The 115343-nt window shown below is 28.6% G+C and carries 141 protein-coding genes, 3 riboswitches and 1 other annotated feature; of the genes, 123 read left to right on the forward strand and 18 right to left on the reverse strand.

Features of this window, described 5'->3' with window-relative positions:
* Positions 1–163: 163 nt before the first annotated feature.
* The 7 genes from KGF46_RS14050 (at position 164) to clpX (ending at position 8772) form a co-directional block, all read left to right on the forward strand.
* A complete protein-coding gene (locus tag KGF46_RS14050) occupies positions 164–1102 on the forward strand; it encodes a phosphoglycerate dehydrogenase (RefSeq protein WP_227828270.1) in 939 nt (312 codons plus the stop codon).
* 186 nt (positions 1103–1288) lie between these two features.
* Positions 1289–3313 (forward strand): NAD-dependent DNA ligase LigA, encoded by a 2025-nt coding sequence (ligA, locus tag KGF46_RS14055; protein WP_227828271.1) that lies wholly within the window; start codon positions 1289–1291, stop codon positions 3311–3313.
* A gap of 155 nt (positions 3314–3468) precedes the next feature.
* Positions 3469–4818, forward strand: coding sequence for a ribonuclease PH (rph, locus tag KGF46_RS14060; RefSeq protein ID WP_227862092.1), 1350 nt, complete (start codon positions 3469–3471; stop codon positions 4816–4818).
* Positions 4818–5288, forward strand: a complete 471-nt coding sequence (locus KGF46_RS14065) for a metallophosphoesterase (protein WP_227828273.1) — start codon at positions 4818–4820, stop codon at positions 5286–5288. The genes rph and KGF46_RS14065 overlap by 1 nt, the downstream gene beginning before the upstream one ends.
* Before the next feature lie 193 nt (positions 5289–5481).
* Positions 5482–6768 (forward strand): trigger factor, encoded by a 1287-nt coding sequence (gene tig, locus KGF46_RS14070; RefSeq protein ID WP_227828274.1) that lies wholly within the window; start codon positions 5482–5484, stop codon positions 6766–6768.
* Between the two features lie 150 nt (positions 6769–6918).
* The gene (clpP, locus tag KGF46_RS14075; protein ID WP_227435751.1) at positions 6919–7503 is read left to right on the forward strand and encodes an ATP-dependent Clp endopeptidase proteolytic subunit ClpP; all 585 of its coding nucleotides are present in this window, start codon (positions 6919–6921) and stop codon (positions 7501–7503) included.
* Positions 7504–7521: 18 nt separating this feature from the next.
* Positions 7522–8772 carry an ATP-dependent Clp protease ATP-binding subunit ClpX gene (gene clpX / locus KGF46_RS14080; protein ID WP_227842457.1) on the forward strand — a complete coding sequence of 417 codons (1251 nt, stop codon included), beginning with the start codon at positions 7522–7524 and terminating at the stop codon, positions 8770–8772.
* 60 nt (positions 8773–8832) lie between these two features.
* On the opposite strand, the gene KGF46_RS14085 is transcribed toward clpX, so the two are convergent.
* The gene (locus tag KGF46_RS14085; RefSeq protein WP_227842455.1) at positions 8833–9363 is read right to left on the reverse strand and encodes a chromate transporter; all 531 of its coding nucleotides are present in this window, start codon (positions 9361–9363) and stop codon (positions 8833–8835) included.
* A complete protein-coding gene (locus KGF46_RS14090; protein WP_227435756.1) occupies positions 9351–9863 on the reverse strand; it encodes a chromate transporter in 513 nt (170 codons plus the stop codon). The genes KGF46_RS14085 and KGF46_RS14090 overlap by 13 nt, the downstream gene beginning before the upstream one ends.
* Positions 9864–10034: 171 nt before the next feature.
* Here KGF46_RS14090 and lon point away from each other — a divergent pair, with 171 nt between their 5' ends.
* Complete coding sequence (gene lon, locus KGF46_RS14095; protein WP_227828276.1) at positions 10035–12398, forward strand: endopeptidase La; 2364 nt, start codon at positions 10035–10037, stop codon at positions 12396–12398.
* Positions 12388–12999, forward strand: a complete 612-nt coding sequence (yihA, locus tag KGF46_RS14100) for a ribosome biogenesis GTP-binding protein YihA/YsxC (RefSeq protein ID WP_009891775.1) — start codon at positions 12388–12390, stop codon at positions 12997–12999. Before lon ends, yihA begins: the two co-directional genes overlap by 11 nt.
* 184 nt (positions 13000–13183) lie before the next feature.
* Here yihA and KGF46_RS14105 read toward each other — a convergent pair whose 3' ends face one another.
* Positions 13184–14557, reverse strand: coding sequence for an MFS transporter (locus KGF46_RS14105; RefSeq protein WP_227862093.1), 1374 nt, complete (start codon positions 14555–14557; stop codon positions 13184–13186).
* Positions 14558–14743: 186 nt separating this feature from the next.
* Positions 14744–14859: riboswitch (FMN riboswitch) on the reverse strand.
* A 276-nt stretch (positions 14860–15135) separates the two neighbouring features.
* On the opposite strand from KGF46_RS14105, the gene KGF46_RS14110 reads away from it, so the two are divergent.
* From KGF46_RS14110 to KGF46_RS14125, 4 genes are all read left to right on the forward strand, one after another.
* A complete protein-coding gene (locus KGF46_RS14110) occupies positions 15136–16215 on the forward strand; it encodes an ATP-binding protein (protein ID WP_227828278.1) in 1080 nt (359 codons plus the stop codon).
* Positions 16216–16523: 308 nt separating this feature from the next.
* A complete protein-coding gene (locus KGF46_RS14115; RefSeq protein WP_227828396.1) occupies positions 16524–16883 on the forward strand; it encodes an effector binding domain-containing protein in 360 nt (119 codons plus the stop codon).
* A 9-nt stretch (positions 16884–16892) separates the two neighbouring features.
* Entirely contained in the window at positions 16893–17309 is a 417-nt protein-coding gene (locus KGF46_RS14120; RefSeq protein ID WP_227854842.1) for a hypothetical protein, read from the forward strand.
* A gap of 265 nt (positions 17310–17574) precedes the next feature.
* On the forward strand, positions 17575–18942 hold the full coding sequence (locus tag KGF46_RS14125; RefSeq protein ID WP_227828280.1) for a bifunctional metallophosphatase/5'-nucleotidase: 1368 nt from the start codon (positions 17575–17577) through the stop codon (positions 18940–18942).
* A gap of 557 nt (positions 18943–19499) precedes the next feature.
* Here KGF46_RS14125 and KGF46_RS14130 read toward each other — a convergent pair.
* Genes KGF46_RS14130 through KGF46_RS14140 form a run of 3 tightly spaced genes read right to left on the reverse strand, consistent with a single transcriptional unit; the run spans position 19500 to position 21083 of the window.
* Complete coding sequence (locus tag KGF46_RS14130; RefSeq protein WP_227854843.1) at positions 19500–19853, reverse strand: ABC-2 transporter permease; 354 nt, start codon at positions 19851–19853, stop codon at positions 19500–19502.
* Positions 19850–20707: an ABC transporter ATP-binding protein gene (locus KGF46_RS14135; RefSeq protein WP_227828282.1), complete on the reverse strand. Its 858-nt coding sequence runs from the start codon at positions 20705–20707 to the stop codon at positions 19850–19852. The genes KGF46_RS14130 and KGF46_RS14135 overlap by 4 nt, the downstream gene beginning before the upstream one ends.
* Positions 20700–21083 carry a GntR family transcriptional regulator gene (locus KGF46_RS14140; RefSeq protein WP_227850578.1) on the reverse strand — a complete coding sequence of 128 codons (384 nt, stop codon included), beginning with the start codon at positions 21081–21083 and terminating at the stop codon, positions 20700–20702. The genes KGF46_RS14135 and KGF46_RS14140 overlap by 8 nt, the downstream gene beginning before the upstream one ends.
* Positions 21084–21550: 467 nt before the next feature.
* Here KGF46_RS14140 and KGF46_RS14145 point away from each other — a divergent pair, with 467 nt between their 5' ends.
* From KGF46_RS14145 to KGF46_RS14200, 12 genes are all read left to right on the forward strand, one after another.
* A complete protein-coding gene (locus tag KGF46_RS14145) occupies positions 21551–22231 on the forward strand; it encodes a DUF881 domain-containing protein (protein WP_227828284.1) in 681 nt (226 codons plus the stop codon).
* Between the two features lie 28 nt (positions 22232–22259).
* Positions 22260–23603 (forward strand): GspE/PulE family protein, encoded by a 1344-nt coding sequence (locus KGF46_RS14150; protein ID WP_227840318.1) that lies wholly within the window; start codon positions 22260–22262, stop codon positions 23601–23603.
* A gap of 151 nt (positions 23604–23754) precedes the next feature.
* Positions 23755–24840, forward strand: coding sequence for a type II secretion system F family protein (locus KGF46_RS14155; RefSeq protein WP_227828286.1), 1086 nt, complete (start codon positions 23755–23757; stop codon positions 24838–24840).
* 52 nt (positions 24841–24892) lie between these two features.
* Positions 24893–25243, forward strand: coding sequence for a type II secretion system protein (locus tag KGF46_RS14160; protein WP_227828287.1), 351 nt, complete (start codon positions 24893–24895; stop codon positions 25241–25243).
* 119 nt (positions 25244–25362) lie between these two features.
* Positions 25363–26235: a pilus assembly protein PilM gene (locus tag KGF46_RS14165; RefSeq protein ID WP_227862094.1), complete on the forward strand. Its 873-nt coding sequence runs from the start codon at positions 25363–25365 to the stop codon at positions 26233–26235.
* Positions 26236–26679, forward strand: a complete 444-nt coding sequence (locus tag KGF46_RS14170; protein ID WP_227842448.1) for a hypothetical protein — start codon at positions 26236–26238, stop codon at positions 26677–26679.
* 14 nt (positions 26680–26693) lie between these two features.
* Complete coding sequence (locus KGF46_RS14175; protein WP_227842447.1) at positions 26694–27278, forward strand: hypothetical protein; 585 nt, start codon at positions 26694–26696, stop codon at positions 27276–27278.
* Positions 27279–27530: 252 nt separating this feature from the next.
* A complete protein-coding gene (locus KGF46_RS14180) occupies positions 27531–28571 on the forward strand; it encodes an SEC-C domain-containing protein (protein WP_227828291.1) in 1041 nt (346 codons plus the stop codon).
* Positions 28572–28651: 80 nt separating this feature from the next.
* The gene (locus KGF46_RS14185) at positions 28652–29017 is read left to right on the forward strand and encodes a hypothetical protein (RefSeq protein WP_227828292.1); all 366 of its coding nucleotides are present in this window, start codon (positions 28652–28654) and stop codon (positions 29015–29017) included.
* 4 nt (positions 29018–29021) lie between these two features.
* Positions 29022–29339 (forward strand): hypothetical protein, encoded by a 318-nt coding sequence (locus KGF46_RS14190; protein WP_227828293.1) that lies wholly within the window; start codon positions 29022–29024, stop codon positions 29337–29339.
* Positions 29340–29386: 47 nt separating this feature from the next.
* Positions 29387–30991, forward strand: coding sequence for an FAD-dependent protein (locus KGF46_RS14195; protein WP_227857012.1), 1605 nt, complete (start codon positions 29387–29389; stop codon positions 30989–30991).
* A gap of 123 nt (positions 30992–31114) precedes the next feature.
* Positions 31115–32743 carry a Na/Pi cotransporter family protein gene (locus KGF46_RS14200; protein WP_227828295.1) on the forward strand — a complete coding sequence of 543 codons (1629 nt, stop codon included), beginning with the start codon at positions 31115–31117 and terminating at the stop codon, positions 32741–32743.
* 181 nt (positions 32744–32924) lie between these two features.
* On the opposite strand, the gene KGF46_RS14205 is transcribed toward KGF46_RS14200, so the two are convergent.
* Positions 32925–33761 carry an alpha/beta fold hydrolase gene (locus KGF46_RS14205; protein WP_227840312.1) on the reverse strand — a complete coding sequence of 279 codons (837 nt, stop codon included), beginning with the start codon at positions 33759–33761 and terminating at the stop codon, positions 32925–32927.
* Between the two features lie 453 nt (positions 33762–34214).
* On the opposite strand from KGF46_RS14205, the gene KGF46_RS14210 reads away from it, so the two are divergent.
* From KGF46_RS14210 to proC, 5 genes are all read left to right on the forward strand, one after another.
* Positions 34215–35564 carry a glucose-6-phosphate isomerase gene (locus tag KGF46_RS14210; protein WP_227828297.1) on the forward strand — a complete coding sequence of 450 codons (1350 nt, stop codon included), beginning with the start codon at positions 34215–34217 and terminating at the stop codon, positions 35562–35564.
* Between the two features lie 153 nt (positions 35565–35717).
* Positions 35718–36797, forward strand: a complete 1080-nt coding sequence (htrA, locus tag KGF46_RS14215; protein WP_227828298.1) for a serine protease HtrA — start codon at positions 35718–35720, stop codon at positions 36795–36797.
* A gap of 346 nt (positions 36798–37143) precedes the next feature.
* A complete protein-coding gene (locus KGF46_RS14220) occupies positions 37144–38052 on the forward strand; it encodes a trans-4-hydroxy-L-proline dehydratase activase (RefSeq protein WP_227828299.1) in 909 nt (302 codons plus the stop codon).
* Positions 38053–38056: 4 nt separating this feature from the next.
* Positions 38057–40426, forward strand: coding sequence for a trans-4-hydroxy-L-proline dehydratase (gene hypD, locus KGF46_RS14225; protein WP_227857010.1), 2370 nt, complete (start codon positions 38057–38059; stop codon positions 40424–40426).
* A 306-nt stretch (positions 40427–40732) separates the two neighbouring features.
* Positions 40733–41536, forward strand: a complete 804-nt coding sequence (gene proC, locus KGF46_RS14230) for a pyrroline-5-carboxylate reductase (protein ID WP_227828301.1) — start codon at positions 40733–40735, stop codon at positions 41534–41536.
* 252 nt (positions 41537–41788) lie between these two features.
* On the opposite strand, the gene feoB is transcribed toward proC, so the two are convergent.
* Positions 41789–43735, reverse strand: coding sequence for a ferrous iron transport protein B (gene feoB / locus KGF46_RS14235; protein ID WP_227850573.1), 1947 nt, complete (start codon positions 43733–43735; stop codon positions 41789–41791).
* 17 nt (positions 43736–43752) lie between these two features.
* Complete coding sequence (locus tag KGF46_RS14240) at positions 43753–43971, reverse strand: FeoA family protein (RefSeq protein ID WP_227433680.1); 219 nt, start codon at positions 43969–43971, stop codon at positions 43753–43755.
* A 206-nt stretch (positions 43972–44177) separates the two neighbouring features.
* Here KGF46_RS14240 and KGF46_RS14245 point away from each other — a divergent pair, with 206 nt between their 5' ends.
* The 8 genes from KGF46_RS14245 to KGF46_RS14280 all read left to right on the forward strand — a co-directional run bounded on the left by KGF46_RS14245 (position 44178) and on the right by KGF46_RS14280 (position 53128).
* Entirely contained in the window at positions 44178–44687 is a 510-nt protein-coding gene (locus KGF46_RS14245) for a Gx transporter family protein (RefSeq protein WP_227828303.1), read from the forward strand.
* A 77-nt stretch (positions 44688–44764) separates the two neighbouring features.
* A complete protein-coding gene (locus tag KGF46_RS14250) occupies positions 44765–44926 on the forward strand; it encodes an aspartyl-phosphate phosphatase Spo0E family protein (protein ID WP_021386276.1) in 162 nt (53 codons plus the stop codon).
* Positions 44927–45107: 181 nt separating this feature from the next.
* On the forward strand, positions 45108–45773 hold the full coding sequence (locus KGF46_RS14255) for an MgtC/SapB family protein (protein WP_227862095.1): 666 nt from the start codon (positions 45108–45110) through the stop codon (positions 45771–45773).
* 66 nt (positions 45774–45839) lie between these two features.
* Positions 45840–47624 (forward strand): oligoendopeptidase F, encoded by a 1785-nt coding sequence (pepF, locus tag KGF46_RS14260; protein WP_227850572.1) that lies wholly within the window; start codon positions 45840–45842, stop codon positions 47622–47624.
* A gap of 256 nt (positions 47625–47880) precedes the next feature.
* Positions 47881–48714: a phosphate ABC transporter substrate-binding protein gene (locus KGF46_RS14265; RefSeq protein WP_227828306.1), complete on the forward strand. Its 834-nt coding sequence runs from the start codon at positions 47881–47883 to the stop codon at positions 48712–48714.
* Positions 48715–48967: 253 nt separating this feature from the next.
* Positions 48968–49051, forward strand: a riboswitch (cyclic di-GMP riboswitch).
* A 575-nt stretch (positions 49052–49626) separates the two neighbouring features.
* A complete protein-coding gene (locus tag KGF46_RS14270; RefSeq protein WP_227828307.1) occupies positions 49627–50304 on the forward strand; it encodes a response regulator transcription factor in 678 nt (225 codons plus the stop codon).
* A 78-nt stretch (positions 50305–50382) separates the two neighbouring features.
* A complete protein-coding gene (locus KGF46_RS14275; RefSeq protein ID WP_227862096.1) occupies positions 50383–52398 on the forward strand; it encodes a sensor histidine kinase in 2016 nt (671 codons plus the stop codon).
* Between the two features lie 49 nt (positions 52399–52447).
* Positions 52448–53128, forward strand: coding sequence for a response regulator transcription factor (locus KGF46_RS14280; protein ID WP_227433687.1), 681 nt, complete (start codon positions 52448–52450; stop codon positions 53126–53128).
* Positions 53129–53278: 150 nt separating this feature from the next.
* Here KGF46_RS14280 and KGF46_RS14285 read toward each other — a convergent pair whose 3' ends face one another.
* Positions 53279–54397 carry a site-specific integrase gene (locus tag KGF46_RS14285; protein ID WP_227850570.1) on the reverse strand — a complete coding sequence of 373 codons (1119 nt, stop codon included), beginning with the start codon at positions 54395–54397 and terminating at the stop codon, positions 53279–53281.
* Positions 54398–54456: 59 nt separating this feature from the next.
* Positions 54457–54858, reverse strand: a complete 402-nt coding sequence (locus tag KGF46_RS14290) for a type II toxin-antitoxin system HicB family antitoxin (RefSeq protein WP_074179295.1) — start codon at positions 54856–54858, stop codon at positions 54457–54459.
* Positions 54859–55491: 633 nt separating this feature from the next.
* Here KGF46_RS14290 and KGF46_RS14300 point away from each other — a divergent pair.
* Positions 55492–55632 carry a hypothetical protein gene (locus KGF46_RS14300; RefSeq protein ID WP_227838826.1) on the forward strand — a complete coding sequence of 47 codons (141 nt, stop codon included), beginning with the start codon at positions 55492–55494 and terminating at the stop codon, positions 55630–55632.
* A gap of 14 nt (positions 55633–55646) precedes the next feature.
* Here KGF46_RS14300 and KGF46_RS14305 read toward each other — a convergent pair whose 3' ends face one another.
* The gene (locus KGF46_RS14305; protein ID WP_227838825.1) at positions 55647–56012 is read right to left on the reverse strand and encodes a helix-turn-helix domain-containing protein; all 366 of its coding nucleotides are present in this window, start codon (positions 56010–56012) and stop codon (positions 55647–55649) included.
* Positions 56013–56156: 144 nt separating this feature from the next.
* Between KGF46_RS14305 and KGF46_RS14310 the strand changes: the two genes are divergently transcribed.
* The 4 genes from KGF46_RS14310 to KGF46_RS14325 all read left to right on the forward strand — a co-directional run bounded on the left by KGF46_RS14310 (position 56157) and on the right by KGF46_RS14325 (position 57879).
* Positions 56157–56393: a helix-turn-helix transcriptional regulator gene (locus KGF46_RS14310; RefSeq protein WP_054629052.1), complete on the forward strand. Its 237-nt coding sequence runs from the start codon at positions 56157–56159 to the stop codon at positions 56391–56393.
* Positions 56386–57192: an ORF6N domain-containing protein gene (locus tag KGF46_RS14315; RefSeq protein WP_227854849.1), complete on the forward strand. Its 807-nt coding sequence runs from the start codon at positions 56386–56388 to the stop codon at positions 57190–57192. The genes KGF46_RS14310 and KGF46_RS14315 overlap by 8 nt, the downstream gene beginning before the upstream one ends.
* A gap of 67 nt (positions 57193–57259) precedes the next feature.
* Complete coding sequence (locus KGF46_RS14320; RefSeq protein WP_227850568.1) at positions 57260–57589, forward strand: helix-turn-helix domain-containing protein; 330 nt, start codon at positions 57260–57262, stop codon at positions 57587–57589.
* A 101-nt stretch (positions 57590–57690) separates the two neighbouring features.
* The gene (locus KGF46_RS14325; protein WP_227850567.1) at positions 57691–57879 is read left to right on the forward strand and encodes a hypothetical protein; all 189 of its coding nucleotides are present in this window, start codon (positions 57691–57693) and stop codon (positions 57877–57879) included.
* A 140-nt stretch (positions 57880–58019) separates the two neighbouring features.
* Here KGF46_RS14325 and KGF46_RS14330 read toward each other — a convergent pair whose 3' ends face one another.
* Entirely contained in the window at positions 58020–58190 is a 171-nt protein-coding gene (locus KGF46_RS14330) for a hypothetical protein (protein ID WP_021362432.1), read from the reverse strand.
* Positions 58191–58333: 143 nt separating this feature from the next.
* On the opposite strand from KGF46_RS14330, the gene KGF46_RS14335 reads away from it, so the two are divergent.
* The 67 genes from KGF46_RS14335 (at position 58334) to KGF46_RS14650 (ending at position 97546) form a co-directional block, all read left to right on the forward strand.
* Positions 58334–58492, forward strand: coding sequence for an Arc family DNA-binding protein (locus KGF46_RS14335; protein WP_227850566.1), 159 nt, complete (start codon positions 58334–58336; stop codon positions 58490–58492).
* Complete coding sequence (locus KGF46_RS14340; RefSeq protein ID WP_227854850.1) at positions 58492–58719, forward strand: hypothetical protein; 228 nt, start codon at positions 58492–58494, stop codon at positions 58717–58719. The genes KGF46_RS14335 and KGF46_RS14340 overlap by 1 nt, the downstream gene beginning before the upstream one ends.
* Positions 58720–58730: 11 nt before the next feature.
* The gene (locus KGF46_RS14345) at positions 58731–59045 is read left to right on the forward strand and encodes a hypothetical protein (protein WP_227854851.1); all 315 of its coding nucleotides are present in this window, start codon (positions 58731–58733) and stop codon (positions 59043–59045) included.
* Positions 59046–59126: 81 nt separating this feature from the next.
* Complete coding sequence (locus KGF46_RS14350; RefSeq protein ID WP_227862097.1) at positions 59127–59408, forward strand: hypothetical protein; 282 nt, start codon at positions 59127–59129, stop codon at positions 59406–59408.
* Positions 59389–60012 (forward strand): ERF family protein, encoded by a 624-nt coding sequence (locus KGF46_RS14355; protein ID WP_227862142.1) that lies wholly within the window; start codon positions 59389–59391, stop codon positions 60010–60012. Before KGF46_RS14350 ends, KGF46_RS14355 begins: the two co-directional genes overlap by 20 nt.
* 14 nt (positions 60013–60026) lie before the next feature.
* The gene (locus KGF46_RS14360) at positions 60027–60929 is read left to right on the forward strand and encodes a DnaD domain protein (RefSeq protein ID WP_227862098.1); all 903 of its coding nucleotides are present in this window, start codon (positions 60027–60029) and stop codon (positions 60927–60929) included.
* A 59-nt stretch (positions 60930–60988) separates the two neighbouring features.
* Positions 60989–61162 carry a hypothetical protein gene (locus KGF46_RS14365; RefSeq protein ID WP_021369343.1) on the forward strand — a complete coding sequence of 58 codons (174 nt, stop codon included), beginning with the start codon at positions 60989–60991 and terminating at the stop codon, positions 61160–61162.
* Between the two features lie 17 nt (positions 61163–61179).
* Entirely contained in the window at positions 61180–61587 is a 408-nt protein-coding gene (locus tag KGF46_RS14370; protein WP_077745233.1) for a single-stranded DNA-binding protein, read from the forward strand.
* A 73-nt stretch (positions 61588–61660) separates the two neighbouring features.
* A complete protein-coding gene (locus KGF46_RS14375) occupies positions 61661–61918 on the forward strand; it encodes a hypothetical protein (RefSeq protein ID WP_227854855.1) in 258 nt (85 codons plus the stop codon).
* A gap of 14 nt (positions 61919–61932) precedes the next feature.
* Positions 61933–62232, forward strand: coding sequence for an NUMOD1 domain-containing DNA-binding protein (locus tag KGF46_RS14380; protein WP_077745236.1), 300 nt, complete (start codon positions 61933–61935; stop codon positions 62230–62232).
* Position 62233: 1 nt separating this feature from the next.
* Entirely contained in the window at positions 62234–62812 is a 579-nt protein-coding gene (locus tag KGF46_RS14385) for a sigma-70 family RNA polymerase sigma factor (RefSeq protein WP_162274272.1), read from the forward strand.
* A gap of 103 nt (positions 62813–62915) precedes the next feature.
* Positions 62916–63365, forward strand: a complete 450-nt coding sequence (locus KGF46_RS14390; RefSeq protein WP_227838816.1) for a hypothetical protein — start codon at positions 62916–62918, stop codon at positions 63363–63365.
* Positions 63349–63474: a hypothetical protein gene (locus tag KGF46_RS20100; protein WP_255626204.1), complete on the forward strand. Its 126-nt coding sequence runs from the start codon at positions 63349–63351 to the stop codon at positions 63472–63474. Before KGF46_RS14390 ends, KGF46_RS20100 begins: the two co-directional genes overlap by 17 nt.
* The gene (locus tag KGF46_RS14395) at positions 63467–63790 is read left to right on the forward strand and encodes a hypothetical protein (RefSeq protein WP_227841834.1); all 324 of its coding nucleotides are present in this window, start codon (positions 63467–63469) and stop codon (positions 63788–63790) included. Before KGF46_RS20100 ends, KGF46_RS14395 begins: the two co-directional genes overlap by 8 nt.
* Positions 63790–63978 carry a hypothetical protein gene (locus KGF46_RS14400; RefSeq protein WP_227854856.1) on the forward strand — a complete coding sequence of 63 codons (189 nt, stop codon included), beginning with the start codon at positions 63790–63792 and terminating at the stop codon, positions 63976–63978. Before KGF46_RS14395 ends, KGF46_RS14400 begins: the two co-directional genes overlap by 1 nt.
* Positions 63971–64135, forward strand: a complete 165-nt coding sequence (locus tag KGF46_RS14405) for a hypothetical protein (RefSeq protein ID WP_227854857.1) — start codon at positions 63971–63973, stop codon at positions 64133–64135. Before KGF46_RS14400 ends, KGF46_RS14405 begins: the two co-directional genes overlap by 8 nt.
* Positions 64135–64488: a hypothetical protein gene (locus KGF46_RS14410; RefSeq protein WP_227854858.1), complete on the forward strand. Its 354-nt coding sequence runs from the start codon at positions 64135–64137 to the stop codon at positions 64486–64488. The genes KGF46_RS14405 and KGF46_RS14410 overlap by 1 nt, the downstream gene beginning before the upstream one ends.
* 97 nt (positions 64489–64585) lie before the next feature.
* Positions 64586–64825 (forward strand): hypothetical protein, encoded by a 240-nt coding sequence (locus KGF46_RS14415; protein WP_227854859.1) that lies wholly within the window; start codon positions 64586–64588, stop codon positions 64823–64825.
* Positions 64826–64829: 4 nt separating this feature from the next.
* Positions 64830–65420: a phosphoadenosine phosphosulfate reductase family protein gene (locus KGF46_RS14420; protein WP_227862099.1), complete on the forward strand. Its 591-nt coding sequence runs from the start codon at positions 64830–64832 to the stop codon at positions 65418–65420.
* Between the two features lies 1 nt (position 65421).
* Positions 65422–65556 (forward strand): hypothetical protein, encoded by a 135-nt coding sequence (locus KGF46_RS20105; RefSeq protein ID WP_255626205.1) that lies wholly within the window; start codon positions 65422–65424, stop codon positions 65554–65556.
* Complete coding sequence (locus KGF46_RS14425) at positions 65553–65726, forward strand: hypothetical protein (RefSeq protein WP_227862100.1); 174 nt, start codon at positions 65553–65555, stop codon at positions 65724–65726. The genes KGF46_RS20105 and KGF46_RS14425 overlap by 4 nt, the downstream gene beginning before the upstream one ends.
* A 17-nt stretch (positions 65727–65743) precedes the next feature.
* The gene (locus KGF46_RS14430) at positions 65744–66067 is read left to right on the forward strand and encodes a DUF1827 family protein (RefSeq protein ID WP_021370629.1); all 324 of its coding nucleotides are present in this window, start codon (positions 65744–65746) and stop codon (positions 66065–66067) included.
* Between the two features lie 76 nt (positions 66068–66143).
* Positions 66144–66338 carry a hypothetical protein gene (locus KGF46_RS14435; RefSeq protein ID WP_227862101.1) on the forward strand — a complete coding sequence of 65 codons (195 nt, stop codon included), beginning with the start codon at positions 66144–66146 and terminating at the stop codon, positions 66336–66338.
* Between the two features lie 21 nt (positions 66339–66359).
* A complete protein-coding gene (locus KGF46_RS14440) occupies positions 66360–66575 on the forward strand; it encodes a DUF3850 domain-containing protein (RefSeq protein WP_227862102.1) in 216 nt (71 codons plus the stop codon).
* 27 nt (positions 66576–66602) lie between these two features.
* Positions 66603–67010, forward strand: coding sequence for a RusA family crossover junction endodeoxyribonuclease (locus tag KGF46_RS14445; protein WP_227862103.1), 408 nt, complete (start codon positions 66603–66605; stop codon positions 67008–67010).
* Positions 67011–67323: 313 nt separating this feature from the next.
* Complete coding sequence (locus KGF46_RS14450) at positions 67324–68121, forward strand: ORF6C domain-containing protein (RefSeq protein ID WP_227862104.1); 798 nt, start codon at positions 67324–67326, stop codon at positions 68119–68121.
* Positions 68122–68320: 199 nt separating this feature from the next.
* Positions 68321–68827: a hypothetical protein gene (locus KGF46_RS14455; protein ID WP_077745249.1), complete on the forward strand. Its 507-nt coding sequence runs from the start codon at positions 68321–68323 to the stop codon at positions 68825–68827.
* Positions 68828–68992: 165 nt separating this feature from the next.
* Complete coding sequence (locus KGF46_RS14460) at positions 68993–70138, forward strand: XRE family transcriptional regulator (RefSeq protein WP_227862105.1); 1146 nt, start codon at positions 68993–68995, stop codon at positions 70136–70138.
* Positions 70139–70206: 68 nt separating this feature from the next.
* Positions 70207–70338, forward strand: coding sequence for a hypothetical protein (locus KGF46_RS20110; RefSeq protein WP_074134543.1), 132 nt, complete (start codon positions 70207–70209; stop codon positions 70336–70338).
* Between the two features lie 304 nt (positions 70339–70642).
* Positions 70643–70840 carry a hypothetical protein gene (locus tag KGF46_RS14465; protein WP_227862106.1) on the forward strand — a complete coding sequence of 66 codons (198 nt, stop codon included), beginning with the start codon at positions 70643–70645 and terminating at the stop codon, positions 70838–70840.
* A gap of 109 nt (positions 70841–70949) precedes the next feature.
* Positions 70950–71627, forward strand: coding sequence for a Bro-N domain-containing protein (locus KGF46_RS14470; RefSeq protein WP_227862107.1), 678 nt, complete (start codon positions 70950–70952; stop codon positions 71625–71627).
* A gap of 62 nt (positions 71628–71689) precedes the next feature.
* Positions 71690–72415: a phage terminase small subunit gene (gene terS / locus KGF46_RS14475; protein WP_227862108.1), complete on the forward strand. Its 726-nt coding sequence runs from the start codon at positions 71690–71692 to the stop codon at positions 72413–72415.
* The gene (locus tag KGF46_RS14480) at positions 72408–73637 is read left to right on the forward strand and encodes a PBSX family phage terminase large subunit (RefSeq protein ID WP_227862109.1); all 1230 of its coding nucleotides are present in this window, start codon (positions 72408–72410) and stop codon (positions 73635–73637) included. Before terS ends, KGF46_RS14480 begins: the two co-directional genes overlap by 8 nt.
* Before the next feature lie 4 nt (positions 73638–73641).
* On the forward strand, positions 73642–75039 hold the full coding sequence (locus KGF46_RS14485; protein ID WP_227862110.1) for a phage portal protein: 1398 nt from the start codon (positions 73642–73644) through the stop codon (positions 75037–75039).
* Positions 75029–76516 carry a minor capsid protein gene (locus KGF46_RS14490; RefSeq protein WP_227862111.1) on the forward strand — a complete coding sequence of 496 codons (1488 nt, stop codon included), beginning with the start codon at positions 75029–75031 and terminating at the stop codon, positions 76514–76516. The genes KGF46_RS14485 and KGF46_RS14490 overlap by 11 nt, the downstream gene beginning before the upstream one ends.
* Before the next feature lies 1 nt (position 76517).
* Positions 76518–76676, forward strand: coding sequence for a hypothetical protein (locus KGF46_RS14495; protein WP_227862112.1), 159 nt, complete (start codon positions 76518–76520; stop codon positions 76674–76676).
* Positions 76677–76747: 71 nt separating this feature from the next.
* Entirely contained in the window at positions 76748–76999 is a 252-nt protein-coding gene (locus KGF46_RS14500; RefSeq protein ID WP_227862113.1) for a hypothetical protein, read from the forward strand.
* Between the two features lies 1 nt (position 77000).
* Positions 77001–77489 (forward strand): hypothetical protein, encoded by a 489-nt coding sequence (locus tag KGF46_RS14505; protein WP_227862114.1) that lies wholly within the window; start codon positions 77001–77003, stop codon positions 77487–77489.
* Between the two features lie 18 nt (positions 77490–77507).
* Positions 77508–77780: a hypothetical protein gene (locus tag KGF46_RS14510; protein ID WP_227862115.1), complete on the forward strand. Its 273-nt coding sequence runs from the start codon at positions 77508–77510 to the stop codon at positions 77778–77780.
* A gap of 50 nt (positions 77781–77830) precedes the next feature.
* Positions 77831–78061, forward strand: coding sequence for a hypothetical protein (locus KGF46_RS14515; RefSeq protein WP_227862116.1), 231 nt, complete (start codon positions 77831–77833; stop codon positions 78059–78061).
* A 45-nt stretch (positions 78062–78106) separates the two neighbouring features.
* Entirely contained in the window at positions 78107–78679 is a 573-nt protein-coding gene (locus KGF46_RS14520) for a phage scaffolding protein (protein ID WP_227862117.1), read from the forward strand.
* Positions 78680–78694: 15 nt separating this feature from the next.
* Positions 78695–79075 carry a hypothetical protein gene (locus tag KGF46_RS14525; protein WP_227862118.1) on the forward strand — a complete coding sequence of 127 codons (381 nt, stop codon included), beginning with the start codon at positions 78695–78697 and terminating at the stop codon, positions 79073–79075.
* 11 nt (positions 79076–79086) lie between these two features.
* On the forward strand, positions 79087–80106 hold the full coding sequence (locus KGF46_RS14530; protein ID WP_227862119.1) for a major capsid protein: 1020 nt from the start codon (positions 79087–79089) through the stop codon (positions 80104–80106).
* Positions 80107–80116: 10 nt separating this feature from the next.
* On the forward strand, positions 80117–80461 hold the full coding sequence (locus KGF46_RS14535; RefSeq protein WP_227862120.1) for a phage head-tail connector protein: 345 nt from the start codon (positions 80117–80119) through the stop codon (positions 80459–80461).
* Positions 80462–80463: 2 nt separating this feature from the next.
* On the forward strand, positions 80464–80808 hold the full coding sequence (locus KGF46_RS14540; RefSeq protein WP_227862121.1) for a hypothetical protein: 345 nt from the start codon (positions 80464–80466) through the stop codon (positions 80806–80808).
* Positions 80808–81233: an HK97 gp10 family phage protein gene (locus KGF46_RS14545; protein ID WP_021373986.1), complete on the forward strand. Its 426-nt coding sequence runs from the start codon at positions 80808–80810 to the stop codon at positions 81231–81233. Before KGF46_RS14540 ends, KGF46_RS14545 begins: the two co-directional genes overlap by 1 nt.
* Positions 81226–81663 (forward strand): DUF6838 family protein, encoded by a 438-nt coding sequence (locus KGF46_RS14550; RefSeq protein ID WP_227862122.1) that lies wholly within the window; start codon positions 81226–81228, stop codon positions 81661–81663. Before KGF46_RS14545 ends, KGF46_RS14550 begins: the two co-directional genes overlap by 8 nt.
* Entirely contained in the window at positions 81647–81832 is a 186-nt protein-coding gene (locus KGF46_RS14555; protein ID WP_227862123.1) for a hypothetical protein, read from the forward strand. Before KGF46_RS14550 ends, KGF46_RS14555 begins: the two co-directional genes overlap by 17 nt.
* A gap of 1 nt (position 81833) precedes the next feature.
* Positions 81834–83144, forward strand: coding sequence for a phage tail sheath family protein (locus KGF46_RS14560; protein WP_227862124.1), 1311 nt, complete (start codon positions 81834–81836; stop codon positions 83142–83144).
* Positions 83145–83165: 21 nt separating this feature from the next.
* Positions 83166–83642 (forward strand): phage tail tube protein, encoded by a 477-nt coding sequence (locus tag KGF46_RS14565; protein WP_050574410.1) that lies wholly within the window; start codon positions 83166–83168, stop codon positions 83640–83642.
* Positions 83643–83722: 80 nt separating this feature from the next.
* Positions 83723–83953, forward strand: coding sequence for a hypothetical protein (locus KGF46_RS14570; protein ID WP_227862125.1), 231 nt, complete (start codon positions 83723–83725; stop codon positions 83951–83953).
* A 4-nt stretch (positions 83954–83957) separates the two neighbouring features.
* A complete protein-coding gene (locus KGF46_RS14575) occupies positions 83958–84398 on the forward strand; it encodes a phage tail assembly chaperone (protein WP_227862126.1) in 441 nt (146 codons plus the stop codon).
* A gap of 265 nt (positions 84399–84663) precedes the next feature.
* Complete coding sequence (locus KGF46_RS14580) at positions 84664–85545, forward strand: hypothetical protein (protein ID WP_227862127.1); 882 nt, start codon at positions 84664–84666, stop codon at positions 85543–85545.
* A gap of 70 nt (positions 85546–85615) precedes the next feature.
* Positions 85616–87904: a tape measure protein gene (locus KGF46_RS14585; RefSeq protein ID WP_227862128.1), complete on the forward strand. Its 2289-nt coding sequence runs from the start codon at positions 85616–85618 to the stop codon at positions 87902–87904.
* 15 nt (positions 87905–87919) lie between these two features.
* Positions 87920–88615: a LysM peptidoglycan-binding domain-containing protein gene (locus tag KGF46_RS14590; protein WP_227862129.1), complete on the forward strand. Its 696-nt coding sequence runs from the start codon at positions 87920–87922 to the stop codon at positions 88613–88615.
* Positions 88608–90569, forward strand: a complete 1962-nt coding sequence (locus KGF46_RS14595; RefSeq protein ID WP_227862130.1) for an NlpC/P60 family protein — start codon at positions 88608–88610, stop codon at positions 90567–90569. Before KGF46_RS14590 ends, KGF46_RS14595 begins: the two co-directional genes overlap by 8 nt.
* 12 nt (positions 90570–90581) lie before the next feature.
* On the forward strand, positions 90582–90842 hold the full coding sequence (locus KGF46_RS14600; RefSeq protein ID WP_077745261.1) for a DUF2577 domain-containing protein: 261 nt from the start codon (positions 90582–90584) through the stop codon (positions 90840–90842).
* 4 nt (positions 90843–90846) lie between these two features.
* The gene (locus tag KGF46_RS14605; protein ID WP_077745262.1) at positions 90847–91266 is read left to right on the forward strand and encodes a DUF2634 domain-containing protein; all 420 of its coding nucleotides are present in this window, start codon (positions 90847–90849) and stop codon (positions 91264–91266) included.
* Positions 91267–92316: a baseplate J/gp47 family protein gene (locus tag KGF46_RS14610; protein WP_227862131.1), complete on the forward strand. Its 1050-nt coding sequence runs from the start codon at positions 91267–91269 to the stop codon at positions 92314–92316.
* Complete coding sequence (locus tag KGF46_RS14615) at positions 92309–92926, forward strand: YmfQ family protein (protein ID WP_227862132.1); 618 nt, start codon at positions 92309–92311, stop codon at positions 92924–92926. Before KGF46_RS14610 ends, KGF46_RS14615 begins: the two co-directional genes overlap by 8 nt.
* A gap of 11 nt (positions 92927–92937) precedes the next feature.
* The gene (locus KGF46_RS14620) at positions 92938–93942 is read left to right on the forward strand and encodes a phage tail protein (RefSeq protein ID WP_227862133.1); all 1005 of its coding nucleotides are present in this window, start codon (positions 92938–92940) and stop codon (positions 93940–93942) included.
* A 16-nt stretch (positions 93943–93958) separates the two neighbouring features.
* Positions 93959–95293, forward strand: a complete 1335-nt coding sequence (locus KGF46_RS14625; protein WP_227862134.1) for a hypothetical protein — start codon at positions 93959–93961, stop codon at positions 95291–95293.
* On the forward strand, positions 95290–95472 hold the full coding sequence (locus KGF46_RS14630) for a hypothetical protein (protein WP_227862143.1): 183 nt from the start codon (positions 95290–95292) through the stop codon (positions 95470–95472). The genes KGF46_RS14625 and KGF46_RS14630 overlap by 4 nt, the downstream gene beginning before the upstream one ends.
* 32 nt (positions 95473–95504) lie before the next feature.
* Positions 95505–96161, forward strand: coding sequence for a hypothetical protein (locus KGF46_RS14635; protein ID WP_227862135.1), 657 nt, complete (start codon positions 95505–95507; stop codon positions 96159–96161).
* Between the two features lie 69 nt (positions 96162–96230).
* Positions 96231–96461, forward strand: a complete 231-nt coding sequence (locus KGF46_RS14640; protein ID WP_227862136.1) for a hemolysin XhlA family protein — start codon at positions 96231–96233, stop codon at positions 96459–96461.
* 15 nt (positions 96462–96476) lie between these two features.
* Positions 96477–96734 (forward strand): phage holin family protein, encoded by a 258-nt coding sequence (locus KGF46_RS14645; RefSeq protein ID WP_227862137.1) that lies wholly within the window; start codon positions 96477–96479, stop codon positions 96732–96734.
* Positions 96734–97546, forward strand: coding sequence for an N-acetylmuramoyl-L-alanine amidase (locus KGF46_RS14650; RefSeq protein WP_227862138.1), 813 nt, complete (start codon positions 96734–96736; stop codon positions 97544–97546). The genes KGF46_RS14645 and KGF46_RS14650 overlap by 1 nt, the downstream gene beginning before the upstream one ends.
* A gap of 47 nt (positions 97547–97593) precedes the next feature.
* On the opposite strand, the gene KGF46_RS14655 is transcribed toward KGF46_RS14650, so the two are convergent.
* Complete coding sequence (locus tag KGF46_RS14655; protein WP_227850523.1) at positions 97594–97812, reverse strand: hypothetical protein; 219 nt, start codon at positions 97810–97812, stop codon at positions 97594–97596.
* Between the two features lie 193 nt (positions 97813–98005).
* Here KGF46_RS14655 and KGF46_RS14660 point away from each other — a divergent pair, with 193 nt between their 5' ends.
* Both KGF46_RS14660 and KGF46_RS14665 read left to right on the forward strand, forming a co-directional pair.
* Positions 98006–98947: a hypothetical protein gene (locus KGF46_RS14660; RefSeq protein ID WP_227850522.1), complete on the forward strand. Its 942-nt coding sequence runs from the start codon at positions 98006–98008 to the stop codon at positions 98945–98947.
* A 211-nt stretch (positions 98948–99158) separates the two neighbouring features.
* Positions 99159–99830, forward strand: a complete 672-nt coding sequence (locus KGF46_RS14665; protein WP_227850521.1) for an AP2 domain-containing protein — start codon at positions 99159–99161, stop codon at positions 99828–99830.
* Positions 99831–100102: 272 nt separating this feature from the next.
* Here the strand turns inward: KGF46_RS14665 and KGF46_RS14670 are convergent, their stop codons facing one another.
* Both KGF46_RS14670 and KGF46_RS14675 read right to left on the reverse strand, forming a co-directional pair.
* A complete protein-coding gene (locus KGF46_RS14670) occupies positions 100103–100600 on the reverse strand; it encodes a prepilin-type N-terminal cleavage/methylation domain-containing protein (protein ID WP_227862139.1) in 498 nt (165 codons plus the stop codon).
* Between the two features lie 278 nt (positions 100601–100878).
* Positions 100879–101055 (reverse strand): hypothetical protein, encoded by a 177-nt coding sequence (locus KGF46_RS14675; protein ID WP_227435413.1) that lies wholly within the window; start codon positions 101053–101055, stop codon positions 100879–100881.
* 54 nt (positions 101056–101109) lie between these two features.
* A riboswitch (cyclic di-GMP riboswitch) is annotated at positions 101110–101206 on the reverse strand.
* Positions 101207–101416: 210 nt separating this feature from the next.
* On the opposite strand from KGF46_RS14675, the gene KGF46_RS14680 reads away from it, so the two are divergent.
* From KGF46_RS14680 to rgaR, 11 genes are all read left to right on the forward strand, one after another.
* Complete coding sequence (locus tag KGF46_RS14680; RefSeq protein ID WP_227850516.1) at positions 101417–101794, forward strand: BlaI/MecI/CopY family transcriptional regulator; 378 nt, start codon at positions 101417–101419, stop codon at positions 101792–101794.
* Positions 101795–101834: 40 nt separating this feature from the next.
* Positions 101835–102221, forward strand: a complete 387-nt coding sequence (locus tag KGF46_RS14685; RefSeq protein ID WP_227850515.1) for a BlaI/MecI/CopY family transcriptional regulator — start codon at positions 101835–101837, stop codon at positions 102219–102221.
* 555 nt (positions 102222–102776) lie between these two features.
* Entirely contained in the window at positions 102777–103694 is a 918-nt protein-coding gene (pstC, locus tag KGF46_RS14690) for a phosphate ABC transporter permease subunit PstC (protein ID WP_227433688.1), read from the forward strand.
* A gap of 1 nt (position 103695) precedes the next feature.
* Positions 103696–104520, forward strand: coding sequence for a phosphate ABC transporter permease PstA (gene pstA, locus KGF46_RS14695; RefSeq protein ID WP_227828309.1), 825 nt, complete (start codon positions 103696–103698; stop codon positions 104518–104520).
* Positions 104521–104538: 18 nt separating this feature from the next.
* Entirely contained in the window at positions 104539–105303 is a 765-nt protein-coding gene (gene pstB, locus KGF46_RS14700) for a phosphate ABC transporter ATP-binding protein PstB (RefSeq protein ID WP_227828310.1), read from the forward strand.
* 27 nt (positions 105304–105330) lie between these two features.
* Complete coding sequence (gene phoU / locus KGF46_RS14705) at positions 105331–105984, forward strand: phosphate signaling complex protein PhoU (protein WP_227828311.1); 654 nt, start codon at positions 105331–105333, stop codon at positions 105982–105984.
* Between the two features lie 159 nt (positions 105985–106143).
* Positions 106144–107016, forward strand: coding sequence for an FUSC family protein (locus KGF46_RS14710; protein ID WP_227433692.1), 873 nt, complete (start codon positions 106144–106146; stop codon positions 107014–107016).
* 83 nt (positions 107017–107099) lie between these two features.
* Positions 107100–108536: a [Fe-Fe] hydrogenase large subunit C-terminal domain-containing protein gene (locus tag KGF46_RS14715; protein WP_227862140.1), complete on the forward strand. Its 1437-nt coding sequence runs from the start codon at positions 107100–107102 to the stop codon at positions 108534–108536.
* Between the two features lie 48 nt (positions 108537–108584).
* Entirely contained in the window at positions 108585–109412 is an 828-nt protein-coding gene (locus KGF46_RS14720; RefSeq protein WP_227828313.1) for a polysaccharide deacetylase family protein, read from the forward strand.
* Between the two features lie 326 nt (positions 109413–109738).
* Positions 109739–110003: a binding site (T-box leader), on the forward strand.
* Between the two features lie 76 nt (positions 110004–110079).
* Positions 110080–112746 (forward strand): valine--tRNA ligase, encoded by a 2667-nt coding sequence (locus tag KGF46_RS14725; RefSeq protein WP_227861603.1) that lies wholly within the window; start codon positions 110080–110082, stop codon positions 112744–112746.
* A gap of 420 nt (positions 112747–113166) precedes the next feature.
* Positions 113167–113877, forward strand: a complete 711-nt coding sequence (gene rgaR, locus KGF46_RS14730) for a two-component system response regulator RgaR (RefSeq protein ID WP_227828315.1) — start codon at positions 113167–113169, stop codon at positions 113875–113877.
* A 256-nt stretch (positions 113878–114133) separates the two neighbouring features.
* On the opposite strand, the gene KGF46_RS14735 is transcribed toward rgaR, so the two are convergent.
* Together KGF46_RS14735 and KGF46_RS14740 are read right to left on the reverse strand one after the other, a co-directional pair.
* Positions 114134–114457, reverse strand: a complete 324-nt coding sequence (locus KGF46_RS14735; RefSeq protein ID WP_227433697.1) for an AzlD domain-containing protein — start codon at positions 114455–114457, stop codon at positions 114134–114136.
* On the reverse strand, positions 114450–115163 hold the full coding sequence (locus tag KGF46_RS14740; RefSeq protein WP_227828316.1) for an AzlC family ABC transporter permease: 714 nt from the start codon (positions 115161–115163) through the stop codon (positions 114450–114452). Before KGF46_RS14740 ends, KGF46_RS14735 begins: the two co-directional genes overlap by 8 nt.
* Positions 115164–115343: the final 180 nt, after the last annotated feature.

The raw sequence follows: 115343 nt of genomic DNA on the forward strand, positions 1-115343 counted from the left end.
AGCTTGGAGATACTGATAACAATAGTTATCTTGACCAAGAAGCCACCACTTCAAACATTACCGTAGGTAGTTAAGTGTATGGTAGTTCACCTAATATGTGTTAAGTATCATATTATACTGTAAGATATAAAAATCTTAATACAAGTGGATGGAGGAAAGTAAAATGAAAGTATTATTTACAATAAATTATGGAGAAGAAAAATTTAAAAAAATAAATGAATTAGGATATGATGTTATACATTATTCCGAAGATAGTATAGAAAATAATGAAGATGTAAACACTGCAGATGTGCTAGTTACATATAATCCTTTTGACAGATTAGATATTTCTAAAATGGAAAATTTAAAATATATACAAACAACAAGTGTAGGTATAGACCAAATCCCAAAAGAAGATGTGTTAAAAAGAGATATCAAGGTAGCTAATAATAGGGGAGGGTATAGTATACCTATTGGTGAAAGCATCGTTATGTATATTTTAGAAATTTATAAAAATAGTGCAAAATTTTTTAAACAACAGCAAAATAAAGAATGGAAAATGGATTTTTCTGTATCAGAATTATATGGTCAAAGGGTTGGATTTCTTGGAACAGGAACTATATCATCAGAAGCAGCTAAAAGGTTAAAGGCCTTTGGTGTAGAAATATGGGGAGTCAATACTGATGGAAGCAACAAAAAATACTTTGACAAGTGTTTTTCTACTGAAGATATGGATGTTGTATTTAAGGAATGTGATATATTAGTTGTAGCAATGCCTTCTACAAAGAGTACAGATGGAATAGTAAATAAAGATATGTTTAACCTTATGAAAGAAGGTTCTGTATTTATTAATGTAGGTAGAGGAAACACAGTTAATCAGAAAGATTTAGAAGATTGTGTAGAGAAGTTTAGAGGTGTAGCATTAGATGTATTTGAAAGTGAGCCTTTAAGTAAAGATAATAAACTATGGGAAAGTGAAAATGTTATAGTAACTCCTCATAACTCTTGGGTGTCTGATAAAAATAAAGAGAGAACATTTAATATGGTCTATAATAATTTAAAACATTATATAATAGAAAATAAACCTGTAGATAATGTTGTTGATATATCAAAAGGCTATTAAATATGTAAAAATTCTAATGAAAATAAAAAACTCTTATTAGTGTTATTAGAGATACTATAAGAGTTTTTTTTGTAATAAATTTAAAGTCAAAAAAGTGATATACTAAAAAATATATAAATAGGAAATAATTAATTATAGGGAAATTTTAAAATGATTCAATTTAAAAAATATGAAGAGGTGCTAAGAGTGAGCGTTAAAAATGAAATTAATAAACTTATAGAACAAATAAACTATCATAATGAAAGGTATTATAACCAAGATAGCCCAGAGATATCTGACTATGAATATGACAAGCTAATGAAAGAACTAATATCTTTGGAAGAACAAAATCCAGAACTAAAGAGAATTGATTCTCCAACAAATAGAGTAGGAGGTAAGCCATTAGATAAATTTAATCAAATTGTACATAAAACTCCTATGCTGAGTTTATCAAATGCTTTTTCAGAGCAAGATTTGAGAGATTTTGATAAGAGAGTTCAGGAATATGTGGGAGACAGTGTTGAATATGTTGTTGAATTTAAGATAGATGGGCTTTCAGTAGGTCTTACCTATAATAATGGAGCATTTGAAAAAGGAGCAACTAGAGGTGATGGAGTTGTAGGAGAAGACATTTCTCAAAATTTAATGACTGTCAAAAGTATACCTCTTAAAATAGATGAAAAAAAAGAGTTAATAGTTAGAGGAGAAGTATATATATCAAAAGATAATTTTAGAAAAGTGAATGAACAACAAGAAGAACAGGAACAACCACTATTTGCTAACCCAAGAAATCTTGCAGCAGGTTCATTAAGACAACTAGACTCGAAATTAACTGCAAAGAGACCATTAGATATATTTGTATTTAATATGGAAAATATAGAAGATTATACTTTAGAGAGTCATAGTGAATCCTTAGAATATTTAGAAAAACTAGGTTTTTCAGTAAGTCAAAGTTATAAAGTTTGTAAAAATATAGATGAAGTTATTGAACATATTGAACATTGGACAGAAAATAGAGGTAATTTAGAATACGAGATAGATGGAATGGTAATAAAAGTAAATAATATAAAACAAAGGGAAGAGATGGGATATACTGCAAAGAGTCCAAGATGGGCAATTGCATATAAATTTCCAGCAGAAAAGAAAAAAACTAAAATAGTAGATATAATAGTAGAAGTTGGAAGAACTGGTACAATAACACCATCAGCAGTACTTGAACCAGTTAGACTTGCTGGGACTACCGTAAGTAGAGCAACACTTCATAATGAAGACTATATAAAAGAGAAAGACATAAAAATAAATGATACAGTATTGGTTCAAAAAGCAGGAGATATAATACCTCAAGTTTTAGAAGTTATAAAAGAAGCTCGTACTGGAGAAGAAGTAGATTTTAAAATGCCAGAAAAATGTCCTGTTTGTTCAGAACCAACAGTAAGATTAGAAGGAGAAGCTGCTGTAAAGTGTATAAATATGTCTTGTCCTGCTCAAATAAGAAGAGGGATTATACATTTTGTATCAAGAGATGCAATGAATATAGATGGTTTAGGAGAATCTATAATTACATTGTTGCTAAATGAAAAAATAATTCAAGATGTGTCTGATTTATATTATATAAAAAAGGAAGATGTAGTTGATTTAGAAAGAATGGGTGAAAAATCTGCTGATAATTTAATAAATTCAATAGAAAAGTCAAAAGAAAATGATTTATGGAGACTTATAAATGGTTTGGGAATTAAATTTATAGGTGTTAAGGCAGCTAAGATACTTGCCTCAAAATTTAAAGATTTAGATGATGTGATTTCTGCAACAAGTGAGCAATTAGAAGATTTAGAAGAATTTGGGGGTATAATGGCAAATAGTGTTGTTGAGTTTTTTAAGGAAGATAAAAATATAAATGTCATAGAAAAACTAAAAAGTGTAGGAGTAAATACAAAATCATTAGAGAATACAGGTGAAACAGTAGAAAGAATATTTGAAGGAATGAAAATAGTATTGACTGGTACACTTCCTACATTAAAAAGAAATGATGCAAAAGATATGATAGAAAAAAGAGGTGGCAAAGCTACATCTAGTGTAAGTAAATCGACAACTTTTGTTTTAGCTGGCGAAGAAGCTGGCTCTAAACTTACAAAAGCAAATGATTTAGGAATTAAAGTTATAGATGAAGAGAGATTTTTAGAATTATTAACTTTATCATCGAAAGATGAAGTAAAAGCTGTATTAGAGGGCTAAAAAGTCATTTAATTTAGTAGAAAACTACTATAATTAATGATAGAATAGTTCAGTAAGCTATCAGATTATGAAAAATGACATTATAGAAGATTAATAAACTTAAAACTTATAAAAATAAATTTATAAAATATAAAGAATTAAGAAAGGATATAAAAATGATCAGAAGTTATGATAGAACTAATGAACAGATAAGACCTGTAAATATTACTAGAAATTATACAAAGTATGCAGAAGGTTCTGTTCTTATAGAAATGGGAGAGACAAAGGTTATATGTACTGCATCAGTGGAAGAAAAAGTACCTCCTTTTTTGAGAAATAGTGGTACTGGATGGATAAATGCTGAATATTCAATGTTACCAAGGGCAACTCAACAGAGAAAAATAAGGGACGCATCTAGAGGAAAAATCGACGGAAGAACTCAAGAAATACAGAGGTTAATAGGAAGGGCAATAAGGTCTGTTATAGACTTAAATAAACTAGGAGAAAGAACTATTTGGGTAGATTGTGATGTGATTCAAGCTGATGGTGGAACTAGAACTGCATCTATAACGGGGGCGTTTGTAGCAGTTGCTGAAGCAATCTATAAATTATATAAAGCAAAAACATTAAAAGAAATACCAATAACAAATTTTGTATCTGCAATTAGTGTTGGAATAGTAAATGAAACCCATATGCTAGATTTATGTTACGAAGAAGATTCTAAAGCACAAGTAGATATGAATATAATAATGACTGACAAGTGTGAGTTTGTAGAAGTACAGGGTACTGGTGAAGAGAAACCTTTTTCAAGAAAAGATTTAAATTTATTGTTAGAGTTAGGAGAAAAAGGGAATAAAGAACTAATAAGACTTCAAAGAGAAGTTTTAGGTGAAATAGCAGATGAGATATTAGGAATGGATTATGGTAATGAAGTAGTGATTGCTACTAATAATGCTCATAAGCTAGAAGAAATAGGTGAAATCTTAAAGGATTTTGAATATGAGGTGTATTCTCTAAAAGATGTTGATTTAGCAGGTATAGAAATAGTAGAGGATGGAAAAACATTTGAGCATAATGCATTAATAAAGGCTAGAACAATAGCTAGAAAAACTAAACTTATAGCTATAGCTGATGATTCTGGCTTAGAGGTAGATGCTTTGGGAAAAAAACCAGGTGTTTATTCAGCTAGATATGCAGGAGAGCATGCTACAGATGAAGAAAATAGAGAAAAGCTATTAAAAGCCATGCAAAATGTGCCAATGAGTAAAAGAAATGCAAGATTTGTCTCTGCAATAGCAGTAGTTTTTCCAGATGGAAAAGAATTTGTAGTGAGAGGAATTTGTGAAGGAATGATAGGCTTTGAAGAAAAGGGCAAAAATGGCTTTGGATATGATAGCTTATTTATAGTAAAAGGATATAATAAAACCTTTGGTGAAATACCTAATGTTATAAAAAATTCAATCAGCCACAGAGCAAATGCACTAAAAATTATGAAACAAGAGTTTATGAAAAGGGTAGTGAAGTAATGAAAATAGGCATAATAAGTGATACACATATGATGATTAAAAATATGGAAAAGACAATACCATATTTAGAAGAATGTGACTTAATAATTCATGCAGGAGACAACTTTACAGACTCAAGATATCTTCATAATATGACTAAGGTTGGAATTATTGCAGTTAAAGGAAATTGTGATTTTGATGCTATAGAAGAAGAAATTGTCTTTGAAGTAGCAAATAAAACTATATTTTTATGCCACGGAGATAAGTATGGTGTAAAATATGGCACACAAATGTTAGAAAATAAGGCTGCTGAGGTTAATGCTGACATAGTTATATTTGGTCATACTCATACTCCATTTAGAGAAATTAAAAATGGTGTGCTTTACATAAATCCTGGAAGTACTTCACTTCCAAGAGGAGTATCGTATAAGAGTTTTGTAATTATGGAGATAGAAGAAGAGGACATAAATATAGAGGAAATACGCATATAAAGGTGTATTTATCCAAAAAAATGGCAAAAAACACTCAAAAAATTAAATTTTATCAAATAAGTACAACGATATTAATGGAACACTTGTAAATAAAAAAACTTATGTGATATAATTAAGTGGTTGAATTATAAATAGAATGAATTATGATACCATTATCGGGTATTACATAAATATCACTAGGAGGATTAGAAGGATGAAAGCAGAACTAATTAAAAAAGAGGGTAATAAAGTTACTTTAAAAATAACAGTAGATAACAATAAATTTGAAGCAGCAGTAAATAAGGCTTATAATAAAAGCAAAGGCAAATATAATATACCTGGATTCAGAAAAGGTAAAGCTCCAAGAATTGTTATAGAAACTCAATATGGAAAAGGTATCTTCTATAATGATGCTATAGAAGTGTTATTCCCAGAAGTTTATCCAGAAGCTATCAAGGAATTAGATATAGATCCAATAGACAATCCAGATTTAGATATAGAAGAAATAAGCAAAGACAATGGATTAGTTATGGTTCTTAATGTTGAAGTTAAACCAGAGTTTGAATTAGGAAACTATAAGGGTATAGAAGTAGCTAAGGTTGAGAATACTGTAAGTGATGAAAATGTTGAAGCTAAATTACAAGAAATGGTTGAAAAAAATGCTAGATTAGTAAGTGTTGAAGACAAAGCTTTAGAAGATGGCGATACAGCTATAATAGACTTTGAAGGTTTTGACAATGGTGTAGCTTTTGATGGTGGTAAAGGTGAAAATTATAACTTAGTTATAGGTTCAAACACATTTATACCAGGATTTGAAGAGCAATTAGTAGGTAAAAAAGCTGGAGAAGAAGTTGAAGTTAATGTTACTTTCCCAGAAGAATACCACTCAGAAGATTTAGCTGGAAAGCCAGTTGTATTTAATGTAAAAGTAAATGATGTAAAAGTAAAAGAATTATCTGCATTAGATGATGAATTTGCTAAAGATACTAGTGAATTTGATACTTTAGATGAATTAAAAGCAGATGTAAGAGCTAAATTAGAAGAAGAAGCAAAAAATAAAGCAGATGCAGAAATTAGAAATTCAGTAGTAGAAAAAGTTGCTGAAAATACAGAAATAGAAATACCAGAAGTTATGGTAGAGCATCAAATAGATAATATGTTAAACGAACTTAACTACCAATTACAATATCAAGGATTTGGATTACAACAATTACTAGAGATGACTGGTAGAACTATGGAAGAATTAAGAGAAGAAAGAAAAGAAGATGCTAAAAAATTAGTTAAATCTTCACTAGTATTGGAAGCAATAACTAAAGCTGAAGGAATTGAAGCAACAGAAGAAGAATTTAAAGCTGAATTAGAAAAAATGGCTTCTGCTTACAATATGGAAGTAGAAAAAATAGAAACTACTTTAAGAGATGCTGATAAGGAAGATATAAAAGGACAAATAAAAATAAGAAAGACAATAGACTTATTAGTTGAAAGTGCAACAATAGCTTAATAAAATAACCGCTATAACTAATATGGTTGACGTTATAGAATGTTTAGTATATAATGTTGTGCAAATATAATTTAGTTAAATGCGTAAAATAATTTACAGTAGCTTAAAAAAGCTACTGTAAATTATATAGAATAAAGGGGGTATGAAACCATGGCATTAGTACCTGTAGTTGTTGAACAAACAGGAAGAGGAGAAAGATCTTATGATATCTTCTCTAGACTATTAAAGGACAGAATAATCTTCTTAGGAGATCAAGTTAATGATGCCACAGCAGGGCTTATAGTAGCACAGCTATTATTCTTAGAAGCTGAAGACCCAGACAAAGATATACATTTATATATAAATTCTCCAGGAGGAAGTATAACTTCTGGAATGGCTATATATGATACTATGCAATACATCAAACCAGATGTAAGTACTATATGTATAGGTATGGCTGCTTCTATGGGAGCATTCTTGTTGGCAGCAGGAGCAAAAGGAAAAAGACTAGCACTACCAAATAGTGAGATAATGATACATCAACCATTAGGTGGAGCTCAAGGTCAAGCAACAGATATAGAAATTCACGCAAAGAGAATTTTAAAAATAAAAGAAACTTTAAATGAAATATTATCTGAAAGAACTGGTCAGCCATTAGAGAAAATAAAAATGGATACTGAACGTGATAACTTCATGAGTGCATCAGAAGCCAAGGAATATGGCTTAATAGATGAAGTATTTACAAAGAGACCGTAGATAGAGAGAGGTGTTAATATGTCTAAATACGAAGAGAAACGACAATTAAAGTGTTCATTCTGCGGTAAAAATCAAGATCAAGTAAGAAGATTAATTGCAGGTCCAAATGTATACATTTGTGATGAGTGTGTTGAACTTTGTGACGAAATTATTCAAGAAGAAATAGAAGATACTATAGATGAAGATACTACATCTTTACCAAAACCAAAAGAAATGATGAATATCTTAAATGATTATGTAATAGGTCAAGAAAAAGCTAAAAAAGCTTTATCAGTTGCGGTTTACAATCATTACAAGAGAATATATAGTAAAAAGTCTAGTAGCAAGGATATAGAAATCCAAAAGAGTAATATACTTTTATTAGGACCTACAGGTTCTGGTAAGACGTTATTAGCACAGACTTTAGCTAGAACTTTAAATGTACCTTTTGCAATGGCAGATGCTACATCACTAACAGAGGCTGGATATGTTGGAGAAGATGTTGAAAATATACTTTTAAAACTTATTCAAGCTGCTGATTTTGATATAGAAAAAGCTGAAAGAGGTATAATATATATAGATGAGATAGATAAGATTGCAAGAAAATCTGAAAATCCATCTATAACTAGAGATGTTAGTGGAGAGGGTGTTCAACAAGCTCTTTTAAAAATATTAGAAGGCACTGTTGCAAATGTCCCACCACAAGGAGGAAGAAAACATCCTCATCAAGAATTTTTAAAGATAGATACTACTAATGTATTATTTATATTAGGTGGAGCTTTTGATGGGCTAGAAAGAATAATCCAAAAACGTGGTGGAGATAAGACACTAGGGTTTGGAGCTAAGATAGAAAGTAAAAAAGAATTAGATTTAGGGAAGTTATATGAAAAAGTACTTCCAGAGGATTTATTAAAGTATGGTATAATACCTGAATTTATAGGAAGAATACCAGTTTTAGCTACTTTAGAATTACTGGATGAAGATGCATTAATGCAAATACTACAACAACCTAAAAATGCTCTAGTAAAGCAATATAAGAAATTATTAGAGTTAGATGATGTTGAGCTAGAATTTGAAGACGATGCTCTTCGTGCAATAGCTAAAAAGGCTATAGAAAGAAATACAGGAGCTAGAGGACTTAGAAGTATAGTTGAAAGTGTAATGATGGAAACTATGTTTGAAGTACCATCTAGAGATAATATAAAGAAGGTTATAGTAACAGAGAAATCTGTGAACGAAGACTCAGTAAATCCTATCATAGTACTTAAGGATCAAGAGGAAAGTGCATAAGATGATGAAAAGGAGCTTTAAAAGGCTCCTTTTTTTATGCTAATATGAAATTAGGTATTATTATGATAAAAATGTGAGTAGAATACCTATAATACCAAAGACGAATACAATTGCAATAGAGCCAATTTTCCCTTTATATAGAAGGTAGAATGATACTGCAAATGCGATTATTCCATATAAGTCCCAACTAACTTCTTTTGCAGATGAAAAAGCGGCTGACAGTATAAAACCTAAAGTAATTGGTCTAAGTACCATTAATAAATTTTCTACTTTTTTATTATTTTTGAACTTAGCAAATAACTTTGATATAATGGTTAAGCCTACTAATGCAAATATTGTAACACCGATAGTTGCAGATAGAGAACCAAAAAAACCAGCAGTTTTAAATCCTACAAATGTAGCACTATTTATTGCTACAGGACCTGGTGTAGATTGCGATATAGCAAGTAAATCTAAGAATTCTTGATTAGTTATAAGGTGGTATTTAGATATAAATTCTTGTTGAATAAATGGTAGCATAGCATACCCACCACCAAAACTAAATGCTCCTATTTTAAGGAATATTAAGAAGAGTAGTGTTATTTCTGACATAGACTATATACACCTCCTCCAATTATTAAATAAATAGGACTTATATTGAATACACCAACAGATAAAACTGCTATAATTAATAGTAGTATGTTAGTTTTAGACTTTGGCAGTTTCTTAAACATGCTCGTAAAAGAATACAATATAAGAGCTATTACTACAGGCGCAACTCCTTTAAAAAATCCATCTAAAATTTTAGATGAGGAATTTTTAAAATATAAATATGACAACACTAAGACTATACAAAATGACGGTAGAGCAGAGCCTAGGGTACATATAAGAACTCCTGGTATACCATAAAGCTTATATCCTAATAATACAGAGATATTAATTGCTAGTACTCCAGGATAACTTTGAGCTATGGATAGATAATCGATAAATTCTTCCTGCTCTAAAAGTTTTTGTTTGTTTACAAGTTCATCTTGTATAAGAGGAACCATAGCGTATCCACCACCAAATGTAAACGCACCAATTTTTAAAAAGGTTAAAAACAATTTCAACATAATAGAAACCTCCAAAAGATAAATAACATCTAAGTATACTAACACTAATATTATATCATAATAAAATAATAATATAATATGCTAAGAAGTTATCATTAATGTTGAAAATTAACATGTGCAAATATATAATATAAAATGCAAAATAATTAGACTAGAAAAGGAGTAATGTTGATGGAACAAAATTATACTAAAATAGATCATGAATTACCATTAATCCCTTTGAGGGGATTAGCAATATTTCCATATATGATATTAAATTTTGATATAGGAAGAGAAATATCTCTTAAAGCTTTAGACCAAGCTATGATGGATGAAGAGCTTATATTTTTAACATCTCAAAAAGAAGCAGATGTTGATGAACCAGGTGAAGAGGATTTTTATCATGTAGGAACAATTTGTAAAGTTAAACAAATGATAAAATTACCAGGAGATACAGTTCGTGTCTTGGTTGAGGGTGTATCAAGAGGTAGAGTAAAAAAAATAGAGCAAGAAGAAGGATACTTTAGAGCAGTAATAGAAGAAATTGTTTTTGATAGTGATAATTTAGATAGTGAAACAGAAGTTGAAATTGAAGCATTTGTAAGAAATGTATTTGATGCTTTTGAAGAGTATATAAACATTGGAAATAGAGTATCACCAGAAATATTAATATCTTTAGCTGATATAGAGGATGTAGATAGATTTATAGATACAATAGCTGCAAATATTTATCTAAAATCAAGTCAGAAGCAGGAAATATTAGAAGAATTTGATATTAAGAAAAGACTTGAACTTATATATTCTATATTACTAGAAGAGATAGATATATTAAAAATAGAAAAAAAGATAACTTTAAGAGTTAAAAAACAAATGAATAAAGTTCAAAAAGAATACTATCTTAGAGAGCAATTAAAAGCTATACAAAAGGAATTAGGTGAGGAAGAAGACATAAATTCTGAAGCAGATGAGTATAGAGAAAAGCTTAAAAAAATAAAAGCACCTAAAACTACTAAAGAGAAAATAGAAAAAGAAATTGATAAATTTTCAAAGATATCTTCAATGTCTCCAGATGTATCTGTAAGTAGAAATTATTTGGATACTATATTCTCATTACCATGGAATAAAGAAACAAAGGATAAACTAGATATAATTAAAGCACAAGCTATATTAGATGAAGACCATTATGGGTTGGAGAAGGTTAAAGAAAGAATATTAGAGTATTTAGCCATAAGAACTCTTGCTAAATCACTTAAAGGTCCTATAATATGTCTAGTTGGACCTCCAGGTACAGGGAAAACATCTATAGTAAAATCAATAGCTAGAGCATTAAATAGAAAATTTGTAAGAATATCTTTAGGTGGAGTTAGAGATGAAGCCGAAATAAGAGGACACAGAAGGACTTATGTAGGTTCTATTCCAGGAAGAATAATTAATGGAGTCAAAGAAGCTCAGACTAAAAATCCTGTGTTTTTATTTGATGAGATAGATAAAATGGCAGCAGATTATAAAGGTGACCCAGCTTCAGCTATGCTAGAAGTATTGGACCCAGAGCAAAATAAGGATTTTGTGGACCACTATTTAGAAATACCTTTTGATTTATCAAAGATACTATTTGTTACAACAGCAAATAGTTTAAGCAATATTCCAAGACCACTATTAGATAGAATGGAAGTAATAGAGGTATCTGGATATATAGAAGAAGAAAAATTAAATATAGCAAAACAATACTTACTTCCAAAACAAATTAAAGAGCATGCTTTAAAAGAGAATTTTATAAAAATGGACGATGAAACTTTAAGAAGTATAATAAATCATTATACAAGAGAAGCTGGAGTAAGAACATTAGAAAGAACTATTGGTAAAGTTTGTAGAAAAATTGCCAAAAAATATGTTGAGGACCCAACACTTGAAGAAGTTGTTGTAAATAAGTCTGACTTAGAAAAATATCTTGGAAAAGATATGTTTAAATACCAACTTGCAGAGATTAATCCTCAAATAGGGCTTGTAAATGGACTTGCATGGACAGCAGTTGGTGGAGTTACCCTTGAAGTAGAGGTAAATGTGCTTAAAGGAAAGGGTGAAATTGTATTAACTGGAAAACTAGGAGATGTTATGAAAGAATCTGCTAAGACAGGTATTTCTTATATAAGATCAATAGTGGACAGGTTTGATATAGACCCTGATTTTTATAAAACTAATGATATTCATATACACATTCCAGAAGGTGCTGTTCCAAAAGATGGGCCATCAGCTGGTATAACTATGGCACTTGCAGTAATTTCAGCACTTACTAAAAGACCTGTGCCAGGTAATATAGCTATGACAGGAGAAATAACTTTAAGAGGTAGAGTGTTAGCTGTAGGAGGAGTTAAGGAAAAACTATTAGCAGCTCATAGAGCTGGTATAACAAAAGTATTAATTCCTAAAGAGTGTGAAGCTGATTTAGATGATATACCAGAAAATGTAAAAGAGAAGATGGAGTTTGTACTTGTAGAGCATATGGATGAAGTATTAGAACAAGCTTTATTAAAGAGTGGTGAAAAAAATGAAAATTAGAAGTTCAGAGATAACTATGAGTGCTGTGAATAAATCACAGTATCCAGCAGAAGGCATACCAGAGATAGCACTAGCTGGTAGGTCAAATGTTGGAAAATCATCAATAATAAATACATTACTTAACAGAAGAAACTTTGCTAGAACTAGTCAAACACCAGGAAAAACTAGAACTATAAATTTCTATCTTATAAATAACGAATTTTATTTTGTAGACCTTCCAGGATATGGGTATGCTAAAATAGCCAAATCTGAAAAAGAAAAATGGGGAGGTATAATGGAACGATATCTAGAAAGTAGACAAGAACTATGCTCTATATTCCTACTTGTAGATATTAGACATGAACCTACAGCAGATGATAAACTTATGTACGAATGGATAAAACATTTTGGATATAACTGTGTAGTTATTGCAACTAAGGCAGACAAAATATCTAGAGGACAATATCAAAAGCATATAAGTATTATAAGAAAGAAATTGCAAATGGAGAGTAGTGAAAAAGTAATCCCTGTTTCTTCATTAAAAAAGACTGGTGTTGAAGAACTTTGGGAAGAAATTGTAAATCAATACAATCAACATGGATATGAAATAACAGTAGATTAATTTTAAGTGTTTATATATATTAAAATCAAATAAAGGATGCCTCAAAATGTTTTTAATGGAGATTTTGTGGCATCCTTGTTGTTTATAAACAATAAATATAAGTAATTATTGTTAGAAACTAATAAAATTAGTGTAAATTAGTTTGTTTAAAGATTTAGTGATTTATATAATTAGCAATAAATCTTTACTGAGAAGTAGTTTTTTCTGTCTTTTTCATAAAGAAAATTGTAAGTATAAGTCCTATAAAGCATACTGCTGCTGCAATCCAGTAAGATTGATTACTAGCTGCGACATAAGCCAGTGTATGACTTGTAGACTTTTGATGATATATAAGTCTTTGTGCAAAGAAACTACTGAAAAATGCTGTCCCAAGGGCAAATGACAAATTACGAACAGTTGCTAGAAAACTTCCTCCATATCCTTGCTTTTGAGGTGGAACATCTGCCAAGATACTACTATTGTTTGGTGAGCTAAAAGAGCCTAATCCAAAGCCAAAAATAATTAAGCATAGAATCAAAAGATATAATGGAGAATCAGCTTTTAAAAGTGCCATTCCAACCAGAGCAATAGTCATAAATGAAAAAGATACAGTCAGAATATTTTTTGCACCATGTTTGTCAGAAAGAGAACCTGCAATAGGAGCTATAAGTACCATAATAAGTGGATGAACAGTCATGACAGAGCCAGCCATCATAGGAGATAAATTTTTTAGTTGTTCTAGATAAAAAGGAAGTAGGAAAGATACTGCCATTTGAGGAAAATAACAAGCTATTCCAATAATATTGCCTACAGTGAAATTTCTATTTTTAAACAAAGGTAAATCAATAAAACTTTGTTCAAATTTTACTTCTCTCAATACCAACAATAAAAATGCTATAATTGCCACTATTCCTAGATACCATTTTGTATTTCCTTCTTCATTCATTGCAAGCAATATAAGTGTGGTACAAGATGCAAATAATAGAAGACCTGGAATATCGAAACTTTTGTTTTGTTCATCTAAAATAGGTTTTGGTAGAAATTTTATCCCAAGAAAGACTGCTATAATACCAATAGGTATATTGATGATGAAAATAGAAGGCCATCCAAAGTGTTCTAAAAGTATTCCACCAATTACAGGACCACTCATATTTCCTATACCAACTACTGCTCCAGTAATTCCTATAGCCTTTCCCTTTTCATTTGCTGGAAATGCATTAGAAACTATACCAAGTCCAGTTGCCATTAAAATACTTGCTCCAATTGCTTGAAATATTCTTGATAAAATCAATGTTACTAGGTTATTAGATATACTACATAGAAAGGAACCTATTGTAAATATAAAAAATCCTAACGTATATAGATAATTTGAACCTACCTTATCACCTAGCTTTCCAAAAAACAACATAGTAGCTGTTACAACCAACATATAAGCTGTAACTACCCATTGGATTTGCGACATGTTAATTTTAAAGTCGGCAGCAATTGTAGGATTTGCGATATTTAGTATACTTCCATCAAGAGTAGACATAAATATACCAATACAGATGATAATTAATACTATCCATTTTTGTTTCACTGATAACACTCCAATCTTTTACATAGTAGATTTTGTTTTATAAGTACAGTATAGTTACAAAATAAACAACAAAAAAGCACCTATTTCTTAGGTACCTTAGAATATGTTTATTTTCATGAATAAATGCGGTAGTTGAAGGATTTGTATAGATTACTCATGTAAAATTACATAAAGGTACTCATATACTATTTTCTTCTACCATCCAGATTTTACTGTCGGCTTTGGAATTTGACCAAATTCTGCCATAAGGCTCGCGGGCTTTTACCGCCGATAGGGAATTTCACCCATTTCTGAAGAAAAACAGATGTATTTTTTAATTTTATTTTAACATAAAATAACAGTCGAGACAATTAGATTTAAGCAATACAGACAACTACACCACAGTATAGACAGTTTTATTATACTTTTGGACAAAACCTAAATTAGAGTATAGTAATAGATTGAAATTAAGTAAAACAAGTTATTGCCATTGCTGAATGATAAGTTTTATATTTAGCAAAAGCATAAAGCTGTAACAAAACTCGTATAATATTAATATCTTAATTAAGAGGTATGGTAAATTATGAGGAGGCGCTAATATGGAAGGAAAGATAAAAAAGGCATTTCCAGGTGGAAACACATCACAAGGGTCATATTCTTTTTTTGACTATATAATTCCTGAAAATGTAAAAAGAGTTTTTTGTTTAAAGGGTGGACCTGGAGTAGGAAAATCCTCACTAATGAAAAAAATTTATAAAGAGTTTTTGCATAAAGGATATGATATTGAATTATATCATTGCCCTTCTGACCCAAGTTCGTTGGATGGTGTAGTTATAAAGAAACTAGGCGTGGTACTTATGGATGCAACTGCTCCACATACTGTAGACCCTAAACTCCCAGGTGCTTTGGACGAGATAATTAACTTAGGCGATTACTGGAATACAGAGGAGTTAGAAAAAAATAGACAAGAAATTTCAAGCTATGATAAAGATATTAGTAATGCTTTTAAAAGAGCATTCAAATTTTTAAAATCAGCAGAACCAATTTTTAGAGATATCGAGGAAAAATATTCCGACTGTATGGATTATGGAAAAGTAAATTTAGTTACAGAAGAATTCATAAAAAGATTATTTGATGGAGTAGATAGTACAGGAAAGTTAAAGAAAGAAAAGCATTTATTTGGATCAGGTATAACTCCTGTAGGATGCTTAGATTATACAGAACATATTTTAAAGGATGTAGGTAAGGTTTATTATTTATCAGGAGAAATAGGCGCTGGGAAAACTACACTTTTGAGTAAAGTGTACAAAAAAGCCATTGAGAAAGGCTTGAATGTAGAAGTTTATCACTATCCACTTATTCCTGAAAAAATTGAAACCATATTATTAACTGATTTAGATATAGGAATAACTATAAGTAGTACTTTTAAAGATGAAGATACAATTGATTTGAATCAATTTTTAAATAGAGAAAAATTACTTAAGTATGAAGAAGACATTAAATTTGATGAAAAAGTTTTAGATGACTTAATTTGTTGGTCAGTTTTAAATCTTAAGAGAGCTAAATCAAAACATGATATTATAGAAAGTTACTATAGTCCTAACATGAGATTTGATGAAGTAGGAAAATTGAGAGATGAACTAGTTAAGAGAATTTCAAAGTATGAGGAAAATATATAAAATATGTCTGTTTAAAATTAATATTAACTAGTATATATAATCAACAGCAAACTGCTATAGCTTTGAAGCTATGGTAGTTTGCTGTTTTTTGCTATAATTTAAACAGATAAATCTTTGCACAAAAAGACAAGAAAATTTAGAGAATTTATTATAAAATATGGGGGTACATATGAAATGCAGTGGTTAGAGGGATTACAACAATCTATTGATTATATTGAAGACAATATTTTAGAAAAGTTAGATTATGAATATTTAGCAAGATAACATTAAAAATATCTTTAGATGGAGGAAATACTTTAGATTACAAAATTGTCGATAAGAGAGAATTTTCAGTAATTGCTTTAAAGAAACAATTTTCTAAAGATGAAGATGTATTTAGAAAACAAATACCAAGGTTTTGGCAAGACTTGTTTAATAGTAGTTTGTATAGAGAGCTAATTTCTTATGTGAAAGAAAACACTGTTACAAAAGGTGGTATTTTGGGAATAGATGAAATGGCAGTTTCACAAAACAAACAATTATTTAATTATTATGCAGCTGTTGAGACAGATGAAAAACCTAAAAATGATAAATTTACCTTATTTACAATACCTTCTCATAAATGGGCTATTTTCAAGTGTACAGGTGCCATGCCAAATTCTATTCAAAATCTATGGGTAAAAAAATAGGAGGAGTTTATGAAAAAATGTAGAGTATCTGAGATAACAGCTTATTTTAATACAGACGTGGAAACAGTTTGGAATATAGTTACAGACAATCGTGATTATAAATGGAGAAGTGATATAAGTAAAATTGAAATATTAGATGACGGAAGTACTTTTATTGAGTACAATAAGGATGGAAACAGCACAAAATTTACTGTTACAGAAAAAACTAAAAATAAGTTTTATAAATTTGATATGGAAAATAAATTTTTCTATGGTAATTGGCAAGGCGAATTTTTTGAAGAGAATGGAAAAACTAAAATAGTGTTTATAGAAAATATATATGTTAAAAATCTTATTATAAAAGTTTTATCTTATTTCTTTATGAACTTAAAAAAAATACAAATACAATATGTTGAAGACTTAAAAAGAAAATTAAATGAGATGTAAAATATTTTATTGTGAAAGTTGCAATAATTATATAATTGACCTTGATGATAATATCTAAAGTTGCATTTAAAAAAGTTACTATTATGAGTGACTTTTTTTATGTAAACAAGAGTATATTCTAGTATATAACTAAGTTTTTATGGAATATATAGATGACTTTTGTATATTAATGTATTATTATTGATGTTAGATTTGTATTATAAATTAAATATAATAAAGAATGAAATTAAGATTTATACTCAGAAAAAATAAAATTGGAGGATTTATGAAAAATAAAATAATTATAGGTATTACTTTTTTGTCTGTATTACTAATGTCTGGATGTGCCTCAAAACAAACAACAGAAATAAATGTATTAGCAACTACCGATTTACATGGAAACCTACCTTATGAGTTAACTTCTTATATAAAAGAAGAACGAGAAAAAGATAAAAATATAACTCTAGTAGATGCGGGAGATTTCTTTGATAGTGGGCCAATAGGTTCACCTATGGAAAAATATTTTGATGATAGACGAACAGATATTGATAATAAAACCGAGAAGTATATAGAAACTCCTATTGCAAAAGAAATGAAAGAATTGGGATATGATTCTGTAGTTCTTGGAAATCACGAATTTGTATCTAACTCTAAATTTTATTTAGACAATATGATATCTGATTTTAATAAACAAGGTATTGATGTATTATCAGCTAATACTTATAAAAAAGATGGGAGTAGTTACACAAAGCCATATATAATAAAAAATATTAATACCCCTAAAGGTAATGTTAAATTAGGTATTTTAGGTCTTACAATAAAAGAAGTTGGAGAGAGTGTGGATTCTAAATCTTTGGAGTTAAAAGACCAAGGAGGTTATAATGGTGAGCTATATATGAATGATTTAGTAGATGATGCAAATAAATGGGTCGATGTAATGAAAAAAGATAAAGCAGATGTTATAGTTGCTGTAGTACATTCAGGTGAGAAACCTAAAAAACCTAAAAATCCAGGAAATAGAATACAAGAATTGGCTCGAAATGTTGATGGTATTGATGCAATAGTAGCTGGACATACACATGTTCAAATTAAACAACATGACTATAAAAATAATTTAGGAGAAAAAGTTATAGTTACACAACCAGGAAAACATGGAGAATGTGTTTCTAAAATTAACTTTAAACTAGAAAAAAATAATGATAAATGGAATGTTGTTGATAAATCTAGTGAGTTATCCACGTTTGAAAAAAATCAAGAAATGGATAGAGTTAGTGAATTTTTTGGAAGTATTTTCAGTCTAGATAGCAAAACTAAAGAAATTAGCTTAGGGAAATTGCTTCCTTTTAAATGGGATAAACTATATATATTTGAACCATATACACCTGTTGAAACAATATATAAAACTGTAGGATATAAATGGAGAAATATCATACCAGCAGATAGTGAGGATATAGTACAAATGGTATTTATGAGTAATAAAAAACCTATTTGTTATATATATGGTGACTCTAATAAGACAGGATTAAGTTTAAAGGTTGATAAGTCTGAATATAAAGATAGTATTATAACAGTTTTACCTAATGATAATTTTAAAGTTCAAAAAGATGAAAAAACTTTTAAAGTGAATCTTGAACATATCAAAACGGATATATAAATAACTCATAGAAATTCTATGTTTACATAAAATATTTAATCTTCTCTTACTACTTTTTGTAAGGATTCAATTAGAAATTTTATTATGATTGAATTTTTACAATGTACAGAAGATTTATTTTTAAATATATGTACATAAATGTTTGAAATTTTTATATAATTATATTGGAGAAATATTTTAATTTATAAATAAAAGGAAATGAATTAGTAAAAATTCATTTCCTTTTTCTATTTTAGATTTTAACTTTTGATAAATTTATATTTACACTATCGTCTACTTTCGTATAGTAAGAAAGATATTTTATAAGAAACTACTAAAATAATAAAACTAGCAATAAGCCCAAGAATAGAAAATATACCTTGGTTGTATATTATAAAATCTATTACAAATGATATTTTATCAATCAATGAGGTCATTAAAACTAATGTCAATACAATAATATATGGAATTAATGACCAAAATCTTGCTTTTAGGTATCCCATCTTAAAAAAGATAGGTATTTGAACTCCTATTATAGCAGAAAAAACTAAAAAAGAGGTACTTATTCCTAGTATAATTTATTGAATATCAATAGATTTACTTTTAAAAAATAATACGACTATTGAAAGTATAGTAATTATAAATACTGTTAATACAAAGTTAATTAAAATGAAAATATAGCGACCTAAAACTATATCTCTTAATTTAATTGAAAGAGTACCATATAGGCGACTTAAGTTGTTTTTTTCTTCTATGGCAAAAACGTTAGAAATCATAAGGGCAACAAACCAAGAACAAGTAATATAAAGTGTTAATGTTGATGAGCCCATATATGAAAAAAGCATTATAACAGGTAACAAAACTAAATTCATATTAAAATAAGATTTCATTGTAAAAATATCTAGTTTAGTAAATTTAATTGAATCGGTCATCTTACTACACCTCTCTTGCTAACTTTTATAACTATATCATCAATAGTAGCAGTATCTATGATACAGTTATTATATTTAATAGTATCATTTGTATGAATTAATCCATCAAATCCAATATCTGTTTCACGTAGGCCAATAATATCTTTTTTAAGTGTTTCTGTTAAATCTTTTGGTCTTCCTTTAATTAATCTAAATTTTTCTAATAAATCTTGCAAACTTCCAGTATAAAATAATTCTCCATTATTTATAAAAGTAATATAATCAGCAACTTTTTCCAAATCAGTAGTAATATGTGTAGAAAATAACACACTTCTATCTCCATCTTTTATGTAGTCCTGTAGAATTTCCAAAAGTTCATCACGAGTTACTGCATCAAGTCCACTTGTTGGTTCATCAAGTATAAGCAACTTAGCATTATGAGAAAATGCACATGATAACATAAGTTTCATTTGCATACCTCTAGATAATTCACTTATTTTTTTATTTAGAGGTAAATTAAATCTGGTTATCATACTTTTAAAAATATCGTGATTCCAGTCTTTATAAAAGATAGATATAGCTTTTTCAGTATCTCTTATTGTCCAATTATCTGCATAAAATATATTATCAAATACAACACCAATATTCTGTTTAATAAGATTTTCATTTTTAACATTGTCCATATCAAAAACTAAAATCTCTCCTTCATCTTTTTCTAACATATTTAGAATTAATTGTATAGTTGTTGTTTTACCTGCACCATTTGGGCCAATTAATCCCATTATATATCCCATTGGTAAGGTAAAATTTATATTTTTTAGATTAAAATCATTAAAGTTTTTACTAACACCATTTAGTTCCAAATAATTATTCACCTTTTTCCACCTCCAATAATAATCTCAAAAGACTTATAATTTCTTTATCTGTCATAGACGCTCTTTGTGCTGCTTGTATTGCATTATTAAGATTTGATTCTACTTCTTGTATTAACTGTTCACGAATAAGTTCAGAACTACTTGACATAACAAAAAATCCCTTGCCTTGACGGCTCATAATAAAACCTTCTTGCTCAAGTTCATTATATGCTCTAGTAGTAGTCAAAACGCTAATCTTTAAATCTCTTGCTAGTTGTCTAAGTGAAGGTAGAATTTCATTTTCTTTTAATTCTCCTGAAAGAATTTGTTTTTTTATCTGTTCTTTAATTTGTTCATAAATGGGTAAGTTAGAACCATTTGAAATAATTATATTCAAAAAAACACCTCTTTAACTGTATATTTTCATACAAGTACAGTATAAACAGTTGGATGTTTTTTGTCAATATAAAAAATTACAATACACATTTACAATAATAATCTATATGTATGTACTTATTTTGAAAAGTTTTTAAATTAAAGTGTGTAAGCTGAAAATAAAGTATGTAAGCAAAAATATTATCAATATACATTTTAAGCTTAGTTTATATTTATTTAGCTAGACATTATACTTTAACAGATATTAAAAGTATAAGTTATCTAATTAAATTATATACTTTTTACTGTTTATAACAGAATCCTTTATATTCAATGCTAGTAGGGTGGGGACATAAGTATAATGTATGATATTATATACTAAAGATGAATTTTAACATATAACTTTGATATAATAAGCATATGTAAATGTTTAATATTTAATTAAAGAAAATTATCATATAAAAATAAATTTGTAAGGAGTAATACAGTATGAAAAAACAATATGTGTTTATAATACTAGCAAGTACTATTTTAGGTATGCTTGTTGGAACCATATTTAGAGATTATAGCAATGAAGAAACAGTTTATACAAGTAAGGATAAGTCAATAAGAAAAGAAATAAGAATAACAAGAAAATCTATAAAAGAACTGGCAAAAGAGAAAGATAAATTAGATAAAGAAATTAATTCGATGAAGAAAAATCAAAAGAATTCTAATGAAATCTCTAAAATAGAAAGTCTTAGGGAGAGTCTTTCATATTCAGATGTAAACGGTAGCGGAATAGTATTAAGTATAGATGCCATAGATGAAAAAACAGGAAACATTGCCAATAGCATAGACTACAATAAAATCTTAGTAAAAGTCATAAATGAATTAAAAGCAAATGGAGGAAAATACATAGAAATAAATGGTCAAAGAATTAATCAGTACTCAGAAGTTGTACTTGCAGGTAGCCATATAAATATAAATGGAGTTCCAGTAGCACAACCCTATGAAATAAAATGTATTGGTGATAAAGATAAACTATCTAGTTACATAGACAAAGGTAGTAAATATTTAGATAGTGTACAAAGTACTTATCCAATGAAAGTTAGTATAAAAGCTGAAGAAAATATCTCTATGAAAAAACTGAAAATACCTAATAAATTAAAGTATATAAAGGGTGATTAAGATTATATTAGAGGAAAGCAGTTTACCAATGTTAATACCAGAAAAACTTGCAAAAAAGTATAATGTATTTCCAGTAGAATTTCAAGATGACAATCTAGTAGTAGAAATAGAAGATGAAGATATATATGCACTGCAAGACTTGAGATTAGCAACGGGGAAAGAAATTATATTAAAAAAAGAAAGAAGAGAACTTATAAGTGAGAAGATAGAAAAATATTACAATAACTTTGAACTTGATGAAAATTATGCAAAAAGATTATTTGAAAATCTTCTAGAAAAAGCTATAAAAGAGAACGCAAGTGATATACATATAGAACCATTTAAAGAACATTTGATAGTTAGAATGAGAGTTGATGGAGAGTTAAAAGAAATATCAAAGTTTTTAATAGATGTTTATCCAGCATTAGCTACAGTTGTTAAATTAAAGGCTTCAATGGACATAACAGAAAAAAGGCTTCCTCAAGATGGAAGAGTAGACATAAAGCTAGATGATAGCTTAATTGACATTAGGGTTTCATCAATCCCAACTGTATATGGTGAAAAAATTGTTTTGAGAATACTTAATAGAGATACTTTTTTAAAAGATAAATCAGAACTTGGATTTTCAGAAGAAGCGATAAACTCTATAAATCGTATAATAAGTAAAAGAGCTGGAATATTATTAGTGACAGGACCTACAGGGAGCGGAAAGACTACTACAGTATATTCCTTACTAAATGATTTAAAGGGTATAAATAAAAATATAATGACTATAGAAAATCCAGTAGAATACAAGATGGATGGAATAAGTCAGATACAAGTAAATTCAAAAGTAGGGTTGAGTTTTGATGTAGGTCTTAGAGCTATATTAAGACAAGACCCAGATATAATAATGGTTGGAGAAATAAGAGATGCAGAAACAGCTAAGATAGCAGTAAGAGCCGCTATAACAGGACATTTAGTTATAAGCACTTTGCATACTAATGATGCAGTATCTGCTATAGCTAGACTATTGGAAATGCAAATTCCACCATACCTTTTAAATGCATCTCTTATAGGTGTGATATCTCAAAAGTTGGTTAGAAAAGTTTGTAATCATTGTAGCCATGAGATTATGATAAAAGATGATTTTAGTGGAGATGTAAATACTAAAGTAGCTGTAGGATGTGAGAGATGTAATGATAAAGGTTATTTTGGGAGAACAGCAATTTATGAAATTCTAGAAATTAATGATGATATAAAAACATGTATAAGGGATATGAAGGATTCTAGTATTGTTAAAGAAGTAGCACGAAAAAATGGAATGATAACATTTGAAGATAGCTGTAAAAGGCTAATAAATGAAAAAATAACAACATTAGAAGAATGTTTAGTGGTAAATGAAATAATTTAGTTAAACAGTGTAACCAAATTTCATACAATCGATTTTAATTAAAAGTCTCGATTGTAAATTGTATCTAGATAAAATAAAATTAACATATTAAATTAGAAAATATCGAGCCTATTTAATTATAATTAATATAATTTGGAAGGAATTATAATACATGAAAGTATCTAAAAGTATATTTTATAATTTAGACAAGATTCATTTAGTATTAAACAAGATTAGTAATAAAGAGCTTAGAGTAATTTGCAAAGAGATAGGTATTTTACTAGAATCTGGATGTGAAATTACAAATATATTTCAAATTATTGAAGGACAATCTAGCAAAAAAGTAAAAAGTTTGTTTAATACAGTATCAAATCATATTCAAAATGGAAATTCTATAGCAGAATCATTTCACATCACAGGAACATTTTCTAAATTTTTTATAAGCATGATAAAAGCAGGGGAAACTAGTGGAAACTTAGATGTAATAATGAGCGATTTATCTAATTATTATGATAAAGAATATAAATTAAAAACAAAAATAATAACTATTTTAATCTATCCAATGATACTTATCATATTATCAATAATATCAATAATATTTATCTTTATATTTGTGATACCAAATTTTCAGGTGGTTTTTGCCAGTAATGGGATTGAACCACCTTTCATAACTAAGATTTTAATAGGAATTTCTATGATAGTTACAAATTATCTAGGTTATTTAATACTTAGTTTTATATTGATTTTAATAGGAACTATTTATTTTTTTATAATGAATAATAATCTAAAAAAATTAATTAATTCATTTAAATTCAAAATACCTTTTTTAAAAGGCATTAATCAATTAGTAGCTACAACCAGATTTTCAAGAGCGTTGTCTATTTTACTTAGTAGTGGCATACAAATAGTGGATGCAATAGACATGTCAGCAAGTGTCATAGATAATGAATTCATTTATGAGAGACTAGAGATTTCTAATAATTATATAAAAAAAGGAAATAGTATAGGTAAGTCTTTGAATCTAGCAAATATTTTTCCTAAGTTATTTGTTTCAATGGCAAATACAGGTGAAGAAAGTGGAAAGCTAGATAAGAGTCTAGATGTAATAAACAGATTTTATGAAAATGAATTAAATAATAAAATAGAGCAAATAATGAAATTTGTAGAGCCTGTAATAATTGTATTTATGGGATTGATTGTTGGAGTTTTTATTTTATCAATGGTTATTCCTATGTTTGATGCAATTACTAGTTTCTAATATAAAAATAAATTTTACTAAATAAAACTTTTAAAAAGGAGAGAAAATTTAATTGATAAATAAAAAACGAAAAGGGTTTACACTTGTTGAAATGATTGTAGTAGTAACAATTTTAGGGGTTATATCTAGTATAGCATTAGTTAAATATGGTAAAGTTCAAGAAAGTGCCAAGATGAATGCAGACTATACAAATGCAGCTAATATAGTAACTGCAGCTAGTATGGCTATTAATGATGATGAAAATATAGCAGAATCTCTAAGCGTAGAATCACTTAAAGAAAAAGGTTATTTAAATACTGTTCCAGTTCCTCAAAGTACATCAGGTAAGTTTGAACTTGTTATAAGTGATAATGGTACAGATATAAGTGTAAATGTAAATTCAAAACAATTTTATCCAAGATAATATTTGTTTTTATACGTTTTTAGTATCAAATTATAAAGATATTTTTAGTATTCAATTGTAAATGTAAATATATTAAGTTTAATTAAAAAATATACAAGTTATTATTACTTAAGAAGGAGATGGTTATAATTAAAAAATTTTTGACTTTAGAAATAAATGATGATTATATAAGGGCTGTATTTTTAAGAAAAAACTATAAAAAAATCTTTATCGATAAATCTAGTATAAAAGAAATTGGTTTTAATATTAAAAATGACAGTGATGAGATTGAAAAAACTAGTTATGTAGAAAACGTAGTTAAATTAGTAAAAGATGATATAAATAACCTAAAAAAATCATACAAAAATTTGCACTTTAATATTCAGACTCAAGATATAGTTATTAGAAATATTGAGATATTGAATACTAAGAAAAAAAGAGATATATTAAACATGATAGAATTTGAGATAACCCAATATATTCCAATAAATATAAATAACTATTCAATAAAATATAAAATTATAAACTCTAGTAATGATAAGTTAAATATACAAGTAATTCTTTTTCCTAAAAATATTATACAAGTAATTAAAAGCATTTCAGAAAATCTAAATATGAACCCAAAAGCTATAAACATAAATTTTGATATACTACAAAAACTTATAAGTTTAAATCTAATAGATAACTTTATAGAAGACGGAGTATTTATAGAATGTAAAAGGAATCAATTTATTATAAACATAACAAAAAACAAAAAAATAGAAGAAACATATCTATTATCAAAAGAAATAAAATCATATGACTCAGTAAAAAAATTAATAAGTAGATTTAAATATATTTACTATTATGGCATAGAAAATTGTTTTATAGATGAGTATCTTAAAGACACAGAAAAAATTGCTGAAGTAAATCCATTGAAATTAAAAAATAAAGTAAGGGTGGAAAATAATTTTGATAAGAATTTAAGAGATACTAGTATAACTTATATAAGTAGTATAGGGATGATTATTTAAATGAAAGCTTATAAGACAATAAATTTTTTAAATGGATTTAAAGAAACTAAGCAATATAATAAAATCTATAAAATAACGATAATCTTAATTTTAACATGTGTTTCATTAAAAATGTTTATGTATATGAAATCTATAAATGAATTAGAAAATTATATAAGTCACAATAAACCCATAAATGAATCAAAATATACTGTACCAAAGCTGGAAAAAACAAAAGAAAAGTTTTCTAGAATAAAGCTTGATGAAATTAAAAAAATATATGAAATAGTTGGAACAGATAACATTACTAAAATATCTATAGATAAAAACAAAATGGAGATGGAAGGTGTGTGTGATAATCTAGATATTTTAGATGGTTTAAGAAAAATAAATTACATAAAATATTACTATATAGACAGCATTATAAGAGATGGAGAATGTTATAAATTTAGAATAAAAAGTTAGACAGGTGATTAATTTTGAAATTAAATAAGAGAGAAAAAAATCTGATGAAAATATTGCTAATATTAATTATTGTATTAGTAGTTAATGTAATGTCCAGACCTCTAGAAGATAACCTAACTAATTTGAAGAAAGAAAAACAAAATATAGTGAATGAAATAAAACGACAAGATAATTATAAAATGAAGGATAAAAAGCATAAAGATAATAGATATGTAAAAAATGTTGAATTAGATAGCAATACAGAATTAAAAAATAATTTTAATAATTCATTTTTAGATAAAAAAACAAATAAAGATATAGTATTATTAGTAGAAAATGAATTGAGAGATATTGTAAGTGTGGAATATATCAATCAAGAAAGTAGCTTAGACAACTACAATAAAAAACAAACTAATTTAGAAGTAAAAGTTAATGGGGAACTTGAAAATGTGTTGAAACTTGAAGGTGTAATGAAGAACTTAAAGTTACATAATAAAATTGAAAAAATAGAAATTAATAAATTAAAAACAAGTAATCTTGAGGTCAAAAATCTCTCAAACGAATATAAACAAGAAAAAAGCAATCTTGTAGAATGTAAAATGACAATTAGAGTCACATAACAAAAAAGAATAGATAAAGTAAAAAACTATTATCAATTCATAAAACTTTATAGAAGAATTAGTTTTACGATAATCCATTTCTGTAAGAGGGATTGTTAGTGATTTTATCGAAATCCTAATTAAAGTGAATATATTGTACCAAAATATAAGTAAATTTGAGATAATATTTGCTTATACTATAGATTGATTGATAAAAAAATGGTATAATAACAAATTGTACTTTAATTTAATAATAAGGGAGTGGAAGTCATATTGTTAGGGAGAAATGAGCTATGCCCTTGTGGAAGTGGCAAAAAATACAAGAAATGTTGTTTAAATAAAGATATTGTTTCAGAAAGAGCAAGCAGAAAAACTGAACTTTCACAAAAGCAATATACAGATTTATATTCAAAATTATATGATTATTCAAGACATGATAGATTCAAAGATGAATGTGAAAAAGCTAAAGAAATGTTTTATATAATGCAAAATGATAATGTAAATGAAAAGTTTGAAAGATTTTTTAATACGTATTTAATACAAGACCACATAATGGAAAATAAAAAGGTCATGACGGTTGGATTTCTTGAAGAGAATGGTGCAAGCCTAAGTCAATCAGAAATCGCAATATTAAAAAGTTTATTTGAATCCTATGTAAGCATTTACGAAGTAAAAGAAATTTCTACAGGAAAAATAGTTTTAAGAGATTGTTTAAGTGGGAAAGAACTTTACACAGAAGATGTAAAACTTCTAAGAAGCTTTAAAATCGGAAGCTGTATGATAGCTAGAATAATTGATGTTGAAGGAACTAATATATTAATAGATGTAACTATAAGTATATCAAATGAAGTTAAAGATATAATTTTAAATGATGTTATGAATTTATTCAATCAATATGAAGACTTATATAAAGATATGAAGACGTTCTTAATTTATCATACACATGTATTATATAAATATATACAACAGCTTTTAGACCCAAGTATAGCTGAATATTTAAAAAGAGAAAGAGATATGAATAATAATAAAAAAGTTAATTCAGAAGGTGAATTAGCTGAAGTAGAATGTAAGGTTTTAGATACTCTTAAAGAAAATGTGGAAAAAGAAAATATAGATGCATGTATAGAGTTCTGGAATGAATATAAGAAAAGTCATGAAAATATAAAAGGAGCTGAAAGTGGTTGGGCAGCTGCGGTCGAATACTATGTTAAGAAAGAAGCAGGACAAGCTATAACTCAAGTACAAATATCAAAAAAATATGATATAAGCTCTAGTACATTAGGAAAAAGATACAAAGATTTAAAAATATCTTAATTAATTATAAAAAGCTTTAAGTCATAGATAAAGAATCTATAGTATAATATATGTATAATGTGTAGAAAGAGGTATTAATAATGAGTCTTAGTTTAGGAAATGCAATTGCTGTATCAACAAACTTTATAAAATCTAACCCAGCAGTACCTGTATACGACGGAGAAGAAATATATGCAGTTATTTATCATATAGAAATAGGATATAATAATGGTGTATCACCTGATACTAAACAATATATAATAATAGACTATAAAGAGTTCGATTTACCTATGGATAGAAAAAATGAACTAATAGAAGTTGCTAAAGAGTACTGCAAATCTAAAGATATTGTAGAAAATGAAAATCTTGAAATAAATCTTTTGGATAATGAAGAAGCAGAAAACTTCTTAGAAAAAGTATTTAATAACATGAAAGTTATAAGAGGTCTTATAACTAAAAGAGGATAAGTTAATGGAGTTTATTGGGATAGAAAATATAACGCCATATGAAAACATATATGAATTTAGTATATATAAATACGATGATGAAATCACTTTAGGTAGTGAAGAGTTATATATATGTGAATTAAGGGTTATATTAATTAAAGTGAATTCTTTATACGTTGAAAGATTGAATAAATCGGTTGAAGCGATGGTTTTAGTGAAAAATCTAAAAAAGGATTTGGATAAAGAACTTATTGTAGACAAAATAAAGAAATTTGTGCTAGACGAGATTTGGGTAGAAAATCTAGTAAAAGAGAATATAGAAGTTATATTTGTAGAAAGCTAGGAGTAACCCTAGCTTTTTTATATTACAATCTAAGAGAGGAAAACAATATGTTAAGGGTATCTAATATAAAACTTGAAATCGATAAAGATATATCTTTATTAAAAGATATTGTACTTAAGAAGTTAAGAATAAAAGAAAAAAATTTAATAAAATACAGTATATATAAAGAATCTATAGACGCTAGAAAAAAAGGAAAGATGGAATTTGTTTATTCTGTAGATGTAGAAGTTAGAGATGAAAGTAAAATACTAAGCTCAAAAATAAAAGATGTAACAAAGATAAAAGATGTAAAATATGTAAATGTAGCTATGGGTAATAAAAAATTAAATAATAGACCTTTAGTAATTGGAAGTGGACCAGCTGGCTTATTTGCAGGGCTTATTTTGGCTCAAATGGGTTATGAACCAATTCTACTTGAAAGAGGTCTTGATGTTGATAGTAGAACTAAGGATATAAGTGATTTTTGGACAACTAGAAAGTTTAAAAATAATTCAAATGTTCAATTTGGAGAAGGTGGAGCAGGAACTTTTTCAGATGGGAAACTCACAACTAGAATAAAAGATATACGATGTAGAAAAGTGCTAGAAGAATTAGTTCAGTTTGGAGCACCAGATGAAATATTATATTCACATAAGCCACATGTTGGTACAGATATATTAAAAAGTGTAGTTAAAAATATAAGAAATGAAATAATAAATCTAGGTGGACAAGTTAAATTTGATTCAAAAGTGACAGATATAGTTGTATTAAATAATTCTATACAATCTGTAATTGTAAATGATAGCGAAAAAATAGATACAGATGCAGTTATATTAGCTGTTGGGCATAGTGCAAGAGATACTTATGAGATGTTGCATTCAAGAGGTGTAAAAATAATTCAGAAACCATTTGCAATAGGAGCTAGAATTGAACATCCTCAAGACCTGATAAATAAAGCACAGTATAAGGAATTTTATAATCATCCTCGATTAGGAGCTGCTGATTATAGACTTATAGAGCATGTCTCAAATGGAAGAACAGCATATACTTTTTGTATGTGCCCAGGAGGCAGTGTCATAGCATCTGCATCAAATGATTTTGAAATAGTTACAAATGGAATGAGTGAACATGCAAGAGATAAAATAAACGCTAATAGCGCATTTCTAGTAAATGTACTTCCTGAAGATTTTGATAGTGATAATCCACTAGCAGGGGTTCATTTTCAGCAAAAATATGAGAAATTAGCTTTTGAATTAGGTGGTAAAAATTACAATGCTCCAGTTCAACTTGTTGGAGATTTTATTAATAATAAGACTTCTGAAAATTTAGGAAGTGTTGAACCATCATATAAACCTGGATATAAGCTTACAAATTTGAATGAATGTTTGCCTAGTTTTGTGATAGAAACTATGAGAGAAGCATTTATCTCTCTTGATAAAAAATTAAATGGATTTGCAATGCATGATGCAGTTTTAACTGGTGTAGAAACTAGGTCATCATCACCAATAAGAATAGTAAGAGATGAAAACAGTTTGGAATCAATAAGTGTTAAAAATTTATATCCTTGTGGTGAAGGTGCTGGATATGCAGGTGGAATAGTCACAGCGGCAGTCGATGGTATAAAATGTTCAGAAAAAATAATACAAAAATATGCTAATAGCACAAAAATTTAACATAAATTTAATGATTTTTTAATATTTAACATGAATTTAACATTACTACTCCTATAATTTGATAAAATACAATAGGTTATAAAATTTTTAAATATAGTAATCTCTTTACAAGGAGGAAATAATTTGAACATTATAATAAGTCTAATGGGTGGATTAGGGCTGTTCTTATATGGTATGAACCTTATGGGAGAAGGTCTACAAAAATCTGCTGGGACAAAATTAAAAAAGATAATAAAATTACTTACTAGTAATCTATTTATGGGAGTTTTAGTAGGTACAGGAGTTACAGCAGTAATACAAAGTTCAAGTGCTACTACTGTAATGGTTGTTGGTTTTGTAAATGCAGGAATAATGACTTTAAAACAAGCAATAGGGGTTATAATGGGTGCTAATATAGGTACTACTGTTACAGCCCAATTAGTATCTTTTGATTTAACTGGAATGGCTCCAGTAGCATTAGGTATAGGTATTATACTTTATTTATTTGGAAATAAACCTAGAATAAAAAATATAGCTGAAATACTTATAGGTTTTGGGATATTATTTACAGGTATGGATTTTATGAAAATGGCAGTTGAGCCATTAAAAGACTATCAAGGATTCACTGATTTACTTGTTACATTTGGTAATTATCCACTACTTGGACTATTATTAGGGTTTGGTATTACAGCAATAATACAGAGTTCAAGTGCATCTATGGGTATGTTGGTTGCATTAGCAGCAGAAGGTTTAATCCCATTGGCAGCAGCATTACCAATTCTTTATGGTCAAAATATTGGTACATGTGTAACTTCATTGTTATCAAGTATTGGTGCTAATAAAAATGCACGAAGAGCAGCTATGATGCATTTAATCTTCAATGTTTTGGGAACAGTAATATTCTTAGTGTTGTTGAATAAACCAATTGTAAATTTAGTTACAAGTTGGGACCCAAGTAATGTTGCAAGACAAATAGCTAATACACACACATTGTTTAATATTATATCTGTCTTAATACTTCTACCATTTACAAAGATTATCATAAAACTAGCAATTAAGCTTGTTCCTGATAAAGCTGGTGACGCAGATGAAGATGAAGCTAAGACTATTAAATATATAGATGATAGAATGATAGAAACTCCTTCTATAGCTCTTGCTAATACGATAAAAGAAGCACTTCGTATGGGAGAAAAAGCTAAGGAAAGTTTAAATGCATCTATGGAAGCGTTAGTAGAACATTCAACTGAAAAAATAGATAAAACATACAGACGTGAAAAGTTAATAAATGATTTACAAAAAGCTATTTTAAATTACTTGCTTAAACTTTCAAAAGCACCTTTAGATGATCATTCCAGAGAAGTTGTGGATACCTTATTTAATACAGTTAATGATATAGAAAGAATTGGTGACCATGCTAAAAATATAGCTGAATTATCTCAAGTTGCAATAGATTCAAATATTTCTTTCTCTAAAGAAGGACAATCTGAACTTGATATTATGTACAATAAAGTCGTTTCATCATATACTTATGCCTTAGAATCAATGAGAACTGATAATGTAGACTTGGCTTATAAAGTTATAAAAATTGAAGAGCAAGTTGATATAATGGAGAAATCTTGTAGAGCTAATCATATGTATAGATTGAATAATAACTTATGTAGTATAGAGAATGGTGTTATCTATTTAGATGTAATAAGTAATCTAGAGAGAATTTCTGACCATGCTGTCAACATAGCACAACAAGTTATAGCTAAAAGGTTAGGAAAGGATTAAAAATAATATCTTAAAATGATGTAAGAATTAAAATAAAGAATAAACAAAAAATAAACTCTAGATGATAGTTTAGAGTTTATTTTTTTATTGATTAATTACTGAAAATCCAATCATCTTTATTGTATAACTGTTTATTGTTTACCATATTTTAATCAACCTAAGTAAATAGGATTCTAGTTTTCTAAACTAAATACTTTGAAAGAAATTTCTCTGATATTTCAGCAATTTCTTTATATACAAATTTATATAGATTATGTGGATAATCAAATAATTCATATTGAGCAATTTTAATATTATTTAAATATTGTAAAGGATGGTTTATCCAACTCTGTTTTTCTATCCCAGTTCCTTCTCCATTTGATATAAAGAAAAGCATTGGAATCTGTAAATATGGATTGTCCCTTTCTATTAGAGCAATCGTATTTCTTAAATTTTTGGCTTCACTAATCCAATTTTGATTGGCAAGATTATGATATAACACGTTTTCAAGCTCTTTCTTTTCTATTAATGGAATACAATGTTCTTCTACTAATTGCTCTATTAAAGCGTTGGTTGTTACTTTTCTGAGGTGTTCATCATTTGATAGCTCTATTAGTTTATTTGTAGCATCATCTATGTTAAAGTCTCTATTATAGCATTCTGGTGTTGCGGGATCAATACCAATAATACCAGCAATTTCAGAAGGATTTTGCTGTCCCCAACGGAGAGCCTCTAAAAATCCCACACTATGTGCTACTAGTACAATAGGTGTTTTTATTCCTAACTCTTGTAGTATGCATCTGTACTCATGAACAACAACATTTATATTTCGGTTATTCTCAGATAAATCACTATGTCCATAGCCCAGTTTTTCGATTCCAATCACTCGATAGGTTTTTGCTAACGTTTTTGCTAAAGACATATATTCAAAATTTGGGAAAGGTATGCCTGAACCTGATAAAAGCACTAAAGTAATGGAACCTTGACCATATGAATATATAAAATTCTTCTTACCATTTATTTCAATAAATTTTTTCATGAGAACTGTACCTCCAACTTAAGTTTATTTACATTTACCTATTGAGTATGTATAAAGCATATTTCAATCAGTTTAAACAAAACATTATTTTTTGTCAATCCTTACTGTAGTGTATTTTAATTCTTTATGAAATCCAGATAGGTATTTGAAGATATAACATCTAAAAATCATTTAAAGAATATGTTGTAATAGATGACAAATACCTTATCCATCCAGTATTTGGGAGTCATGTGCATCTAAAAGGAAGTTTGAAAGTGAGATAAAACCTATATTTGGTATAATTTTATTTAATTAAAATTTTATAATTGGCAAATAGTTGTAATATTTAGAAGAATCGATTTCCTAATAATGCTTGAGGATATATGTATTATTTTGTGGCAAACTTTTTAAAAAAACACCTAGATTTTGTGTTATAATCTCTGTAAAACGCATATGCTGAAAAGAGGGATTTAAATGGGAAAAATAAATTTTGATTATAGTAAAGCTACGGAATTTTTTTGCCAAAAAGAAATAGATGTCATGCAGCCGTATGTAGATGTGGCACATGATATGTTACATAATAAAACTGGTTTAGGAAATACTTTTTTAGGATGGATAGACCTTCCTAAAAATTATGATAAGGAAGAGTTTGCTAGAATAAAAAAATCTGCTGAAAAGATAAAGTCTGACTCAGAGGTTCTTTTAGTAATCGGTATAGGAGGCTCTTATTTGGGTTCAAGAGCTGCTATAGACATGGTAAGTCATTCTTTTAGAAATGGGCTTAAAAAAGAGCAAAGAAATGCTCCTGAAGTATATTTTGTAGGTCATAATATAAGTTCAACATATATTATGGATTTACTAGATGTAATTGAAGGTAAAGATGTTTCTGTAAATGTAATATCTAAATCAGGTACTACTACAGAGCCAGCTCTTGCTTTTAGAATATTTAAAAATTATCTAGAAAAAAAATATGGAAAAGAAGAAGCTAGAAAGAGAATATATGCAACAACAGATTCAAGTAAAGGTGCACTTAGACAATTAGCTACAGAAGAAGGGTATGAGACTTTTGTAATACCAGATGATGTAGGTGGTCGTTTTTCTGTATTGACAGCTGTTGGATTACTTCCTATTGCAGCTGCAGGACTTGATATTGATGCCATGATGAATGGTGCAAATGATGCTCGTGAAGCATTTCAAAATTCTGACTTAAAAAATAATGACAGTTATAAATATGCTGTAGCTAGAACAATTTTACATAGAAAAGGAAAAGATGTAGAGTTATTGGTTAACTATGAACCTCAACTACATTATGTGAGTGAGTGGTGGAAACAACTTTATGGAGAAAGTGAAGGAAAAGAAAATAAAGGCTTATTCCCTGCTTCTGTAGATTTTTCAACAGATTTACATTCTATGGGACAATATATTCAAGATGGAAAAAGACTTTTATTTGAAACAGTACTTAATGTTGAAAGTTCTAAGAGAAATATAACTATAAATTCAGAAGAAGTAGATTTAGATGGTTTAAATTATTTAGCAGGCAAAACTGTAGATTTTGTAAATCATAAAGCTTTTGAAGGGACTTTATTAGCACATACTGATGGAAAAGTGCCTAACTTAGTAATAAATATACCTCAATTAGATGAGTATAATTTTGGATACTTAGTGTATTTCTTTGAAAAAGCTTGTGGAATAAGTGGATATTTACTAGGAGTTAATCCATTTGACCAACCAGGAGTAGAAGCATACAAGAAAAATATGTTTGCTTTGCTAGGAAAACCAGGTTATGAAAAGGAAAAAGAAGAATTAGAAAAAAGACTTAAATAATTTTAGATAGTTAAGGTTTAATTAAGATTAGAATAATATAATGAAATCATCGAAAGAGAGTTTACTCAAAATAGATGATTTCATTTTTTTATGGAAAATTGGGAAAAATATATTTTGATAATTTATATTATATTAGATAGGGAGTGGTGTGAGATGTCAAGAAGAAAGAAAGGTATAAGTTTAGTAATATTAGTCGCTATAATAAGTTCAATACTTAGTAGTTTACTAACAATAATTTTAGTTAAAGATAATTTAGGAAGTAAATCTACAGGAAGTTCTACACCTATAGTTGTAAATGATGATGGAAAGAGCCAAAATATTTATCAAGCAGTTGCAGAAAAGGCAACACCATCTGTTGTAGGTATTACGACAACTAGTGTCGATACTAGTAATATGTTTGCAATACCAACTGAAACACAAGGAGTAGGAACTGGGATTATAGTAGATTCAAATGGATATATACTTACTAATTCTCATGTTATATCAGATGGTCAAGCAACTAGTGTTAATGTTTTATTTAATGATGGTTCAACAACATCAGGTAAAGTGGTATGGTTTGACCAACAACTTGATTTGGCTATAGTTAAAGTTGATAAAACTGGATTAACACCAGCTGAATTTGCAGATAGTGATAAAGTAAAAGTTGGAGATATATCAATAGCAATAGGTAACCCACTTGGACTAGACTTCCAAAAGACAGTTACTCAAGGGATAATAAGTGGATTAGATAGAACTATACAAACAGAAAAAACTAATATGACAGGATTATTACAAACTGATGCAAGTATAAATGCAGGAAATAGTGGAGGGCCGTTGTTAAATCAAAAGGGTCAAGTAATTGGTATAAATACAGCAAAAGCTTCTCAAGCAGAAGGGTTAGGATTTGCGATACCAATCAATACAGCTAAAAGCATAGTTGAAGAAGTAATAAAAACTGGAAAATATGAAAAAGTAACTTTAGGTATAAAAGGAACAGATGTATCAAATTATGAAGCAGCTACAGGTACAAAATTAAGTACTGACAAAGGAGTATATGTTGCAGAAGTGATATCTGGTTCATCAGCAGAAAAAGCAGGAGTAAAAGTAGGGGATATTATAACTAAAGTAGGAGATGCAGATATAACTGGTATGAATGACCTTAATAAAAAGTTATATACTTTCTCAAAAGGTGCTAGCACAAAACTTACATTAAATAGAGGCGGAAAAGCAGTAACAATAAATGTAAAATTCTAAATGTGACTAGAGAAACAGAGACTACATGGTAAAGTGTAGTCTCTATTTTTATTTAATTTTTATAGTATATATATCTAAATTAATTAAAATAACATATTGTTTATAGAGATTATCTATATTTACTTATAAAAATAAAATTAATAAATATTTAAATTTAATTTATAAAATCAATATAAATATCATAATAAAATAAAAATTTTTAATATTACTAAAAAAATATAGACAAAATAATAACAAATATAGTATTATGTAATTGTAGAAATGCTTTTCATAGAAATGACCTATGAAGATGAATTACATAAAGATGAAAAAAATGAAATGGATATTCTTTAGGGGTGAAAAAATTATGAATCCATTAGTTATAAATTTACAAAAATGTAGTATACATGATGGTCCAGGGATAAGAAGTACAGTTTTTTTTAAAGGATGCCCACTTGAATGTGTTTGGTGTCATAATCCAGAAAGTCAAACATATACAAAACAAGTTTTGTATAATGAAGAGAGATGTTCAAGATGTGAAGCATGTGTAAATATATGTCCTCACAAAGCAATTTACAAAGGTGAAACGAAAATATGTCTAGACCAAGATAAATGTGAGTTTTGTGAAACTTGTTTAGATTATTGTATAAACAATGCTAGAGAAATAGTTGGTCAAGAGTATTCTGTTAAAGAACTGGTTAAAGAGATAGAAAAAGATAGAATTTTCTATGAAGAATCAGGTGGAGGAGTAACTTTATCAGGTGGAGAAGTAATGGCTCAAGACATGGATTTTATTTGTGGAGTAATAAACATGTGTAAATCAAAGGGAATTCATGTAGCAATTGATACTTGTGGATATGCAAAGTCAGAAAATTATGAAAGAGTTGCTAAATATGCAGATTTGTTCTTATACGATATTAAACTTATTGATGAGGAAAAACATATAAAATTTACAGGAAAATCAAATGATTTAATACTTAAAAATGTTAAACTTTTGAGTGAATCAGGTGCTAATATAAATATAAGAATACCATTAATTGTAGGAGTAAATGTAGATGATGAAAATTTAGAGGTTAAAAAAATGATAGAATTTTTAAAGCCTTTGAATATAAAAGATGTAAGTCTTCTTCCATATCATAATATTGGTAAACATAAGTATGATAAAATTTATAAAAAATATGAAGGAGAAGAGTTACAAAGACCTACTGAAGAAAAATTAGAAGAAATAAAAAGGCTGTTTGAAGCAAGTAATTTCAATACTAAGATTGGGGGGTAATAAAATGTCAAGAGGAACTTTTGAAAGAACTAAAAAATTAAGAGAAGAAAGTGTTAATGCAGAACCACACATATCTATTGAAAGAGCAGTACTTATGACAGAAGCTTATAAAAAATATGAAGGAAGTGTAGAAATTCCTGTACTTCGTGCTTTATCATTTAAACATTACATTGAAAATAGAACTCTTAGTATAAATGATGGAGAATTAATAGTAGGCGAAAAAGGAGATTCACCTAATGGAGCACCAACATATCCAGAAATTTGTTGTCATACAATGGAAGATTTAGAAGTAATGCATAATAGAGACATAATAAATTTTAGTGTGTCTGAAGAATCTAGAAAAATACATCAAGAGGAAATAATACCTTTCTGGAAAAAGAGACAAACAAGAGATAAGATAATAAATGCTATGACACCTGAATGGTTAGCAGCATATGAAGCAGGTATGTTTACAGAGTTTATGGAACAAAGAGCTCCAGGACACACAGTTTGTGGAGATACAATATATAAAAAAGGATTTTTAGATTTAAAGAAAGATATAGAAGTAAGACTAAAAGAATTAGATTTCCTTAATGACTTAGATGCATACAACAAAAAAGCTGATTTAGAAGCTATGGCAATCGCTTGTGATGCAATGGTTATATTAGGAAAGAGATATGCTGAAAAGGCAAGAAAAATGGCAGAAGAAGAAACTGATGAAGCTAAGAAAAAAGACCTATTGTTAATTGCTGAAACTTGTGATGTTGTACCAGCTCATAAGCCAGAAACTTATCATCAAGCTATACAAATGTACTGGTTTGTTCATATAGGGGTTACTACTGAGCTTAATATATGGGATGCATTTACTCCAGGAAGACTAGACCAACATTTAAATCCTTTCTATGAAAGAGATGTAGAAAATGGAATATTAGATAGAGAAAAAGCACAAGAATTACTTGAATGTTTATGGGTTAAATTTAACAATCAACCAGCACCACCAAAAGTTGGTATAACATTAAAAGAGAGTAGCACATATACAGACTTTGCAAACATAAATACTGGTGGAATAAATCCAGATGGTCAAGATGGTGTTAATGAAGTTAGTTATATAATACTTGATGTTATGGATGAAATGAAATTAATACAACCTAGTTCAAATGTTCAAATAAGTAAAAAGACTCCTCAAAAATTCTTAAAGAGAGCGTGTGAAATATCAAGAAAAGGATGGGGTCAACCAGCATTTTATAATACTGAAGCAATAGTTCAAGAGCTTATGGAAGCTGGTAAAACTATAGAAGATGCAAGACTTGGAGGAACTAGTGGTTGTGTTGAAACTGGATGTTTTGGTAAGGAAGCATATGTTTTAACTGGATATATGAACATTCCAAAAATACTTGAATTAACATTAAATAACGGTTATGACCCAATTGCTAAAAAGCAAATAGGTATTAAAACTGGAGACCCTAGAGATTTTAAATCTTATGAAGAATTATTTGATGCATTTAAAAAGCAGTTACATTATATGATTGATATAAAAATACAAGGAAATGCTGTAATAGAAAATATATGCGCAAAACATATGCCTTGTCCACTTATGTCTACAATAGTTGATGATTGTATAGCAAAAGGAAAAGACTATCAAAGAGGTGGAGCAAGATATAATACTAGATATATACAAGGTGTTGGTATAGGAACTATAACAGATAGTTTAACAGCAATAAAATATAATGTATTTGACAAGAAAAAATTTGATATGGATACATTACTTAAGGCACTTGATTCTAACTTTGAAGGATATGAAGCTATACTTAACATAGTTTCAAATAAAACTCCTAAGTATGGAAATGATGATGATTATGCTGATGGAATAATGGAAGAAATATTTAATGCATATTACAATGAAGTAACTGGTAGACCAACTGTTTGTGGTGGAGAATATAGAGTAGATATGTTGCCAACTACTTGCCATGTATACTTTGGAGAAATTATGGGAGCAAGTGCAAATGGTAGACTTTGTGCAAAACCAGTTTCAGAAGGAATCTCTCCAGAAAAAGGTGGAGATACTAATGGACCTACAGCAGTTATAAAATCTTGTGCTAAGATGGACCACATAAAAACTGGTGGAACATTGTTAAATCAAAGATTTGCGCCATCAGTAGTGCAAGGTGAAAAAGGATTAGACAATATGGCTAATCTGGTAAGAGCATACTTTAATATGGATGGACATCATATACAATTCAATGTATTTGATAAAAATGTATTACTGGAGGCTCAAAAGAATCCTCAAGATTACAAAGACTTAATAGTTAGAGTTGCAGGATATAGTGACCATTTCAATAATTTAAGTAGAACATTACAAGATGAGATAATAGGTAGAACTGAGCAAACATTCTAGGATTGTTTGTAAATGAAACTTCTTACTATATAAAAATGTAACTGGTATAATAGTATATATATTACTAGATAACATTTTAAAAAATTTTAGATTAATTCTGAGCTAACTTTCTGGATGGGAAGTTAGCTCGTTGAGTTTAATGAAAAAATCGTTAAATTTATATTTAATAAACTATATTAAATAAGTAATTTATAATAATCATAATAAAATTATATTTTATAATAACTAAGATAATTTTAAGCAGTTAAAATATTGTAAATTTAGCTACTTTAAAATAAAAACTAATAGAAAAAGAGGAGATTTGATATGAAAACTTTAGGATTTATTGGTTCAGGAAATATGGGAAGTGCAATGATAGGTGGTATAGTAAAATCAGGATTAGTAAAAGCAGAAGATATAACTGTATCAGACTTAAGTCAAGTTGCTTTAGATAAAGTAAAAGAACAATTTGGAATAAATACTACAACTGATTCAAAGGTAGCTGTTGCAAATTCAGATGTAGTGATAGTAGCACTTAAGCCTAATATATGTGAAAAAGCTTTAGCTCCACTTAAAGAATTAATAGATGCAAGTAAAATAATAGTATCAATAGCAGCAGGAAAAACTATAGAAACTCTTGAAAGCATTATAGGTTCAGATAAAAAGATAGTAAGAGTAATGCCAAATACTCCAGCACTTGTTGGAGAAGGTATGTCAGCTCTTTGTAAAAATGCAAATGTAACTGATGAAGAATTGAATATGATTAAAGCTCTATTTGAATCATTTGGAGAAGCAGAAATAGTAGCAGAATATTTAATGGATACGGTTACAGGTATTAGCGGTTCTTCTCCTGCATATGTATTTATGTTTATAGAAGCTATTGCAGACGCAGCAGTACTAGCTGGTATGCCAAGACAGCAAGCTTATAAATTTGCATCTCAAGCCGTTATGGGCTCTGCTAAGATGGTTCTTGAAACTGGAAAACATCCAGGTGAATTAAAAGATATGGTTTGTTCTCCAGCAGGAACTACTATAGAAGCAGTTAGAGTGTTAGAAGAAGAAGGATTTAGATCAGCAGTTATAAAATCTATTGTTGCTTGTGTAGATAAATCTAAAGATATGAGCAAATAATTGATTTTAGATATATACGTTTTTTCGCATTAGCTTGAAGCAATAGAAATTTGCCTAGACGAAAATGAAAATGTTAGTCTAAATTAGTTAGAAGAATACAGCTTTTTTATAAATTTTATAACTTTAAAATAAAAACGGTATAGCACTTAATTATGCTATACCGTTAATTATTCCAAAAAATTTTCTTATGAATCTATCCTTTAGAAGATAATACCATAATTTATTTACTTTTAAATATAAGATATCTATATATTAATGTATACTACTTTTTTTGTTATCATCTTCATCTATTGAGCAAGAATTAGAACCTGGACATCCAGAGCAACCAGAACATCCACTACAGCTACTTCCATTTTTTGTAGATTTAAATTTATTAAACAAAATTAAAAATGCAAGAACTATGATTATTCCACCAACTAAAGCTTCCATTATTGAATTTCCCATAAATAGTACTCCACCAATGCTTTTAACTATAAAAGCCATTATCCATGCTAATATAAATTGATATGCAAATGATGCAAACATCATCTTATTGCCATATTCTTTTTTCATAGTTGCAAGAGCAGCTATACATGGAGTATATAGAGCTGTAAATATTAAGAATGTATATGCAGTAACGCCATTAAATATTGTTGGCAATACAACAGTCAAATTACCATATAGTATATTCAAAGAGTTTACCACGATTTCTTTTGCTCCAAGACCACTTAAGATAGCAACTGAAGTTCTCCAGTCATCAAAACCAAGAGGTTTAAATATAGGAGATATAATATGCCCTATAGTAGCTAAAAAGCTTACATTTATATCTTCTGTAAATCCAAATACATTAAATGAAGAAAGTCCCCAAATAACAACTGACATTGCAAACATTACAGTAACAACTCTTATTAAAAATCCTTTTGATTTATTCCAAGTATTTTTAATAAGTGCATCTATAGTAGGTATTCTATATTCTGGTAACTCTAATATAAATGGTTCAGCTTCTGTCTTAAAAGCTGTTTTATTTAAAAATAGTGCAACCACAATTGCCATAACTATACCAACTAAGTATAATGATGTAGTTACTAAAGCAGCATTGTGTGGGAAAAATATAGCTACAAATAATGCATATATAGGTAGCTTTGCTCCACAAGTCATAAGTGGTGCAATAAGAGCTGTAACTCTTCTGTCTTTTTCACTTTCTAGTGTTCTAGTTGCCATTATAGCAGGAGAAGAACATCCCATACCCATAACTATAGGTATAAAAGCTTTACCAGATAGACCAACCTTTCTCATAACCTTATCCATCAAAAATGCTGTTCTTGACATATATCCACTATCTTCAAATAGAGATATACCAAAGAATAATGTAAATATTAAAGGGAAGAATGGTAAAGTACCACCAACACCTCCAATTATACCATCAACAATAAGTGATTTAAACCATGGACTAGAGTTAGCTAACATATCACTAACAGGTGTAGAGATATAAGCCTCTATAAGGCCTGCAAAGCCTTCTTGAAGTGGACCTCCAACCCAATCAAAGGTGAACTTAAATAAAAGAAACAATACACCAATAAATATAGGATAGGCTAATATAGGATTTAAAACTATATTGTCTATTTTATCACTGATAGATTTTTTGTGTGTATATGTAGTCTTTGTACATCTTGATAAGATAGATTCCAACTTCTTATATGTTTCTGTTTCACTTCCAAAGTCTGTTCGATATTTAAATGATTTTTTAGTAGCATCTTTAATTTCTGCTTCTATTTTTTCTACGCCATCTTTCTTTTTTGCGATGATTGGAACAACGATTACTCCAAGTTCTTCACTTAATTTTTTATCGTCTATATTAACACCTTTAGATTCTGCAATATCTAACATGTTAAGCAGTATAACTATAGGTTTATTAAATTGCATAAGTTGAGTTGTTAAGTAGAGATTTCTAGATAAGTTAGAAGCATCTACTACATTTACTATTACATCAACATCTTCATTTTCTAAATATGACTTAGAAACCTTTTCTTCATTTGAGAAAGTATCCATTGCATATATACCAGGTAAATCTACAACCTTTATTTCTTTCCCAATAAATCCTTCTTTTTTTTCAATAGTAACACCAGGCCAGTTACCAACATACTGATTTGATCCTGTAAGCAGGTTAAAAACAGTAGTCTTACCAACATTCGGGTTTCCTAATAATGCTACATTAATCACGGGTAGCTCCTCCTCTATTATTGTAAAGAAATATTTTTAGCATCAGATTTTCTAATAGCTAGGTCAAATCCTCTAAATCTAATTATAATTGGGTCTCCAAATGGGGCAACCTTTTTAACTTCTATTTCAGTACTATTTATACATCCAAGTGCAAGTAATCTTTTAGATAATTTAATATCTCCATCTATATTATTAATAAGTCCTTTTTCTCCTATTTTCAAATCGTAAACAGTCATTATTAACACCTCCTAATGAAATTCATTATCATTAAAATTGTAACAAGTATGATACAAAAAGTCAAGGATTATAGGGGGAATTACAAGTTCAAATTACTGATATTTATTTTAAATATATTATAGAATATTTTAGTCTAAATTAGGTGTTTTTATATATTTTGTATTATAATGTAATATGATATATAAAATTTGGAGGAGTTAACTTAATGAAAACTAGAAAAATGACATTTTTAGGTCTTATGATAGGATACAGTCTAGCCTTATATGTGTTAGAGACATATATACCAAATCCTCTTATAGTTATATTTCCAGGAGCAAAATTGGGTTTGAGTAATATTATAACTTTAATTTCATTAATGTTGTTAGGTGTCAGAGATACTGTTATAATTGTTACTATCAGGGTAATTTTGTCATCAATATTTGCAGGTCCTCTATCTTATCTTTTATTTAGCATAGGAGGAGCTTATTTGAGCCTTTTATTTATGTATTTAGCAAGTAAAATAAAGGGATTATCAATGATAGGAATAAGTATTTTAGGGGCAATAGGGCATAATATAGGTCAATTAATAGTTGCAAGTTTAATAATAGAAAATATACTTGCTATAGGATACTTGCCATTTATGTTAATGGCATCATTAGTAACGGGTATGTTTGTAGGATTAGTATCTAGGTATACAGTACCCAAATTAAAGCATTTTTATAGTAAGTTTTATTGACATAATATTGACAAAATATAATATTGTTTGATAAAATGTATATAAAAATATACAAATTTGTAATAGTGGTGATTATTATGGCGAACAATGAATTAGAAACGTTAAAAAATGAAATTGAAGCAGTTAGGGAAGAGATAAATACATACATAGAATATCCAGAAATATTTCAAGAAGAGCTCGTAGAATCAAGTAAGAAAATAGATATATTAATAAATAAATACATGTACTTAAGCAAATAGCCCACGGTTGTGGGTTTTTTTGTATTAAAAATTAACAGATATTACTATTTCTCATATCTTAATAATAATATTAAGATATAAGATATTATCTCTGATATAGAAATTATCTGTATGATATGATGTGTGATGTGGAAGTTATTTATATGATATAAATTATAATTGGGTCGGGAGGTTTTATATTATGGGCGATATAGGAACTAAGGAGATAGCAATAAGATTATTATTAGCATTAGTTATAGGAGGCATAATAGGGCTAGAGAGAGAAAAGATAAGGCAGTTTGCAGGATTTAGAACACATATATTAATAGCAATAGGTTCTTGTATTACTTCAATAACTTCAATCCAGTTATTGTCTGACTATAGTTTATATACAAATGCTGACCCAGCAAGAATGCCTGCTCAAGTACTGTCAGGAATTGGTTTTTTAGGTGCAGGAGCAATTCTAAAGAACAAAGGTGGAGTGAAGGGGCTTACTACAGCCGCAGGTATGTGGGCAACTGCATGTATTGGTATAGCAGTTGGTTATGGTTATTATGAGCTAGCAATTTTGGGATGGTTGTTTGTAATGATAGCATTATTTGTGCTTAGGATACTAAATACGTTTCTATTTAGCCAAGAAAAAAATGTATTGATATTAAGAATAAATAATTTAGATTCAATACCTTTTTTATATGATAAATTTGAAAAAAATCAACTTATTGTAAGGAATATGGAAATAGAATGTCGTAGCGAAGAATATTGGAAAGTTAACTTTTTTATATCTTATGATAAGAGAATACACTTACATGATGTTATGAAAGAAATAAATATGATAGAAGGAGTAATAAATGTAGATTATTTGGACTAAAATATATACAATATATTTTGTAAAGCAAATAAAATATAAAAATGAATTAAAATAGAGGTGTATAATATGGGAACTGATAGAAGTACAATAGAAGAAAAATACAAATGGAAAATAGATAAGATGTACTCTACTAAAGAAGACATTGAAAAAGACATAAGTAAAGTAAAAAATCTTATTCAAGAAGTAAAAGAATACAAAGGTAAACTTTCTGAGAGTAAAGAAAATTTATACAAAGTATTAAGTATCTCTGAAAATGCATCTAGAATCATCCAAAATCTATATGTATATACTCACATGAAACAACATGAAGATACTAGAATCAATGATAATCAAGGAAGAGCCACTAAGACAGAAATGCTATCAACTGATTTAGGAGTGGCTACTTCTTATATAGTTCCAGAAATACTGTCTATAGAAGAAGACAGATTAAATGAATATTTAAAGGATGAGAAGTTATCATTTTATACCAAATATATAAAAGATATATTGAGAGATAAACCTCATACTTTGAGTGAAAGAGAAGAGGAAATACTTGCAGCTACATCTGAATTATCAACAGTTCCAGAAAGTGTATATGATATGTTAGCATATGCAGATATGGAATTTCCTGAGATAGAAGATGAAAAAGGTAATAAGGTTAAACTTTCTCATTCAAACTATTCTTTATTTATAAAAAGTAAAAATGGAAGAGTTAGGAAAGAAGCCTTTGAAGGAGAATTTTCTACTTATGGAAAATATAAAAATACATTTGCTTCAACACTTTATGGTGGAATAAAGTCAGAGATATTTTATGCAAAAACTAGAAAATATAATTCAGCAATAGAAGCATCTCTATTTTCAGATGATGTAAGCTTAGATGTTTATAATAACCTTATATCAGCAATAGATGAAAGTCTTCCTATTTTGAATAAGTATGTTGAACTTAAAAAGAAGTTCTTAGGATTAAATGAAATACACATGTATGACTTATATGTTCCTCTAACTGATAAATTTGATATGGATATACCTTATGAGAAAGCGCAGAGTATTATATTAGAAGCACTTAATCCTCTAGGCGAAGAATACTTAAAAGTTATAAAAAATGCATTTGAAGAAGGTTGGATTGATGTATATGATAATGAAGGTAAAAAAGGAGGAGCTTACTCTTGGGGAAGCTATGATTCGCATCCTTATATACTAATGAGTTATAAAAATGACCTTAATTCTCTATTTACATTAATTCATGAATTAGGTCACTCTGTTCATAGCCATTATTCGAGAACAAGTCAGCCATTTTTATATTCAGATTATAAAATATTTGTTGCAGAAGTTGCATCTACATTAAATGAATTACTTCTTATAAATTATTTATTAGAAAATTCCAAGTCTAAAGATGAAACTATATATCTATTAAATTATTATTTAGAGCAATTTAGGACTACAGTTCATAGACAAACTATGTTTGCTGAATTTGAAAAAATTGTACATGAAAGAGTAGAAAGTGGAGAGCCTCTTACTGCTGATGAATTTACTGATATATACTATAAATTAAATGAGAAGTATTATGGAAAATCTGCAATAGTAGATGAGCAAATAGGGATAGAGTGGGCAAGAATTCCACATTTTTATTCAAATTTCTATGTGTATAAGTATGCTACAGGATTTTCTGCTGCAAGTGCGTTAAGTCAACAGATACTTTCGGAAGATAGTACTGCTGTAGATAGATATATAAACTTCTTAAAAAGTGGAGGGTCAGAGTATCCTTTAGAACAATTGAAATCTGCTGGTGTAGACATGACGAAAAAACAATCTATAGAAGAAGCTTTAAATGTGTTTGCCAGTTTAGTTAATAAACTAGAAAAAGAATTATAAAATATGATAAATTAATAGATTAGATAAAAAAATATGAGAATATTATACGATGTATTATACTAGTATTGATTGAAGATTACTTAAAAAAATTAATCTAATTTTAAATATACTATATAAAATTAAATCTTTACATGCATTTAACAATATTTACATTTACTTAACCTCGCTCTAATATTCACTTAACAAAAAATATGTATTATTAAAATATAGCAAATATGAAAACAAAAAAATTAAAATATAAGCGGGGGTAAGTAAAATGTTCAAAAAGAAAATAGGAGTTCTTTTAGCTAGTACAATATTGGTTGGAGTCTTAGCAGTGGGATGTGGTTCTGACTCTGGAGGTTCAGGAGACTCAAGTAAAGTTTCTGTTTCAGGTTCAACTTCAATAGGTCCTCTTATGGAAACTATCGGAGAGAAGTTTCAGGAAAAAAATCAAGGTGTTAGTGTAGAAGTACAACAAATTGGTTCTTCTGGAGGTATAAAAAATGCAATAGAAGGAACATCTGAAATAGGTATGAGTTCAAGAGATTTAAAGGATGAAGAAAAAAGTGCTGGATTAAAGGAAACTAAGATAGCAATAGATGGGATAGCATTAATAACTAATAAGGACAACCCAGTAAAAAATCTTACAATGGACCAAATAAAAGGTATATACACAGGAAAGATAACTAACTGGAAAGAAGTTAACGGAAATGATGCACCAATAGTAATAGTATCAAGAGAAGAAGGTTCAGGAACTAGAGATGGATTCCAAGAAATTGTAGGATTCAAGTCAGAAGAATTAACTAAAGATGCACAAATAAGTGATGGTTCAGGAAATATAAAAACTACAGTTGAAGGAAATAAAAATGCTATAGGATATATATCATTTGGATATGTTGATGAGAAAGTAAATAGTTTAAAAGTAAATGATGTTGATGCAACTGATGCTAATGTAATAGCTAATAAATATCCAATATCAAGACCATTTATATTAGTTAATAAAGAAGATAACTTATCAGAAAAAGGTAAAGCTTTGATAGATTATATATTGAGTGATGAAGGACAAGCACTTGTCTCAGAAAAAGGATTCATTAAAGTTAATCAATAAGATAAAGTTAATCATTAAGATAAAAATTTAACATAAAAAATATATGATACCCTGCAAAGTGAGCTTATAAAAATGCTACTATAACTTGCAGGGTATTGTCTATTATTGATGATAGAAATATAAACATTTTTAAGTAAAAAATATATACAGTTAGTACATTATATTTAAAAAATATGTAAATATTGACAAGATAATATTACAATGTTAGAATAGAAAGGAAATTTATCAGGACAATTTAAACACGTTTAATGAAAATATTTTAGAAACTGAGAAGTATACCTTATTATTGGGCATCTAGAGGTATATGGAGTTAGTGGTGCAACCGGCTATGAATATAATTTTATATTGCATAGCTTTTTTTGTTTTAAATTTAACATAATTGATATAAAATTTGAAAATGATAAGTATTAATAACTTTACTTATATGTATAAATGGCTATATTTAGCCAAAGTAGCCCTTTGTTGGAAAAGGGATATTTTTAAAAAAATATAATGCAATTATAATGAAATGATAAAAACTTTATAATTAATTAAAATACATAATATAATTTTTTTATAACAATATATTTACTAAAATAATACAATTTATTTTATATTATAACCATATAAACCGTATAAATCAATACTCAAGCTGGCTAATGGACAAGTTTCTATAAATATCTTATCTTGATGATATATAATGACTTTAAGTTCCATTTTCCAACAATCGGAGACTTTGATTAGTATTTAATAATGAATGCTTAATATTTAAGACAATGTTCAAGAATTATTCAAAAATACTTAAGTTTTATAGTCTAGTTTGTAAAGATATTATAAAATAATAATATTAGTTAGATAAAAGGTAAAACATTATAATTTGTAATACTTATAACTTTAGATTATGATTAAAATATTTTTGAATGGAGTGGTGTAATGTATAACTTATTGGTTGTAGATGATGATATTGATATTTTAAACATAAATCAAATTTACTTTTCTAACATAGGTTTTAATGTATACACAGCAGAGACTGCCAAAAGTGCAATGAAGATAGTAGACAATATAGTTTTAGACTGTATAATACTAGATATTGCATTACCAGATTTAGATGGATATAAAATATGTAATGCTATAAAAGAAAAGGTTAACATACCTATAATATTTTTATCTAATTATGAACATGAAGAGGAAAGAGTTCAAGGTTTTTTATCTGGAGGAGACGATTACATAACAAAACCGTATAGCTTAAAAGAACTTGAACTTAGAATCTATGCTCGAATGAGGCAATATAAAAACATTACATCAGTTCCTAATGTATTAAAGTTTTCATCTTTAGTAATAAATGTAAATTCAAGAAAAGTAACATTTGATGAAAAGAGTATTGACTTAACCACCATGGAGTTTGAAATACTATTATTTTTAGCTGAAAATAAAGAACAAGTATTTTCAAAAATAGAGATATATAATCAAGTTTGGAAAATGCCTGATGTTGGAGACCAACATACTGTACAAGTTCATATTGCACAGATGAGGAAAAAAATTAATTCTTTAAGCAGAGAGCATCAATATATTCAAACCGTATGGGGAAAAGGATATAAGTTTGTACCATAAGCAAGATAATGTAAGCAATAAATAATTCTTGTTTTATCATTTAATATTACTACAAAAGAAAGAGATGTGGTTAATGCAATGAAAAAGTCTAATGTATTAAAAGGAACTCTCATTGTATTGATAGTCTCTCTGTTGGCAATAACAGGATTAAATTTTCTGTATAAATATGATAATAAATATACATATAAGTCTATTAGAGCGAGTGATGGAATTTTAACTATAGATGAGGATACCTTTTCTAAAAATAAACTTGTTTTTTTAATAGATGATTGGGAATTTTACAACCATAAGATATTTAAGCCAAAAGATTTTATAGAGAAACACATAAAACCAGAATACATTTTTATAGGACAATATCCAGATTTTTCTATGAGAAAAGAAAAACAGTCGCCATATGGAAATGCAACTTATCGCATGAGGATAAAAAATGAAGGTAAAGACAAAGTACTAAGCCTAGAACTTCCAGAAATTTTTTGTTCAAGTGAAGTTTGGATAAATGGTGAGATGGTCTCTAAATTGGGAGATATAGGTACAGAAAGATATAGACCTAAAATTAAAAATACAGTAGTAAGTTTTGTTGCAAAGAAAGATACAGAAATTATAATCAATGTGTCCAATTTCTCACATTATTATAGCGGTTTGTATTATCCATCTGCATTAGGAAAAACAAAAGATGTAAGTAATATGATATTTTATAGATTACTTTTTTATAGTATCATTTGTTTTACAACTATTGCAATAGCTATATTTTCTCTAGCTGTTTGGGCACTTTCAAAACAAAGCAAGCTATATTTATACTTTGGATGTATGTGTATTTTTTTTGCTATACATGTGTCATACCCTTTTATACATTTAATGGGGTTTCCTTTAGTGAATTTTACATATGCAGTTGAAGATTCATCATATTTTATAGCAGTTTTATGTATTATTTGTATAAATGGAAACATATCCAAAATTGAGAGAAATAAAGTATATAGATTTTTAATTTTACCATTAGGAATTACTATGTGTATCATATCCATTGTGATACCAGTTATTCTTCTTCCATATGATATATACTTTGTTAATATCTATGGAAAATTAATAGACATATATAAATACGTTGTATTTATTTATATATTGATGTCTTCAATAGTTTCAATTTATAAAAAAACATACTCTGAGCAATTAAGCTCCTATATTTTAGTTTCAGCAGACATAGTGTTTGGTGTCAGTATATTATTTGATGTAGTGACTAGTAATAGGTTTGAACCTATATTTACAGGATGGCAAACAGAATACTGTGGGTTTTTAATAGTTATTTTATTTTCTATTATGATGATAAATAGAAATAGAATAATAATAAAAGAAAATGAAAAACTCACACAAAATCTTGAGCATGAAGTTGAAGTAAGAACTAATGAACTTACAACACTATTAAATGAACGTAAAAAATTCTTGGCAGACGTAGCACATGATTTAAAGGCACCTGTTTCAGCTATACAGGCATTTATAGATTTAATAAAGGTTGGGAATATTCATGTAGATGAAGAGACAAAAACCTATCTTTATGCCATAAACCAAAAATCAAATGAAGTGCAAAATAGAGTACGTAGTTTACAAGAATTTACATCACAAGACAAAAAAATTGGCCTTAGTGAAAAAATATGCCTAAATGACTTTATTAAGGAGGTATATGAAAATAATTTACCAGATACACAAGCATGTGGTGTAAATTTTGAAGTTTATATATTAGATAAAAAAATATATGCAAAAGTAAATAAAGAAAGATTGGCTAGAGCATTTGAAAATTTAATTTACAATGCTTTAAGCTTTACTCCATTTGATGGGAAAATAATCTTGTCAGTGAATAAAGAAGATGGATTTGCAATTATTAAAATTTCTGATAATGGCAAAGGGATACCAGCAGAAAATATACCAAAGATATTTGACCGATTCTTTACAGAAAGGGACAATAGTACTTCAAAAGGCCAAGGTTTAGGATTATATATTGTTAAATCCATTATAAGAGAACATGATGGAGAGATTTTTGTAGATTCAGAGTTGGGAAAAGGAACTGTTTTTACAATAAAATTAAGTTTATGTTTTTTATAATAAATGGTTATTTAATATAAAAGAATAATGATATTTAGGAGTGATTATAATGCAAACTAAGATATTAATAATAGATGGAGACAAGAATAATTGCCAGGAATTAAAAAATTTCTTGGAGCAAAAAGGAATAAATGTAGATTTGGCGTATAACTGTGAAGAAGCTATTGGAAAAATATTTAGCAATAAATACGATTTGATATTTTTAGAAATAATCTTAACTGATGGTGATGGATGGACTTTATGCAAAAAGATTAGAAATGTAACTACGTGCCCGATTGTTTATATGACTTATATAAATGAAGACCAAAGTATTTTAAATGCTTTAAATTCTGGTGGTGATGATTATTTAATTAAACCTTTAAATTTAGAAATACTATATGCAAAGGTAAAAGCAATTTTAAGAAGAGTAAATTCATACATAAATAACAATGAAAGTAATACAAGATTAGAAGAATACAATAGAACAAGTGGAGTAATAAAATTAGAAGATAAAATAATAAAATTAACTCCAACAGAAAATAAGTTGTTGAACTATTTTATAGAGAATCCGGAAAAGACCTTAACTACTAAAGAGATATATGAACATGTATGGTTAAATGATTATCTAGAGGATAATTATAGTGTAGTAGTTGCAGTAAATGGACTGAGAAAGAAAATAGAGAAAGATTACAAAAATCCTCAAAAAATCATAACAATAAGAGGAGCAGGATATTACTTTAATAAGGAATAATAAATACGTATAAACAAACATAAATAAGTGTTAAAACGTGCAGTTTTAGCGATATTTAAAATAAGTTATTATAAAATAACTGACTGACATTTAACTGACAAAACCTATTTTTTTAGGTTTAACTGACATTTAACTGACAGTCAGTTTTCATTATTTAAATAGAAGTTTACTTAGATTATCAGAAGCTTCTTTGTCCATTTCCTCTAAAACATGAGAATATCTATTCATAGTTATTTTTATATCTGTATGACCTAATCTTTCAGAAACCACTTTCATGTTAGTACCCCCCAACAAAAGCAAACTTGCATTTGTATGTCTCAAATCATGTACTCTAATATTTCTTAAATTATTTCTTTTAATAAAGTTATGAAAAGTTTTACTTAATGTTGCTGGTATCCATGGATTTAAATTTGTATTTAAACACACTAAATTATTTTCATTTTCAAGTGTGCCTTGCAATTTCATTTTGTTCTGTTTTAATTTTTCTATTTTTAATTTTTCAATTAATTCCTTTGGAGCTGATAAAGTTCTTTTTGATTTTGCAGTTTTTGGTTCTTTAAAAGTTATTTTACTATTTGCATATATGAGAATTTGATTAATATTTATTATACTATTATCTAAATCAACATCAGACCATCTAAGACCAGCTACCTCTCCGATTCTTAAACCTAACAGCAACATTAAGAGAATGGGTATCTCTATCAAACTATCTTTCAACTTCTCTATTAACAACAGTGTTTCTTCTCTATTATATATTTCAATTTCAGATGTAACGTTTTGAGCTGGTAATTTTACAAAATCGCAAGGATTTTCAGATATTTCTTTTAGTCTATAAGACTCTTTTAAAACAGAAGATAGAAAATTATATCTAACTTTTGCGGTTGTTGAGGCAGAACCGTCAAAATTTTTATTTATAAAGATTTGAAGAAGGCTAGGGTTTACATCTATCAAGATTGTATCTTTAAAAAAAGGCTCTATATAATTTTTAACCCACGATTTTCTATTTACAGTTGTATAAGGAGACCATTTTTTTTCATTTGACATTATGTATTTATAACACCTCTCTACAAGAGTTGTCTTGCTTGGAGCAATAAACTTATTATTGTTTATAGTTGACTTTATTTCAATTAAATGTTTTTCAGCATCCTTTTTCTTTTCATAGCTTCCATAACTTTTTTGTTTTATCTTACCAGTTGTTTCTTCTATGTACTCCACATATACATAGAATTTCCCCCCTCTTTTTCTTATAAAAGCTGATTTGATGTTCATATGTACACTCCCTTTATAAGTTTTTATATAAAAGAGCAGTTATACTGCTCTAATTATATCTAATGAATATTAAGATGTTTTTTCAAAGCTTCTTGAAGTATTTGAGAAAAATTAACCTTATGTTTCTCAGCTTCTCTGTTAAGCCATTGCGGAATAGTAAGAGTCTTTTTAACAGAGTAATTTTCTATAGCTTTTCTGTGAATCGGCATATATATTTCTATCAAAGTAGGTATTTGATTTTTCTCTAAGTTTAATTTATCTATAGTTGTTGCACTTGGTATTGTATCGTTATCTTCTTCCATACCATACAGATGTAGTCCTAGAGCTTCTTTAGCCATTTTTAAGGCTTCTTCTGTTGTATCTCCACATGTAAAACAACCTGGTAAATCGGGAAATTCTACAGAAATACCATCTTCATCATAGCTAAATATAGCTGGATATACATATATATCTTTTTTCATTTTATCAACTCCTTAAAGTTTTTGTAAGGAGAGAGGGATTAACTAATATTAATCCCTGCTTGTTTAAATTGTGTTGGTGACCACCAACACAATTTACTTCATACCATCCATCTGCATTGAGTATTTTTAAAATTTCTCTTGAAGAATAAGATTTCATACTCCCTCCTTACAATCATATTATAACACGTATTTAGATACGTGTAAATAGAGGAAGGTAAATTAAAATATAAATTTAAACATGAAATTAATAAAAAACAATACTATAGAATAATATTTTAAATCGACATATACTTTTAATAAAAAATATAAAATAATAATACATTATAAAAAAAATTATATAAATAAGGAAATATAAAAAAATATAATAAAAAACACGATTATTAATACATACAAAATGGAAAAAACTTCCAAGTCTCTACAAAATTCGATTTTTTTATTACAATTACGGTTTTTTTATTGCATTAACAAATCAAAAGTATTATTATGTAAGTAAGATAATTATCAAAGACAATTCTGAATAGTCTAAAAACATTTCTAGAAATGAAAATACATAATCATATGATTTTATTAAAATTTGTTGGGAAATTTTAACTAAAAATAAGAACGTAAGTTCTTGCGATAGGGGGAAAGTATGTGGAAAAATCAAAAAGAATACTAATCGATACAGGGGATGCATTAAACGAAATAAAAACAATTAGTGATGAGAAATTTGAAAAATACATAGAGTTGCTAAAAGAATATTGTAAACAAGAAAATAAAAAAGAAAGGGAGTGATTTTCTCCTCTTTCTTATTTTTTCTCATTAATTTCTTCTTCAAGGAAAACTTTTGCTATTTTGAACATTTTTTCTTGTGATGCAGGACTTAGCTCACTAATCATTTTTAAAGCTTCTTTTATGTCACCAGAAAAATTTAGATTTTCAATTAGTTCCAATTCACTAAGATTGTCTACATTTTTTACATTGACCTTTCCAAGTAAGTAATCTGTAGATACATCAAAAAAATCTGATAGTTTTAAAATTATATCATGAGGAGGAAATCTTTCTTCTTTCTCGTAAAAAGAAATCATCTTAGGTGTAAGCCCTAAAAAAGTTGCAAGTTCTTTTTGAGTAATATCTTTTTCTTTTCTTAATTCTTTTATTCTATATCCAATCATGTTATTTAGCCACCTTTTATATTTATATTGAACTATTAGTTCTTAATTAACAATTATAGCTCATTTTTTTTAAAAAAGCTATTGACAATGTACTAATAGTACTGTACTATTAGTACATAAGAAAAAATAAAAGAAGGTGAAAAAATGAATAAACTAAAAGATTTTAGAATACAAAAAGGATTAAGCAGGAATCAATTGGGAGCTGAATTAGGACTTACAAGTAGGTATATAGCTTTCTTAGAGAATGGCGAAAGAGTACCGTCTCTAAATACAGCTGTAAAAATAGCAGCTTATTTCAATACTTCAATAGAATATATTTTTTTGAAAAGTAACTGTACTAAAAGTACATTAAGAGAAAAAGGAGTTGAAAAATATGAATAACTTACAAGTAATAGAAAGAAATAACGAAAGAGTTTTAACTACACAGCAATTAGCAGATGTTTATGAAACCGATGTAAACAATATACAAACTAACTTCAATAGAAACAAAGAGAGATTCAAAGAGAATGTACACTATTTTTTATTACAAGGCGATTATTTGAAAGAATTTAAGAACCAACCTACTAATAGTCAGTTGGTTTCAAAACATTCTAGTCAATTATACCTTTGGACTGAAAGAGGAGCAAACAGACACTGCAAAATATTGGATACTGACAAAGCTTGGGAGCAGTTTGATAACTTAGAAGAGTCTTACTTTAACAAAAAGAAAGATACCTTAATTACAAATCAATTAAGTCCGGAATTACAAATGTTTAAACAAATATTTGATACTGTAGCAAAACAAGAAATAGAGCAAAAGCAAATAAAACAAGAGATAACAGAAACTAAACAAGAAATACAAAGTATAAAAGATGTAGTTTCATTAGACTCAACTAGTTGGAGAACAGATACACATCAACTAATCGCAAGAATAGCAAAAAAACAAGGTGGTTTTGAACATATAAATATGCTTAGAACAGAAAGTTATGAATTATTAAATAAGAGATTTGGAGTTGATTTGCATAGAAGATTAATCAATAAAAGAAGAAAGATGGCAGAAGAAGGGGTATCTGAATCTAAAAGAGAGAAAGTGAATAATTTAGATGTAATACAAGATGATAAAAAACTCATAGAGGGTTACGTATCTATTATAAAAGATATGGCTCTAAAATATGGAATATCAGATTTAAGCAAGAATTAGGTTAAATCATGACAGCACCTTGAAAACTAAATACAGAATATTCAAATTATATAAAGGAGGCTTGAAAATGAATGTAGCATTACAATTCATAGATACAAAAGACTTAGTGCAAGAGCTAATGCGAAGAGATGATACAACAGACATCATCAAGATGTTTTTAGATAGAGAAGGAATTAAAAGAATGGAGTTAATGACTATAGAAGAATTTTGTGATTACTTAAAAGTATCTGATGTAACAGCTAGAAATATGGCAAGAGAAACTATGAAAACAAAGGATTTTATTGTTTTTAAAATGGGAAGAAAATACATGATTGATAGAATATCATTCGAAGAATTTATTATGAAAAATGCAATGAAAGATAAAGATGTATTAAAAAAGAGAAAGGGGGTGATTTAGTTGAGTGTAAAGGTGCTAATAGCTTATGTACAGTTCTGTAAGCAATATAATAAGAAAGCAAGTTTTGACGGTCTTAGAAAATACAACGAGGGGATAACATCATGAAAATAATCTATAAAAACAAAGTTTATAAGGTAGAGAAAAACAAAGAGTTGTATAAGATTACATACTATGATGAGCAGAAAAGTAACAAGAAGTTTAATAGAGATAAGAAAGTTAAAAGAAGTGCATTAACAAGAGATATAGATTTAGTTAACTTGTATTTACCAGCATATTTAAAAATAAAATGAGTTTAATCTATAAGTAATTAAAGAGAAAGGTGATTAGATGCAAATAGAACAAACAACAATACGCCTGCCTAGAGAACTTAAAGACAAGCTTCTAAAACAGGCAAAAGTTAAAGGATATACATTAAAAGATATGATAGTTTTTATTCTAAAGGATTATCTTCAAAATATTTCTCAAGAATAAATTCAATTTCTCTACCTATAGAACGTTTATCTTTTTGTGCAAGTTGTTCAATTTTCTCAAAAAGAAGTTTATTAATCCTTAGTGTAAATCTCTTATCTTCTTCACGAGTATAAATATCTTTATTAGACATATTTTATCATTCCTTACATTAAATTTGACGTCTTTATGACACTTTAATAATAAAATAATATAAAAGAAAAGTCAACAAAAATGTTTGACGTCAAATATATGACGTGGTATTATTAAAACAAGAAGGGAGTTGACGTCAAATATATGACAAATGAAAGAGTTAGATTTACATTTAGATTACCAGCACCATTGCTTGAAAAAATGAAAGATAGAGCATCAATAGAAGGTAGTTCCATGAATTCGCTTATATTACACATACTTTGGGATTACATAAAAGAAATAGAAAATAAGGAGGTTGAATAATGGTTGGATTAGCAAAAAAATTTGATTTACAAACAATTAAAGTAGGGAATGCAGTAAAAGTAAATTGTAAAAGATTTAAGTTTGAAATTAACTGCATTGTAGTAGTAGCAACAGAAAATGAGTTAAATTTAGCATACTATGACAAAGAAAGAGGTTGCATGGAGTATCAAGCATTAACAACAGAAGATATTAAAGATAATGATTATGAAGTTGAAAATTTAAACTAGGAGGCTTTGTTATGGAAAGTTTAAAAAAAGTAAAAAAAATGGTGCAAAACCAATTAGATTTAGCTGAATTAGAGATAAGCAAAAATAATGAGCTTTATGAGGAACTTAGAAATAAGGATAGAGATTTAATAGATGATATGCACATGAGAGATTATCTAAGAGAAATAGTTGCATGGCAAAGAGTAAAGTATGCTGTTGAAAATATTCTAGGCGGTATAAATACAGAGATTGAAACAAAAGAACATAAGGAAAGCGAGGATTACAAGAGATTTGAATTGTTTTTAGAAGAGATTGAAAGAGATAGACCTATAGATGTTCAGATATAAGAAAAGAGCCTAGGTTGAGGCTCTAATCAAAAAACAAAAAATAAATTTAATAATTATATATTATAGCATAAGGGGGAAGAAATGAAAACAAGAAATGAGATAATTAAAGATTTAGAAGATAGATTATTTTTATTAAAGTTTACTAGATTTGAAGGAATTGAAGCAGAGCAAGCTTTAGGAAGTATTGCAGGATTAGAATATTGTATAAAAAGGCATAAAGAAAATTGGACAATAGAGCAGTTTAAAAAAGATTTAGAAGAACAAAAATCAGATGGATTATATGGAGATTATATAGATGGATGGGAAGGAGTTTTAAAAAGAAACATAAGAGACATGGAGCGTGATGGAATTGGAAGTAAATAATATCTATATTAAGTTAATGGATGTAAGAGTCAAATTCAGCAAGTTAAATCTAAAGAAAAGTGGAGAGAATAAGTTCGCTAACTTCAAGTATTTTGAATTAGCAGACTTCTTACCACAAGCAACAGACTTATTAGAAAAAGCTCAATTATGCCCTATAGTGACCTTTACAAATGACTACGCAACACTAACATTAATAAATGGAGAAAACCCCACAGAACAGATTGTATTCACTTCTCCAATGAGGGACTTGCAACTTAAAGGTTCTAATGAATTACAAGCACTAGGAGGGATAGAAACCTATCAGACTAGATATTTATACATTCAGTTACTTAACATAACTGAGAATGATAGTTTTGACGCAGTAAGTGGAAAAGAAACAGCTAAGAATAATTATAATAAGAATGCTCAAGAAAATAAAAGTACTAATAATAAAACTTTGACAGATAAACAATTAAGCAGAGTATATGCAATAGCTAATAGCGCAGGTGTTGGCAAAGATGAGTTAAAGGATAAAGTATTTAAACGATACGGAAAGGAAATAAGGGATTTAACTAAAGAAGAATATGACTCAATATGCAATGCTTATGAAAATAAGAAGCAATAAAGGTAGGTGATATTGTGGGAATTATAAGAGTGAGTAAGGATAAAGATAATCCATACGTAATACTTAATAAAACTTGTTTGGAAGATGAAAAGTTAAGTTGGCAAGCAAAAGGATTGCACACATACTTAATAAGTAAGCCTGACGATTGGAAGATTTATATAGCTGATTTAAAAAACAGGAGTAAAAATGGGAGAGATTCAACAGCTAACATTCTAAGAGAACTTATAAAGGCTGGATATATTACAAGAACAGCTTGTAGAAATAATGAAACTAATGAAATGCTAGGTGGGCATGATTATGAAGTTTATGAAATACCACTTGAGCACCCACAAGAATTAAAATCTCGAAAAACTGATTCTCCGGAAACCGGAAAACCCGATATACGGGAAATCCGATATACGGAAAACCCGTCACTACTAAATAATGAACTTAAACTAAGTAATGAATTTAAACTAAGTAATATTACTACTACTATTGATAAGCTTCCTAACTCACAACAGGATACTTACATAAAGATAAAAAAATACTATGAAACTTATATAGGTTTAATTACACCTAATAATTTCATAGAACTAACAAGTTATTTAGATGACGGAATGGAAGCTGAGGTTATCATAAGAGCTGTTGATGAAGCTGTAGGCAGTGGAGTTAAGAATTATAAGTATATCAAAACAATATTAAATAACTGGATAGAAGCAGGTGTAAAAACTAGTTTAGAACTTACAGAGTATCAAAATGAATTTGAGAGGAAGAAAAAGAGTAAACAGGAAAAGAAACAGTCTAGTAATAAGGTTGTTAATGCTCCTAGTAAAATTAAAAAAACTAACTTTCATAATTTTGATGAAACATTTACTAAGTATACAAGTGATGAGCTAGACGACATTATTAAGAAAAGTCAGAAGGAAAAATTTAAATAAAATTAAACTTCTAGGAAGTAAATACTATATTATCACTTCCTAGAAAGGGGAGGTATAAAATGGCAAGAATATATGCACAGAAATGTGGGAGTTTAGATATTCAAGATAGATTAGAATTATTGAAATTACTTGGTAAGGCTGGATATACAGTAAGAATAGGTAAGGAGAAACAAAATAGTAAGACAACTTATACTTATTTTGTTGAGTATACAGAAGAGCAGGAAGAAAAATAAAAAGGGGGGCTATTAAAATGAATACAATAACTTTAGTTGGGAGATTGGCTGCAGATGCTGAGCTGAAATATCTTCCAAACTCGGGTACACCTAAAATTTTATTTAGGGTAGCGGTAGATAGAAAATACAAAGATAGAGAAGGAAAAAAGAAAGTTGATTTTATACCTTGTGAACAGTTAGGAAAACATGTGGAAAATCTTGTACAGTATCTTACAAAAGGTAAACAGATATACGCTTTTGGAGAATTAAATATAGATAATTACAAAGATGAAAATGGTTGCTGGAAATCTATTACTAAGGTTAATGTAAATGCTTTAGAACTACTTTCTAGTAAAAATGATAATAATGCTAAACAAGAATATGTACCACCAGGATTAGACCCTCAAGGTTTTCAAGCAATAGATGATGACGATATACCTTTTTAATTAAGTTAAATAGTCTAGGGAGTAATTATACAATATTACTTCCTAGAGGTTAAAAAATATTGGAGGTCTAAAAGTGAAATATGAATGCGAGAAAGCTTTCTTGGAATGCGATAAGGGAAGTTTTGAGATAAATGATACAAGAACTGAAGAAGTAACGTTCGAGAGTGCAGAAATAGACAATCCGTTTGAGCGAGTAAAATATGAAGGGACTTTTGAAATAGTATCTGGATGGGAGTATCTACAAAGAGAAATGTTGTGGCTTAAGATATTGCATTTATCAGCAGGTGTAGCAAAATCAATGAGATATAAAATTTTAGGTATTTTAAAATAAGGGAGAGATTTAACATGGCTAAAGTTTGGATGGATGCAGGAGAAAACTTGAATAAAATATATGATTTAGAGGATATGTTTATAGATAATTTAGCTCAAAACATGCAAATTAGAATAGATGAAGTTGAAAATAAGTCAAAACGTAAAGGCATAAAACTTAAAAACATGAAAACTGGAGAAGTAAAAACATTTAAGAGTAGAAAAGAAGCTTCTGTGTATTTAAATACAGCTCAAAGTTATATAACTCTTTTGTTAAAAAATAATAAAATTTATAAAAAAATATGGAAGCTAGAGGATGTTAAGGGGGTAAATTAATTTGAATAGTAAAGAAGAAATAAATAGATTAGTTGAAGAAAATATAAATCTTGTACATTATTATATAAATAGAAATTTTAAAAGATTCTTATTGAAATATCCATATTTGAGAGAAGATTTATTTCAAGAAGGATGTATTGGGATTTTTGAAGCAGCTAAAGTTTATGATTCAGAAAAAGGGAAATTTACAACAATAGCATGTAAATGTATACATAATAGTTTGTATAAGTTTGCAAGTAGATATGCCAGAAAGCATTATAAAGAAAACATTGTTAGCTTAGAACAAACTATATATGAGAGCAGTGATAATAATGACATAACATTAAAAGATAACATTGCAATAAAAGACAAAAACATAGGATTTGATTTAAATTACTATTTAAAAAAAGCTGAAACATCTAATATTAAAGATTTAAAATTTATAATCAGTATGTATATAGCAGGATATTCACAATTGGAATTAGGAAGTATACTTGGTATTTCCCAAGTTCAAGTGAGTAGAAGAATACAACAATATAGAAATATTCTTACTAAAGAAGGGGTCGTAAATGGTATTAGCAAATGTGGAGCAAGTAATTAAATTAGCTGAAAAGATATTAAATAAGAAAAAAGTGTTCTGTAAATAAAGCTATTGATATAGCTATAAAAATATTGAGTAGGTATGAATATGAGGGGATGATTAAATGAGTCTAATTAAATACAGAGGTTATGATTTTGAAAATGAGAAATGGATTTATTCAAATACTATAAAGTGGAGTGATGCAGTAGATTGTTTATTTATGCTAAAAGAGAATTGTGAATGGCAAAGAGTATCTAATGTTGGGGTATGCTCTGGAGAATGGGCTAGAAACAATCAAGAAATTTGTGAAGGGGATATATTGAAAGGATATGATAATTTCCATGACACAAGCCAATATGGAGTTGTAAAAAGGGATGTTGACAGTATTAAAATATACTTGGAATGGCATTATTTAAAGAAGTTTGAAGGAGAATGGATAGAGATTATAGATAAAACAGAAATATATCATAGTAGAGATTACAAAGTAGTTGGTAATGAATATGAGAATTTAGAGGAAATTAGAAAAGAGTTCTTAGAACGTAAGGAGAGTCTTGAGAATGAATGTCTTAGCTAGTGCGATATTAGTAATAGGAAGTTTTATAGCTGGTAGAGTTTATGAGTATAGATTGAACCTAAAAGAGTGTGAAAATTGCGATAATATGGGGGGATTTAAAAATGAGTAAAGTTATACAATGTGATTTTTGTAAGCAAATATTTGAAAAATATAATGGAGAATGTATTGAGCTATATAAAAAGGATTGTAGCAAAGGAGTACTTGGGATGGATAAACACATATGCCCAACTTGTTATGAAAAATTCATTAAAGGGAAAATAGAGAAAGTAGAAAATGCTAAAAGATTTAAGGATAAATTAATAGACTTTTTGTTTGAACATGAGATTTGTGACTGTTGTGCTTGTGATTGTATGTTTGTTTCTGATGACGAAAAAAAATGCAGGGCAGGAATTAGAGAATGGGTTGAAAATGAGGTGGAAGAGTAATGAACGAACTCATACAGTGCGATTTTTGTAAGAAGACAATTAATGTTGAGAAACAAAAATATTTTATTAATAAAGAGCAGGGTAATACAAGCTTACTTAGATATATAGACATACGCGTTTGTGAGGATTGTTGGAATCTTGGAATAAAAAACTATTGTAAAAATAAAGAAGGTGCTAAGAATGACTAATTTTGAAATGATAAAAAGTTTGGATGAGGACGGAATGGCTGATTTTCTTGGAAGTACTGATTGTATTTGCGAGTATTGTGTTTATGAAATTGAACATTGTGGCTATAAATGTTTTGATGGATGCAAAAAGTGGCTTGATATGGAGGTTGAAGAATAATGTGTGAAGAAGAATATGAACAATTAAAGTGCGAAAGAGAGGATATAATAAAAAAACTTGAGGAGTATAAACAATTAAAGCGTACAGAAGAAAATATAACGAAAAAAATTGAGAAATATGAAGAATTGAAACATAAAAAAGAGCATGCATTTAAGCAAAGTCAATTTCTTTATGCAGGAACACATGGAGATGGAGTAATAAAAATAGTTTTTTCTAATTTTACAGAAGGATATACAAATTTTAGCATACATGAAGAAGCGACAGAAGAAGAGTTCGAATTAGCAAGAAGAGCATTGCATGAAGTTCTTTGCAAACTTACAAGTAAATACATGAAAGATATGCAAAATATCTAATTAAAACAGTTTAGAGAGTTGCAAAATGTCTTTTAGTATGAATTATTGTTGAAGTGTTTTGTGACTCTTGAAAATGAAAATAAGGGGTGGAATTAAATTGCAGAAATATAAAATTAAATTTGAAGAAAAAGTAATTTTAGAACATGAAGTTATAGTTGAAATTCCAAACGAAATAAATATAAAAGATATTTGCTATTGTATAGAACATAAATGCCAAAGAATATATGATATAGCAGATTATATAAGAGAATTTAATGGGAGACAAATAGATTTTACAGAAGATACTTGTGGAGAGACTGAAATGGTGGTTGAATCATTTAGAAAATGCAAGGAGTGATTTTATGAAGCATATTGCAAGTTTTAGTGGAGGAAAAGATTCTGCTGCAATGCTCCTTCTAATATTAGAAAAAAAGCTTCCATTAGATGAGATTGTTTTTATAGACACAGGGTTAGAATTTAAAGAAATTTATGACATAATAGATGATTTTGAGAAAAGAATAAACTTTAAAATAACAAGAATTAAAGCAGAAAAAACCTTTGAAGAATACTTTTATACAGTAAATGAAAAAGGCAAGCGTAAGGGGCAGATATGGGGTTTTCCATACACTCTAGGGGCATGGTGTAATAGTAGATTAAAGATTGCTCCTGCTAATAAATATTTTAATAAATTAGGAGAGCATAAGAGGTACATTGGGATTGCTTATGATGAACCTAATAGATATAAAAGACTAGAAAAAAACTTTATAGCACCACTTTACAATGAGAAAATGACTGAAAAAGATTGCTTAAAGTATTTAGAAGAAAAAGGTTTTTACTATGAGATTCATCATAGATTTAAGCGAACTGGTTGCTACTTATGTCCTAAACAAAACTTACAAAGCCTTAGAACGCTAAGAAGATATTATCCAGATTTGTGGGGGGGGGATGCTTAAATTGGATAAGGATAGTCCAGTACCTTTTAAAGCTGATGGAACTACAGTACATGACTTAGAAAAGCGATTTAGAAATGAAGATATAGAAAATGAAAGACAGATAAGTTTCTTTCAAACAGAGAAGGTGAGCATATGACTAATAAAGATATGTGCAAGTCAAAGAATCTTGATGAAAGAGAAGTGTATAAGGAATTTGGGAAAGAGATTTGTGCTAGTTGTATAAATGATAAAGGAGATTGTGAAAGTAAAGATTGTGATACAGCACATAAAATATGGTTGAAGAAGGAAGCAGAAAATTATTTATAAAATTTGGAGGGAATAAAATGTTATTAGTTGAGAATAAAAATGATAGGTCTATTCTTGCAAAAGAATCACTTGAAAAATTAGGGGCTAAAAATGTAAAAATATACAACATGGATACTGGGAGTAATGTTATATATTCAGTAGAAAATGGCAAAGAACATTTAACTATATCAAATGAAAAAAGATTTCCTAATTGGAATGAAATTAAGTATGTTAGATACAAACTCATGAAACCAAATAAGACCATAGTACAAATACTACCACCAAAAGAAGAATATATAAATTTGCATGAAAATTGCTTTCATCTTTGGGAGATAGAAGATAATGCAGTTCCGACTAAGTAATTTATAAAAATAAAGTCAAAGTAAGTTTATGAATGAAACTAGAATGTTATAGACTTACTTTGACTTATAAAAAGGAGTGGTCAATATAGTTATTACAGAATTTAAAGTGACTTGGCAGACAACAAGAGCGTGGGAAAAAGGGAACGTATACAGCTCTATATTTACTGATTTAGAAGAAGCAAGAGCTTTTAAAAAAGATGAGGAAAATATAAAAGAAAATTATAATGTGAAGCTTTTAAGTAGAGCTATAGTCGAAATCGAAATAGATTAACTTTTAAAAGGGTGTGAGCTTATGATACATGAATTGCAAATATCTTCTAATACTTTTAAGGATGTAATTAAGAATAAAAAACAAATTGAAGTAGAGCATACATCAGATTTCAAAGCAGGAGATACAGTTATATTTCAAGCTTTTAGGGATGGAAAATTTACAGGAATTGAGGTAAATAAGGAAATTGAGTATTTTATTAAATTGGGAAATGGTTATGTGCAATTAGGAATAAAATAAAAAATAAATAAAAAATAAGGAGAAATAATGAAAGTTTTTCTTGTAATAGATGGAGAACCGGTTGGTAAAGAAAGACCTAGAATGAACTCTATAACTAAAAGGACCTATACACCTAATAAGACTAGAGATTATGAGGAGTTAATAAAATGGCTATATCAATCAAAAGTTAAACATTACTTTGAAGGTTATATAAAAATGACTTTAAGATGTTACTATTCTATAGCTAAAAGTAACAGTAAAAAGGTTAAGGAGCAGAAAAGAAATAATGTGTTAAGACCTAGCAAGAAACCCGATATTGATAATGTAGTCAAGGTTATAGCTGACTCACTCAATGAGATAGCTTATAAGGATGATACACAGATTGTTGAGGTTGTAGCTAGTAAATATTATAGTGATAAGCCAAGGGTTGAGGTTATATTAGAGGATATTATATAAAAAGAATCTAAATAAAAGTCACAAGAAAATTATTAATATATTCTATAAAAAATGATATTAAGATAATTAAACAGACCCATATAAATATATGTTTTTTGAGTGGATATGTCTTATTGAGTTTTTGGGCAGCAAATGCCAGTAAAAAATAAATACAAAGCTTTATTAAGAAAACTATTAAATTCCCCATAAATTCCTCCTAAGGTTAGATGATATAAGGTTAGGATACTATGAGATATTAATAATAACAATAGATTTTTCAGAACTGTAAATAAATTGAAATGAATTATTCAAAAAAGAAAAGGAGAGATAGATTATGAATGAAAATATAAATAAAGAAATAACAGTACTTGGAACTTTAGAAGTTGAGGGAATGAAGTTTCATGATATAGAGGGTGGATTTGGAGAACATAAGAAAGCAATGCTAGTAAAGGATATAGCTGAGATACATAAAAGAGAATTATTCAAAATTAATGAGCTGATTAACAATAATATAAAGAGATTTAAAACAAATATAGACATTATAGATTTAAAGGCTAATCCTTCAAAAGGATTAGGTTATGAAGATGTTGGATATAGTAAACAATCTTTTAATCAGTCAAGAAATATTTACTTGTTATCTGAAAGAGGTTATTCAAAACTACTTAAAATATTGGAGGATGATATAGCTTGGGAACAATACGAAAAAATAGTTGATGGATATTTCTCTATGAGAAAGGAATTAAATAATCCTCTTTTAAGTGCATCAAAAGAGTTACAAGCTATATTTATGCTAGATAAGAAACAAGAAGTCTTAGAAACTAAAATAGAGAGTGTTAATGAGAAATTAGAGAATTTTATGGATGATGCACCACTATTTAATATTGAGTGTGAGAGTATTGTAAAAGAAGTTAAGAGAGTTGCAACAAAATCGCTAGGAGGTCATGGAAGTAAGGCTTATAAAAATAAATCTTTAAGAGGTAAAGTATACAGTGATATATACCATCAGATTAAGCGAGAATTTGGAGTGGAAAGTTATAAGGCTATAAAGCGTTGTCAATTAGATAAAGTATTAGAGATTGTAAACAATTATAAGTTACCTATAGTGTTTGAGGATGAAATAAGTAGTGTTTGAGGATGAAATAAGACTTTTAAATAGTCAATTATCAATAGTGAGTTAAGACAGGAATAGACTTTTCCATTTTAAAGGGGAAAACCTTCAATAGGTAAATTGAAAGAAAAAAGGAGTGCTTTCACACTCCACTTGTCAAAAATATAAAGCTTTTATATACAAATATTATTATAACATAAATAATTGATAGGAGTGTGTGAGTATGTCTAAAACTAAAAAAGAGTTTTTTAATGCAACTAAGAAACAACTTTCTAATTATAAACAATTAAGTGCAAATATAATAAAATTGAAAAATGAAATACAAATGTTGAAAAATAATTCAGTTGGAGATTTAATGAAAGGGATAAGTTATGATAGTGTCAAAACAGGTAAAACAAACAAAACTAGCAATATGATTGAAGATGCTATTGTTAATGTATCAGACTTAATAACAGAAAAAGAAATAGAGTTATATGAAGCGGAAATAATTAAATCTACAATAGATTTAGCTATAAGGAATTTAAAACCTATACACAAGCAAATTATAACTTATAAATATATTGAGGGCTTAGAATGGAGTTTAATAGTTGATAAGGTGTATTTAGAAGAAAGACAGCTAAGAGAGAGAGCTAATCAAGCTATAAATTCAATATCAATAGCATTGTTTGGGAAGAAAGCGTTAATAGAACAAGAACCTCTTTTTGAATTGTTAGATTACAAACTAAGTTAAGTTATTGATTCTAATTGCCGAAAATGTGCCGTTTTTTTAATTTTAGACATGAGATAATAGTATTGTGGAAATGAAAAATTTCCCTCTCAAAATTAAATAGTTGGCTAGGGCTGGGATTATCTTTACTCTAGCCAACATATAAAAGTTTTGAATGGAGTATTAAATATGAATAATTTTAATGGTGAACGTTTAAAGAAAGCTCGTATATATAGAGGAATGACAGTAGCTGAATTAGCTGAGAGAATTGACTGTCAAAGACAGACTGTTTCGATGTATGAGAATAATAAATCGAAACCAAATGATAATAATGTAGTGAAACGAATAGCAAAAGAGTTATATTTTCCAGTTAAATTTTTTTTAGAAAAAGAAAATGATATTATAAAAGGTTCGTCTTACTTTAGAGCATTATTAACTACAAATAAAAAATATAGAAAAAAGCAAATTCAGAGAATGGAATTTCTAGCTCAAATATATTTTTTCTTGCAGGATTATATTGAATTTCCAACATTGAATTTACCAGATTGTTCTGGAAAAACACCCGAAGAAGCTGCTTTACTTTTAAGAGAAGCTTGGGGATTAGGGTTAAAGCCTATTGATAATATCATTTATGAAGTAGAACAGCATGGAATAATTGTGACAGGATTTCCTACATCAATAGATTATATAGATACATTTAGTCAGATGATAGATATTGAAGGAAAAACTATGTATTTGATTGGGTACTCCAACAATAACACTTCTACTTCTAGACTACATTTTGATATAGCTCATGAATTAGGTCATATATGCCTGCATGAGTGGAGTGAGGATATAGAAGCTTTAGAAAACCAAGAGTTTAAAGATAGAGAATCAGAAGCTAATAGATTTGCATCTACATTCTTATTACCAGAAGAGACTTTTAAAATTGATGCTAAGAGAACTCCTTTACGTATTCCAAATTATACAGAATTGAAACGTAAATGGAAAGTTTCTATACAAGCAATGATTCGTCGTTCATATTCTTTAGGAATTATCAGTATGGATGAATATCAGTCTATGATTCGTACTTTACAACGTAGGGGACTAAGAAAATCAGAACCATTAGATGATGAGTTATTAACTTCTCTACCAGCATTGTTAAAAACAGCAGTTTTGATGTTATTAAATGAGAAAGTATTTACTCCAAAAGAGTTTATGGATGAACTTTCATTTTCATATAATTTTAGTCTAGAGCCAGAAGAAGTAGAATATTTATTAAATTTACCTAAAAATACTCTAACTTCTGCTAAAGTTATACCATTTCCTGATTTACAACTTAAAAAAGGCATTTAACTTATATTTTAAATAGAGCGAGGACTTATGACCTCGCTTAAATTATATAGAATAGGGGGAAATATGAAATGGGAATATTAGAAGGTGCAACTAAAATAAGAGAGATAGCCAAAAGGATTGCTATAGAAAAAGGAATAACAGAGCAAGAGGCATGGAATGATGCTATTAAAGAGTACAAGGAAAAATATGAATTTAATTAAGACCAATGTATGGTCTTTTTTTTATTACTATGAACAGACTAGGCAGGGCGTGAGGACGCTGTTAGTTCAATTCTAACTATGTTCAAAAGGTATTAATACACTATATGTAGATATGCTGGATTAAAACGGAATTTAATTCAAATGTCTAAAAGGGTGGGGCTTGGTAACCTCACTCACCATGCAAGTAGTGGTTTAACTAGGTTCGATTCCTAGAACTTGCGACATAATATATGTACCTCCCTATTATAAAAGACTAAGCAAGGGCAAGCTTAGTCTTTTATTTTTAAAAAAGGAGAATAAAAATATGGATGATTTAAGAGAAAAGATAATAAAAGAACTAAATGAATTTAATATAGATGCAGATAATGAATTTTTAAGTTATGGAGTTGAATATGTTGAGAGTTTTATAGGGAAAAGTGCTATTAGTGAAGAGTTATTGATAAGAGGAGTAGTGCTTGCAGCAAATTATATAGCAAATATGGAAAGTAAAGGCTTAGATTAATTTCTATGTCTTTTTTTATACACTTTTTAATCCCTCATATTGAGGGGTCGAAAATAAGAATATTCAAACTGAATATTCTCTATTAATAACTAATTTAGGAGGTAGTAGTATGTTGAAAGTTTTGCAAGAGAAAAATATAAGGATGATATGGTCAAAGGATGGTAGTGAGGTTTGGTTTAATGCAAATGATGTAGGAGAAGAATTAGGCATAGTAAATATTCGTGATACGTTAAGAAATATAGATAGAGAATATAAAAAGAAATTTAATGAGTCTACTGTCGGAGATTCCGACACTAGAAATTTTAAAAGTAAATTGCCAAACTTTGGTACTATATTCATTACAGAAGAAGCAGTATATAATATGTCATTTAGAAGTAATAAACCAGAGGCAAAACTATTTACAAAGTGGGTTTCTAAAGTACTTAAACAAATTAGAATACATGGTTATTACATTGCTACAGAAAAGGATCAAGAATGGATAAGCATAAGAACAGAAGGTAAAAAAGTAAGAAAAGATTTTACAGATGAAATACAAGAGTTTGTTTATTATGCTACTAGTCAAGGAAGTAATAAACCTCAGATGTATTATAAACATTTTACTGAACTTGTAAGAAAAAAATTAGGTATACCAAAAGGTGTGAAAAGAGATGAGTTAAATCAAAGTGAACTGTTTGACATACAAGCACTTGAAAGAATTATATCTATGAAGTTACCTAAGCTAATAGATAAAGATATGAATTATAAAGAGGTATATAAAAAGATTAAGGAATTAATAGAAATGATTTAAGGGACTGTCTTGATGGAGGGTCTTTTTTTACTCCCAAAACAAACAAATAAAGAGGTGGTGATGTGCAAGATGTCAAAGAAAAGGTAAAAAAGGATTACCTAAAAGGTATGAAACAAAAGGAAATATCATCAAAGTATGACATTAGCTTAAACACTTTAAAGTCATGGATAAAAAGATACAACTGGTCAAAGGAAAAGAAAAAGGGTGCACCCATAAATAAAAGAGGTGCACCCTTTTCTAATAAAAATTCAGTTGGTCATGGTGCTCCAAAAGAGAATAAGAACGCTGAAAAGTTTGGTTTCTTCTCAAAATACCTACCCGAAGAAACTCAAGAGTTAATACAAGAAATATCCATAAAAGATAAATTTGATATTCTTTGGGAACAGATAACAATCCAATATGCAGCAATAATAAGAGCACAAAAGATAATGTATGTTAAAGATAAGGAAGAAATGATTAAGGAAGTTAAAAAGTCTAAGGTTAAAACTAGTGATAGAAAAACAGAAAAGACATCTACTAATTCACAGGAACAAGAGTATGAATGGGAATTTCAATTTGCATGGGATAGGCAAGCATCTTTTCTTAATGCACAGAGTAGGGCTATGAGTGAGTTAAGGAGTTTGATTAAGCAGTATGATGAAATGATTCATAAGGATTGGAATTTGGCTACAGAAGAACAAAGAGCAAGAGTAGAAGTATTAAAATCAAAGATAAATAATCAAGAAAGTAAAGAAGATAAACTTGATAGATATTTTGATAAACTCGAAAGTGTGATAAAAAATGATTGATGAATTATATCATAGTAAACAACTTGAAGTTCTTAACTTTGCTTTGAATAATGACTACTTCATGCTAATTAATTATGGTGCTAAAAGGACTGGCAAAACAATAATTGACAATGATTTATTCTTACTTGAACTTAGAAGGGTTAGAAAGATAGCTAATGAGCTAGATATTAAGCTTCCTCAATATATCTTGGCAGGTGCAGATTTAGGAGCATTACAAAGAAATGTACTAAATGAGCTTACAAATAAGTATGATATTGAATTTAAGTTTGATAAACATAATAGATTTATATTATTTGGAGTTCAAGTATGTTGTTTTGGACACTCAAAAACAAATGATTTAGGCAGAATAAGAGGTATGACTTCGTTTGGAGCATACATAAATGAAGGTACAGTTGCAAATGAAGAAGTATTTAATGAAATAAAATCAAGATGTAGTGGAGAAGGTGCTAGAATACTTGTAGATACTAACCCAGACCAACCAGAGCATTGGTTAAAAACTAACTTTGTAGATAAAACAGATGGTAAAGTTATTCAATCTTTTCATTATAAACTAGATGATAATATATTTCTAAGTGAAAGATACAGAGAAAATATTAAGAAGTCTACTCCAAGTGGCGTTTTTTATGACAGAGATATAAATGGATTATGGGTGTCAGCAGATGGATTAGTTTATCAAGATTTTAATAAGGATATTCATTATATTTCTAAGGATAAATTAAATGATATTAACTTTGTAAGATATTTTGCAGGCGTTGACTGGGGTTATGAACACTTTGGAGCTATTGTTGTAATTGGTGAGGATGATAGAGGTAATTTATATCTATTAGAAGAACATTCAGCTCAACACAAAGAAATTGATTACTGGATAAATAAAGCTAATAGTATAAAAAAGAAATATGGAAATATAAAGTTTTATTGTGATAGTGCTAGACCCGAACATTTGGCAGCATTTAAAAGAAATAGTATAAAAGCTTTTAATGCTGATAAAGCTGTATTATCTGGCGTTGAAGCTGTAGCTAAAAGAATTAAAACTAATACTTTATTTGTAGTTTATGACAATGTTAATTTATTTAGAAAAGAAATTTTTATGTACGCTTGGAATAAAAACACAGGAGAACCCATTAAAAAGTGGGATGATGTATTAGATGCACTTAGATATGCTATCTATACAGATTCTTTAGGTACAGGAATTAAAGTACTTACACCAAAAGGGAGAAGGTGATAAATTGGAATTAGATGTAATAAAAAAGTTAATTGAACAAACTAATAGTAAACATAATAACTTTGTTAAAAAGGCTGATGAAGCTGAAAAATACTATAAAAATCAAAATGACATTATAAGGGATAGAAGCCCTAACAATATTGGGAAAGTAAATACAGCCGATAATCCATTACGAAATGCAGATAATAGAATACCGTTTAATTGGTTTGGTTTTTTAGTTAATCAAAAAATATCATATCTATTTACTTATCCTCCTACATTTGATGTTGGAGATGATGGTATAAATTCAAAGATAACTGATATTTTAGGTGATAGATACCCAAAAGAAGCTAAAACGCTGGGGAAAAATGCTAGTATATGCTCTAAAGCATGGCTACATGTTTGGGAGGATGATAACAATGACTTCCAATATGCTAATATAGACCCTCGCCAAATAAGAGCAGTATATTCATCAGATTTAAACAGAAAGCTTCTCGCAGTACTTAGAGAGTATGAAAAGATTAATGATGAAGGAAAAGAATATGTAATTTATGAGTATTGGACAGATGAATGTTGTTATACTTATCAAAATAAAGATGGAAATAGTAATATCAATGGATTGGAGATACTTAATAAATTTATAGAGAAAAATTTAGATAATAAACTTGAAACTCAAACTAATATATATAAACACAATTTTGGGGAAGTTCCATTTATCGAATTTCTAAACAATGATTTAGAGGTAAGAGATTTAGATAATGTTAAACACCTCATTGATGTATACGACAAGGTTTATAGCGGTTTTGTGAATGATATTGAAGATATACAAGAAGTTATTTTTGTTCTTACAAACTATGGAGGTGCAGACTTAACAGAGTTCTTAAAAGGACTTAAAGAATATAAAACTATTGATTTACAAAGTAGTGGTGCAGATGATAAGAGTGGGTTAAGTACAATTACAATAAATATTCCAATAGAAGCCAGAGATTCGCTTCTTAAAACAACTGAAAAGCAAATCTATGTCCAAGGTCAAGGCGTTGACCCTAAACCCGAAAATTTTGCTAATACAAGTGGTGTAGCACTCAAATTTTTATACACTTTATTAGAATTAAAAGCAGGTTTAATGGAAACTGAGTTTAGATTAGGGTTCGCTAAACTAGTAAGAATGATATGTAGACATCTAGGATATTCGCCTAAAAGAGTTTTACAAACTTGGACTAGGAATATGATTCAAAATGATTTAGAACTGGCTGAGATATGCTCTAAGAGTGTTGGGATAGTATCAGAAAAGACTAACTTAAAAAATCATCCACTTGTAGATAATGCAGAGGAAGAAGAAAAACAAATTAAAAAAGAGAAAGAAGATGTACAAAAGGAATATGAGTATTTAATGCCTAGTGATGGTGTTTTAGATGAAACATAAAGACTATTGGAAAAAGAGAGCTGAGCAATTAGAAAAAGCACAAAATAACAAGAGTATAAAATATTATCTTGAATTAGAAAATCAATACAAATTAGCTATGAATAGTATAGAAAAAGACATACTTGTATGGTATAACAGATTTGCTAAAAACGAGGGAATATCTTTGTTAGAAGCTAAGAAATTATTAAACACAAGAGAGCTAGAAGAGTTTAAGTGGAGTGTTGAGGAATATATCAGATATGGTAAAGAAAATGCTATTAATCAAAAGTGGATGAAACAACTAGAAAATGCTAGTGCTAGAGTTCATATTACTAGGCTTGAAGCTTTAAAACTGCAAATACAGCAACAAGTAGAAGTTCTCTATGGAAATGAATTAGATAGTGTTGATAAGCTAATGAGGGATATTTATACAAGTGGATATAATTATACAGCTTTTAATATTCAACAAGGTATTGGTGTTGGCTGGAGCTTAATGGCTTTAGATGCGAATAGAGTAAATAAGATTATCTCAAAACCTTGGACGACAGATGGGTTAAATTTTAGCGAAAGAATTTGGGGTAAACATAGACCTGCTTTAGTAAGCGAACTACATGCTAAGTTGACTCAAAGTTTTATTAAAGGTGAAAACCCAAAAGTTTTAGTAAATGAATTTGCGAAGAGGTTTAATGTATCTAAATCACAAGCTAAGAATCTAATAATGACTGAATCAGCTTTCTTTGCGTCAGCTTCAAGAAAAGATTGTTTTAATAATTTACTTGTAGAGAAATACGAGATTATTGCTACATTAGATTTAAGAACATCAAATGTATGTAGAGAGATGGATGGAAAAGTGTTTGAGATGAAAGGTTATGAGATAGGAGTCACAGCTCCACCATTTCATCCTAGATGTCGTACAACAACAGCTCCTTGGTTTGAAGATGAAGAAGGTTACAGAGCAGCAAAAGGAGAAGATGGAAAAACATATTATGTACCATCTAGTATGAAGTATAAAGAATGGTATGAGAAATACATTAATAAAAGCATTAAGTTATCAGATAATGAACAACTTGCAATTAATAAATATATAAGTAGTGATTCTTATAAAATTAATGAAAAGCTTAGAAGAGGGTTACCATTAACAAGTGAAGATAAAAATTTTATAAGTGACTTAGATAGTGCATTAGATAAGATGCCTAATTATAAAGGAAATGTGAATAGGTCCTTATATTTCTTTAATGAAAAAGAAAAAATAGACTTTTTAAATAAACATCAAATAGGTAAGGAAATAGTATATAATGAATATATATCTACATCCAGTAAAGGGGAATACAATCCAAGCGGTCAAGTTGAATTAAATATTATAAGCACAAATGGCAAGGATATAAGAAAATATAATCCTCAAGAAGCAGAGATTTTATTTAAAAGAAATAGTAAATTTATAACTACTGATAATTTTGAATATGATGGCAAACATTATATAACAATGAAAGAGGTATAATATGAAAAAGGATAAAGAAAAAATATTTTCATCACCAAGATGGACAGAAATACCACAAGCTAAAGTGGTAGGGGAAAGAACATTGACAGAAGAAGAAGTGAAAGAAGCACAAGAAATTAGAAGAAAAATAATTGAAAGAAAGATTAATAATAAAGAATAAAAGCACTTGCTAAATGATAAATTAGTAGGTGCTTTTATTATGTAAAAATTTTACTGAGAGGGTGATTTGAAATGCTTAAATTATATATTTTATCAATAATTGTGTTTTGTACAGGGTTTTACTTATTAAAAATGATGGTTGATGGTAACAAGGAATTAATTGAATTATTTAAAAGTATGAATGTTAGAAAAAGAAAAAAATATAATTTTATTTTTCTAGCTTTATTCCCACTACTCAATTTTATTTTAGGCGTGATACTCATACCATATTCTTTGCTTGTTAGTAATGAAGATATGGTTAAAGCTTTAAGGAGGAATAAGTAATATGGCTAAATTTAAAAAGAAAGCAGTTGAAGTAGAAGCTTTTAAACTAGGTTATGATGTAGAACCAAAATGGTTTATTGAGAATGATAGAGTTTGTAATTTTATACAAGAAAGACGTATTAATGGTAATATAAGTTGTGATTTAAAGACATTAGAAGGTACTATGAGAGCTAATAAAGGTGATTACATTATACAAGGTGTAAAAGGAGAAATATATCCATGTAAAGCAGATATATTTGAAATGAATTATGAGAAAGTAGAATATAGAGGAAAAAATAAATTATCAACAGAGATGACTTTAGATTCAACAAACTTTCAAGAAAATATTAAAAATGCCACAAAGGAATTAGAGTTTTTTATAGAAACTTTAGAAAAAGCAGATGATAAAATTAATAAACTAGCAGAAAAAATGAATAAATGTGATTGTAAAGTTGATATAGATAAGATTGTAAAACAGTTAGTGGAACACCTAAGAGAAGGTATTGAATAAGTTTTGGGGTATGGAAATATGTTTAAAAAGAAATATATTAAAAAGCCAAGCAAAATAAGTGTTAGAAATATTATAGCATTTATTATTACAGTTATTGGTATAGCTTTAGGTGTTTTTATAGGTATCAACATAATTATGGCTCATGTTTTAGGTATAGCTAACATGGTAGATAATAATACTTTTACCTGTGTTAGATTAGTTTATGGCTTAATAGGAGTTATAAGTGGGTATTTGATAGGAAAAGCAATATACCTTATAGCTTCACTAATAAGCTATATTATTTATGAATAATTTCCTTAAAGATTTTTTATTTTGTAAGAAATGAAAGGAGGGTTGTATTATTGAAAGAGTATGTAATTTGGTTTAAGAGTGGAAATTGTGTATCTGGAATAACAGACGAATATGTTGCTGATAAGTTAATGCAAGATTTTATTGAAGTTGACTCAGATTGTAGGTATTTGAAAGGGTATTTAGATGAAGATGGAACAACCGTAATAGATTTATCACAAATAGAAGCTATATCAATAAATAATTGCAATGAGAATAATAATATTGGTTTTAGTAAGTCCTAGATAGGGCTTTTTTATTTTGTAAAAATGAAAGGAGAATTAAATAAAATGAAAAAAAGTGAATTAATTGCATTAGGACTTAGTGAAGAAGATGCAAAGAAAGTAGAAGCTGAATCATTAAAAGAATTAGAAAATTATATTAATAAAATTGAGTATGAAAAGATAAAAGAAGAATTAAAAACATCCAAAGAAGCAATTGAAGGTTTTAAGGATGGAATGACAAAAGAGCAGATTGAAGAACTTAAAAAAGGCTATGAAACTAAATTAACTGCAAAAGATGAAGAATATCAAAATAAATTAAAGGAAAAAGAACAAAAAGAGTTTGATATGGCGTTAGAAAATGAACTTATTAAACTTAATGTTCATAGCACTAAAGCAGCAAAAGCAGAACTTGATTTAGAAAAAATAAAATATGAAAATGGTACTTTTACAGGACTAAAGGAACAGACTGATAATTGGGCAACTCAGAAGTCTTTCTTAATAAAAACAGGAGGTACTAAGACAAATTACATTCCCGACAATGGCAATAAAAATACATTAAGTAGAGCTGAAAATATTGCTAAAGAAAAAAATGAGGAAGGTTCTAAAAATCCATATGCTGACGCATGGAGTATTAAATAAAAAGGAGGATAAAGTATGTATTTTAAAGAGGCAAATTTTGATAACACACCCGAGTTTTTAGCTTCTCAACACTATATTAACTTTTCAAAAACAGCATTAGATACAGATGTAGTGGCTGATGAAAATGGAAAGAAATATGTGTTAGCAGGAAGCTTATTAGGTGAAAGTGGCAAAGTGGTAAAGATAACTAGAGGAGGTTCTTCGGGGAGTTATACATACACATTATCAGAAGACCCTGTAGGAATAGTTTTTTCAACTGTAGATGTTACCTATGGACCACAGGCAGTTGCTTCAATGGCAGAAGGTTATGTAATAACTGAAAGATTGCAAGGTGAGTATGTAAAAGAAGCTATAGAAACTATAAAAACAAAATTACCAAATATTAAATTTATGTAGGAGGATGAAATATGGCAAGAGTAGAAGAATTATTATCAGTTCAAGAGCTGATAAACTATACAAAGACTAGAAAATTAAAAGAAACAATGGGAGATTTATTATTTCCAACTCAAAAGATAGAAGGACTTGAAATAAAGATGATAAAAGGTGCATCCAATCTTCCAGTATCAGCAAGTGTTCATGCTTTTGATACAGAAGCAGAGATTGCATCAAGAGAAGGTGCTAATTTAAGCATGGCTGAACTTGCACTTGTAAAAAGAAAAATAAAATTAGACGAAAAAGATATAATTGTACTTGAAGAGCCAAGAAACTCACAAGAAGAAACTCAAATGATAAATCAAATATTTAATGATGTTGATAATCTTGTTGCGAGTGTAAACACTAGAGTAGAAGCAATGAGAATGGAAGTGTTATCGACTGGAGAACTGAATATAAATGAAAATGGTGTTAAAGCTTCTTTAAAATATGGAACTCCAACAAATCATAAAGAAACAAAAACTTGGTCTAGTGGAACACCAGATATATTAGGGGATATTTATAATATGACTGATAAAATAGTTGTTGATACTGGATTTACTCCAACAAGGTCATTAACTTCTAAAACTATTTTAAATATGATATTAAGAGATGAAAAACTAAGAAAAGCTATATTTGGCGTGAATAGTGATAAATTGCTTACTTTAAATGAATTAAATACATTTTTAGTTTCTCAATCTCTTCCACCTATTTTTACTTATGATGAAAGATACAGAGTACAAGGCAAGGATGGAAAATACACAACAAAAAGATTCTTAGATGAAAATAAGTTTATACTTATGCCTGATGGTAAAATGGGAGATACTTTCTTTGGATTGACAGCAGAAGAATTAGAGTTAAGAAAAAATCCATCAATAGATATTAGTACAGTTGGAAATATAATTGTAGAACAATACTCTACTGCTGACCCAGTTGCCAAGTGGATAAAAGCAGTTGCAACAGCCTTACCTAGTTTTCCTTACGCTGACCAAGTATTCATGGGTACAATAAATTAGAGGTGTTAATATGGAAGTTGAAAGACTAAAAAAGCTTTTAGGGTTTAGTAGGGAAGATGATTCAAAAGATACTATATTAGAGTTTATATTAGAAGATGTAGAAGAAATAGTCAAAAACTATTGTAATATATCTGTTATTCCTAAGGAGTTAAATAGTACTATTTTAAGAATGGCTGTAGATATGTATAAAAATGAGAGTCTAGGAAGCGAAGATATCGCTCTAGGCTCTATTTCTTCTATATCAGAAGGTGATACATCAGTTTCCTACAGAAGTTCAGCTAGTGAATTTAAGGAATCTTTACTTAAAGATTACAAGTCACAATTAAATAGATGCAGAAAAATTAGGTGGAAATAATGATGGATAAGACTAGAAAAGCAATAGAAATGCTATATAGAGATAAATGTACTATAGTTGAGTATCAGCCAGTTAAAGACCCTGTAACAAAACGAACTAACAATAAAGAAGTGATTGTATTAGAAAATCAACTTTGTAAGTTATCATATAAAAATATTACATCAGCTACAGATGGAAAAGTAGCTAAACTAGAGCAAACTATTAAACTCTTTATATCTCCAGATACAGAAATTAAAGCAGGTTCAAAACTTATTATAAATGATAAAGAATATGTAAGAAGTGGAGAATCAGCTATATATCCAAACCATCAAGAAGTTGTCTTAGAATTACTAGAGGATAAAGCTTAATGGCTAGATGGGGTAGTGTTGATTTTAGAGAGTTTAAAAGAGCTTGTAGAAGAATGGAGAAATTTACAAAGATTGATTTAGATAAGTTTTGCAAAGATGCAGCAAGAGAATTAGCAGCAAGACTGCTTGGTAAAGTAATTAGAAGAACACCAGTTGATACAGGATTTCTAAGAGAAGGTTGGAGTGGAATAGCTTATGCTAGGTCACTTCCAGTGTATAAAAGTGGTAATAATTACATCATAGAGGTTATCAATCCAACAGAATACGCTTCATATGTTGAGTTTGGGCATAGGACTAAGAATGGTAAGGGATGGGTTAAAGGACAACATTTTTTAACTATTTCAGAAATGGAGTTACAAGGTCAGATTGATAAGATTATAGAGAAAAAACTATTAATTTTGTTGAAAGGAGTGTTTGATGCTTAATAATATTATAGATGGAATATCTATTAAATTAGATAAATCATTTGGAAATGAATATACAATTTATAGTGAAGATGTAGAGCAAGGTATAAATGAACCTTGTTTTTTTATTGTTCCTTTAAATCCAAGCAAAGTATCATATCCAAGTGGCAGGACATTAAAAAAGAACTCTTTTGATGTACATTATTTTCCCAAAAGTAATGATAAATCATTTGAAATAAATGAGGTAGCTGAGATGCTACTGGAGGAATTAGAGTATATAGAAATTGATGGAGATTTAGTCAGAGGTACTAATATGAACTTTGAAATTATAGATAATGTTCTTCATTTCTTCGTTGATTATAACTACTTCACTATAAAGAGTAATAATGCAGATAAAATGGATACAGTAGAGTTATTTGGTGGGCTAAAGAGAGGTGATAAACTTGAGTAAAACATTAAGTAAAGAAGAAAATTATAAGTTTACTAAAGAGCAGATAGTTAATTCTAAAAGGTATGTAAATAGAAAAGATTTGTTGAATGCAATTTTAAAAGATGATGAATTGTATTCCTTCTCACAGGTAGAGGATAGAATAAATAAATTTATGAAAGGAGTGAGTTAATTTGGCTCTAGGTGGAGGAACATTTGTAACACAGAATAAAATACTTCCAGGTGCTTATATAAACTTTATCTCAGCTAAGAGGGCAACCAGTTCTCTTAGTGATAGAGGTATTGTTGCAATGCCTTTAGAACTCGATTGGGGTATTGATGAAGAAGTATTTCAAGTAACAAGTGATGATTTTGAGAAGTATTCAACTAAGTATTTTGGATATGATTATACACATGAGAAGTTAAAAGGTCTTAGAGATTTATTTAAAAATATAAGATTAGCTTACTTTTATAAACTAAACAAAGGTGTTAAAGCTAGTTGTACTATTGCTACTGCTAAATATAGTGGAATAAGAGGTAATGATTTGAAGATAGTAGTTGCAACAAACATTGATGATAACACTAAGTTTGATGTTGTAACACTTTTGGATAATAAGAAGGTAGATACTCAAATAGCAAAAGTTATTACAGATTTAGAAGATAATGATTATGTCATTTGGAAAAAGGATGCAACATTAGAAGCAAGTGCAGGACTTGTATTTACTGGTGGAACTAATGGAGAATCAGTTACAGGAGCAGAGTATCAAGCTTTCTTGGATAAAATAGAAAGTTACTCATTTAATGCTTTAGGATGTTTGGGTACAACAGCAGAGATTAAAAGTTTGTTTGTAGAATTTACAAAGAGAATGAGAGATAAGGTAGGAGCAAAGTTTCAAACTGTATTATATAAGAAAAGTGATGCAGATTATGAGGGTGTAGTATCTATTGAGAATAAGATTAAAGATATTGGATTATTAGAATCTAGTTTAGTTTATTGGTCGACTGGAGCTATAGCAGGATGCAACATAAACAAATCTAATACAAATAAAAAGTATGATGGTGAGTTTGATGTTGATGTTAACTATACTCAAATACAACTTGAAGAAGCTTTAAAAACAGGTAAATTTATATTCCATAAAGTTGGAGATGAAGTTCATGTATTAGAGGATATAAACACTTTTGTATCATTTACAGATGAAAAGAATGACGATTTTTCATCTAATCAATCTATTAGAGTATTAGACCAAATCGCTAATGATATTGCAATATTATTCAATACAAAGTATTTAGGAAAAGTACCAAATGACAAGGCAGGAAGAATAAGTTTTTGGAATGATGTAGTAAAACACCATAAAGAATTAGAAAACATTAGAGCAATAGAGGATTTCAAAACTGATGATGTTTTGGTGGAACTTGGAAACGATAAGAAAACTGTTATAGTGAGTGATGCGGTTAAGGTTATTAATGCAATGAGTAAACTTTATATGACTGTTTCAGTTAGTTAAAGAAAGGAGTGTGATAAATAGATGCCTAAAAACGCACCTATGAACGTTAAAGATACAATAAGTGCATCTTTAGCAGAATGTTTTGTAACAATAGAGGGTAAAAGATACAATTTTATGCAAGCTATTAATTTAGAAGCTAAGATGGAAAAAACAAAAAGTGAAGTACCAATTCTAGGAAAAACTACAAAGGGTAATAAAACAACAGGTAGTAAAATTACAGGTAGTGCAACATTTCATTTCAATACTTCTATATTTAGAGAGCTTCTCTATAGGTACAAAGAAACTGGAGAAGACATTTACTTTGATATACAAGTTACTAATGAAGACCCAACAAGTTCAGTAGGGAGACAGACAGTAATTTTAAAAGACTGTAATATGGATTCAGGCATAATTACTAAGTTTGATGCTGATGGAGAATATTTAGAAGAAGATATGGATTTTACATGCGAGGATTGGGAATTGGTTGAGAAGTTTAAAACATTAATAGGGATGGAATAAAATACACATTTATAAATTATAGATGTGTATTTTATATTTATATAAATAAGGAGATGGTTAAAATTAAAGATAAATACAAAATGAAAGACTCAGTTTCATTTGACTATAGTAATAAAAGAACTATAGAAGAGCGTGTCAGCGAGATGTACAAAAAAGCAGGGAAATATCTTATAGACATATCGGATAAATTAGCAACAGACACAATTGATGGTTCGTCATTAAAGCCAATAATAATAAAATTTGAAATAAATGAAGCTGGTGTTGCAACAATAGAAAAACAAACAAAATATTTAATAATGGAGGTAGAATAAGAATATGGGAGATTTAAACGCTTTTTTAAGTCAAAATGCAATAAAAGTAGAGAATAGAAAGTATGTAGCAAGTAATAGATTTATAGATGAAGAAGGAAAAGCAATAGAATGGGAAATAAGAGCATTATCTTCAGAAGAAGATGCTGCAATAAGAAAAAATTGTCCAAAGAGAGAGCCGATTTTAAATAAAAAAGGAAAACACACAGGACAATACAACACTGTAACTGACTACAATAAATATTATGAAGAATTAAGTATAGTTTGCACAGTTTTCCCTGATTTGAATGACTCAATGTTGCAAGATAGCTATAGAGTTATGGGAGCTAACCAATTACTTAAGGCCATGCTTACACCAGGTGAATACACAGAATATGTGCAAGAGGTGCTAGATATAAATGGATTCGATAATTCATTTGAGGATAAGGTCGAAGAAGCAAAAAACTAATTTATGAAGGCGATTTTGATGCTAATATAGCTCATTATTGCCTTCACAAATTTAAATGGAAGCCTAGCAAATATATGGATTTGCCAGTCGATGAAAAAGCATTTGTTGCAGCTTCTATAGATATTAAAGTAGAAGAAGAAAAGGAAGAAGCTAAAAAAGCTGATAAAGATGCAAAGAGAGGAAGAAGAAGATAATCTCTAATGTAAAAATTTTACTGATATAGTATAATATTGTTAAAGAATATAATTTAGGGGGATATTATATTATGTGGAATAAGTTTAAAACTTTGAGCAAAGGCAAGAAAATATTCTTTGGAGTACTGGCTTTTATTTTATTTCCGATTACAATAGCCGCTTTTTTAGGAGAGGCAAGTATAAACTTATTAATAGAAGGATTTAAAAATAAGAAGATACTAAAGATTGCAGGAGGGTTATTTGCAATATATTTTTTTATGGTTGTTATAATAGCAGATATAAAGATATATAGTAGTTTATTTAAAGGGGAACTTCAAAATACTGAACCAGTAGCTAATGAAAATAATGAAGAACATATTAAAAAAGCAAAAACAGAGAAAATTGATGTTATTAAAATGTCTAAAGATGAACAAAAAATTTCTGAGGTTATGAACACAGAACCAGAGAAAATTAAAAATATAGCTAATATACTGAAAGAATGTGGAATAGAAGATTTTGAGAGTATAAAGCATGATAATGGATTGGATAATGCACATTTTAATGGAGAAAAAGGATATAGAATAGAATTTGGTGGTTCTAAAAATATAATATTGTATTTGAATAAAGATAATTCAGTTTACAATATTAGATGGGCTGATAATGACTTTTATAAAGATAGTAAAATAGTATCAAAAGTGAGTGATTACACTCTTACAATTGATGAAAAAACAGAATTACAATTACAATGTCAAAATGGTGTTAGTGCAATTCTAAAGTCACCAAGTACAGCTAAATTTCCAAATATAACAGAATGGGCATTTTCTAAAGATAAAGAAAAAATAGTAGTTCAGTCTTATGTAGACTCTCAAAATTCACTGGGAGCAATACTTAGAAGTGATTTTCAAATAACTTTTACAAGTGATGGCAAAGATGTAAAGTCTTTTATATTTGATGGAGAAGAAATGATAAAATAGTTGATTTAAGGAGTAATCGAGTTGATTACTCTTTTCTTGTGTCTAAAATAATAAGGAAGGAGGTTAAAATATGGCTACAATACAAACATCAATCCGTATATTTGATGGAATGACACCTGCATTTCGGCATATGACAACTGCTATGAATATAGTATTAAGTTCTTTTGAGCAATTACAAAGAACTTCTAGTAATGCAGTAGATGCTAATAGCATAATAAGAGCTAGAGAAGAACTGGCAAGGGCAGAAGCTGGATTTGATAGATTAGAACGACAGATAAGAGAATCAGATAATCAACAGCGAAAACTTAATGAGGATATAAATAAAGGTACAAGTTCTACAGATAGACTAGTTGGAAGTGCGAAAAAACTTGTTGGAGTGTATATGAGTTTAAGAACTTTAGGGAATCTTGTTAACCTATCTGACCAGATGACCAGCACAAACGCAAGACTTGGTATGGTAAATGATGGACAACAATCAGATAGCGGATTAAATAAGATGATATTTCAATCTGCTGAGAGGTCAAGAGCATCTTATATGGATACTGCAAAGATAGTTTCACGTGTGGGTATGAATGCAGAGAAGGCGTTTAGTAGTACAAAAGAAATAGTAGGTTTTGCAGAGCAACTCAACAAAAAATTTGTAATAGCGGGTGCTACAACAGAAGAAATGAATTCGGCTCTTTTACAGCTAACACAAGGACTAGGGAGTGGTGTCCTTAGAGGAGAAGAGTTAAACGCTGTGTTTGAGTCAGCACCTAATATTATCCAATCTATCGCTGATTATTTGGACGTCGACATAGGAAAAATTAGAAGCATGGCTAGTGAAGGTATGTTGACAGCGGATATTGTAAAAAACTCATTACTTACAGCAGCAGAGCAGACTAATGCAGAGTTCGAGAAGATGCCTTACACATTTAACCAAATTTGGACATCTATCAAAAATAATACAATAATGATATTTGGTGTTATACAGAAAAAGATAGAACAATCCATGTCTAGCCAAGGCTTCCGAACCTTTATAGATAATTTTATAAATGGATTATATATTTTAGGCAATGTATTTTTTAATATTTTTAATGGGATTGTAAATATATTAGGAAGTCCATTTTTTCAAGCTTTCACAAACGCTATTATTGTAGGTGTTAGCTTGATAGCACAAGCACTAGGTTGGATAATAACGGAAGCATTAAATGTTGTTAATGTTTTTGCACAAAATTGGAGTATTATTGCACCTATAATTTATGGAGTTGTTGCAGCTATTGCAATTTATTCTTTAGCTTTGGCAGGAATGTGGTTGTGGGAAAAATTAGTTGCAGCTTCTAAATTTGTTGTAATGTTTGCTCAGATGCTTTTAAATACTCAAACATTAGCAGGGTATAAATCTTTAGTATTATATGCACTTGGGCAATGGGGTGTAAATGAAGCTATGTTAGCATGTCCAATTTTTTGGGTAGTTGCAGGGATAATAGCTTTAGTAGTAGCTTTATTTGTTGGGGTTGCAGTTTTTAACCATTTTGCTGGAACTAGTATAAGTGCAATTGGTGCAGTAGCAGGAGCAATATCAGTTGCGGCAAGTTTCATAGGTAATATATTTATTGCAGTAGGTAATATGCTTATAGATATAGTTGCTTTGATTTGGAACACATTTGCTACTTTTGCAGAATTTTTAGCAAATGTGTTTAATGACCCATTAGGTTCTGTGATAAGGCTATTTTCAGGGATGGCAGATACTGTTTTAGGTATTTTACAAAGTATAGCTTCTGCAATAGACACTATATTTGGTTCAAACCTAGCAAATGCAGTAAGTGGATGGTCAGATAAGTTACAAGGTTGGACAGATGAAGTGGCAGGAGAAGCTAAGATAAAAGTAGAAAGAATTGACCCATCTTCTTTACATTATGATAGGTTTAATTATAGTAAAGCGTGGGATGGAGGATACAAATTTGGTGAGAAATTAGAAAACAACATAAAAGATAAATTTGATATTAGTAAAATAGCAGAAGATGCAAAGAAAAAATTAGGTCTAGACGACCTTTGGGACAAAAAATATGGATTAGGAGATGGATTTGGCTCAGCGGGACTAAACTCTCCGCTTAACGATGCAGCAAAAGGAGCAAAAGACACAGCAGGAAATACAGCTAAAATGGCTAAAACAATGGATAAAAGTCAAGAAGATTTAAAATATCTTAGAGACATTGCAGAGCAAGAAGTAATCAATAAATTTACAGGAGTAAACATAAAAATTGATATGAACAACACTAATAATATAAGCAAAGATGCAGATGTGGATGGTATAGTCAATGTCTTAACAGAAAAATTAAATGATGCTATGGTTGTCTCAGCTGAGGGAATAGTTTAGAGAGGAGGGATATAGATGGCTTATGATTTTTACCTAGATGGAGTACAGTTACCAATCGCACCTGGTAAGCTTGAAGTCAAAGTGACAAATAAAAATAAGACAATTGATTTAATAAATGTTGGAGAAGTAAATATATTAAAAAAGGAAGGATTATCTGAACTAAGTTTTGAAGCAGAGTTTACACATAATAAATTACCATTTTATCGAGGGCAATTTAAGGATGTCCAATTCTTTTTAAGTAAACTAGAATTACTAAAGACAGATTGTAAGCCATTCCAATTCATTGTGTCTCGTGAGTTAGGTAACAAAGTATTATTTAATACAAATATAAAAGTATCTTTAGAGGAATATAACATAGTAGAAGATGCAGACAATGGTTCAGATATTAAGGTTGCAATAAAATTAAAACAATATAGAGATTATTCAACTAAAAAATTAGTTCCTGCGACACCTAAAACTACTAATGATACTGGGAGACCAAACGTAAAGATAGAACCTAAGAGGGTCGATTCTGTTAATGCCCCAAGTGGTAAGACTTATACAGTCAAAGCAGGTGATTCTCTTTGGTCAATCTGTCAAAAACAACTTGGAAATGGTTCGTTATATAAGAAAGTATATGAACTAAATAAAACAATGATGGATAAAGCAAATAAGGGTAAAAGAGTACCTAAATACACCATCTATAAAGGGCAGGTGTTGAGGCTTGGCTGATGAATTAGTTTTGGCAAATGATAGAGATGTAAGATTAGTCATAGCACATTGGGAAGATTTCTATGAGCCTGTAGTTTTGGATGGAATTACATGGGAGATAGAAAGACGAGGAGCGCCAAGTAAATTAGAATTTACAATAGTCATGGATGATATATTAGAGTTTTGTGAAGGTAACTCTGTAAGGCTGTATTATAAAGGTGTAGGTATATTCTATGGATATATATTTCAGAAGAAAAGAGATAAAGAAAATCACATTAAAATTGTTGCTTACGACCAGTTGAGATATTTTAAGAATAAAGATACTTATGTTTTTAAAAATTATACAGCAAGTGAAATAATAAAAATGTTAGCTGACGATTTTAAACTAAAGTGTAAATCTATAGAAGATACTAAGTATAAAATATCTAGGATAGAAGAAAATAAAACACTTTTTGACATGGTGCTAACAGCTTTAGATGATACTTTAAGAGAGAAAAAGGAAATGTATGTACTCTATGATGATTTTGGTCGGCTAGTATTAAAGAATGTAGCTTCTATGAAATTAGATGTAGTTATGAATAATGATGTGATTGAGGATTTTGACTATAATTCTTCGATTGATAGTGATACTTATACTCAAGTAAAATTATTAAAAGAGGATGAAAACACAGGTCAAAGGATTTCTACTACAGTAAAAGATTCAGTTCATATAAGAAGTTGGGGAGTTCTACAACTATTTGATACAGTAGATAGTAACGTGACAAAAGCAGAAATGGACAAAAAAGCAGAAATGCTCTTAAAATTATATAATAAGAAAACTAAGTCATTAAGTTTAAAAAATGTGATTGGTGACATTAGAGTTAGAGCAGGTTGTTTAATACCTGTTTTTTTAGATTTAGGAGATATTGAGTTACAAAATTATATGTTAGTTGAGAAAGTAAAACATACATTTGAAAATAATTCACATTTTATGGATTTAACTCTTGTTGATGGAGACGAATTTGCTTCTTATTCTTCATCAAGTTATAGTAGTGGAAATACTAATAATAAAGATGAAAAGAAAAATGGTCCTGTACAAAGTACTACAAGTAAAGAAGATAATGACATGATAAATAAATTGAATAAAGTATTTAAAGGTAAATTATCAAATACAGGAAATATATTTGTTAAATATTCTAATGCTTACAAGGTCAATGCAGCTTTAATGGCTGCTATTTCTATACATGAAACTGCTAATGGTAGTTCCTCACTTTGTAAAAATAAAAATAATTTCTTTGGTATGAAAGGGATGTCTTTTAATTCTGTAGATGAAGGGATAAAAAGAGGTATAAGTAATTTATCAAGAAATTATATCCATATCGGAAGAAAAACATTAGAAAGTATAAGAGATAAATATGCTCCACTTTATGATAGTCCTCTTAATAAAGATTGGGTACCAGGAGTAGGCAAATTTTATAAACAAATAACAGGAAGTACCTATAGTCCTAATAATTCGGGTACAGGAGTTGGAAGTAATGAGGAAGCAGAAAAAAACTTAAAAGATGCAACTTATCAAGTTCAAAACAATAATAACAATACCAATACATCTACAAATAATAGTTCTAAAGCAGATAAACTAATTAGTATAGCTAAAGGTAAATTAGGTTGTAAATATGCTCGAGGAGCAGAAGGTCCTAATACATTTGATTGTTCTGGATTTACACAATGGTGCTATAAACAAATAGGTATAAGCATCCCTAGAACAGTTGCAACACAAAGCAAGGCAGGAAAGGCTGTAGACTTAAAAGATAGAAGTAAGTGGAAAGCAGGAGACTTATTATGTAGAGTTGGTGGAGGTAGTAGTAATCACGTAATGATGTATATTGGAAATGGTCAAATGATTCATTCACCACAGACTGGTGATGTAGTAAAAATACAATCAGTTGATTCATATCGAAAAGGAAAAGCGTACACACATGTGAGAAGATTTATATAAGTGAGGTTAAATATGAGCCAAGAATTATTACAAATAATTAAGAAAGCAGCGATGGATGCAGTAGAAACAAGTAATCCAATGCAAATTGCATTTGGAACTATAGAAAGTGTTAATCCTTTAGTAGTTAAGATAGAGCAAAAAGCATCTTTTGAAGAATCTTTTCTAATACAAACAGATACATTTAAAAGATATACAGATAAAAAAATAGGAGATAAAGTAGTCTTAATTCGTATGCAAGGAGGACAACAATATTTAATATTAGATAGGATGTGATGAAGTGATACCAACGGATAACATTGACTATGACATTGAAGATGTATCAATAATTAATTTTGATGTAAGGCAAGAACCAAGTAAGACATTTAAACTTCATATAGAAAAAAACAGAGTAGATGGTATTTGTGATGATGTGGAAGCATTAAAACAAACCATCTTTTTGATTTTAAATACTGAAAGGTATGAGCACTTAATATATAGTTGGAATTATGGAGTCGAGTTGAACGACCTTATTGGAGAGCCTATAACTTTTGTAATACCAGAGTTAGAGAGAAGGATAACAGAAGCACTAATTCAAGATGATAGGATTGAAAATGTAGATAATTTTGAGTTTCAAAATATAAAAGGAAAAGTACATTGTAAGTTTATAGTTCATACAAAATATGGAAATATTAAAGCAGAGAAGGTGGTGAGTGTATAATTGTTTGAGTTAATGACTTTTGAAAATATAATTAAAAGAATGTTAGATAGTGTACCAGATACATTTGATAAAAGAGAAGGTTCTATAATATATAATGCCTTGGCACCAGTTGCTATAGAACTTACAGAAACGTATATTGCAATGGATGAATTACTAGACCAAACCTTTGTTGATACTGCTAGTTATTACTATTTAGAGAAAAGATGCAAAGAACGAGGAATCACGCCACTATCTGCTACTAATACAATTGCTAAGGGTGTCTTTAATATAGATATTCCACTTGATTCTAGGTTTAATTTAGGGGAGTACAATTATACAGCAATTGAGAGAATATCTGAAGGTATATATAAGATGAAATGTGAAACTGCTGGACCTATATTTGAGTTAGGGCAACTAATACCTATCGAATATATAGATGGTCTTGAAACTGCTGAGTTAACTGAAATATTAATTAATGGAGAAGATGAAGAGAGCGAGGACAGTCTAAGACAAAGATACTATGACAGTTTAAATTCTCAATCTTTTGGGGGTAATATTCAAAACTATAAGGATGAAGTTAATAAATTGCCTGATGTTGGAGGAGTTAAAGTATATCCAACTTGGGCTGGTGGAGGTACTGTTAAGTTAGTAATAATTAATTCTAATTTCAAAGTACCAAGCACTGACTTAGTTAATTTAGTTCAAGAAGAAATTGACCCAATCGGACATCAAGGAGAAGGTCTTGGGTTAGCACCAATAGGACATAAAGTTACTGTTGAAGGAGTTACAAGTACAACTATAAATATATCAGCAGAAATAACATATAAGAGTAACTACACTTGGGAGAATATAAAGACTATAGCAGAAGAAGCAATAGACGACTATTTAAATGAACTTAACATGAGTTGGGAAGATGAAGAAAACTTAATAGTCCGTATATCTCAAATTGAAACTAGATTACTTAGTATTGATGGAGTGTTAGATATTACAAACACAATGATAAATGATGTTAAATCTAATCTAACAATAGATAGTAACAGCATAGTAATAAGAGGTGAGGTAGTTGGATAAAGAGATTAATCTAATAAATTACTTACCACAAGTTTTGCAGGATAAAGAAGAATATATAAAAGTATTTAATGCAGAAAACAAAGAAATAAAAACATTACATGATAAATTAAAAGAACTATCAAATGACCAGTTTTTAGAGGATTTAACTCCAAGTGGTATAAAAAGATGGGAAAAGATAATGTCTATAATTCCTAAAAGTAATGAGAGTTTAGAAGATAGAAGATTTAGGATTTTTAGTAAATATATAAGTAAATTACCTTATTCAGAGAGATTTTTAAGAAACTGGTTAAACAATATAGTTGGAGAAGGAAATTATGAGTTAACTATTAATAATGCTACTTATAACATACACCTTGAGAGTGATGCAAGAAACCAAGATTGGTTTGATGAAGTTCATTCTTTTGTAAGTAATATTAAACCATGTAACATGACTCTTGATTATACTAGAGTTTTAGTCAGTAAAGATAATTATATGAATTTTGGTATAACAACCCTAATGGGTCAAGAAATAACTATATACCCTTGGAGTCCACCAGATATAGAAACTTATGGAGAAATTGATGTATTAACTGGCAATGGAGTTGGATACCAAGAGGTAACAATATTTTAGGAGGTGATATATTGGCTATAGATAAAAGTTATTACACTATAATTACAAATGTAGGAAAAGCAAAGATAGCAAATGCAAGTGTCACAGGTAATAAAGTGGGATTTGTAAAAATTCAACTTGGTGATGGAGGAGGGAGTGAATATACTCCTACTGAGAGTCAGACAGCTCTTAAAAATGTGGTATGGGAAGGCAATATCGGAAATACAACTACAGATGAAACTGCACCAAATTGTATAATATTAGAGAGTTTAATACCATCAAGTGTAGGCGGGTTTATGATAAGAGAAATAGGATATTTAGATGATGAAAATAATTTAATTGCCATTTCTAAATACAAAGAGTGTTATAAACCTTCTATAGAGCAAGGGGCAGTTGTTGACATGAAGGTTAAAACTGTGCTTATTGTATCTAATGTAAATAATATAGAACTTAAAATTGACCCTACAATAATCTTTGCCACACTCAAAGATATACAAGACTTAGACACTAAAATAGATACAACTAAAACAGAATTAACAAATAATTTAGAAACTGCTAAAACAGAGCTGAACACTAGAATTGACACAGAAAATGAGAAACAAAATATTAAAATTGACCAATTAATCGCAGGTGGTTCAAATGTGGCATCTACTCAAACGATAACAATTGATGATTGGGTGGAGGATGCAGAAAATGGATTTAAAGCAACTGTAACACATAGTTTGTTAACACAGAGAATAACTGTAAGTATTATAGATGCTACTACAAAAGAAAATGTAGTTACAAACTTTAAAATTATAGATGATAATTCTATAGAAATTAGAAGTGAAACAAGGTCAGAATTAAATGTCTATGTGATAAATGGAAATGCAGAAACTCATTTTATAAATGCAACTGTAGATGATAACAGAGTGTCTGAAATGACTACTTATTCATCTAAAAAGATAAAAGAGGAAATGAATAAAATTGCTGAACAATTAACTGGAGAAGTAACAAGAGGTGTAAATGTAGCAAATAGTATTATAAATAAATTGTAGAAAGTGAGGTGATAAAATGTCTGATGAAAATTTAAAAAATTTAATTGATAAATTTGAAAGTATTGGTAGTAGTATAAATACAATATCAAGTTCACTAAAGAATATCTTAACAAATAAAAATGTAAAGACTTCTGAAGTTGATAAACTGAGCGACTTGGTAAGCAAGGTTGATAAGTTAAATCCACAAGAGTTAGGTGTTAGGATAAATAAGTTGGATGAAAATCCAGATACTTGTGTAAGTTATGTAGGAGATGCAATAGGAATGACTCCTGCCAGTGTTGGGAGTTATGGTAGTTGGGATACTATAGATTTTATTAGAGACATAAAGCCATGTGGATTTAAAGATGGAATAGTAACAAAGTATATTAAAAAAGAAAATTTTAATATGTATGAAGATGGAACTAATGTAGAAGATGACACAGATGTTATGATTGAATTTCCTAAATTTTATTGGAAAATACAGAGTTCTGATAACTACATGGATATATTTATATCTAAAACAAAATTAGATGATGATTATGAATGTCCAGCACATTTAATTGGCAGTACAGAAAAAGAATTTATTTATATAGGTGCATATTTAGCATCTTTGGAAAATAATAACTTAAGAAGTAAAAAAAATGGTAGTCCAGAAGTAAGAGCACGTGGACAATTCTACAGTTTAATATATAAACATGTTCCTGGATATGATTCTTTGGACTATCAATGTGTATTAATGTTGCAGATTCTATTTGTTGTGATGTTTAAATCAATAAACTTTTTTAGCTTAGGAGTTGGTTATAGCTCTTATATATCAGGGCATGGAAAGTCAAATAAAATAAACACAGGTGGTTCTAATTTCAAAGGCATGATATATGGAGAACAAAACGGAGATGAACAAATGAAATTCTTAGGAATAGAAGATTTATGGGGAAATTGTCTACAGGAGGTAAGTAGATGCACTTGTGGAGTTGAAAATGCTTGTGTATATATAAGAATAATTACAAGGAATAAAAGAAATATACAATATGGAGTAGGAAGAAAGGTTGGTACAATATCAGATGTAATAGGTGGTAACAACACTGGTTTTATGGTTAAACAGTGTCTTATCGGAGGAGGAAGCAATCAAGATAGTCGATATTATAGATGTTGGGCTAGTTTAGCTGAAAACCATATAGGATATTACACAGGATTTGATTATAGTGAAAGTTCTAGACTCTATGGTTTATTTTCATCTTATTTTCAAACAGAAGTAAAAAAAGCATCAACTAGATTAATTTTTATAGGAGAAGACAATCGGAATACACTAAAAACAATTCAAGAAGATGAATTGCTGCTTGTAGAAAATAAAAAGGTAGGAGGATTATTATAATGATAAATAATGTTGTAGTAAGAATACTAGCAGAAAGAATTCTAAACAAAGGATTGAACCCTTTGAAAAATCGAGAATTTGAATTAGACGATGTAACTAATACAGAGTATAGAAAAGCAGTAGAAGATTATATAATTAAAGAAAGTGGAGTAGTAGAAGGAAAAGAACCAACAATATAGAGGTTCTTTTTTATTGGAAAGAGGTGATTTAATTGACTTTTAAAGAGTTAGTTAACAAAGTTAGAAATCTTGTTTTAGAAGCAAAGAAAGTAACTATAGAAGACACAGAGAATAACTTTACTAGTGATAATGTTGAGGGAGCATTGAAAGAATGTATAGATAGAGCAGATTCGGCTTTTCAAGAAGCCGATAGTGGTAAAACAATTTTATCAACTGCTATCGGCTCCCCTGCTACATCAGAGCAAACATTTCAAGAATATGCGAATTACATTGTGGGGTTTAAAGGTACTATAAATAGTTTACAAGAGTCTTTGAGAGGAAGCATGAAGCTTTATTCAGGAACTGCAAATGTTATAAGTTCTTCTTCATCTAAGATATTTAATACTTATGGGAATGCTACAGTTGTTCAATGTAGTTACATTTCAATTAGTAACATTACTTATAACCCTACGATATTTATTGCATATAGTAGTATTGAAAGTGGGAATAGTAGCACACGTTGGACTAATTCTACGGCTATTTACTATAGTGGTAACTTTTTTTGTTCTTCTATAAATACTGCACTTGGAGCGCTAGAAAACCCTTGGCTTTGGAGCCTTAGCGAGTTCAAAAACGGGAATACTATAACATGCCCTATCATAGGAGTTAAAAGCGGTAAAGTTAATTGGATTGCTTTAGCTTACAATTAATTTTATGTGAAAAGTAAAAGACTTAGATGAATCTCTAAGTCTTATTTTAATACAAATAAGGAGGCTTACATGAATGAAGAACTTTTAGAAGCAGATTTAAAAAGACATGAAACAAGAATAAATAAGCATGGAGAAGAAATAGACGAATTAAAGATAGCAAATATAGAGTCTAAAGCAGAGTTAAAAGCATTGTGTGAGAACTTAAACTCACTTACAAGTATGTTAAAGTGGTTGATTGGAACAATGATTACAACACTTGTAGGATTCTTTATATTTGCAATACAGAGAGGAATATTTTAATTAGGAGGAAAATAAATGGATAATTTAATAAGTTTTATACCAGAGCAGTTACTAATTTTAGTTGCTGCTCTTTATGTTATAGGAGCAGGTTGCAAAAAATATAAACAACTAGATAATAAGTATATTCCAGTAGTGTTATTGATACTTGGCATAGGCTTTTCAGTGTGGATGCTAGGATTGAATGCTGATGCAGTCTTACAAGGAGTAATTTGTTGGGGAGTAGCAATAGGAGTTAATCAAGTTTATAAACAACTAAAGGATGGTGAAAAGTAATGAAAATATGTATTACAGTAGGACACAGTATTTTAAAAAGTGGTGCATGCACTTCGGCTGATGGAGTGATTAACGAGTATCAATACAATAAGTCACTTGCACCAGTATTAGCAGATATGTTTAGAAAAGAAGGACATAAGGTAGATGTAATAATATGCCCCGAAAGACAATTTAAATCTAAGAATGAGGAAAAGTCTTATAAAATACCTAGAGTTAATGGTGGAGGATATGATTTACTCATAGAACTGCATTTAAATGCGAGTGATGGTCAAGGGAAAGGTTCAGAGGTGCTATATTACAGTAGTAAAGGTCTAGAGTATGCAACTAGAATATGCAAGAAATTAGGCACCATATTTAGAAATAGAGGTGCTAAATTAGATAAAGGATTATATATTTTAAATGGTTCGAAACCTACAGCAGTGCTGATTGAAAGTTTCTTTTGTGATAATAAAGAGGATTATGAGAAGGCTAAGAAACTTGGATACGAAGGTATGGCTAAGTTAATTGTAGAAGGAGTATTGAATAAAAGTATAAACAATGAGGGAGTCAAGCAGATGTATAAACATACAATAGTTTATGATGGAGAAATTGACAAAATACTTGCAACTGTGCTTGGTTGGGGATACAATGACGGAAAGATATTAATATGTGATATAAAAGATTATGTACCAGGTCAGACGGAAAATTTATACGTTGTAGGGGGTGCAGCATGTAATAAGATAAGTTCTATTACTAAAGAAAATTACACAATGATAAAAGGTAATGATAGATTTGACACGCTTTACAAAGCATTAGATTTTATTAATAGATAGATTAGAAGGTAGCAACTAACTCCAGTAGCTACCTTCTTTTTTTATGTCTATTTTTCTTTTTCCTTCCAAACAATTTCATATCCTAAAATATCTGCTATTTTTAATGTCTCGCTATATTTTAAATTTCCATTAGATATTTTTTTTCTTAAATTTTCATAAGTAAAATTTGTGTGATTCAACTCATTTAAAGCATCATTGACATCTTTAATAGTTAGATTTTTTCTTACAATTAAACTTTTTATTTCACTAATGTAATCATTGCTCACAAAAACACCTCCTTGCAAACTTATCTTATAAATATATAATAACATAAGTTTGACTATTAAACAACTACATAGTTTTATAAAACAACTTATTTGTTTTAAAATACAACTAAAAAGTTGTATTTGTTCTTGACTTTTGAAATAAAAGGTCTTATAATTAGAATATAGAAAAAATAAAACAAGGAGGTAAGTAAAGATGAAAAACTTATTTAAAGAAGCACATAAAATTACAGGAGAAATAAAAGAAAAATATAATGATGTTGATTACAAAGCACAGTTTAGACTTTGCTTATCTTTCTTAAATAAAAAGGGGGATACAGAAATGAAAGAAGAAATGAGATATGAATTCGAAATTAAAAGAGGGATATGTGAAATTATAATAACAAAAGATATAGAGAAAAAGCTTTTTGACATTAGTACTATAAAAATAAATACGACTTTAGTTAAAAAAGAAGAAGAAACAGGAGCAAGATTTAACTATACAAAGAAAGATAAAGGATTTGTTTTTTCGATAGAAACTTTTGGTGCAGTATCAAATAATATAAAAAAATTATTAAATGTGAAAAGCAATAAAATACTTACTTTGCAAGTTCCAGATGAGTTAGCAGAAATAAGAGAACAATTTTTAAATGCTGCTGAACAACACGAAAAAGATTATTTTAATAATAATTGGGATGAGTTACCAGCAAACGAAATTATTAAAATAGAAAAGGAAACTGGATGCTTTTATATAAAAAATATAAAAATAAATAGAAGCACTAATTTGAAAAGAATTTTATACAATATATCTAAAACTAATATAAACTTAGAAAAGTATTTGGCGAAAGAAGAAATCTATGATTTTAGAAAATTTTATGAAATTACAAAAAAAGAATTATTGAAAATGGGAGAAGAAGCAAAAAGAATATTAGAACTTAAAAAAGAAAGTGAAGAAAAACAAAAACAAAAAAGAGAAAAAGAAGAAGCTGAAAGAATTAATAGTTTAATAGAAAAAGCTAAAAAAACAGGTAAAAAACAAACTATAAGCAGTTGGATGGAACCTTGCAATAACACAAAAGAAGAATGTAATTTAGATGTAGTAACAAAGCAAATAGATAAAAATGGTAAAATAGAAATAAGTAGACAGCATACATTTTAAAAAAATTATGAATAATTTTGAGAGCAATATTCTTTAACATAAGTTTCGTATGTGTCAGACGAAACATTACTTAGATAAAAATCTAATTCGGCTTCGTAGTCTTCAACGCAATCCTCATAAACGTTTATGATATAATTAAAGAAAGAGAAAAATAAAAGGGAGATTTTAATGTTTTTATTAAATTTATATTAAAAAATAAAAGGTGAACTAAATGAGTAAAAATAAAGAAGCGATAGGAAAAGAAATAGGCTTCTTAACGGTATTAGATACTAAAAGAAAAGTGGATAAAAAAGGAAGGTTAAGAACCTATTATCTTTGTAAATGTAAATTATGCAATAAAGAAAAATGGATAAGGTCAGATACTCTAAAAGTAGGTAGTAGTTGTGGGTGTTTATCTAAAAACACACAATTTAAAGCTAATAATATAACAAATAAAAAGTTTGGAAGATTAACAGCAATAAAAGCCACTAATAAAAGAGCGGAAAATAATTCGATAATTTGGAAATGCAAGTGCGATTGCGGAAATTACAAAGAAGTTGCAGAGTATTTATTAACTTCTAATAGGGTTCGTAGCTGTGGTTGTATGCTTACAGAAAGTAGCAAGAAAAATATAAAAAAAGCTATAGAAGTGCATTTAAAAGAACATATTATAGACAACACAAACATACAAACTATATCTCAAAAAGAGCCTCTAAGTAATTCTAAAACAAAAGTTAGAGGTGTTTATTGGGACGAGTCTAAGAACAAGTATAAAGCTCAAATAGAGTTCAAAAAGGTTCATTATAATCTAGGATACTATGACAACATAGAAGATGCTGAAAAGGCATATATAGAAGCCAAGGAGAAGTTACATAAGAAATTTTTAGAAGAACTCGATAAATAAAAACTGTATTTGTAGAATAAAGTTTCTACTTATACAGTTTTTTATATTTAAAAAGAAACACATAAAACTATCAAGAACATCACTTAACATATCTTAAAAACGATTTAAATAGGTCTTTTTAACAACATAAATCATATGATATAATAAAAAATAGAAGTGTACTACCAATACACTTCTATAGTTGCAATTAAGCATTCTCATGTCGGGGAGTGCTTTTTTCATTTCTCCAAATAACAGTATTTTTTTCATCTGTAATTATCAAATCAATGTCATTAAGTATTTGATTTATCACCATTTAAGAAAGTTATTTTAATAGTTATTCTTCCCTGATTGTTGTATATTTTTATTGAATTTCCATAATCTTCTTCTAATTTATTTGTACCACTTTTGCTTATTTCTCCATCTGGAACTATAAGTAATTCTAAGTGTCCTTCATGACCACCAGAAGATGATAAAACGTACGAACCATTGTAAGGCATTCCTAGACCCTCTATCTTATCTGTTAATGGGTCGTCTTTAAGACCTCCATTTATAATTATTTTTCCATCTTTTTTGGACCATGATATGCTGTTTCCATCAGTGAATTTTGATTCATCAGCATAGTAGCTAAGGGACGCACTTTTTATTGCACTTATATCAGATTCAAGTTTAGCTATCTTTGCTTTTTCTATATTTTTAAATAATGCTGGAAGTGCTACTATCGCCAATATTCCTATTATAGCAATTACTACTAATAATTCCACTAAAGTAAACCCTTTTTTATTTTTCATTTATTTCACCTCCGTATAAAATAAATAATATGTGAATTTTTTTGTTTTATTGATTTCCATTTTCTACATTTTACCATATATAGACAAAAAAATCACTTTCAATGATAAGAATACTATTATTTTATAATTCTTGTAAATGATTTAAAATGATATTTCTTGTTAGAAAAGATATAAGCGCTGTGTCAAAATAAAGAAAACTACAGTCATATCAATATAATTATCAATACTATTTAAATGTAGATAAAACTAAAAAGGGTTTTCTAGAAAACAAAATCCATCTAATTATACTTACTTACAAGTACCATCACTTGATGTAAGCAATTTTCTACTACATTTTCTCCGTACTCTAGTATAAAATCATCTAATTGTGTATCTATAAAATCACAATAATCATATGAACTACCAATATAAGCAGTTAACATATGTGTACATCTATCCATTTTATCTCTAAACATATAAATTATTATCCCCCTAAAAAACTTTCATAAAAACAAAAAGAACAATATCTTTTTGGTAACTGGCTGACATAACTTATAAGATATTTTACAAGTCTTAGTCCCTATAGCTTTGCGTCACTAAATTTCTCTAGTTTTGCCAATTTAGTTTTATTCTACAACTAAAATAATACAATGTAATTAGTTATTATTCAATAAGATTGTTTGAAAATTGAATAAATTTATGGATATGAATAATCTTTTTTATATATAAAAACAGACTAAATATGTAGAATGTATGGTAAAACTTACCTGTAGTTTTTGTGTTAAAAAGCTCCTATTATTAATCTAAGCTAAATTGAATTTGAGGGAGTGACATAAAATGGAGCAACAAGAAGTAGTTAGCAAACTACGCAGAGGGGAATTAATGCTGATGGAATATATGTGGAGGGAAAAGTCTGTTCTATCTAAAGAAATAATAGTAGTAATGAAAGAAAAATATGGTTGGAGGAAAAGTACTACAAAACTTCTCCTAAAAAGATTAGTGAAAATGAAAATATTGCAAAGGAAGATAGAAAGTTTTAATTTTAATTATGAATTATTAGTAACTAAAAAAGAGTATTTAAATGCTATAAAAGAAGAAAGAGAGATTAGTGAGTATGATAACTTTTTTATACGAACATTTACTACTATACATAGAAAAGACGAAATGACAGAAGAAGAAATAAAAGCGTTTATAGAAAGTATGCAAGATTTATAAAAAATAATTTTACATGCTTAATAGAAAGAAGGGATATATTATGTTAAATAAAAAATTGCCGGATTCAGAATTCAAGATTATGAAATATATGTGGAATTCTGGATATAAAACTGTAATATCAAAAGATGTTGCAGATTGGATGGAGCAAGAGTATGGATGGAAACAAACTACAACACTAACACTTTTATCAAGATTAACTAAAAGAGGTTTTTTAGCTTCTCAAAAAATAGGCAAGCACACACATTATACAATATTAATAAAAGAAAAAGAATATTTAAAATCAGAAACTAAAAAACTCTTTGGAGGTTTACATAATAATCCTATTTCTAATCTAATTTCAAAACTACATAGTAGAGAAGAAATAAGTAATGACAAATTAGATGCACTTGAGGAGTGGGTGAGAAGTTGGCAAGATGATGAGGAATAGGAATAGATAAAAAGGTAGCACTTATATTAGTAGCTACCTTTTTATTTCTGTGGATAAATTTGTGGATAAGTTGTGGAAAACTTATGTAAAATTTGTGGATAAAATATTTTACTGACATTTTACTGACATAAGTGCTAATGTTCTATTTTAAAGTACTGAAATATCAACGATTAAGTATATAAAAATAAAAAAGATATTATTCTAATAAGGAATAATAAATATATAGATTATAAAAGGTTAAATCTAGTTAACAAATCTTAATAGCAGATATAAATAATAAATTACGTGTAGTACGTATTATTACTTATATCTGCTATTTTATTGTCGTCAAATATAGTTAAATTGTAAAGTAAATGTCAAATATAGTCCAAAAAGTAAAATTAATGTTAAAAAAGTGAATATAATTTTACACTTGTTTAACTTAAACCTAATATAGATTTAACTTAAAAAAAGTAGAATAAAAATATAGAAAATTTAATAATGACGAACTTATAAAAATTTAAATTTTAAATACAGAACGAAAATAAATTAGGTATATTTTAATGGGAGGATATTATGATAGTAAAATCTAGGTTAGTAGGTTTAGAAAAAAATGACAATAATGGAAATAAGACAAAATATATAGTTGAAAAAGTAGCAAAAAATATATTTCTACTAAGTGCTTTAGTAGCAGTTGCAAGTTTACTTTTGATAATAGGATTTGTATTTTATAAAGGGTTAAGACCTTTTATATTTGAGGGATACTCATTTATAGATTTTTTAACAGGTGCAGATTGGGTTCCTTCAGCTAATAAGTTTGGAATATCATCTATGATAGCAGCATCAATAGTTGCTACAATTGGTGCACTTATAATAGGAGTACCAATTGGAATATTAACATCTATATTTATAGCAGAAGTAGCACCTAAAAGATTAGCAAAAATAATGTCACCAGCAGTTGAACTTCTAGCAGGTATACCTTCAGTGCTGTATGGAGTGTTTGGTCTTGCAGTAATAGTTCCAATGATACAAAGTATATTTAATCTTCCAAAAGGACAGAGTTTATTAGCAATAATAATAGTATTAGCAGTAATGATGTTACCAACAATAATATCTGTATCAGAAACAGCTATAAGAGCAGTACCAAAAGCATATAAAGAGGGTTCATTAGCACTTGGTGCATCAAAAATAGAAACAATATTTAAAGTTGTATTACCGGCTGCAAAGTCTGGAGTATTAGCTGCAGTAGTATTAGGAGTAGGAAGAGCTTTAGGAGAAACAATGGCAGTAATACTTGTTGCAGGAAATTCACCAGTTATGCCAACTTCTATAACAGATAGTGTAAGACCACTTACAACTAATATAGCACTTGAAATGGGATACGCATTTGGGACACATCAAGAAATGTTATTTGCAACTGGAGTAGTATTGTTTACATTTATATTAATTTTAAACTTAGTTTTAAATAAACTTTCAAATAAGGCGGTAAATTAAGATGAGAAAGTTCAGAGAGAATATATTGAAATTATTAGTATATCTATCAGCATTATTTACAATAGTATCACTGGTAGTTATAGTAGGATTTATATTTATAAAGGGAATCGGAAATATGAATTTTAATTTCTTATTTAGTAATTATTCAGCATCAGGTGATGGTGGTATCTTCCCAATGATAATTACAACATTATATACTGTAGTGGTTTCTATAGTTGTAGCAACTCCAATAGGAATCTTAGCAGCCATATATTTACAAGAATATGCTAAAAAAGGAAAAGCAGTTACAGCTATAAGATTTGCAACTGAAAGTTTGTCAGGAATACCATCCATAGTTTATGGATTGTTTGGAGGAATTTTCTTTGTAGTTACCTTAAAAATGGGATATTCAATAGTTGCAGGGTCACTTACAGTTGCAATAATAATATTACCAGTAATAATTCGTACTACAGAAGAAGCTTTAAAGACAGTTCCTCAATCATATAGAGAATCATCTCTAGCATTAGGAGCTACTAAATTTCAAACTTTATATAAAGTAGTACTTCCAAGTGCAGTACCAGGAATTCTATCAGGAGTAATATTGTCAGTTGGTCGTATAATTGGAGAATCAGCTGCCATACTACTTACAGCAGGTACTGTAGCTAAGATGCCAGGAGGAATATTTGATAGTGCAAGAACACTAACTGTACACTCATACTTACTAACTAAAGAGAGTGGAGACATAGCAACAGCAGCTAGTATAGGTATTGTTTTAATAGTAATTGTATTAGTATTAAATATGTTAGCAAGATTTGTTGCTAAAAAGTTAAATAAGGCTAATTATTAAATTTAAGAGGTGTAAATGATGGAATTAATCAATAAAATAAAAATGAGTGTAAAAGATTTGGATTTATTTTATGGCGACAAGCAAGCTCTAAATAAAATAAATATGGATATAAAAGAAAATAAAGTTACTGCTTTAATAGGTCCATCTGGATGTGGAAAATCTACTTTTATAAGAACATTAAATAGAATGAATGACCTAATAGAAAATGTAACAATTACAGGGAATATTTCTGTTGATGGAGAAGATATCTATACTTCAGATGATGTTATAAACCTTCGTACAAAAGTAGGAATGGTATTTCAAAAACCTAATCCATTTCCTATGAGTATATATGATAATGTTGCATATGGACCTCGTACACATGGATTAAGAGATAAAAAGCAACTAGACAAGATAGTAGAGGAAAGTTTGAAGGGAGCAGCTATTTGGGAGGAAGTTAAAGATAGGCTTAAGTCATCTGCATTAGGATTATCTGGAGGGCAACAACAACGTATATGTATAGCAAGAGCAATTGCTATGAGACCAGAAGTTATACTTATGGATGAACCTACATCTGCTTTAGACCCAATTTCAACATTAAAAGTAGAAGAACTTATAGAAGATTTAAAAAAGGACTATACAATAGTCATAGTTACACATAATATGCAACAAGCTGCTCGTATATCAGATGAAACAGCTTTTTTCCTAAATGGAGAGGTTATAGAATTTAGTGATACAAAAACTATGTTTACTACTCCTGTGGATAAAAGAACAGAAGACTATATAACAGGTAGATTCGGTTAAAATATATAACTATAAAGGAGTTAAACAATGGTCAATAATAGTTTAGATATAAGTATTGATACTTTAAAAGAACAGACAGTACTTATGATGGAAAAATGTGAAGAGGCAATAGAAAAGTCTGTAACTTGTATGATAGAGAAAGATTTAGAAGGTGCAAGAAAAGTAGTAGAAGATGATGAAAAAATAAATAAATTGAGAGAAGAAATAAGAGATAAAAGTATAGAATTAATAGTACTTAAACAACCAATGGCAAGGGATTTAAGATTTATTTATTCTTTGGGAAACATATCAATAGAATTAGAAAGAATTGGAGATTATGCAGCAAATATAGCTAGAGAAATGTTGAAAATAGGTGGAGAAGCGTATATAAAAGAGCTAATAGATATTCCTAAAATGGCAAAGGAATGTAAGAATATGATGTCTCAAACTAGAGAAGCTTTAATATCATTTGATGCAAGTATAGCTTATAATGTTGGAAGTAAAGATGACATTGTAGATGATTTGTATGAGCAAGTACAAATTGATTGTTTAAAAATAATGCATGAAAATTCAAATACGATAGACCAAGGAGTAAAACTTTTACTTATAGGAAGATACCTTGAACGAATTGGAGACCATATAACAAACGTATGTGAAAAAATAATCTTTGCAATTGAAGGTAAAATGGTAGAGATAGGATAAAAAAAACTGCTTTATAGCAGTTTTTTTTATTGTCTAAATTAAAATGTAATTGTTAAAAAGATGCGATTAATGGGTAAATTTAAAAAATTGTGATATACTAGGAACATATTAAATATGAGGATGCGTATTTTATATAAGGTGCTTTTAGGAGGTGGAAATTTGAAACTTCAAAAGATGGGTATGAGGACTATAAAGACAGGAATTAGTGTAACTTTATGTATGCTTCTTGGTAATTATTTAGTTGAGAATATGTTTTATTCTCTAGTAGCATGTATAATTTCTGTTCAGGACACAGTGAAAGGTTCTTTAAAGACAGGAATCAATAGAGTAGAAGGTACTATTTTAGGTGGTATAATAGGATTTTTATTTGCTATCACCAAAGCGGGAGACCCATTTTTATGTGGTCTTGGTGTAATGTGTTCAATATATCTATGTAATCTGTTTAAAATAAAGTCAGTAGTTGTTGCCTGTGTCACTTTTCTAGCCATACATCTAGGTGTGGGAAACAATGACCCCGTATACTATTCTTTACACAGGGTATTAGATACATCTGTAGGAGTTTTATTTGGTGTACTCGTTAATTATTATGTTGCTAGACCAAACTACCTAAATAGTGTTATAGATGAGTTTAAAAAAATAGAAGAACTTTCAATGTTGCTTATTGAAGAAAAAATACTTAGAAAAGAAAATCTAGACGTAGAAAAATTTGAAGAAGAAGTAGAGAAATTGGAAGAAATATATTCAAAACTTATCGATGAGTTAGACTATAGTTTAAGTGAAACCAATATAGAAAAAATAGAAAATGCCTTAAGGATATGTAGAGAAATCCACTTTCACATGCAATCTATAGAGTTACTAGAAAACAAACTCTATTTAAAAGAGCATACATATAAGTACCTTAAGAAAACATATGGTGTGGATGAACTGGATTGGAATGTAGATGAAGAAAAAAGTCCAGTGTTTAACTATCATTTAATGAAAATAATGCTTGAAATAGAATTATTGAAAAAATTAAATAAGTCATATCAATAATAGTCAATAAATAATAAATAAAAAATAGTATCTTTGTAAATATTAAACATATATAAGTTTAATTTACGGAGGTACTATTTTTTATGAATACTATAAATGAAAATTCTAAAATATTAGAAAGATACAAAATGAAGCTTTTTGGAGAACTTGTAAAGGCAGTATGGAATGAGGATACAGAAGATATTGAAAACTTGCCTGAAAAAATTTTAAGTGAAGACTTAAAAGAAAATTTAGATAGTCATTTTGATAAGCAATTTGATAAAGATACTATGGTGAATTTAATCAGGGTAACTATGGGATTAGATGTAACAGGAGATACAGATAAAAACCTAAAAGATGCACTGCACGAAGCTGTAAATTTAGATGAAGTAAAAAGACCAATAATATCTATAATATCAGATGCTTGTAAATATTGTGATGAAAATAATAAAGAAGATGAGTCATGCAAGATAAGAAATAAGCATATTAATTGTAATGAGGAAGATACATGTAGTGCCTGTGGTGATTGTGTGTCAAGATGTAAATTGGGTGCAATATCAGACAAGATAGAATTTATACCGATGATAAAGCTATTAAAAGATATAAAGAGTCCTGTATATGCAATAGTCGCACCAGCTTTTGTAGGTCAATTTGGAAAAGATGTAAGTCCTGGTAAGTTAAGAACTGCATTAAAAAAGATAGGATTTGAAGATATGATAGAGGTTGCTTTAGCAGCAGATATGCTTACTGCAAAAGAAGCATATGACTATTATGAGCATATGAAAAATGATGAAGAAGGATGCTTTATAACTAGTTGCTGTTGTCCTATTTGGGTTAGCTTAATACAAAATAGTTTTCCTCAAATATTAGATAAGGTATCACCATCTGTGTCACCTATGATTGCTTGTGGTAGAGCTGTAAAAATTTTAAATCCAGAGGCTAAAGTTGTATTTATAGGCCCTTGTATGGCAAAGAAGAAAGAAGCAATGTTGGAAGATATAAAGGATGCGGTTGATTTTGTGCTTACATTTAAAGAATTACAGGAAATATTTGATGCATTAGAACTAAATCCAGCAGTAATGGATGAAAGTAATAGAGTAGAAGCATCTCTTTCAGGTAGAGTTTATGCTAGAACAGGGGGTGTAAGTAAAGCTGTTAAATTATCAGTTAGAAGAATTGATAAAAATATAAAGTTTAAAGAAAAAGCATTTGAAGGAACAAAAGAATGTATGGATGGTCTAAAGAAAGTTTTAAATAAAGAGATAGAGGCTACTTTCATAGAAGGAATGGGTTGCGTAGGAGGTTGTGTGGGAGGTCCTAAGCGTATTTTAAGTGTAGAAGAAGGTACTAAGAATGTCGATGAATACAGTGAAAGTACAAATATGGAAACACCATTTGATAATTTAAATGTGCTACAATTTTTAACTTCTATGGGAATAAAGAGAGTAAAATCATTGGGAGAAAAAGAAGAAGAACAAGTAAAGAAAATATTTAGTAGAGACATAAAAAGTAATAAGAAGGACAATAAATATAAAAAATAATTTTCTTAAGTTTGAGTTTATGTTTTTATAAAAAGGGAGATATGGGGGATGAAAATTAAAGATAATAAAACTGTTTTTCATGTAATTATACGTGTATTTCTTGTAGCTATTTTAATTCTAACTGGGACATTATTAGAAGAAAAAATTAACAATGTTCCAGTTGAAAATCTCAATACAAAAGATAAAACTACATTAGAATTACTTTCTCAAAATAATACTTTAGGAGAAATTATATATAAAACATCTCAAGAAGAGGGGAAAGGACCAGGAGCTACATCTGAAAAAGTTGCATACATAACAATAGATGATGGACCATCAAAATATACAAATGCATTGCTCGATATTTTAAAAGAAAATGATGTCAAAGCGACATTTTTTATGCTTAATCAAAATATGAAAAACCACAAAGAAGAGGTGAAGAGAGTCTTAGAAGAAAAAAATTCAATAGGATTTCATAGTGTAAGTCATGATATACATAAGTTGTATAAGAGTCCAGAAATAACAGTTGGAGAATTTAACACATGTAATAAAACACTACAAGATATAACTGGTCAAAGCTCAAAATTAATAAGGCTACCATATGGAAGTAAGCCATATATGCCAGAAGGTTCATACGATAAGCTTATGGCAAATGATTACCTAATTTGGGATTGGAATTTAGATACGCAAGACTGGAAATCGTCCACAAGTCAAATAGTTAGTAATATCTTATATTATGGAAGAAAAAGAGATGAATTAGTAGTATTAATTCATGAAAAAGAACAAAGCGTAAATGCTTTAAATAATATGATAAGAATTTTAAAAGAAAGAGGATATACTATATTGCCAATCACAGAGAATGTTATGCCTAAAAACTTCTGGCAAGAAAACCTATAGTAAATTTTTAAAAATATAAAATACAATAAAGCATTTATAAAATATAATACATAACTTAATGACATTTAAAATATTATAGTTAAAATGTCATATAGGAAAATAGCATATAAAGTGAAGCTAGCATAAAATTGATAAAATAGTAGCAAAAATGTCAATAAAGTAATAGAATAATTATTGACTATATAAAACAAAATAATGTAAAAAACATAGTATAGATTATAATAATTAGCATAGAATATAAAAAATAATAATTAAGAAAATTCAGAAAAAATAAAATAAAAATAATTGACAAAGAGAATAATATTTGTATATAATAATATATAATATTAAAGACTAAGAAGAAGAGGAGTAAGTAAATACTACTAAAAGAGAGGAAAATTCACTGGCTGTAAGATTTTCTAAGTATAAGGTTTACTGAATGTAGCTTTGGAGTTTCTAAACTGAACTATTAGTAAGTTTAGACGGTTAGAATCGTTAAATTCTTTGAGAGTCAAAGTTATTAAGATTGTCATTAACTATTAATTTAATTATATGTTGATGAATTTTTAAACTTTGGAATTAAGGTGGTAACGCGAGCTTTTCGTCCTTTTAAAAGAGGATGAAAGGCTCTTTTTTATTCACAAAAATATTTTAAAAATTTATTTATAAAAATATAGGAGGCAATACAATGGAAAATACGAACTTATCAAAAACTTATAATCCTAAAGATTTTGAGGCTAGGCTATATAAAAAATGGATGGATGAAGGGTATTTTAAATCTAAACCAAACCCAGATAAAAAACCATTTACAATAATGATGCCACCTCCAAATATAACAGGGCAATTGCATATGGGACATGCGCTTGACCATACTCTTCAAGATATACTTATTAGATGGAAACGTATGGATGGATATGAAGCTTTTTGGCTTCCAGGAACTGACCATGCTTCTATAGCAACTGAAGTTAAAGTTGTTGAAAGAATAAAAAAAGAAGAAGGTAAGACTAAATACGAAATAGGAAGAGAAGAATTTTTAAAGAGAGCTTGGGCATGGAGAGACGAATTTGGAGGAAAAATAGTTAATCAGCTTAAACAATTAGGAGATTCTTGTGATTGGGATAAAGAAAGATTTACTATGGATGAAGGTTGTAATGAAGCAGTTATAGAGTTCTTTGTAAACCTATATGAAAAAGGGCATATATACAGAGGAAATAGAATAATAAACTGGTGCCCAGACTGTAAAACTACTTTATCAGATGCAGAAGTTGAGCATGAAGAGCAGGATGGAAACTTTTATCATATAAAATATCCATTAAAAGATAGTGAAGACTTCTTGGAAATAGCTACTACTAGACCTGAAACAATGATAGGGGATACTGGTATAGCTGTAAATCCAGAAGATGATAGATACAAACACTTAATAGGAAAAACAGCAATACTTCCATTAGTAGGAAGAGAACTTCCAATAGTTGCAGATAGTTATGTAGATTTAGAGTTTGGAACTGGTGCTGTTAAGATGACTCCAGCTCATGACCCTAACGACTTTGAAGTAGGTTTAAGACATAATCTTGAGCAATTAAATACAATGAATGAAGATGGAACTATGAACGAAGTTTGTGGAAAATATGAAGGCATGGATAGATTTGAGTGTAGAAAAGCCATCATAGCAGACTTAAAAGAACAAGGATATCTAATCAAGATAAAAGAACATAATCACAATGTAGGAACTTGTTATAGATGCCATACAGTAATTGAGCCTAGATTATCAGAGCAATGGTTTGTTAAGATGGAAGAACTTGCAAAACCAGCTATAGATATTCTTAAAAAAGGAGAATTAGAATTTGTTCCAGACAAGTTTGATAAAACTTATTTACAATGGTTAGAAAATATAAGAGATTGGTGTATATCAAGACAATTATGGTGGGGTCATCAAATACCAGCTTACTATTGTCAAGAGTGTGGAGAAATAGTAGTTGCTAAAAAAATGCCAGATAAATGCCCTAAATGTGGAAGCACTCATTTTAAACAAGATGAAGACGCACTAGATACTTGGTTTAGTTCTGCATTATGGCCTTTTTCTACTCTAGGATGGCCAAATAAGACAGATGCATTAGATTATTATTACCCAACAAGTGTACTTGTTACAGGATATGATATAATATTCTTCTGGGTAGTTAGAATGGCATTTGCAGGTATGTTCTGTATGAATGAAAAGCCATTTGACCATGTATTAGTTCATGGCTTAGTAAGAGACTCTCAAGGTAGAAAAATGAGTAAATCTTTAGGAAATGGTATTGACCCATTAGAAATAATCGAGCAATATGGAGCTGATGCACTAAGATTTACATTAACAACTGGAAATTCCCCAGGAAATGATATGAGATTCTATATGGAAAGAGTAGAATTTGCTAGAAACTTTGCTAATAAATTGTGGAATGCATCAAGATTTGTATTTATGAATATTGATGAGGAGATAATTAAGAATATAAATAGAGAAAATGTAAAAGATAATTTAACTCTAGCTGACAAATGGATAATATCAAGAGCCAATGATATTGTAAAAGAAGCTACTAATAACATGGATAAATTTGATTTAGGAATAGCATTACAAAAGATATATGATTTTACTTGGTCAGAATACTGTGACTGGTATATTGAAATGGTTAAACCTAGATTATATGGAGACGATACAGACGCTAAGTCTGCCGCTTTATATACATTAACTTATGTACTTGAAAAAATATTAAAATTATTACATCCATATATGCCATTTATAACAGAGGAAATATATACTCATCTTCCTACTGTTGAAGGTTGTATAATAGTATCTGAATGGCCAAAATATAATGAAGAAGATAATATGGCTGATGAAGAAGAAATGATGAGTTTATTAATGGAAGGTATAAGAAGTATAAGAAATGTGAGAGCAGAAATGAATGTACCACCTTCTAAGAAAGCTAAATTGATAATAGTACCAAGTGAAGATAAGATAGAAACTATTGAACTTGGTAAGGATTATTTTATAACTTTAGCATCTGCTTCAACTGTTGAGATAGCAAAAGACAAATCAAATGTACCAGAAGATGCAGTTGGTGTAGTTATTGATGGTGTTGAAATATTCATACCTCTTAATGAATTAGTTGACTTTGAAAAAGAAATTGAAAGGCTATCTAAAGAAATGAAAAAGTTAGAGGGAGAAATAAAGAGAGTTAATGGAAAACTTGCAAATCAAGGATTCTTAGAAAAAGCTCCTGAAAGCTTAATAGAAGAAGAAAAAGCTAAAAAAGAAAAATTTGAAGAAATGATTAAGTCTGTTGAGGAAAGATTAGCCAATTTAAAAACTAAAGTAAAATAAATGTGTAGGATAAAAACATACAAAGAGTACTAAATATGTATTCTTTGTATGTTTTTCTTTCTATGTAGATAAATATGATGTTATAATTTTTTAGAGATATATGATATTTTTATTTTATTATGACTATATTAATTTTATATTTTTGAACTTTATAATCAATAAAAAATTGATATATTATAATATTTAATATAGGATAATAAATACATGTTGCATTTATTTTCCTATATTTTTTTATGTTGTATAGTTGAAAAAATATATAAATTTGTCAAAAAATAAGTTTATATATCAAAAATAATTGTTATAAGTAATTTAATCGACAATTTAAATTTATATCAAAATTTAAATATAAAGCTAGCTAGATACAGTTTGTAAATTGAAATAAAGTAAACTAAATGATATTTTAGATTTGGAGGTGATATTATGTTTAGGGTAGTTATATGTGATGACGAAAAAATACAAAGAAGCATACTAAAAGAGTTTGCAGAAAAACTGTTGTCTGAAAGGTGTCTAAATTATCAAATATTGGAATTTTCCTGTGGAGAAGATTTACTCTCCAAATACCCAGAAAAAATTGACATTATATTTTTAGATATCCAAATGAAAGATATTAATGGAATTGAGGTGGCTAAAAAAATAAGAAAGTTTGATGAAAAAGTAGAGATTATATTTACAACAGCTTTTTCAGAGTATGCCCCACAAGGTTATGAAGTTCGTGCTTATAGGTATTTAGTAAAACCTATAGACTATAGTAATTTCGCAATGGGTGTAAATCTTTGTATTGATAACCTTCAAAGAAAGAAGGAACGTTATATAGTTTTGTACAACAAAAAAGGATTTAACAGAATACTGATAGATTCTATTTTGTATGTTGAAACTGTAAAGAGAGATTTAGTTGTACATACATCAGGTAGAGATTATAAAGCTAATATGAGTATGAAACAAGCGGAAAAGTTATTGTGTGAAAATGGCTTTTTTAGATGTCATACAAGTTTCATTGTTAACTTGAGAAGAATAGAAGATATTGGAGACAATATGATTACTATTAATGAAAAATTTATACCTATTAGTAAGTACAGACTCAAAGATTTAAAAGCAACACTAACAAGCTTGTTATGTGATATAATGTATTAATTTTGAAAAAGGTAAAGAAATATGGTAAAAAATATTTAGTGTCATCACAAAGCTATTGATTCAAAGCTGTCTTAATGTAGAAGAACTTTTCTATATTAAGACAGTCTTTATTATGTAAAATGGTAATTTAGCAGTTATCAATATTGTTTTATATGTAAGGTATGCTAATTATAATATGTATTAATTTAATTTTTAAATATTAACTTCAATATAATGTATTTTATATTTTGTACTATATCATATGTTGTATATAGTATTATAATATAATTCCAAATAAAAATATGGATATTGCACCTACAGCTATTGATACTGCAATAGACTTAAACTTATAAGCTACTAATAGTACTATTATACCTGAAATAATCTTAGGATTAGTAAATGAAAGGTATAGATTATCTCCATTAAAGAAAATATCTTTTGCTATTAGTGAACTAAGTATAGCAATAGGTATAAATTTCATGATATCTTTAATAGATTCAGGCATATCATTTTTTGAGAATATTATCATAGGTAAAATTCTTGGAATATAAGTAACAATTGCCATGCCTAAGATAACGATAATTATGTAATTATTATTCATAGTAGCCTTCCTTTCTATGTGTTAATTTTTGAATATAAAAACCAAATAAAGAAGATAAAATTGATGCTATTATAATAACTAAACTATTCTTAAAGAAAGTATATAAAACTACTGATAATAATATAGAAAGTATAGAAACAAGTACATATATTTTATTTTTAATTTGATTAACTATTAGAGTAATGAACATAGCTGTTAATAGAAAGCCAGCAACAGAATCGCTTATATGAACAATCTCTCCAAGAAATGCGCCCACGAAGCAACTTACAGCCCATACTAATATACAAAGGTTATTTAAGTATAAAGCATGTGTATCAGTCCAATTTCCATAAGTATATTTTTCTAAGTTTATAGCAAATGTTTCATCTGTAACACCATGACAAAAATACATTAAAAATTTCATGTTCTTATTTTTTATGTGCATATGTAAGTTAGAGCTCATTAGGAAGTTGCGAAGATTCAATATAAATGTAGTTAAAATTATCGAAGTAATACTTCCATTTGAAGCGAGCATAGAAGCAGCTACAAATTGTGAGCTACCAGCAAATACTATAAATGACATAAATAATATATAGAAGGCTGGTAGACCTGCTTTTTGAAGCATAATACCACAAATAAGTCCTAAGGGAATATATCCTAGAAATATTGGGATTGATGCTAGAAAGCTTTCCTTTAAGATTTCTCTTTTTGACATGTCTTTTTTCAAATACAATCACCCCTTAAAAATAATGAATATTTATAAAATTCTATAAATAATTGCTTCATTTTATTATAGCTATTTTAGCTAGTTATATCAATGCTTAAGATAGTAGCATGTAAGTATCAAAAAATCCACTTATAGTCTGTAGAACTTATGGTAATGATTTAATAAATAGTTTAATTCTAT

The organism is Clostridioides sp. ZZV14-6153, assembly GCF_020657855.1.
Lineage (GTDB): Bacteria > Bacillota > Clostridia > Peptostreptococcales > Peptostreptococcaceae > Clostridioides.

What these genes read in the sequence shown, in the direction of transcription:
- KGF46_RS14050 (WP_227828270.1), top strand. Translation starts at nt 164, where the DNA reads ATGAAAGTATTATTTACAATAAATTATGGAGAAGAAAAATTTAAAAAA.
- rph (WP_227862092.1), top strand. Translation starts at nt 3,469, where the DNA reads ATGATCAGAAGTTATGATAGAACTAATGAACAGATAAGACCTGTAAAT.
- KGF46_RS14065 (WP_227828273.1), top strand. Translation starts at nt 4,818, where the DNA reads ATGAAAATAGGCATAATAAGTGATACACATATGATGATTAAAAATATG.
- tig (WP_227828274.1), top strand. Translation starts at nt 5,482, where the DNA reads ATGAAAGCAGAACTAATTAAAAAAGAGGGTAATAAAGTTACTTTAAAA.
- clpP (WP_227435751.1), top strand. Translation starts at nt 6,919, where the DNA reads ATGGCATTAGTACCTGTAGTTGTTGAACAAACAGGAAGAGGAGAAAGA.
- clpX (WP_227842457.1), top strand. Translation starts at nt 7,522, where the DNA reads ATGTCTAAATACGAAGAGAAACGACAATTAAAGTGTTCATTCTGCGGT.
- KGF46_RS14085 (WP_227842455.1), bottom strand. Translation starts at nt 9,363, where the DNA reads ATGTCAGAAATAACACTACTCTTCTTAATATTCCTTAAAATAGGAGCA.
- KGF46_RS14090 (WP_227435756.1), bottom strand. Translation starts at nt 9,863, where the DNA reads ATGTTGAAATTGTTTTTAACCTTTTTAAAAATTGGTGCGTTTACATTT.
- lon (WP_227828276.1), top strand. Translation starts at nt 10,035, where the DNA reads ATGGAACAAAATTATACTAAAATAGATCATGAATTACCATTAATCCCT.
- yihA (WP_009891775.1), top strand. Translation starts at nt 12,388, where the DNA reads ATGAAAATTAGAAGTTCAGAGATAACTATGAGTGCTGTGAATAAATCA.
- KGF46_RS14110 (WP_227828278.1), top strand. Translation starts at nt 15,136, where the DNA reads ATGGAAGGAAAGATAAAAAAGGCATTTCCAGGTGGAAACACATCACAA.
- KGF46_RS14120 (WP_227854842.1), top strand. Translation starts at nt 16,893, where the DNA reads ATGAAAAAATGTAGAGTATCTGAGATAACAGCTTATTTTAATACAGAC.
- KGF46_RS14125 (WP_227828280.1), top strand. Translation starts at nt 17,575, where the DNA reads ATGAAAAATAAAATAATTATAGGTATTACTTTTTTGTCTGTATTACTA.
- KGF46_RS14130 (WP_227854843.1), bottom strand. Translation starts at nt 19,853, where the DNA reads ATGACCGATTCAATTAAATTTACTAAACTAGATATTTTTACAATGAAA.
- KGF46_RS14145 (WP_227828284.1), top strand. Translation starts at nt 21,551, where the DNA reads ATGAAAAAACAATATGTGTTTATAATACTAGCAAGTACTATTTTAGGT.
- KGF46_RS14150 (WP_227840318.1), top strand. Translation starts at nt 22,260, where the DNA reads ATGTTAATACCAGAAAAACTTGCAAAAAAGTATAATGTATTTCCAGTA.
- KGF46_RS14155 (WP_227828286.1), top strand. Translation starts at nt 23,755, where the DNA reads ATGAAAGTATCTAAAAGTATATTTTATAATTTAGACAAGATTCATTTA.
- KGF46_RS14165 (WP_227862094.1), top strand. Translation starts at nt 25,363, where the DNA reads ATGGTTATAATTAAAAAATTTTTGACTTTAGAAATAAATGATGATTAT.
- KGF46_RS14170 (WP_227842448.1), top strand. Translation starts at nt 26,236, where the DNA reads ATGAAAGCTTATAAGACAATAAATTTTTTAAATGGATTTAAAGAAACT.
- KGF46_RS14185 (WP_227828292.1), top strand. Translation starts at nt 28,652, where the DNA reads ATGAGTCTTAGTTTAGGAAATGCAATTGCTGTATCAACAAACTTTATA.
- KGF46_RS14190 (WP_227828293.1), top strand. Translation starts at nt 29,022, where the DNA reads ATGGAGTTTATTGGGATAGAAAATATAACGCCATATGAAAACATATAT.
- KGF46_RS14195 (WP_227857012.1), top strand. Translation starts at nt 29,387, where the DNA reads ATGTTAAGGGTATCTAATATAAAACTTGAAATCGATAAAGATATATCT.
- KGF46_RS14205 (WP_227840312.1), bottom strand. Translation starts at nt 33,761, where the DNA reads ATGAAAAAATTTATTGAAATAAATGGTAAGAAGAATTTTATATATTCA.
- KGF46_RS14210 (WP_227828297.1), top strand. Translation starts at nt 34,215, where the DNA reads ATGGGAAAAATAAATTTTGATTATAGTAAAGCTACGGAATTTTTTTGC.
- htrA (WP_227828298.1), top strand. Translation starts at nt 35,718, where the DNA reads ATGTCAAGAAGAAAGAAAGGTATAAGTTTAGTAATATTAGTCGCTATA.
- KGF46_RS14220 (WP_227828299.1), top strand. Translation starts at nt 37,144, where the DNA reads ATGAATCCATTAGTTATAAATTTACAAAAATGTAGTATACATGATGGT.
- hypD (WP_227857010.1), top strand. Translation starts at nt 38,057, where the DNA reads ATGTCAAGAGGAACTTTTGAAAGAACTAAAAAATTAAGAGAAGAAAGT.
- proC (WP_227828301.1), top strand. Translation starts at nt 40,733, where the DNA reads ATGAAAACTTTAGGATTTATTGGTTCAGGAAATATGGGAAGTGCAATG.
- KGF46_RS14240 (WP_227433680.1), bottom strand. Translation starts at nt 43,971, where the DNA reads ATGACTGTTTACGATTTGAAAATAGGAGAAAAAGGACTTATTAATAAT.
- KGF46_RS14245 (WP_227828303.1), top strand. Translation starts at nt 44,178, where the DNA reads ATGAAAACTAGAAAAATGACATTTTTAGGTCTTATGATAGGATACAGT.
- KGF46_RS14250 (WP_021386276.1), top strand. Translation starts at nt 44,765, where the DNA reads ATGGCGAACAATGAATTAGAAACGTTAAAAAATGAAATTGAAGCAGTT.
- KGF46_RS14255 (WP_227862095.1), top strand. Translation starts at nt 45,108, where the DNA reads ATGGGCGATATAGGAACTAAGGAGATAGCAATAAGATTATTATTAGCA.
- pepF (WP_227850572.1), top strand. Translation starts at nt 45,840, where the DNA reads ATGGGAACTGATAGAAGTACAATAGAAGAAAAATACAAATGGAAAATA.
- KGF46_RS14265 (WP_227828306.1), top strand. Translation starts at nt 47,881, where the DNA reads ATGTTCAAAAAGAAAATAGGAGTTCTTTTAGCTAGTACAATATTGGTT.
- KGF46_RS14270 (WP_227828307.1), top strand. Translation starts at nt 49,627, where the DNA reads ATGTATAACTTATTGGTTGTAGATGATGATATTGATATTTTAAACATA.
- KGF46_RS14275 (WP_227862096.1), top strand. Translation starts at nt 50,383, where the DNA reads ATGAAAAAGTCTAATGTATTAAAAGGAACTCTCATTGTATTGATAGTC.
- KGF46_RS14280 (WP_227433687.1), top strand. Translation starts at nt 52,448, where the DNA reads ATGCAAACTAAGATATTAATAATAGATGGAGACAAGAATAATTGCCAG.
- KGF46_RS14285 (WP_227850570.1), bottom strand. Translation starts at nt 54,397, where the DNA reads ATGAACATCAAATCAGCTTTTATAAGAAAAAGAGGGGGGAAATTCTAT.
- KGF46_RS14290 (WP_074179295.1), bottom strand. Translation starts at nt 54,858, where the DNA reads ATGAAAAAAGATATATATGTATATCCAGCTATATTTAGCTATGATGAA.
- KGF46_RS14305 (WP_227838825.1), bottom strand. Translation starts at nt 56,012, where the DNA reads ATGATTGGATATAGAATAAAAGAATTAAGAAAAGAAAAAGATATTACT.
- KGF46_RS14310 (WP_054629052.1), top strand. Translation starts at nt 56,157, where the DNA reads ATGAATAAACTAAAAGATTTTAGAATACAAAAAGGATTAAGCAGGAAT.
- KGF46_RS14315 (WP_227854849.1), top strand. Translation starts at nt 56,386, where the DNA reads ATGAATAACTTACAAGTAATAGAAAGAAATAACGAAAGAGTTTTAACT.
- KGF46_RS14320 (WP_227850568.1), top strand. Translation starts at nt 57,260, where the DNA reads ATGAATGTAGCATTACAATTCATAGATACAAAAGACTTAGTGCAAGAG.
- KGF46_RS14325 (WP_227850567.1), top strand. Translation starts at nt 57,691, where the DNA reads ATGAAAATAATCTATAAAAACAAAGTTTATAAGGTAGAGAAAAACAAA.
- KGF46_RS14330 (WP_021362432.1), bottom strand. Translation starts at nt 58,190, where the DNA reads ATGTCTAATAAAGATATTTATACTCGTGAAGAAGATAAGAGATTTACA.
- KGF46_RS14335 (WP_227850566.1), top strand. Translation starts at nt 58,334, where the DNA reads ATGACAAATGAAAGAGTTAGATTTACATTTAGATTACCAGCACCATTG.
- KGF46_RS14340 (WP_227854850.1), top strand. Translation starts at nt 58,492, where the DNA reads ATGGTTGGATTAGCAAAAAAATTTGATTTACAAACAATTAAAGTAGGG.
- KGF46_RS14345 (WP_227854851.1), top strand. Translation starts at nt 58,731, where the DNA reads ATGGAAAGTTTAAAAAAAGTAAAAAAAATGGTGCAAAACCAATTAGAT.
- KGF46_RS14350 (WP_227862097.1), top strand. Translation starts at nt 59,127, where the DNA reads ATGAAAACAAGAAATGAGATAATTAAAGATTTAGAAGATAGATTATTT.
- KGF46_RS14355 (WP_227862142.1), top strand. Translation starts at nt 59,389, where the DNA reads ATGGAATTGGAAGTAAATAATATCTATATTAAGTTAATGGATGTAAGA.
- KGF46_RS14365 (WP_021369343.1), top strand. Translation starts at nt 60,989, where the DNA reads ATGGCAAGAATATATGCACAGAAATGTGGGAGTTTAGATATTCAAGAT.
- KGF46_RS14370 (WP_077745233.1), top strand. Translation starts at nt 61,180, where the DNA reads ATGAATACAATAACTTTAGTTGGGAGATTGGCTGCAGATGCTGAGCTG.
- KGF46_RS14380 (WP_077745236.1), top strand. Translation starts at nt 61,933, where the DNA reads ATGGCTAAAGTTTGGATGGATGCAGGAGAAAACTTGAATAAAATATAT.
- KGF46_RS14390 (WP_227838816.1), top strand. Translation starts at nt 62,916, where the DNA reads ATGAGTCTAATTAAATACAGAGGTTATGATTTTGAAAATGAGAAATGG.
- KGF46_RS20100 (WP_255626204.1), top strand. Translation starts at nt 63,349, where the DNA reads ATGAATGTCTTAGCTAGTGCGATATTAGTAATAGGAAGTTTTATAGCT.
- KGF46_RS14395 (WP_227841834.1), top strand. Translation starts at nt 63,467, where the DNA reads ATGAGTAAAGTTATACAATGTGATTTTTGTAAGCAAATATTTGAAAAA.
- KGF46_RS14400 (WP_227854856.1), top strand. Translation starts at nt 63,790, where the DNA reads ATGAACGAACTCATACAGTGCGATTTTTGTAAGAAGACAATTAATGTT.
- KGF46_RS14405 (WP_227854857.1), top strand. Translation starts at nt 63,971, where the DNA reads ATGACTAATTTTGAAATGATAAAAAGTTTGGATGAGGACGGAATGGCT.
- KGF46_RS14410 (WP_227854858.1), top strand. Translation starts at nt 64,135, where the DNA reads ATGTGTGAAGAAGAATATGAACAATTAAAGTGCGAAAGAGAGGATATA.
- KGF46_RS14420 (WP_227862099.1), top strand. Translation starts at nt 64,830, where the DNA reads ATGAAGCATATTGCAAGTTTTAGTGGAGGAAAAGATTCTGCTGCAATG.
- KGF46_RS14425 (WP_227862100.1), top strand. Translation starts at nt 65,553, where the DNA reads ATGACTAATAAAGATATGTGCAAGTCAAAGAATCTTGATGAAAGAGAA.
- KGF46_RS14430 (WP_021370629.1), top strand. Translation starts at nt 65,744, where the DNA reads ATGTTATTAGTTGAGAATAAAAATGATAGGTCTATTCTTGCAAAAGAA.
- KGF46_RS14440 (WP_227862102.1), top strand. Translation starts at nt 66,360, where the DNA reads ATGATACATGAATTGCAAATATCTTCTAATACTTTTAAGGATGTAATT.
- KGF46_RS14445 (WP_227862103.1), top strand. Translation starts at nt 66,603, where the DNA reads ATGAAAGTTTTTCTTGTAATAGATGGAGAACCGGTTGGTAAAGAAAGA.
- KGF46_RS14450 (WP_227862104.1), top strand. Translation starts at nt 67,324, where the DNA reads ATGAATGAAAATATAAATAAAGAAATAACAGTACTTGGAACTTTAGAA.
- KGF46_RS14455 (WP_077745249.1), top strand. Translation starts at nt 68,321, where the DNA reads ATGTCTAAAACTAAAAAAGAGTTTTTTAATGCAACTAAGAAACAACTT.
- KGF46_RS14460 (WP_227862105.1), top strand. Translation starts at nt 68,993, where the DNA reads ATGAATAATTTTAATGGTGAACGTTTAAAGAAAGCTCGTATATATAGA.
- KGF46_RS20110 (WP_074134543.1), top strand. Translation starts at nt 70,207, where the DNA reads ATGGGAATATTAGAAGGTGCAACTAAAATAAGAGAGATAGCCAAAAGG.
- KGF46_RS14465 (WP_227862106.1), top strand. Translation starts at nt 70,643, where the DNA reads ATGGATGATTTAAGAGAAAAGATAATAAAAGAACTAAATGAATTTAAT.
- KGF46_RS14470 (WP_227862107.1), top strand. Translation starts at nt 70,950, where the DNA reads ATGTTGAAAGTTTTGCAAGAGAAAAATATAAGGATGATATGGTCAAAG.
- KGF46_RS14480 (WP_227862109.1), top strand. Translation starts at nt 72,408, where the DNA reads ATGATTGATGAATTATATCATAGTAAACAACTTGAAGTTCTTAACTTT.
- KGF46_RS14490 (WP_227862111.1), top strand. Translation starts at nt 75,029, where the DNA reads ATGAAACATAAAGACTATTGGAAAAAGAGAGCTGAGCAATTAGAAAAA.
- KGF46_RS14495 (WP_227862112.1), top strand. Translation starts at nt 76,518, where the DNA reads ATGAAAAAGGATAAAGAAAAAATATTTTCATCACCAAGATGGACAGAA.
- KGF46_RS14500 (WP_227862113.1), top strand. Translation starts at nt 76,748, where the DNA reads ATGCTTAAATTATATATTTTATCAATAATTGTGTTTTGTACAGGGTTT.
- KGF46_RS14505 (WP_227862114.1), top strand. Translation starts at nt 77,001, where the DNA reads ATGGCTAAATTTAAAAAGAAAGCAGTTGAAGTAGAAGCTTTTAAACTA.
- KGF46_RS14510 (WP_227862115.1), top strand. Translation starts at nt 77,508, where the DNA reads ATGTTTAAAAAGAAATATATTAAAAAGCCAAGCAAAATAAGTGTTAGA.
- KGF46_RS14520 (WP_227862117.1), top strand. Translation starts at nt 78,107, where the DNA reads ATGAAAAAAAGTGAATTAATTGCATTAGGACTTAGTGAAGAAGATGCA.
- KGF46_RS14525 (WP_227862118.1), top strand. Translation starts at nt 78,695, where the DNA reads ATGTATTTTAAAGAGGCAAATTTTGATAACACACCCGAGTTTTTAGCT.
- KGF46_RS14530 (WP_227862119.1), top strand. Translation starts at nt 79,087, where the DNA reads ATGGCAAGAGTAGAAGAATTATTATCAGTTCAAGAGCTGATAAACTAT.
- KGF46_RS14535 (WP_227862120.1), top strand. Translation starts at nt 80,117, where the DNA reads ATGGAAGTTGAAAGACTAAAAAAGCTTTTAGGGTTTAGTAGGGAAGAT.
- KGF46_RS14540 (WP_227862121.1), top strand. Translation starts at nt 80,464, where the DNA reads ATGGATAAGACTAGAAAAGCAATAGAAATGCTATATAGAGATAAATGT.
- KGF46_RS14545 (WP_021373986.1), top strand. Translation starts at nt 80,808, where the DNA reads ATGGCTAGATGGGGTAGTGTTGATTTTAGAGAGTTTAAAAGAGCTTGT.
- KGF46_RS14550 (WP_227862122.1), top strand. Translation starts at nt 81,226, where the DNA reads ATGCTTAATAATATTATAGATGGAATATCTATTAAATTAGATAAATCA.
- KGF46_RS14565 (WP_050574410.1), top strand. Translation starts at nt 83,166, where the DNA reads ATGCCTAAAAACGCACCTATGAACGTTAAAGATACAATAAGTGCATCT.
- KGF46_RS14570 (WP_227862125.1), top strand. Translation starts at nt 83,723, where the DNA reads ATGAAAGACTCAGTTTCATTTGACTATAGTAATAAAAGAACTATAGAA.
- KGF46_RS14575 (WP_227862126.1), top strand. Translation starts at nt 83,958, where the DNA reads ATGGGAGATTTAAACGCTTTTTTAAGTCAAAATGCAATAAAAGTAGAG.
- KGF46_RS14580 (WP_227862127.1), top strand. Translation starts at nt 84,664, where the DNA reads ATGTGGAATAAGTTTAAAACTTTGAGCAAAGGCAAGAAAATATTCTTT.
- KGF46_RS14585 (WP_227862128.1), top strand. Translation starts at nt 85,616, where the DNA reads ATGGCTACAATACAAACATCAATCCGTATATTTGATGGAATGACACCT.
- KGF46_RS14590 (WP_227862129.1), top strand. Translation starts at nt 87,920, where the DNA reads ATGGCTTATGATTTTTACCTAGATGGAGTACAGTTACCAATCGCACCT.
- KGF46_RS14600 (WP_077745261.1), top strand. Translation starts at nt 90,582, where the DNA reads ATGAGCCAAGAATTATTACAAATAATTAAGAAAGCAGCGATGGATGCA.
- KGF46_RS14625 (WP_227862134.1), top strand. Translation starts at nt 93,959, where the DNA reads ATGTCTGATGAAAATTTAAAAAATTTAATTGATAAATTTGAAAGTATT.
- KGF46_RS14640 (WP_227862136.1), top strand. Translation starts at nt 96,231, where the DNA reads ATGAATGAAGAACTTTTAGAAGCAGATTTAAAAAGACATGAAACAAGA.
- KGF46_RS14645 (WP_227862137.1), top strand. Translation starts at nt 96,477, where the DNA reads ATGGATAATTTAATAAGTTTTATACCAGAGCAGTTACTAATTTTAGTT.
- KGF46_RS14650 (WP_227862138.1), top strand. Translation starts at nt 96,734, where the DNA reads ATGAAAATATGTATTACAGTAGGACACAGTATTTTAAAAAGTGGTGCA.
- KGF46_RS14660 (WP_227850522.1), top strand. Translation starts at nt 98,006, where the DNA reads ATGAAAAACTTATTTAAAGAAGCACATAAAATTACAGGAGAAATAAAA.
- KGF46_RS14665 (WP_227850521.1), top strand. Translation starts at nt 99,159, where the DNA reads ATGAGTAAAAATAAAGAAGCGATAGGAAAAGAAATAGGCTTCTTAACG.
- KGF46_RS14670 (WP_227862139.1), bottom strand. Translation starts at nt 100,600, where the DNA reads ATGAAAAATAAAAAAGGGTTTACTTTAGTGGAATTATTAGTAGTAATT.
- KGF46_RS14675 (WP_227435413.1), bottom strand. Translation starts at nt 101,055, where the DNA reads ATGTTTAGAGATAAAATGGATAGATGTACACATATGTTAACTGCTTAT.
- KGF46_RS14680 (WP_227850516.1), top strand. Translation starts at nt 101,417, where the DNA reads ATGGAGCAACAAGAAGTAGTTAGCAAACTACGCAGAGGGGAATTAATG.
- KGF46_RS14685 (WP_227850515.1), top strand. Translation starts at nt 101,835, where the DNA reads ATGTTAAATAAAAAATTGCCGGATTCAGAATTCAAGATTATGAAATAT.
- pstC (WP_227433688.1), top strand. Translation starts at nt 102,777, where the DNA reads ATGATAGTAAAATCTAGGTTAGTAGGTTTAGAAAAAAATGACAATAAT.
- pstA (WP_227828309.1), top strand. Translation starts at nt 103,696, where the DNA reads ATGAGAAAGTTCAGAGAGAATATATTGAAATTATTAGTATATCTATCA.
- pstB (WP_227828310.1), top strand. Translation starts at nt 104,539, where the DNA reads ATGGAATTAATCAATAAAATAAAAATGAGTGTAAAAGATTTGGATTTA.
- phoU (WP_227828311.1), top strand. Translation starts at nt 105,331, where the DNA reads ATGGTCAATAATAGTTTAGATATAAGTATTGATACTTTAAAAGAACAG.
- KGF46_RS14715 (WP_227862140.1), top strand. Translation starts at nt 107,100, where the DNA reads ATGAATACTATAAATGAAAATTCTAAAATATTAGAAAGATACAAAATG.
- KGF46_RS14720 (WP_227828313.1), top strand. Translation starts at nt 108,585, where the DNA reads ATGAAAATTAAAGATAATAAAACTGTTTTTCATGTAATTATACGTGTA.
- KGF46_RS14725 (WP_227861603.1), top strand. Translation starts at nt 110,080, where the DNA reads ATGGAAAATACGAACTTATCAAAAACTTATAATCCTAAAGATTTTGAG.
- rgaR (WP_227828315.1), top strand. Translation starts at nt 113,167, where the DNA reads ATGTTTAGGGTAGTTATATGTGATGACGAAAAAATACAAAGAAGCATA.
- KGF46_RS14735 (WP_227433697.1), bottom strand. Translation starts at nt 114,457, where the DNA reads ATGAATAATAATTACATAATTATCGTTATCTTAGGCATGGCAATTGTT.